The sequence below is a fragment of the Kitasatospora sp. NPDC058115 genome (assembly GCF_042884635.1).
GTDB lineage: Bacteria > Actinomycetota > Actinomycetes > Streptomycetales > Streptomycetaceae > Kitasatospora.
In genome coordinates, this window is sequence record NZ_JBHVTL010000017.1 from 115,344 (window position 1) to 203,400 (window position 88,057).

The 88,057-nt window shown below is 74.3% G+C and carries 74 protein-coding genes, 1 tRNA gene and 1 riboswitch (1 of these 76 running past the window's edge); of the genes, 45 read left to right on the forward strand and 30 right to left on the reverse strand.

The genetic code is table 11. From position 1 onward, the window contains the following. Both ACFVVL_RS19625 and ACFVVL_RS19630 read right to left on the reverse strand, forming a co-directional pair. Positions 1-348, reverse strand: the 5' portion of a protein-coding gene (locus ACFVVL_RS19625; RefSeq protein WP_387676803.1) for an FHA domain-containing protein. 183 nt of this gene lie to the left of the window's left edge; the window shows 348 of its 531 coding nt (coding positions 1-348); its start codon is at positions 346-348; its stop codon lies off the left edge, out of view. Positions 349-361: 13 nt separating this feature from the next. Continuing rightward, positions 362-1,228 carry an FhaA domain-containing protein gene (locus tag ACFVVL_RS19630; protein ID WP_380288078.1) on the reverse strand — a complete coding sequence of 289 codons (867 nt, stop codon included), beginning with the start codon at positions 1,226-1,228 and terminating at the stop codon, positions 362-364. Between the two features lie 416 nt (positions 1,229-1,644). On the opposite strand from ACFVVL_RS19630, the gene ACFVVL_RS19635 reads away from it, so the two are divergent. Further along, positions 1,645-1,728, forward strand: a tRNA-Leu gene (locus tag ACFVVL_RS19635). A 148-nt stretch (positions 1,729-1,876) separates the two neighbouring features. On the opposite strand, the gene ACFVVL_RS19640 is transcribed toward ACFVVL_RS19635, so the two are convergent. After that, positions 1,877-3,019, reverse strand: a complete 1,143-nt coding sequence (locus ACFVVL_RS19640; protein WP_387676806.1) for a sensor histidine kinase — start codon at positions 3,017-3,019, stop codon at positions 1,877-1,879. Then, complete coding sequence (locus ACFVVL_RS19645) at positions 3,016-3,729, reverse strand: response regulator (RefSeq protein ID WP_380288082.1); 714 nt, start codon at positions 3,727-3,729, stop codon at positions 3,016-3,018. The genes ACFVVL_RS19640 and ACFVVL_RS19645 overlap by 4 nt, the downstream gene beginning before the upstream one ends. 241 nt (positions 3,730-3,970) lie before the next feature. On the opposite strand from ACFVVL_RS19645, the gene ACFVVL_RS19650 reads away from it, so the two are divergent. Beyond that, positions 3,971-5,809: a phosphatidylglycerol lysyltransferase domain-containing protein gene (locus tag ACFVVL_RS19650; protein WP_387676809.1), complete on the forward strand. Its 1,839-nt coding sequence runs from the start codon at positions 3,971-3,973 to the stop codon at positions 5,807-5,809. Between the two features lie 261 nt (positions 5,810-6,070). Continuing rightward, the gene (locus ACFVVL_RS19655) at positions 6,071-6,793 is read left to right on the forward strand and encodes a hypothetical protein (RefSeq protein WP_387676812.1); all 723 of its coding nucleotides are present in this window, start codon (positions 6,071-6,073) and stop codon (positions 6,791-6,793) included. Between the two features lie 63 nt (positions 6,794-6,856). Here ACFVVL_RS19655 and ACFVVL_RS19660 read toward each other — a convergent pair whose 3' ends face one another. Next, positions 6,857-9,610, reverse strand: coding sequence for a SpoIIE family protein phosphatase (locus ACFVVL_RS19660; protein ID WP_387676815.1), 2,754 nt, complete (start codon positions 9,608-9,610; stop codon positions 6,857-6,859). Between the two features lie 243 nt (positions 9,611-9,853). On the opposite strand from ACFVVL_RS19660, the gene ACFVVL_RS19665 reads away from it, so the two are divergent. The 5 genes from ACFVVL_RS19665 to ACFVVL_RS19685 all read left to right on the forward strand — a co-directional run bounded on the left by ACFVVL_RS19665 (position 9,854) and on the right by ACFVVL_RS19685 (position 16,040). Further along, entirely contained in the window at positions 9,854-11,023 is a 1,170-nt protein-coding gene (locus tag ACFVVL_RS19665) for a rhodanese-like domain-containing protein (RefSeq protein WP_387676818.1), read from the forward strand. Between the two features lie 129 nt (positions 11,024-11,152). Then, positions 11,153-11,836: a DUF5819 family protein gene (locus ACFVVL_RS19670; protein WP_387676821.1), complete on the forward strand. Its 684-nt coding sequence runs from the start codon at positions 11,153-11,155 to the stop codon at positions 11,834-11,836. After that, a complete protein-coding gene (locus tag ACFVVL_RS19675) occupies positions 11,833-13,083 on the forward strand; it encodes an HTTM domain-containing protein (protein WP_387676824.1) in 1,251 nt (416 codons plus the stop codon). The genes ACFVVL_RS19670 and ACFVVL_RS19675 overlap by 4 nt, the downstream gene beginning before the upstream one ends. Before the next feature lie 10 nt (positions 13,084-13,093). Further along, positions 13,094-15,241 (forward strand): FUSC family protein, encoded by a 2,148-nt coding sequence (locus tag ACFVVL_RS19680; protein WP_380294538.1) that lies wholly within the window; start codon positions 13,094-13,096, stop codon positions 15,239-15,241. Between the two features lie 34 nt (positions 15,242-15,275). After that, the gene (locus ACFVVL_RS19685; protein WP_387676952.1) at positions 15,276-16,040 is read left to right on the forward strand and encodes a TrmH family RNA methyltransferase; all 765 of its coding nucleotides are present in this window, start codon (positions 15,276-15,278) and stop codon (positions 16,038-16,040) included. Positions 16,041-16,149: 109 nt separating this feature from the next. Here ACFVVL_RS19685 and ACFVVL_RS19690 read toward each other — a convergent pair whose 3' ends face one another. Both ACFVVL_RS19690 and ACFVVL_RS19695 read right to left on the reverse strand, forming a co-directional pair. Then, entirely contained in the window at positions 16,150-17,505 is a 1,356-nt protein-coding gene (locus ACFVVL_RS19690; RefSeq protein ID WP_387676827.1) for a peptidoglycan-binding protein, read from the reverse strand. Between the two features lie 370 nt (positions 17,506-17,875). Continuing rightward, complete coding sequence (locus ACFVVL_RS19695; protein ID WP_380294536.1) at positions 17,876-18,898, reverse strand: hypothetical protein; 1,023 nt, start codon at positions 18,896-18,898, stop codon at positions 17,876-17,878. A 306-nt stretch (positions 18,899-19,204) separates the two neighbouring features. Between ACFVVL_RS19695 and ACFVVL_RS19700 the strand changes: the two genes are divergently transcribed. Next, entirely contained in the window at positions 19,205-19,771 is a 567-nt protein-coding gene (locus ACFVVL_RS19700) for a CGNR zinc finger domain-containing protein (RefSeq protein WP_387676830.1), read from the forward strand. A 45-nt stretch (positions 19,772-19,816) separates the two neighbouring features. Here ACFVVL_RS19700 and ACFVVL_RS19705 read toward each other — a convergent pair whose 3' ends face one another. The 3 genes from ACFVVL_RS19705 to ACFVVL_RS19715 form a co-directional block, all read right to left on the reverse strand. Beyond that, entirely contained in the window at positions 19,817-21,310 is a 1,494-nt protein-coding gene (locus tag ACFVVL_RS19705) for an FAD-dependent monooxygenase (RefSeq protein WP_387676833.1), read from the reverse strand. Positions 21,311-21,445: 135 nt separating this feature from the next. Then, complete coding sequence (gene paaN / locus ACFVVL_RS19710) at positions 21,446-23,146, reverse strand: phenylacetic acid degradation protein PaaN (RefSeq protein WP_380294533.1); 1,701 nt, start codon at positions 23,144-23,146, stop codon at positions 21,446-21,448. Positions 23,147-23,277: 131 nt separating this feature from the next. After that, a complete protein-coding gene (locus ACFVVL_RS19715; protein ID WP_387676836.1) occupies positions 23,278-24,546 on the reverse strand; it encodes a hypothetical protein in 1,269 nt (422 codons plus the stop codon). A 124-nt stretch (positions 24,547-24,670) separates the two neighbouring features. Between ACFVVL_RS19715 and ACFVVL_RS19720 the strand changes: the two genes are divergently transcribed. After that, the gene (locus ACFVVL_RS19720) at positions 24,671-25,255 is read left to right on the forward strand and encodes a TetR/AcrR family transcriptional regulator (protein ID WP_380294531.1); all 585 of its coding nucleotides are present in this window, start codon (positions 24,671-24,673) and stop codon (positions 25,253-25,255) included. Positions 25,256-25,309: 54 nt separating this feature from the next. On the opposite strand, the gene ACFVVL_RS19725 is transcribed toward ACFVVL_RS19720, so the two are convergent. Continuing rightward, positions 25,310-25,762 (reverse strand): Lrp/AsnC family transcriptional regulator, encoded by a 453-nt coding sequence (locus ACFVVL_RS19725; protein ID WP_380294530.1) that lies wholly within the window; start codon positions 25,760-25,762, stop codon positions 25,310-25,312. Positions 25,763-25,926: 164 nt separating this feature from the next. Between ACFVVL_RS19725 and ACFVVL_RS19730 the strand changes: the two genes are divergently transcribed. From ACFVVL_RS19730 to ACFVVL_RS19745, 4 genes are all read left to right on the forward strand, one after another. Further along, positions 25,927-27,066 carry a thiamine pyrophosphate-dependent dehydrogenase E1 component subunit alpha gene (locus ACFVVL_RS19730; RefSeq protein ID WP_380294529.1) on the forward strand — a complete coding sequence of 380 codons (1,140 nt, stop codon included), beginning with the start codon at positions 25,927-25,929 and terminating at the stop codon, positions 27,064-27,066. Continuing rightward, on the forward strand, positions 27,066-28,088 hold the full coding sequence (locus ACFVVL_RS19735; protein ID WP_387676841.1) for an alpha-ketoacid dehydrogenase subunit beta: 1,023 nt from the start codon (positions 27,066-27,068) through the stop codon (positions 28,086-28,088). The genes ACFVVL_RS19730 and ACFVVL_RS19735 overlap by 1 nt, the downstream gene beginning before the upstream one ends. A gap of 5 nt (positions 28,089-28,093) precedes the next feature. Then, positions 28,094-29,449: a dihydrolipoamide acetyltransferase family protein gene (locus ACFVVL_RS19740; protein WP_387676955.1), complete on the forward strand. Its 1,356-nt coding sequence runs from the start codon at positions 28,094-28,096 to the stop codon at positions 29,447-29,449. 298 nt (positions 29,450-29,747) lie between these two features. After that, entirely contained in the window at positions 29,748-31,127 is a 1,380-nt protein-coding gene (locus ACFVVL_RS19745) for a globin domain-containing protein (RefSeq protein WP_387676844.1), read from the forward strand. A gap of 66 nt (positions 31,128-31,193) precedes the next feature. Here ACFVVL_RS19745 and ACFVVL_RS19750 read toward each other — a convergent pair whose 3' ends face one another. Further along, positions 31,194-31,721, reverse strand: coding sequence for an NUDIX domain-containing protein (locus tag ACFVVL_RS19750; RefSeq protein WP_380294526.1), 528 nt, complete (start codon positions 31,719-31,721; stop codon positions 31,194-31,196). A 328-nt stretch (positions 31,722-32,049) separates the two neighbouring features. Here ACFVVL_RS19750 and ACFVVL_RS19755 point away from each other — a divergent pair, with 328 nt between their 5' ends. Continuing rightward, positions 32,050-32,841, forward strand: coding sequence for an IclR family transcriptional regulator (locus ACFVVL_RS19755; RefSeq protein WP_387676848.1), 792 nt, complete (start codon positions 32,050-32,052; stop codon positions 32,839-32,841). A 216-nt stretch (positions 32,842-33,057) separates the two neighbouring features. Next, a complete protein-coding gene (locus ACFVVL_RS19760; protein WP_380294524.1) occupies positions 33,058-33,483 on the forward strand; it encodes an SsgA family sporulation/cell division regulator in 426 nt (141 codons plus the stop codon). 96 nt (positions 33,484-33,579) lie between these two features. On the opposite strand, the gene ACFVVL_RS19765 is transcribed toward ACFVVL_RS19760, so the two are convergent. Then, positions 33,580-33,954, reverse strand: coding sequence for a phage holin family protein (locus ACFVVL_RS19765; protein WP_387676851.1), 375 nt, complete (start codon positions 33,952-33,954; stop codon positions 33,580-33,582). Between the two features lie 100 nt (positions 33,955-34,054). Here ACFVVL_RS19765 and ACFVVL_RS19770 point away from each other — a divergent pair, with 100 nt between their 5' ends. From ACFVVL_RS19770 to ACFVVL_RS19780, 3 genes are all read left to right on the forward strand, one after another. Beyond that, entirely contained in the window at positions 34,055-34,372 is a 318-nt protein-coding gene (locus tag ACFVVL_RS19770; protein ID WP_380294522.1) for a cupin domain-containing protein, read from the forward strand. Between the two features lie 36 nt (positions 34,373-34,408). Next, entirely contained in the window at positions 34,409-35,080 is a 672-nt protein-coding gene (tenA, locus tag ACFVVL_RS19775; protein WP_380294521.1) for a thiaminase II, read from the forward strand. Between the two features lie 238 nt (positions 35,081-35,318). After that, positions 35,319-35,519, forward strand: coding sequence for a DUF5326 family protein (locus tag ACFVVL_RS19780; RefSeq protein ID WP_380294520.1), 201 nt, complete (start codon positions 35,319-35,321; stop codon positions 35,517-35,519). A 32-nt stretch (positions 35,520-35,551) separates the two neighbouring features. Here ACFVVL_RS19780 and ACFVVL_RS19785 read toward each other — a convergent pair whose 3' ends face one another. From ACFVVL_RS19785 to ACFVVL_RS19815, 7 genes are all read right to left on the reverse strand, one after another. Next, on the reverse strand, positions 35,552-36,490 hold the full coding sequence (locus tag ACFVVL_RS19785; RefSeq protein WP_387676856.1) for an NAD-dependent epimerase/dehydratase family protein: 939 nt from the start codon (positions 36,488-36,490) through the stop codon (positions 35,552-35,554). 14 nt (positions 36,491-36,504) lie between these two features. Then, positions 36,505-37,605 carry a cytochrome P450 gene (locus tag ACFVVL_RS19790; RefSeq protein ID WP_387676858.1) on the reverse strand — a complete coding sequence of 367 codons (1,101 nt, stop codon included), beginning with the start codon at positions 37,603-37,605 and terminating at the stop codon, positions 36,505-36,507. Further along, positions 37,602-39,089, reverse strand: a complete 1,488-nt coding sequence (locus tag ACFVVL_RS19795) for a class I adenylate-forming enzyme family protein (RefSeq protein WP_387676860.1) — start codon at positions 39,087-39,089, stop codon at positions 37,602-37,604. The genes ACFVVL_RS19790 and ACFVVL_RS19795 overlap by 4 nt, the downstream gene beginning before the upstream one ends. Positions 39,090-39,162: 73 nt before the next feature. Then, a complete protein-coding gene (locus tag ACFVVL_RS19800) occupies positions 39,163-39,903 on the reverse strand; it encodes a glycosyltransferase (protein ID WP_380289757.1) in 741 nt (246 codons plus the stop codon). Next, positions 39,900-40,913, reverse strand: a complete 1,014-nt coding sequence (locus ACFVVL_RS19805) for a 3-oxoacyl-ACP synthase III family protein (protein WP_387676863.1) — start codon at positions 40,911-40,913, stop codon at positions 39,900-39,902. The genes ACFVVL_RS19800 and ACFVVL_RS19805 overlap by 4 nt, the downstream gene beginning before the upstream one ends. A gap of 80 nt (positions 40,914-40,993) precedes the next feature. Beyond that, a complete protein-coding gene (locus ACFVVL_RS19810; RefSeq protein ID WP_387676866.1) occupies positions 40,994-42,493 on the reverse strand; it encodes an SPFH domain-containing protein in 1,500 nt (499 codons plus the stop codon). A 126-nt stretch (positions 42,494-42,619) separates the two neighbouring features. Further along, the gene (locus tag ACFVVL_RS19815; RefSeq protein WP_350560485.1) at positions 42,620-42,826 is read right to left on the reverse strand and encodes a hypothetical protein; all 207 of its coding nucleotides are present in this window, start codon (positions 42,824-42,826) and stop codon (positions 42,620-42,622) included. Between the two features lie 162 nt (positions 42,827-42,988). After that, positions 42,989-43,123, forward strand: a riboswitch (TPP riboswitch). On the opposite strand from ACFVVL_RS19815, the gene thiC reads away from it, so the two are divergent. Continuing rightward, the gene (gene thiC / locus ACFVVL_RS19820) at positions 43,119-44,951 is read left to right on the forward strand and encodes a phosphomethylpyrimidine synthase ThiC (RefSeq protein WP_387676869.1); all 1,833 of its coding nucleotides are present in this window, start codon (positions 43,119-43,121) and stop codon (positions 44,949-44,951) included. It overlaps the preceding riboswitch by 5 nt. Positions 44,952-45,020: 69 nt before the next feature. Here thiC and ACFVVL_RS19825 read toward each other — a convergent pair whose 3' ends face one another. After that, positions 45,021-46,313 carry an MFS transporter gene (locus ACFVVL_RS19825; RefSeq protein ID WP_387676872.1) on the reverse strand — a complete coding sequence of 431 codons (1,293 nt, stop codon included), beginning with the start codon at positions 46,311-46,313 and terminating at the stop codon, positions 45,021-45,023. Between the two features lie 102 nt (positions 46,314-46,415). Between ACFVVL_RS19825 and ACFVVL_RS19830 the strand changes: the two genes are divergently transcribed. Beyond that, positions 46,416-47,426 (forward strand): DUF5937 family protein, encoded by a 1,011-nt coding sequence (locus ACFVVL_RS19830; RefSeq protein ID WP_387676875.1) that lies wholly within the window; start codon positions 46,416-46,418, stop codon positions 47,424-47,426. A gap of 185 nt (positions 47,427-47,611) precedes the next feature. Here ACFVVL_RS19830 and ACFVVL_RS19835 read toward each other — a convergent pair whose 3' ends face one another. Together ACFVVL_RS19835 and ACFVVL_RS19840 are read right to left on the reverse strand one after the other, a co-directional pair. Beyond that, a complete protein-coding gene (locus ACFVVL_RS19835) occupies positions 47,612-48,031 on the reverse strand; it encodes a nuclear transport factor 2 family protein (RefSeq protein ID WP_387676878.1) in 420 nt (139 codons plus the stop codon). Further along, positions 48,028-48,474, reverse strand: a complete 447-nt coding sequence (locus ACFVVL_RS19840) for an SRPBCC family protein (protein ID WP_387676881.1) — start codon at positions 48,472-48,474, stop codon at positions 48,028-48,030. Before ACFVVL_RS19840 ends, ACFVVL_RS19835 begins: the two co-directional genes overlap by 4 nt. 111 nt (positions 48,475-48,585) lie before the next feature. Here ACFVVL_RS19840 and ACFVVL_RS19845 point away from each other — a divergent pair, with 111 nt between their 5' ends. Continuing rightward, positions 48,586-49,401 carry a helix-turn-helix transcriptional regulator gene (locus tag ACFVVL_RS19845; protein ID WP_387676883.1) on the forward strand — a complete coding sequence of 272 codons (816 nt, stop codon included), beginning with the start codon at positions 48,586-48,588 and terminating at the stop codon, positions 49,399-49,401. 83 nt (positions 49,402-49,484) lie between these two features. Here the strand turns inward: ACFVVL_RS19845 and ACFVVL_RS19850 are convergent, their stop codons facing one another. The 3 genes from ACFVVL_RS19850 to ACFVVL_RS19860 all read right to left on the reverse strand — a co-directional run bounded on the left by ACFVVL_RS19850 (position 49,485) and on the right by ACFVVL_RS19860 (position 51,982). Then, entirely contained in the window at positions 49,485-50,315 is an 831-nt protein-coding gene (locus ACFVVL_RS19850; protein ID WP_387676886.1) for an alpha/beta fold hydrolase, read from the reverse strand. Positions 50,316-50,378: 63 nt separating this feature from the next. Further along, positions 50,379-51,368 carry a hypothetical protein gene (locus tag ACFVVL_RS19855; protein ID WP_387676889.1) on the reverse strand — a complete coding sequence of 330 codons (990 nt, stop codon included), beginning with the start codon at positions 51,366-51,368 and terminating at the stop codon, positions 50,379-50,381. A 221-nt stretch (positions 51,369-51,589) separates the two neighbouring features. Beyond that, positions 51,590-51,982, reverse strand: a complete 393-nt coding sequence (locus ACFVVL_RS19860) for a VOC family protein (protein ID WP_380289722.1) — start codon at positions 51,980-51,982, stop codon at positions 51,590-51,592. A 222-nt stretch (positions 51,983-52,204) separates the two neighbouring features. Here ACFVVL_RS19860 and ACFVVL_RS19865 point away from each other — a divergent pair, with 222 nt between their 5' ends. Then, positions 52,205-53,530, forward strand: coding sequence for a hypothetical protein (locus ACFVVL_RS19865; protein WP_387676892.1), 1,326 nt, complete (start codon positions 52,205-52,207; stop codon positions 53,528-53,530). A gap of 97 nt (positions 53,531-53,627) precedes the next feature. On the opposite strand, the gene ACFVVL_RS19870 is transcribed toward ACFVVL_RS19865, so the two are convergent. Together ACFVVL_RS19870 and ACFVVL_RS19875 are read right to left on the reverse strand one after the other, a co-directional pair. Then, positions 53,628-54,860, reverse strand: coding sequence for a metallophosphoesterase (locus ACFVVL_RS19870; RefSeq protein WP_387676895.1), 1,233 nt, complete (start codon positions 54,858-54,860; stop codon positions 53,628-53,630). 147 nt (positions 54,861-55,007) lie between these two features. Beyond that, on the reverse strand, positions 55,008-56,165 hold the full coding sequence (locus tag ACFVVL_RS19875) for a LacI family DNA-binding transcriptional regulator (protein WP_078879728.1): 1,158 nt from the start codon (positions 56,163-56,165) through the stop codon (positions 55,008-55,010). Positions 56,166-56,495: 330 nt separating this feature from the next. Here ACFVVL_RS19875 and hisC point away from each other — a divergent pair, with 330 nt between their 5' ends. The 7 genes from hisC (at position 56,496) to ACFVVL_RS19910 (ending at position 64,577) form a co-directional block, all read left to right on the forward strand. Continuing rightward, complete coding sequence (gene hisC / locus ACFVVL_RS19880; protein ID WP_387676899.1) at positions 56,496-57,566, forward strand: histidinol-phosphate transaminase; 1,071 nt, start codon at positions 56,496-56,498, stop codon at positions 57,564-57,566. Between the two features lie 291 nt (positions 57,567-57,857). Continuing rightward, entirely contained in the window at positions 57,858-59,375 is a 1,518-nt protein-coding gene (locus ACFVVL_RS19885) for an efflux RND transporter periplasmic adaptor subunit (RefSeq protein WP_387676902.1), read from the forward strand. Continuing rightward, positions 59,375-60,166, forward strand: coding sequence for an ABC transporter ATP-binding protein (locus ACFVVL_RS19890; RefSeq protein ID WP_387676905.1), 792 nt, complete (start codon positions 59,375-59,377; stop codon positions 60,164-60,166). The genes ACFVVL_RS19885 and ACFVVL_RS19890 overlap by 1 nt, the downstream gene beginning before the upstream one ends. Further along, the gene (locus ACFVVL_RS19895; protein WP_387676908.1) at positions 60,163-61,374 is read left to right on the forward strand and encodes an ABC transporter permease; all 1,212 of its coding nucleotides are present in this window, start codon (positions 60,163-60,165) and stop codon (positions 61,372-61,374) included. Before ACFVVL_RS19890 ends, ACFVVL_RS19895 begins: the two co-directional genes overlap by 4 nt. 16 nt (positions 61,375-61,390) lie before the next feature. Then, positions 61,391-61,999 carry a hypothetical protein gene (locus tag ACFVVL_RS19900; protein ID WP_387676911.1) on the forward strand — a complete coding sequence of 203 codons (609 nt, stop codon included), beginning with the start codon at positions 61,391-61,393 and terminating at the stop codon, positions 61,997-61,999. A gap of 282 nt (positions 62,000-62,281) precedes the next feature. Then, positions 62,282-63,037: a response regulator transcription factor gene (locus ACFVVL_RS19905; protein ID WP_380289706.1), complete on the forward strand. Its 756-nt coding sequence runs from the start codon at positions 62,282-62,284 to the stop codon at positions 63,035-63,037. 10 nt (positions 63,038-63,047) lie between these two features. Next, positions 63,048-64,577, forward strand: coding sequence for a sensor histidine kinase (locus ACFVVL_RS19910; RefSeq protein WP_387676914.1), 1,530 nt, complete (start codon positions 63,048-63,050; stop codon positions 64,575-64,577). A gap of 11 nt (positions 64,578-64,588) precedes the next feature. On the opposite strand, the gene ACFVVL_RS19915 is transcribed toward ACFVVL_RS19910, so the two are convergent. Beyond that, positions 64,589-65,269, reverse strand: a complete 681-nt coding sequence (locus ACFVVL_RS19915; RefSeq protein ID WP_380289702.1) for a DNA-binding response regulator — start codon at positions 65,267-65,269, stop codon at positions 64,589-64,591. Between the two features lie 57 nt (positions 65,270-65,326). Here ACFVVL_RS19915 and ACFVVL_RS19920 point away from each other — a divergent pair, with 57 nt between their 5' ends. Both ACFVVL_RS19920 and ACFVVL_RS19925 read left to right on the forward strand, forming a co-directional pair. Continuing rightward, positions 65,327-66,208, forward strand: coding sequence for an oxidoreductase (locus ACFVVL_RS19920; RefSeq protein ID WP_387676917.1), 882 nt, complete (start codon positions 65,327-65,329; stop codon positions 66,206-66,208). A 97-nt stretch (positions 66,209-66,305) separates the two neighbouring features. Beyond that, positions 66,306-67,691, forward strand: coding sequence for an oxygenase MpaB family protein (locus tag ACFVVL_RS19925; protein WP_387676920.1), 1,386 nt, complete (start codon positions 66,306-66,308; stop codon positions 67,689-67,691). Positions 67,692-67,698: 7 nt separating this feature from the next. Here the strand turns inward: ACFVVL_RS19925 and ACFVVL_RS19930 are convergent, their stop codons facing one another. Further along, the gene (locus ACFVVL_RS19930) at positions 67,699-68,508 is read right to left on the reverse strand and encodes a nucleotidyltransferase domain-containing protein (protein ID WP_387676923.1); all 810 of its coding nucleotides are present in this window, start codon (positions 68,506-68,508) and stop codon (positions 67,699-67,701) included. A 149-nt stretch (positions 68,509-68,657) separates the two neighbouring features. Between ACFVVL_RS19930 and ACFVVL_RS19935 the strand changes: the two genes are divergently transcribed. The 13 genes from ACFVVL_RS19935 to ACFVVL_RS19995 all read left to right on the forward strand — a co-directional run. Further along, complete coding sequence (locus ACFVVL_RS19935; RefSeq protein WP_387676926.1) at positions 68,658-69,056, forward strand: VOC family protein; 399 nt, start codon at positions 68,658-68,660, stop codon at positions 69,054-69,056. Between the two features lie 339 nt (positions 69,057-69,395). After that, positions 69,396-70,940, forward strand: a complete 1,545-nt coding sequence (locus ACFVVL_RS19940; RefSeq protein WP_380289692.1) for a cytochrome ubiquinol oxidase subunit I — start codon at positions 69,396-69,398, stop codon at positions 70,938-70,940. A gap of 31 nt (positions 70,941-70,971) precedes the next feature. Beyond that, positions 70,972-71,997, forward strand: a complete 1,026-nt coding sequence (cydB, locus tag ACFVVL_RS19945; protein WP_380289690.1) for a cytochrome d ubiquinol oxidase subunit II — start codon at positions 70,972-70,974, stop codon at positions 71,995-71,997. 4 nt (positions 71,998-72,001) lie between these two features. Continuing rightward, a complete protein-coding gene (cydD, locus tag ACFVVL_RS19950; RefSeq protein WP_387676930.1) occupies positions 72,002-75,490 on the forward strand; it encodes a thiol reductant ABC exporter subunit CydD in 3,489 nt (1,162 codons plus the stop codon). Positions 75,491-75,558: 68 nt separating this feature from the next. Then, on the forward strand, positions 75,559-77,367 hold the full coding sequence (locus ACFVVL_RS19955; RefSeq protein ID WP_380289686.1) for a GAF domain-containing protein: 1,809 nt from the start codon (positions 75,559-75,561) through the stop codon (positions 77,365-77,367). A 325-nt stretch (positions 77,368-77,692) separates the two neighbouring features. Next, entirely contained in the window at positions 77,693-78,022 is a 330-nt protein-coding gene (locus ACFVVL_RS19960; RefSeq protein WP_380289684.1) for a hypothetical protein, read from the forward strand. Then, positions 78,012-78,416 carry a hypothetical protein gene (locus ACFVVL_RS19965; protein ID WP_380289682.1) on the forward strand — a complete coding sequence of 135 codons (405 nt, stop codon included), beginning with the start codon at positions 78,012-78,014 and terminating at the stop codon, positions 78,414-78,416. The genes ACFVVL_RS19960 and ACFVVL_RS19965 overlap by 11 nt, the downstream gene beginning before the upstream one ends. Positions 78,417-78,793: 377 nt before the next feature. Further along, positions 78,794-79,876: a substrate-binding domain-containing protein gene (locus ACFVVL_RS19970; protein WP_380289680.1), complete on the forward strand. Its 1,083-nt coding sequence runs from the start codon at positions 78,794-78,796 to the stop codon at positions 79,874-79,876. Positions 79,877-80,226: 350 nt separating this feature from the next. Beyond that, entirely contained in the window at positions 80,227-80,817 is a 591-nt protein-coding gene (locus ACFVVL_RS19975) for a hypothetical protein (RefSeq protein ID WP_380289678.1), read from the forward strand. Between the two features lie 357 nt (positions 80,818-81,174). Next, positions 81,175-83,898 carry a hypothetical protein gene (locus tag ACFVVL_RS19980; protein ID WP_387676935.1) on the forward strand — a complete coding sequence of 908 codons (2,724 nt, stop codon included), beginning with the start codon at positions 81,175-81,177 and terminating at the stop codon, positions 83,896-83,898. Between the two features lie 112 nt (positions 83,899-84,010). Beyond that, positions 84,011-85,030: a phosphate ABC transporter permease subunit PstC gene (gene pstC / locus ACFVVL_RS19985; RefSeq protein ID WP_380289674.1), complete on the forward strand. Its 1,020-nt coding sequence runs from the start codon at positions 84,011-84,013 to the stop codon at positions 85,028-85,030. Positions 85,031-85,088: 58 nt separating this feature from the next. Continuing rightward, positions 85,089-86,345 (forward strand): phosphate ABC transporter permease PstA, encoded by a 1,257-nt coding sequence (pstA, locus tag ACFVVL_RS19990; protein WP_380289672.1) that lies wholly within the window; start codon positions 85,089-85,091, stop codon positions 86,343-86,345. A 65-nt stretch (positions 86,346-86,410) separates the two neighbouring features. Further along, positions 86,411-88,057, forward strand: a 1,647-nt coding sequence (locus ACFVVL_RS19995) for a substrate-binding domain-containing protein (RefSeq protein WP_387676939.1), incomplete at its 3' end; no start/stop codon positions are given.

Below are 88,057 nucleotides of genomic sequence, written 5' to 3' on the forward strand. Positions count from 1 at the left end.
GTCCAGCACGATGGTGGAGTCGTGGGCCCGGCCGAGCGTGATGGTCTGGCCCTGCAGCGCGACGGTGGTGCCGGCCAGCGAGCCCTGCACCACGACGAGCTGGGTCGGGGCGCCCCGGCGGCGCCCGCCGCCCTGGGTCGGCGGCCCGCCGGCGGCGGGCTGGCCCTGCGGGGCGCGCCCGGCCGCCGCGGGGGCGGTCGCGGTGGCGGCGCCGCCGCGACGGGAGGCCCGCGGGTTCACCCGCGTGCCGAAGAGGTCGCTGCGGATCACCTGGACCGCGACGATCACGAACAGCCACAGCACGGCCAGGAAACCCAGCCGCATGACCGTGAGGGTCAGTTCTGACATAACCGCGCCCGCTCTACCCTTCGACCTGTCGGTAGACGATGGTGGTGGATCCCACGACGATTCGGGAGCCGTCGCGGAGCGTAGCGCGCTGGGTGTGCTGCCCGTCCACCACGATGCCGTTGGTGGACCCGAGGTCCAGCACCATCGCGGGGGTGCCGGGACGAATCTCGGCGTGCTTGCGGGAGACCCCGGGGTCGTCGATGCGGACGTCCGCCTCGGTGGAGCGGCCCAGCACGCAGGCGTTGCCGGTGATCTGGTGGCGGGCGCCGTTGACCTCGATCCAGCGGCGCACCGAGGTGCCGTGGCCGGCGCCCGGGAACGGGCGCACGTTGCCACCGGCCGGGGCCGGCGGGCCGGGGGGCACGGCCGGCGGCGTGGCGGGCGGCGGGGGCGCGCCGTACGGGGCGGCGCCGGGCTGCTGCCAGGGCGCGCCGGGGGCCTGGGCGGCCGGCGGGCGGCCGTAGCCGGGCTGCGTCGGGTGCGCCGGGGCCTGCTGCTGCGGCTCCTCCGCAGCCAGGGTGCGGCTGCGCACCCGGTACAGGCCGGTGTCGAGGTCCTCGGCCTTCTCCAGGTTCACCTGGAGCGGCCCCATGAAGCTGTAGCGCTGGGCCTCCGCGTACTCGCGGACCATGCCGGCGAGTTCGTTGCCCAGTTGTCCGGAGTAGGGGCTCAGCCGCTCGTAGTCGTGCGGGCTGAGTTCGACGATGAAGTCGTTGGGCACGACGGTGCGGTCGCGGTTCCAGATGCTCGCGTTGTTGTCGCACTCGCGCTGCAGCGCTCCGGCGATCTCCACGGGCTGGACCTCGGACTTGAACACCTTGGCGAAGGTGCCGTTGACGAGACCCTCGAGTCGCTGCTCGAACTTCTTCAGCACTCCCATGGGGCACCCCCTTCCAGGGTTCGTTCGCCTGCCTGCCGACCGGTTTCCGGGGAGCCGGTCGTGCCTACTTGCGGTACTTCCGTACTGATCGTATCCACGCCGGGGCCATCCGTACGGTTCCCGGACCACGTGGTGCCCGGGGGTGGGCTCGGACACACAGGGTGACGCATGCGGGCGGCAACATGCCAGGGCCACCCGCCGGGCGGGGCCGCCGTCCTTCGCCCACCTGTTCTCCGGGCATCCGTTCGGATGCGCTCGGGTGCCCCGGGGAACGGATTCGGAGGTGACCCGCAGGTCGTGCTACTGTTTTCCATGTCGGAAGGGGCGCCCACCGGGTGGCCCGATCGAAGAACCGCGAAGGCCACATGGTACCGAGCGGATCGGCTGATCGACCGGCAAGCGGTGAAAACACCCATGCGCGGGTGGCGGAATAGGCAGACGCGCTGGATTCAGGTTCCAGTGCCCGAAAGGGCGTGGGGGTTCAACTCCCCCCTCGCGCACAGCGAAGCCCCGCAGATCTTCGGATCTGCGGGGCTTTTTTGTCGTTCCCGGACGTTCCCCGTTCCCCGTTCTCCGTTCCCCGGACGTTCTCCGGACGTCCCGCGGTGTTCCCGCGGTGTTCCCGCCGGGCTGCCGGGGCGGGGCGGTTCAGGAGGACGGCGCCGGCAGGTCGGCGCGGACCTCGAAGCCGCCGTCCGCGGTGGGCCCGGCGGTGAGCGAACCGCCGAGCACCTGGGCGCGTTCGCGCAGGCCGACCAGGCCGTGGCCGCCGCCCGGCAGGATCTGCGAGGGGCGGACCGGCGGCGCGTCGTTGCGCACCTCGACCCGCAGCCGCCGCCCGCGGGCCCGGATCCGGACATGCACCGCGGCCTGCGGCGCGTACTTGGTGATGTTGGTGAGCGCCTCCTGCACGGTGCGGTAGGCGGCCCGTTCGACCGCCTCCGGCCAGGGGCGGTCGCCCGGGACGAGCTCGGTGTCGGCGGCCAGCCCGCTCTCCGCGATCAGCCGGGGCAGATCGGCCAGCCTGGGCTGCGGGGCCAGCGGGGTGTCCATCCGCGGACCGCCGGCCCGCAGCACCCCGACCATCTGGCGCAGCTCCTCCAGGGTGCGCACGGACAGTTCGCGGATCGTCCGGGCGACGCCCGCGGCCGCCGGGTCGGGGGTGGAGACCTGGAGCGCGCCGGCCTGGATGCTGATCAGGCTCACCTGGTGCGAGACCACGTCGTGCATCTCCCGGGCGAGCCGGCCGCGCTCCTCGCTGAGCACCCGCTCGGCGAGCAGCCGGCTCTCCCGCTCCTGGCCGCGGGTCAGCTCGTCCAGCCGGGTCGCCAGCTCGTGCCGGGTCCGGGCGAGCAGTCCGGTGGCCGCCGGGCCGGCCGCGAGCATCACGGACTGGATGGCGTAGAGGGCGGTGTCCCGGCTGAGCTCGAAGCTCTGCTCGGAGACCGGCCAGTGGAAGAACTCGACCAGCGCGAACAGGGTGGCGCAGGGCACCACCACCCGGCGCTGCGGGCGTTCGGCGGCCACCGTGTAGACGGCGGTGATCGGGGCGAGCCAGATGTCGTCGACGTAGCTGCCGGGCATGGTCAGCAGCAGCACGGTGACCGGGAAGCGCCGGCGCCACGGCAGCGCGACGGCGGCCAGCACCGACAGCAGGCTCTGCCAGGGCGGGGCGCCGCGGGCCACCAGGGCGGCGTCCACCAGGGAGTAGAGGGCGGGCAGCAGGAGCATCAGCCAGGGCGCGGTGAACCCGGACGGGAGGCGTCGTGCGGCGGCGGTGCCGCCGCTCATGCCCCGTTGCTCGGCTTCGGGCGGACCAGCCCGGCCCGGTGCGCGATCACGGCCGCCTGGACCCGGTTGGCGGCGCCGAGCTTGCCGAGGATCGCGCTGATGTGGTCCTTCACGGTGCCGGTGCCGAGGAACAGCCGGTCGGCGATCTCGGCGTTGGACAGGCCCTCGCCCAGCAGCGCCAGCACGTCCAGCTCCCGGCCGGTCAGCGTGCGGGCCAGGGTGGCGGCCTCGGCGTCCGGACCGCCGCCGTCCACGTAGCCGCCGATCACGGTGCGGGTCACCGTGGGGGAGAGGATGTTGCCGCCGGCCGCGAGCACCCGGACGGCGTGCACCAGCTGCTCCGGGGCGGTGTCCTTGAGCAGGAAGCCGGAGGCGCCGGCCCGCAGCGCGGTGCCGATGTACTCCTCGGTGTCGAAGGTGGTGAGCATCGCCACGGCCGGCGGGTCGGGCAGCGCCCGGAGCCGGCGGAGCACCGAGATGCCGTCCAGGTCGGGCATCCGGATGTCCAGCAGCACCACGTGCGGGCGCAGCCGCCGGACGCACTCCTCCGTCTGCGCGCCGGAGCAGTCGCCGACCACCTCCAGGTCGGGGGCGGAACCGACGATGAGGCCGAGCCCGGACCGGACCAGGATCTCGTCGTCCACGATCAGCACGCGGGTGGTGGTGATGGTCCCTCCTCGGTTCGGCGGCCGGGCCGGGCCGGTCCGCATGACTGGAATCGAGGGTAGGGCCTGACCGGCGGCTTTGCCGGGCTCCGGGGGCCGTCCCCGCCGGCCGGGTGACCCCCGCCGAACGGCGGGGGTGTGAATCCGCTACCTGGTTCACGCAATTCTCACCGTCCGTGGGGAACCATGGAATCGGCTGCCGCTCAGTCGGCCTGCCGGCCGAGGTGGGCGTCCAGCCGGGCCGCGTGCGGATGCGGCCCACCACCTGATCGTTTGGAATTGAGCTGTGTCGTCCACTGTGAAGCCGGAGCCGTCCACCTCCCCCACCGGGTCCCGGTCCGAGCCCGGCGCCCTCGTGGCGCGCTGGCGCCCGCGGGCCGCCGCGGCGACGGTCTGGTACCTGCGGCTGATCGCGCTGCTGAACCTCGTCACCGTGGTCCTGGCACAGTTCCGGGACCAGGTCGAGACGCACAACGAGGGCGAGTACTTCACCCCCTACCTGATGACCGCGGGCCTGAGCAGCGCGGTGCTGTCGGTCTTCCTGGCGATCGCCATGCGGCGCCGCAAGCGGGCCGCCTGGATCTTCAACGTCGCCCTGGCGGGCCTGTTCGCGCTGCTCTACCTGATCGCCATGTCGCTGCCCGACGAGGGCTTCGACCGGCACCCGCTGAACTATGTCTCCACCGTGCTGACCTGCGGCTTCGTGCTGGCGCTGCTGGTCGGCCGGAAGGAGTTCACCTCCAAGGGCGACCGCTCCAACCCGAAGACCGCCGCCGCCACCTTCGTGGCCGGCCTGGGCTTCGGCGGTGTGGTCGGCGCCGGTCTGGTCGCGCTGACCAACGCCCTGCCGGACGCCGACTTCTGGGACATGTTCCGCTACTCGGTCGGCCGGATGATCACCATCACCCCCTCCGAGCACCTGCGCTCCGTGATCGACGCGCCGACCTGGGTGAACGCGGTGATCAACGCGATGGGCGCGGTGCTCTTCCTGCTCGTCCTCTACGTGGCCTTCCGCAGCCCGCGCGGCAGCGAGCTGCTCACCGCCGAGGACGAGCAGCGGCTGCGGGTGCTGCTGGACAAGCAGGGCGAGCGGGACTCGCTCGGCTACTTCGCGCTGCGCCGGGACAAGGCGGTGATCTTCTCGCCGAGCGGGAAGGCCGCGGTGACCTACCGGGTGGTCGGCGGCGTCTCGCTGGCCTCCGGCGACCCGATCGGCGACCCGGAGGCCTGGCCGGGCGCGATCGACGCCTGGCTGGCCGAGGCCCGCGAGCACGCCTGGGCGCCGGCCGTGATGGGCGCCTCCGAGGAGGCCGGTGTGATCTACGCCCGGCACGGCCTGGACGCGCTGGAGCTGGGCGACGAGGCGATCGTCGAACTGGACGAGTTCTCGCTGGACGGCCGGGCGATGCGGGTGGTGCGCCAGGCCTACAACCGGGTCAAGCGGGCCGGCTACACGGTGCGGATCCGCCGCCACGAGGAGATCCCGGAGAGCGAGATGGCGGCCCTGGTCGCCAAGGCCGACCAGTGGCGCGACGGCGCGACCGAGCGCGGCTTCTCGATGGCGCTGGGCCGGCTCGGCGACCCGGGCGACGGGCGCTGCGTGATGCTGGAGTGTCACGACGCCGACGGCGAGCTGAAGGCCCTGCTCAGCTTCGTGCCGTGGGGCGCCGACGGGCTCTCGCTGGACCTCATGCGCCGGGCCCGGGACACCGAGAACGGCCTGATGGAGTTCATGGTGATCGAACTCCTGCAGCGGGCCGGCGAGGTGAATCTGGCCAGGGTCTCGTTGAACTTCGCGATGTTCCGTTCCGTTTTCGAACGCGGCTCGAAGCTCGGCGCCGGTCCGGTCCTGCGGCTGTGGCGTTCCGTTCTGGGCTTCTTCTCGCGCTGGTGGCAGATCGAATCGCTCTACCGGGCCAACGCCAAGTACCGGCCGATCTGGGAGCCGCGTTATCTGCTCTTCGAGAAGAGCAGCGAGATTCCGCGGATCGGCATCGCCAGTGCCCGGGCCGAGGGCTTCATCACCGCACCGAGCCTGCCCGCGCTGTTCCGTCGCCGGCACCAGGGGCCGCCCGCCGTCGGGGCGCCCCGCGTGCCGGTGGCGGCACGGGACGGGAAGGGGTAGTCCCTCCGCCGGGGGGCGGAGGGGTCCGGTCGCCCGGATGGGGGGATTTCGGGGTGGCTCCTCCCCCCTGAGGATGACGGGGATCGGCACAAATGCCGATGTGCATTCGTAAAGCGGCTTCTAATGTGGAGGTAGTCGGGAAGGCGCTTGCGCCGACGGGGATTTGGAGAACCGGTTGTGATGCGGAGGACCCACGCGGGGGGCGTGCGAAAGGGGCCGTTGGCAATTGCCGGAGAGGCCGCTGTCGGCGAGTGGGGAACGTTGTTCGGTACGGTCCGGGAGCAGGTGGTCCGCAAGAAGTTCGCGGCCGTCCCGCTGGCCACCGCGGCGACCTGTCTGATCCTGCTGTTCAGCATCGTCCAGCACCTGCCGGGCGGGGAGCGCTTCGTCACCCAGATCGGGGTGGTGAAGGCGGCCCTCCCGCTGGAGGTCTCGCTGCTGCGGACGCCGCTGTCGTTGTACGTGCCGGCCCTGGACCTGCCGGTGTGGGGCGCGCTGGCCCAGGTCTTCGTGGTCTTCGGGATCGCCGAGATCGTGCTCGGCCGGCGGCTGACCCTGGTGGTGGCCTACACCTGCACGATGGCCGGGACGCTGTTCGCCCGGGTCGGCGTGGCGATCGGGCCGGACCACGTCTTCGGGTTCCCGAAGTGGGTCGCGCACGTGCGGGACACCGGGCCGTCGGCGGCGGTGGTGGCGCTGGCGATCTGCATCGCGTTCCGCTGCCGGGCCTGGTTCACCGCCGGACTGGTGGTGGCGCTGATGGTCGGCGAGGCGGTCGTGCTGCCGAACCTGGCGGGCATGGAGCACGTGGTCGCGGTGATCGCGGCGCTGCTGATCGCGGTCTCGGTGGAGGTGTTCGGGGACTTCTGGCCGCGGGTGCTGGCGGGTGTCGGGGCGGCGGCCGTGGTGTCGGCGGCCACCGCCTCGCTGGAGGCGGCCGCCGACGCCCGCCGCCGCACCCCGGCCGGCGCGGCGGTGCCGTAGCCCGGGGCGGGGTTCCCCGGCCCGGGCGGGTCTGCCCGCCCGGGCGTGCGGCCCGGGCCGGGATCAGAGCGGCAGTTCGAACCAGACGACCTTGCCGACGGCCTTGCGGGCGGTGCCCCAGCGCTCGGCGAGCTTGGTGACCAGGGTGAGGCCGCGGCCGGTCTCGCCGAGTTGTTCGGCGGGCTCCAGCGACGGCAGGTTGTGGTTGTCGTCGCTCACCTCCACCAGCAGCTTGTCGACCCGGATCAGCTGGAGCTGGACCCGGTCGCGGGCGACCCGGACGGCGTTCGTGACCAGCTCGCTGACCAGCAGCACGACGGTGTCGCTGAGCGACTCCAGGTGCCAGGCGGCGAGCTGCTCGCGGACCAGGGCGCGGGCCCGGCCGACCTCGCGCTGGTCGACCGTGAGGTCCCAGGTGGCGACCTCGCTCGGCGGGACCCCGTCGAAGCGGGCCACCAGCAGCGCGACGTCGTCCTTTCGGTCGTCCGAGTGCAACCGGTCCAGGACCACGTCGCAGGCCTGTTCGGGGCTCTGGGTGGGGTCGATCAGGTTGCCGCAGAGCGCGGCCAGCCCGGCTCCTATGTCGCCGCCCCGCACCTCGACCAGGCCGTCGGTGCACAGCACCAGCATCGAGCCGTCCGAGACGTCGATGGTCTTGGCGACGAACGGGACCCCGCCCACGCCGATCGGGGCGCCGGCCGGGATCTCCAGCAGCTCGCCGGTGCCGTCCGGGTGGACCAGGACCGGCGGGACGTGGCCGGCGCTGGCCAGCTCGCAGGTCCGGCTGATCGGGTCGTAGACCGCGTAGAGGCAGGTGGCGAGGTGGTCGTCGCCGAGCTTGTGGGCCAGGTTGTCCAGGTGGCGCAGCAGCTGGCCGGGCGGCAGGTCGAGGGCGGCGAGGGTCTGCATCGCGGTGCGGAAGCGGCCCATCGCGGCGGCCGAGTGCAGGCCGTGGCCCATGACGTCGCCGACCACCAGGGCGACCCGGCTGCCGGGCAGCTGGATCGCGTCGAACCAGTCGCCGCCGACCTCGGCCCGGGAGTCGCCGGGCAGGTAGCGGTGGGCGATCTGGACGCCGGGGATCTGCGGCGGGCGGGTCGGGATCATCGACCGCTGGAGGGTGGTGGCGACCCGGGACTCGGCCCGGTGCAGCCGGGCGTTGTCGAGCGACAGCGCGGCCCGGGCGGCCAGCTCCTTGAGGGTGGCGGCGTCGCCCTCGTCGAAGGGGCCGCGGTCGGGGAGCCGGAGCAGCTTGAGGATGCCGAGCACGGTGCCGCGGGCGGAGAGCGGCACCACCAGCATCGAGCGGCCGGAGACCACCGGGACGAGCTCCGGGCCGCCGAGCGCGGCGGCGTAGTCGACGGCGACGTCCCGGGCGATCACCGGGACCAGCACCGGCTGGTTGAGCTGGAGGGCCATGCCGGGCGGGGTGCGGCGGGGCATGGCGACCAGGGAGCCCTCGGCGAGCACGTGGTCCCACTGGCCGTCGGCCTCGTTGCGGACGAGCGCGACCCGGCGGAGCATCGTGTCGTCGTCCGGGCGGGCCTCGGGCAGCTCGGAGTCGGAGATCAGGCCGTCGACGAGGTCGACGCAGGCGAAGTCGGCGACCCGGGGCACGAGCACCCGGCACAGCTCGTGGGCGGTGAAGCCGAGGTCGAGGGTGGTGCCGACCTTGCCGCCGACCTCGCCCAGCAGGGCCAGCTGCTCGCCGGCGTGGCCGTTGGTGAGGAACGGGCCGAACCGGCCGGCCGACGGCGCGGGGACGGCGGGCGGCGCGGGCGGCCCCTGCGGGTGCGGCCGGTTCCCGTGGGCGGGCGCGTCGGCGGGCGGCACGGCGGTGCTCTGCTCGATGGTGGTGCCTCCTCGCGGCGGGGCCGGGACGGCCGGGCCGGTGACGGGCGCGCCGAGGCCGGCGGCGGGAGCGGCCGCGGCCGGGGCGGCGGCCTGGGCGGACGCGGCGGCGGTCTCGCGCTGGGCGGGCAGCGGCCCGGCCGGGCGGCGGCCCGGCGCGGACTGCTCGGGCTGCGGCGGCGGGCCGAGCCGGGCGGTGCGCTGCTGCGCGGTCGGGTAGCGGCGGCCGATCCCGGCCGCGGCGTGCGCGGTGCCGGCCGCCGGGTCGGCCGGGCGCAGCGGCAGCACGGTGGCCGGGTCCAGCCGCAGGGCGGGCAGCCCGGCCCGGGTCAGGGCGGCGAGCAGCGGCCCTCGGCGTTCGGCGGAGCCGGGCAGCAGGGCGGCGAGCGCTCCGGGCACCGGCCGCCCGGCCGTGGTCAGCGCGGCGGAGAGCCGGTGGAAGCCGCCGAGGGCGCCGGGGGCGGCGGCGAACGGCAGCTGCCGCTCGCCGACGGCCAGCCGGGGGCCGGAGGAGCGCAGCGGGCGGGCGTCGGCGGCCAGCGCCAGCAGTCCGCCGGCCGGGCCGTCCACCGGGTAGGCCCACCAGAGGACGTCGCGCAGGTGCTCCTCGCGGTCGACCACGGGCAGCTGTCCCGCCCAGGCGGCGCCGGTGGAGGTCAGCTCGGCGAGCGTGGTGAAGGTGTCCCGGCGGCGGCCGGAGGCCGGGGGCGCGGCCTGGCCGGGCACGCTGCGCGGTTCGGCGGAGGGCAGCAGCCCGGCGGCCGGCCGGTCGTGGACGGCCTCGGCGCGGTGGCCGAACAGTTCCTCGGCGGCCCGGCTCCACTGGGTGATCCGGCCGCCGCGGTCGACCAGGACGAGGGCGAGCCGGACCAGGGCGACCACCCCCGACGGCTGGTCACCCGGTGCGGTGCCGGGCCCCGGGTCGGTGCCCGCCCGACGCGGTGTGGAGTTGGGATCGTCCACCATGGATTCGGTCTGCTCCCGCCTGGCCGCCATGTCTGGAGACGGCCGTTTCTCCGGAGGAAGGCATGCTGTGCGGATACCAGCGAAGCACGGACGGGCCGGGAGTCGATAGCGAAACGGGGAGATTCCTCGGTATCAGTTGCGTGTCACGTGCCGTGCGCCGGTCCGCACTCCCCGTCCACCGGGCGACGGCACCGCGCGGGCGGGCGGTAGGGTCGCAGGACCGCATGCAGGAGGAGGCGAGAGGTGACCGCGCAGATCCCGGTCCGCTGGACCGATCCGGAGCAGCAGGAGCTGGAGGAGCGGGTCGAGGCCGCCGAACTCGCCTGGCTCACCATGGACGTCGACGTGCGGACGCTGCGGGTCGAGATCGACAACTTCGCGCTGATCCACCATCAGCTGCTCGGTCCGCTGTACGCCCGGCTGGACGAGCTGGACGCGCTGCTCGCCGAGGCCGTGGCCGCCCGCACCGGGGACCCGGAGGACCTCCGGCGGGCCCACGAGGCGCGCCGGCGGGTCGAGGAGCTGCCGGACCTGGACGCGCTGTTCGACAGCGTCCGGGAGCGCGGCGAGCAGGAGGACGCCCCGCCGCCGCCGGCCGCGCCCGCCCGGGTGCGGCCCGGCCGGGACGCCCAGCGGATCTACCGGGAGCTGGTCCGCCGCGCCCATCCGGACCTCTCCACCGACCCGGAGGAGCAGCGGCGCCGGGCGGCGTTCCTGGCCCGGGTGAACGAGGCCTACGCGTACGGCGACACCGCCGCGCTGGAGGCGCTGGCGGCCGAGTGGTCCACCGCGCCCGAGGCGGCGCCCGCCGTGGACTCCCCCGACCGGCTGGGCTGGCTGCGCCGCCGGCTGGAGTGGCTGACCGGCCGGATCGGCGAACTCGCCACCGAGCAGGTCCGCCTGGAGCGCAGCGCGATGGGCGGGCTGCTGGCACTGGCCCCGCAGGACCCGGACGGGCTGCTGACCGAGCTGGCCGAGCAGCTGCTGGCCAAGGCCGCCGCGCAGCAGGCCGAGCTGGCGAAGCTGCTCGGCGGGCCGGTGGGGGACAATGGCGGGGCCGATCCCGACGCCCAGGAGAACCAGACGATGTTCGCGCAGATCCCCACCATCGACGCCGCCGCCGTGCCCGCCGACGCCGCCCTGCTGGACGTCCGGGAGCAGGACGAGTGGGACGCCGGGCACGTGGACGGCGCGCTGCATATCCCCATCGGCGAGGTGGTCGCGCGGATCGGCGAGCTGCCGGACGCGACGCTGTACGTGCTCTGCCGGGTCGGCGGGCGTTCCGCGCAGGTCGTCCAGTACCTGGTGCAGAACGGCCGGGACGCGGTCAACGTGGACGGCGGGATGTACGCCTGGGACGGCGCGGGCCGTCCGATGGTGAGCAGCGACGGGCAGGACGCCTTCGTCCTGTAGCGGGGCCGCGGGGGCCGCGTCGTCCGGAACCGCGTGCCCGGGGGGCTCCGCAGAGCACCGGGATTAGGGCAGGATGGGCGCGCGACCGGGCCGGCGCGGTGCCGGCCCCACCCGTCCCCGGGGGAGTTCATGGCCGAGAGTGCCGAGGCCGCCGAGAACGCCGAGAGCCCGCCGCCGCCCGCCGGTCCGGTCCGGTCGGCGCCCGCCCGGGTCGTCCTGGGCACGGCCGCCGTCCTGCTGGTGACGGCCACCGGGCTGTTCCTCGGCGCGGTCTTCCTGCACGTGGCGCCCGCCAATTCGCTCTCCCGGGAGTACCGGGAGCAGCTGGACGGCCTGGTCTATCCCGAGTTCGAGCAGAACTGGAAGCTGTTCGCGCCCAATCCGCTGCAGCAGAACGTCGCGGTGGACGCCCGGGTGCGCACGGTGTCGGCGGACGGGGACGCCGTGGTCCACGGGTGGGTGGGGCTGACGGCGCAGGACATCGCGGCGATCCGGGGCAATCCGGCGCCCGGCCACGCCGACCAGAACCTGCTGCGCCGGGCCTGGGACTTCTACGACGGATCGCACAGCGCCCAGGACGAGTCGGCGACCACGGCGCGCGGCCGGCTCGCCGAGGACTACCTGAAGCGGATCGCGGTGCAGCGGATCGGCCGCAGCGTCGAGGGCCGGCCGGTGGTGGCGGTCGAGCTGCGGGTGACCACGACGACCGTCGCGCCGCCGGACTGGAGCGGGGAGGCGGCGCCGCCCGCGCCGAAGGTGCGCGAGCTGCCCTGGTGGCCGGTGCGGGACGAGGACCTGCGGGAGCTGTGGTGAGCGGCCCGGTCCCGGCCGGGGTGCCGGAACTGCTGCCGGACGCGGTTCCCCGCCAGTCCGGGCCGCCGGCCGGCGAGGGGGCGCCGCCCGGCGAGGGGGCGTCGCCCGCCGTGCGCCGGACGGGACCGGCCGCCCGGGCGTTCGGGGTGTTCGCCGGCCGGGTGCTGGGGCGGTACCAGGCGGCGACGGTGCGGATCGGCTTCGGGCTGGTCTGGCTGGCGTACCTGCTGCGCGAGTGGCCGGACCGGCGGCTGCTGTACGGCGACACCTCGCCCTGGTCGATGGAGCTGGCGGAACGGCTGCTGGCCGACAACGGGGCGCTGACGGTGCTTCCCTGGTTCGGCGGGCGGCTCTGGTTCGAGCTGGTCTACCACCTGGCGGTGCTGGCCGCGCTGGCGGTGCTGCTCGGCTGGCGGACCAGGGCGGCCACGGTGCTGTTCCTGGTGACCGTGCTGTCGCTGCAGAACCGCAACGTCTTCCTCGGCGACGGCGGCGACAACATCGTCCACCTGATGGCGGTGTACCTGGTCTTCACCCGGTGCGCCGAGGTGTGGTCGCTGGACGCCCGGCGGGTGCGGTCCGGGCGGGACGGCGCGGCCGGGGTGCTGGTGTGGGCGGTGCTCGGCGCGGTGCTGCTGGTCTGTCAGCTGGGGGGCTTCTCGGGGAGCAGCCTGGACTGGACGGTCCCGGCGTTCCCGTACGTCGGCTGGGGTCCGCTGTTCTGGGTGCTCTGGGCGGTGGCCGGGCTGTGGTGGCTGGTGGACCGGGCGGCCCCGCGGGGCGAGACCCGGGCGGTGCTCGACGCGCTGGCGACCATGGTGCACAACTGCGCGATGCTGGTGATCGCCGTCGAGGTGGTGCTGATCTACGCCACGGCCGGCTGGTACAAGGTGCAGGGCTCGCGCTGGCAGGACGGCACCGCGCTGTACTACCCGCTGCACCTGGACTACTTCACGCCCTGGCCGGGGCTGTCCGGGCTGGTCGGCGGGGCGATGCTGCCGGTGTTCCTGATCACCTACGGGACGGTGCTGCTCCAGGTGGCCTTCCCGTTCACGCTGGTGAACCGGCGGATCAAGAACGCGCTGCTGGTGGTGATGATGGCCGAACACGCGGGGATCGCGGTGCTGTTGGGGCTGCCGGTGTTCTCGCTGGCGATGATCGCGGCGGACGCGGTGTTCCTGCCGACGGCGGCGCTGCTGTGGGCCGGGGAGCGGGTCGCGCGGATCCGTCCCGGGGGCCGCCACTAAGCTGACCGGTATGTCCTGGTTCGCCGCGCTTCGAGACACCGCGCGGACCGGACTGACCATCGACCGGGCGCTCACCGACCCCAAGCGGGCGGCGCGCGGCGCGCTCGCCGTCGCCCTGGTGCTCTTCCCGACCCTCGCGCTCGGCGACGCCCGGCTCGCCACCTCGGCCGCGATGGGCGCGTTCATCGCCGGGACGGCGACCTTCCAGCGCAGCTTCCGGCCCCGGGCCACGCTGGCCGTCGCCGCCGGGATCGGACTCGGGGTCAGCACCTTCCTCGGCTACCTGGCGGCCGGGGTGACCGGGCTCTTCCCGGTGCTGCTGGCGGTCTGGGCGTTCGGCGCCGGGCTCGCCTGGGCGATCGGGCCGACCGCGGGCGTGGTCGCCGCCAACACCCTCTCGGTGATGCTGATCGTCGTCCAACTGCCGGTCAGCCCGCTCACCGCGCTCGGCCACGGGCTGGTCTGCGCGCTCGGCGGCGGCGTCCAGGCCCTGGTCATCACCCTCTGGCCGATCGGCAGCTGGACCGCCCAGCGGGAGGCGCTCGCCGACACCTACGCCGAACTGGCCGACTACGCGCGCCGGCTGCGCCAGGACCCGACCGCGCACGTCGACCCGGAACCGTTCATGGAGGCCCGGCACGCCGCCGCGCTGACGCCCTGGCAGGACCGGCGCAGGCCGCCCGAACTGCGCGGCCTGCGCGGGATCGCCGAACGGATCCGGCCCACCCTGGCGGCGATCGCCGACCCCAAGGTGGGCGCCCCCGAGGAGGGGCCGGAGCGCGACCGGGCCCGGGAGGTGCTGGCCGCCTCCGCCGAGGCGATGGACGCGCTGGCCCGGGCGGTCCGCACCGGCGACCCGCTCCAGCTGCCCCGCTCGGCGCCGTCCCTCACCCTGGTCGCCCGGACCGAGGGGCCGGAGCTGCGCGGCGCCGCCCGCCGGGCCGCGCGCCGACTGGCCGGGCTGCTCCGCAAGGCCGCCGACGCGCTCGACCGGAGCTCCGAGGACACCATCGACACCCCCGTCCTCCAGCCCGGCGGGGCGCTGCGCAAACCGCCGCTGGTCCGGATGCTGCCGACGGCGCTGCGCGCGGTGCGGCGGCAGTTCCACCCGCACTCGGCGGTGTTCCAGCACGCGGTGCGGCTGTCCGGGGTGGTCACCGTTGCCTATCTGCTGGCCCGGCTGGCCGGTTTCCACCACGGCTACTGGGCGCCGATGACCGCCGCGATGGTGATGCGGCCGGACTTCGCGCAGACCTACAGCCGGGGGGTGGCCCGGCTGGCCGGCACGGTCGTCGGGGTGGCCGCCTCCACCCTGGTGGTGCAGCTGGCCAGGCCCGGCGAGTGGGTGCTGGCCGCACTCGCGGTGGTCTCGATCGCCGGGGCCTACCTGACCTTCCGCACCGGCTACGCGGTGATCACCACCTGCATCTCCTCCTACGTCGTCTTCCTGCTCGGGCTCCAGGAGGGGAACCCGCTGGCCACGGCGGTGGAGCGGGTCGGGCTCACCCTGCTCGGCGGCTCGGTCGCGCTGCTGGTCTACGCGCTCTTCCCGACCTGGCAGACCGCCCGGCTCGGCGAACGGCTGGCCGAGTGGCTGGCCGCCGCCGGGCGGTACGCGGCCGAGGTGATCGCCGTCTACGGGCGGCCGGCCGCGCCGCGCGGACGGGAGGTCCGCTCGGCGCTGCTGGACTCCCGGGAGGCGCGCTCGGAGCTGCTCCAGGCGATGCAGCGGGCCGACGCCGAGCCCGGCCGGCACGCCTCCGGACTGCCCGGGGTGAGCCGGCGCCAGCTGGACCGGGCCCGCGCGGCGGTCGGCCACCTCGGACGGGTCGCGGTGCTGCTGGAGGCCCACCTGCCCGCCGAGGACGCCGATCCGGTGCCCGGGGCGGCCGAGTTCGCCGAGGAGCTGCGGCTGGCGACGGCGCTGGCGGCGGGCGCCCTGCTGACCGGGCAGCCGGTGGAGTTCGGCGCCGTGCGGGAGGCCCAGGAACAGCTGGAGCGGCGGCTCGCCGAGGAGCCGGCCGGGGTGCAGGGGGACGTCGTGCGCTCCGGCACCCGGCTGCTGCTCCAGGCACTGAAGGACCTCGAACGGGCGCTGCGCGGCGGTGGCACGGCGGCCACCGCCGAGCGGCGCGAGCCGGAGCCCACGGGGCGTTGAGGCGGCCCCCGCCGGGGATGGCAGAGTGAGCGGGGTGAACGAGGAACTGCTGCGGGACTGGCGGGCCGGGGCCGAGGAGCCGGGGACGGTGCTGCTGGACGGGTTCCACCCGCTGAAGCACGCGCTGCGGTTCGGCGGCACCGTCCGGCAGGTGCTGACCACCGACCGCGCCGCGCTGCTGGCGCTCGCCGCCGAACTGGCCCCGGACGTCGCGCCCGCGCTGGACGCGCTGGCCGCCGAGCTGCCCGGGGCCGCGCTGCGCACGCTCGCGCCCCGGCTGCACCCGACCGGGGTGATCGCGCTGGCGGTGCGGCCCACCGCGGAGGCCAATCGCGCCGCGCTGGGCCTGCGGCCCCGGCCGGCCCCCGTCGTGCTGCTGGAGAACCCTCGCAACCTGGGCAACGTCGGCGCGGTGATCCGGCTCGCGGCCGGCTTCGGCGCGGCGGGCGTGGTCACCACCGGCGAGCTGGACCCCTGGCACCCGGCGGTGCTGCGCGGCAGCGCGGGCCTGCACTTCGCCACCGCCGTCGAGCGGCTGACCCTGTCCGAGCTGCCGGCCGGACCGCTCCACGTGCTGGACCCGGAGGGCGCGGACATCCGGGAGACGGCCTTCCCGGACGACGCGGTGCTCGCCTTCGGCACCGAGCGGCACGGGGTGACGGCGGAGCTGAAGGCACGGGCCGACGCCCTGGTCGCGGTGCCGATGCGGCCCGGGGTCTCCAGCTTCAACCTGGCGACCAGCGTGGCGATGGGGCTGTTCCACTGGATGTCCGGGCGCCCGCCCGGCGCGCCGGTGTGAACCGGCGGCCGGGACGGGTCCGGGCGGCGGGCCGTCGGGGGAACGGCCGGCCGGGGACGGTCCGTCGGGGGACGGTCCGTCAGGGGATCGGCCGTCAGGGGACCTGCCGTCAGGAGAACAGCCGCTTCCAGGTGTCCGGGCCGGGGTAGCCGTCCGCCTCGGCGCCGCGCCAGCCCTGGGCCTCCTGGAAGGCCTGCACGTTGCGCCGGTCGGCGTCCGTCCAGCGCGGGCCCGGGCCCTCGGTGTAGGAGCGGCCGTAGCCCTTGCGGACCAGCTGCTCGCCGAGCAGGCGCACCCAGTCGTTGTTGGCGCCCGGGCCGAACTTGTCGGTGCCCGGGAAGGCCGGCACGCCGGTGCCGGGAGTGACCGGCGGGGGCGGCAGCGGGGTGCCGCCCCCGATGTCGCGGCCCTTGCCGTTGACCAGGTAGTCCCAGGTGGCCTTGCCCGGGATGCCGTCCGCCTCGCTGCCGCGCCAGCCCTGGGCGAGCTGGAAGGCCTCGGTGGCCCGCCGGTCGGCCTCGCCCCAGCGCGGGCCCGGCCCCTCGCTGTAGAAGCGGCCGCCGCCGCGCTGCACCAGCAGCCGGCCGAGCTCGGTGACGTAGGCATTGTTGGCGCCCGGGCCGAACGAGCCGGCCCCCGGGAAGGCCGTCGACGAGGAGTTCCCGCCGCTGCTGCTGCCGCCGCTGCCGCCGGCGGCGAGGCCCTTGTAGCGGTACGGGACGTAGGAGGCCGAGTTGTTCCAGTACGCGTACGGGGTGGAGCGCTTGAGGGTGGTCGGGGAGGTCTGCTCGTATGCGAGGTAGCGGGTGCGGGTGGAGTCCGTCCAGCCGCCGAAGATCGTCACGTGGGAGCCGGACTGCGGGCTGGCCGGGTTGTTGTAGACCAGGATGTCGCCGGGCTGGAGGTCGGCCTTGGTGATCCGGTCGGCGAAGTTCGGCAGGGTCCAGGTGGTCTGGCTGGTGCCCAGCCCCCAGGCCATCGAGACGAAGCCGGAGCAGTCCTGGCGGTAGCCGTCCGACCAGTACCGGCTCATGCTGTACGGGACCTTCTGGTCGACCCAGCGCTGGGCCCGTTCGATGATCTGGGCCCGGGTGACCGGGGCCGCGGCGGCGCGCGGTGCGGCGAACGAGCGGGCGGAGGGGGACTCGCCGTAGAGGCCGCTGACCTCGCCCTGCGGGGTCTCGGTGCGGGGGCTGGCGGAGCCGCCGGGGGTCGGGGTCGGGGCGGGAGCCGCGACGGCGGTGGCCGCGCCGGCCGCGCCGCCGCCGAGCGCGGTCCCGACGGCGGCCATCAGCACGGCGGCCCGGCGCCGGACGCTGCGGGCTGCCGCGTGTCCGCCCTCGTGCACCGGCGCGGCGTGCAGCCGGGCCCGGCGGCGGGCGCAGCAGCCCCCGCATATGCAGTCCTCGTCCGGCTCCACCTCGTCGAATTCCACCAAGGGGGTCAGCTGCTCGGTTCGGGTCATTCTCCGCCTCTTGTCTCTCCTGCTGGGGGACGCTGCTGTCAGGCCGCTGACGACGTGACAGCACGGTCCTTCCCAGGGGCACACCGCGTGTTATCGGGACCAAAGTCCCAAAGCGGACGCATGATCGGCACGGCGGATTGCTCCGAACGGGTGACGGCCGTTCAGCGTGCCCGGTGTGGCGGGGAGTGACGGGAGGTGCTGGGAGGGGTGGCGCCGACGGGTCGGCTCGGCGGCAGGGGCCGGGTCGAGAGCGAGTCAACCGGTACTGTGGGTTTCAACGGTTAGGTATTCCGGGAATGGCTGTGCCATGACAAGCATGCGGAGGGGCGGTGCGACGGAGCGGGCGCGCGGGCGCCGGGCCGCGGAGCGGCTACTCCCACTCCCAGCGGACGCCGATGTGGCCCGGCTGCTGGTCGGGGGCGAGGACGTGGGCACTGGCGGAGGCGCCGATCCAGAGCTGCTCGCGGCGCCGGTCGACGTCCGCCCCCGGGTCGCGGTCGTAGCGCTCGCAGTGCACCGGCACCGTCGCCGGGTCGAAGTGGACCTGGAGCACGTACTCGCGCACCGGCGTGGCGAAGCGGCGGCTGTACTCGGTCGTCCGGGCGCCGCCGGAGGGGATCTCCACCTCGTACTCGAAGACGGTGCTGTCACCGAGGCCCAGCGGACGGTCCAGCATCACCTCGCCGACGATCAGCCCGGCCTCGGTGCGGCGGCGCACCCGGCCGAGCCGGCCGTGCCGCACACCGGTGATCTCCGGGCAGCCGGTCCCCTCCTCGTCGGCCTTGTGCACCACCAGGCAGCGGGTCACCCCGGCCACCGTGGCGCGGACCACCTGGCGCAGCCGCAGCAGGTTGCCGCGCCGGTCGGCGTCCACGTAGTACGAGTCGTGGACCGAGAGCCGCTCCAGCTCGCCGGCCGGCGGCGCGTCGAGTTCGGTGAACACGTCGGAGATGTCCTGCTCGCCCGGCCAGACGTCCTCCAGCCGCAGGTGGCTGGTGGTGGCGTTGGCCGCCCAGCGGCCGCGCGGACGGGGCGGGCCGAGCAGCGCGGACAGCGTGGAGTGCGGCAGGCCGAGCAGCTCCTCCAGCAGGTGCACGGCGCGCAGCGAACTGGCCCGCTCCGGCTGGCTGCGCCCGCGCCGCCAGTAACTCAGCGTGGTGACACTGACTCTGACGCCCCGTTGGGCGAGCGCGGCGCGGATCCGGTCCAGGCTGAGGCCGCTGGCCTCGATCGCCACATGCAGGGTGTCGGCGAAGCCGCCGGTGGGGCTGGGGCGTCCGGGCGTCGGCGCGGGCGACAGCGGCGGAGCGGGTGGCCGGGGAGCGGGCGCGGGTGCGTCCTGGCGCGGCCCGACCAGTCTGAGTCGTGCGTCCTGGGGGTGCTGTGAGGCCATGTGGTTACCTTCCCCACCGAGCGGGTTCGGCAGACCCGGTGCGGCGCCGGAACGCGCCGTCAATGGCCTCGCCGAGCTGTGGGGAACCCTATGCACGGTCGAGAGGCTACGTCATCAGTCGTGCGTATGACAGTGGTCACGGGGGGTGGACCGCCCGGTGAGCGATCTTGAAACAGTACGGAAACACACCGACCGCTCCCCGGGCGGGCGGCGGGATCCGGCCGGGCGCTGTCCTGTTCCGGCCAGGAACCGCCCGGACGGGGCCGGCCGTAGACTCGGGGACCGTTCGAGAGCTTGGGAGTGCCGATGACGGAGCGGACAGCAGACCCGCGGGACCCGCGCCCGCTGCTCGGTGAGCCGCTCGCGCTCGACCTGCTGAACACGCGGTGGGCCGGGGTGCCGGTCAACGACCTGCTCGACGCGCCGGACGGCCACGCGATCTGGCTCTCCTCGGCCGGGCTGGCCCCGCGGTGCGCGGCGGACGAGGCCGGGCTGGCCGCCCTCCGGCAGGCGCGGGAGGCGCTGGCGGCGGCGGTGCGCGAGCTGGACGCGGGCCGGCTGCCCGGGGCCGGCGAGCTGGCCGGGCTGGACGCGGTGCTGCGGCACGGGCGGGTGCGGCGGGAGGCCTCGGCGGCCGGGCCGGTGGACCGGGTCGAGGTGGACGGGCCGCAGCGGCTGGCCGCCTGGCTGGTGGTGGACGACTTCCTGGGGCTGCTGGCCCAGGGGCCGCAGCGGATCAAGAAGTGTGCGCACGAGGCGTGCATCCTGCACTTCTTCGACACCTCGCAGAACGGCCGCCGCCGCTGGTGCCGGATGGCGGTGTGTGGCAACCGGGCGAAGGCGGCCCGGCACTACGAGAAGGCCAAGGGCTGACCCCGGGACGGCCGTGCGCCCCGGGGCCGCGCCCGGCGGGCCGGGTCAGGCCTCGCCGAGCCACTCGGTGAGCGCGGCGCGCAGCTCGCCGGCGCCCGGGTCGACGGCGGCCCAGGCGGCGTAGCCGTCCGGGCGGATCAGCAGCACGGTGTCGCGCAGCTTGCCGTGCGGGTCGGCCGGGGCGGCGGTGACCAGACGGTCCGCCCACGGGTCGGCGGCCGCCACCTCGTCATTGCTGACCAGGACGAACCTCCCGGCCCGCAGGGCCTCGTAGAGCCGCTCGGGAGCGGCCGGGGCGCCCTCGCGGGGCTGTTCCAGGGCGGTCAGCCGAAGGTCCGGGACGCGCTTGCCGACCAGCGGGTGGGCGTCCTTGGGCGCCGGGTAGGCGATGCCGATGCCGGAGACGGTGCGGGCGCCGCGCTCGACGAGCGTGTCCAGGTGCCCGGCGACCGAGACCAGCGCGCCGCGCAGCGCCCGGGTGGCGGCGGACTGGGCGACGGCGACCCGGATCATCGCGCCGGAGACGCGCAGGGCCGCCCGGCCGACCGGGTGCCGCTCGGCCTGGTAGCTGTCGAGCAGCGCGTCGGTGGCCCGCCCGCGCAGGACGGCGGCGAGCTTCCAGGAGAGGTTGGCGGCGTCCTGGAGGCCGGTGTTCATGCCGAGGCCGCCCGCCGGGGAGTGGCAGTGGGCCGCGTCACCGGCCAGGAAGACCCGCCCGGAGCGGTAGTCGGGGACCTGCCGCTCGTCGCTGTGGAAGGTGGAGCTCCAGCGGACGTCGTGCAGCCCGTAGTCCTCGCCGAGGGCGCGGCGGGCGATGGCGGCGATCAGGTCGAGCTCCGGCACGGCGCCGTCCGGGAGCTGCTCGTTGCGGTCCCAGGCGAGGACCCGGTACCAGCCGTCGCCGAACGGCACCAGGAGGGCGAGGCCGTCCTCGTCGGCGCCGGCGGCGAGCCCGTCGTCGGGGTCGCGTTCGAGCCGGACGTCGGCCAGCAGCATCGAGTCGACCACCGACTCGCCGGGGAAGGGCAGGCCGAGCAGGTCACGGACGGTGGAGTGGACGCCGTCGGCGCCCACCGCGTAGCGGGCCCGGTGGGTGGCGGCGGCGCCGTCCTCGACGGTCTCGACCGTGACGCCCTCGGCGTCCTGGTGCAGGCCGGTCACCTCGGCGCCGCGCAGGATCCGCGCGCCCGCCTTCACCGCCCGGTCCAGCAGCAGCTGTTCGGTCCGGTACTGCGGCGTCATCAGGACGAACGGGAAGCGGGTGGGCAGGCTGCCGAGGTCGATCCTGGCCCGGTTGAAGGCGTTCAGCGAGGTGACGGGGCGGCCGTCGGTGATGAGCTCGTCGGCGAGGCCGCGGGCGTCCAGCAGTTCCAGGCTGCGGGCGTGGACGGCGAAGGCCCGGGTGAGGTTGGACTCGGCGGCGCGCTTCTCCAGCACGGTGACGTCCAGCCCGGCGGCGGCGAGATCGCCGGCCAGCAGCAGTCCGGTCGGTCCGGCGCCGACCACGATGACGTCGGTGACGGTCTGCTTCTCGCTCATGTGTCAGCTCCCGGTGCTCGAACAGCGGCTGGACGCCGGGTGTGGCGTTTCCCCGCCTCCATCATCGCTGCCCGGGAGTGAGGTTGTGAATCTCCGGCCCCCGGCGAGTGGCCGGGGACCGGAGGCGAGCGGCACTCAGCTGTGCCGGCGGATCTCCACGGTGCGGAACCGGTTGGCGACGAACGCGCCGTCGCAGTAGGCGGAGTTGGCGGCCGGGTTGGCGCCGGTGCCGTGCAGGTCGGAGAAGGCGGCGGTCTGGTTGGCGTACACCCCGCCGGTGAGGTTGAGCGAGAGCGAGACGCCGGCGTCGAGCGCGGCCTCGACCAGGGCGGCCTCGACCTCGGGCGAGGTGGTGTAGCCGGAGGCGGTCATCGCGCCCCGGGTGCGCACGGTCTCGCGCAGCAGCGCGACCGCGGCGGCGGTGTCCTCGACCGCGACGGCGAAGGAGACCGGGCCGAAGCACTCGCTGCGGTAGATCGCGCGGTCGTCCGGCTTGTCGGCGTCCAGCTTGACCAGCGCGGGGGTGCGGACGGTCGCGCCGGGGAACTCCGGGTGCTGCACCGCCCGCGGCGCGAGGGCGAGTTCGCCGTACTCGCCGCCGGCCGCGGCGGCCGAGCGCCGGAGCACGCCGGGGTTGACCACGGCGCCGAGGACGGCGGTGGCGCGGGCGTCGTCGGAGAGCAGGCCCTCGACGGCGGCGGCGAGGTCGCGGACCACCTCGTCGTAGGACTTGGCGCCCTGGTCGGTGCCGATGCCGCCGCGCGGGATCAGCAGGTTCTGCGGGGTGGTGCACATCTGGCCGCTGTACAGCGAGAGCGAGAAGGCCAGGTTGTTCAGCATGCCCCGGTAGTCGTCGGTGGAGTCGACGACCACGGTGTTGACGCCGGCCTTCTCGGTGTAGACCTCGGCCTGCCGGGCGTGCTCCTCCAGCCAGTCGCCGAAGGCGGTGGAGCCGGTGTAGTCGATCAGCTTGATCTCCGGGCGCACGGCCAGGGTGGCGGCCACGGTGCCGCCCTCGTGCTCGGCGGCCAGGCAGACCAGGTCGGGGTCGAAACCGGCCTCGGCGAGCACCTCGCGGGCGGTGCGGACGGTGAGCGCCAGCGGGAGGACGGCGCGCGGGTGCGGCTTGACCAGCACCGGGTTGCCGGTGGCCAGCGAGGCGAACAGGCCGGGGAAGCCGTTCCAGGTGGGGAAGGTGTTGCAGCCGATCAGCAGCGCCAGGCCGCGCGGGACGACGGTGAACTCCTTGGTCATCACGAGCGGGTCGCGCTTGCCCTGCGGCTTGGTCCAGCCGGCGCTCTCCGGCAGCCGGGTCTGCTCGGTGTACGCGTAGGCGACGGCCTCCAGGCCGCGGTCCTGGGCGTGCGGGCCGCCGGCCTGGAAGGCCATCGGGTAGGCCTGGCCGGTGGTGTGCATGACGGCGTTGGCGAACTCGTGCGAGCGGGCGTTGATCCGGGCCAGGATCTCCAGGCAGACGGCGGCGCGGGCGAGCGGCCCGGCGGCGGCCCAGGCCGGGCGGGCGGCGGTCAGCGCGGCGATCAGGGCGTCCGGTCCGGCGTGCGGGTAGCCGATGCCCAGCTCCAGGCCGTACGGGGAGGCCTCGCCGCCGACCAGGTCGCCGTCGGCGGGGTGGCCGGGCAGCTCGAACGGCCGGTTCAGCAGCGCCTCGAAGGCGGCCCTGCCGTCCGCGGCGCCGCTCTCGCCGTAGGCCTTCGGGAACTCGGGGTAGGGCGACCAGTAGTCGCGCTTGGCGGCGGCGTCGACGGCGGCCTCCAGGGTGGCCCGGTGGCGTTCGACGAGCTCGGCGACGTGGGGGTGGGTGACCGCTGCGGACATGGTGTGCGCTCCTCAGAGGGGAGGACGGGACACGTCACAGAGTAACCGAACGATCGGTCGGCTCAAGAGGCAAATGAGAAGCGCGTCCGGCGGGTTCCGGACGCGCTCCCGTCGGGCGGTGACGGCGGGGCCTACGGGATGCCCAGCTCGAAGATGACGTAACCGGCGTACCAGCCGGAGGCGAGCGCCCCGGTGCCGAGCGCGGTGGCCAGCACCGGCCAGCTCAGCTTCCGCATCGCCACCGCGAGCGCGATCAGCAGCGGGAACGCCGGCAGCAGGTAGCGCGAGGTGTTGCCGAAGATGCCCAGGCTGCCGAGCACCGAGACGATGGTCGCCAGCGTGTAGGCGGTCAGCACCAGCGGCGGGCGCAGCCGGACCAGCAGCACGATCAGCACCGGCAGGCTCAGCACCAGCAGCGTCGCCAGCATGTCCGAGGTGTGGTAGGCGAACGGGTAGTCGTTGCGGCCCAGCAGGATGCCGCGCACCGCCCGCCAGGTGCCCTGGCCCCAGTCGAAGTAGTGCAGCCAGGCGTCCCGCTGGAGCGTGAAGTAGCCGCCCCAGTCGCCCATCCGCCAGCCCACCCAGCCGACGTAGCCGAGCAGCCCGAGCGGGGCCAGCAGCATCGCGGTCAGCGGGCGCAGCACCCCGCTCTCCCGCCGGTACAGCTCCACCAGCGCGGCCAGGCCGACCGCGCCGATCAGCGCCGCCGAGGTGGGGCGGTTGAGGCCGGCGACCAGGGTGATCGCCCCGGCCGTCACCCACTGCTTGGTCATCACGAAGTAGCAGGCCCAGGCGGCCAGCGCGATGAACAGCGAGTCGGAGTACAGCGCCCACTCGGCGCCCGAGCCCGGGGCGATCGCCCACAGCCCGGCCGCGATCACGCCCGCGCGCGGACCGGCCATCCGGTCCACCACCGCGTAGATGCCGGCCGCGGCGAACAGCGAGGCGACCACCGAGACCAGCATCCCGGCGCCGTACAGGCCGAACGGGCTGATCTCCGAGACCAGCCGCATCAGGCCGGGGTAGAGCGGGAAGAAGGCGGCCGAGTTCTGCTCGATGGTGAAGCCGGGAGTGCCCCCGGGGACCGGCACCAGCGCCGGGTGGTAGCCGAACTGGGCGACCTGCTGGTACCACCAGCCGTCCCAGCTGGCCAGCACGTCCCAGGGGTTGGCGCCGCCGCCGAACCGGGGGTGCTTCTCCAGGTAGTCCCCGGAGAAGGAGAGCAGCTTCATGAAGACGGTGAAGCCGAGCAGCTTCAGCACGGCGTAGCACCAGACCGCCGGGCCGAAACGCAGGACCAGGTCGCGGGCGCGCTCGCGCCAGTCGGCCGCGGGCCGGTCCGTGGAGCCGTCGCTGCGCTGCTCGGGCAGATCGGACTCGACTGCCGGTATTGCGCTCATCGACTACCCCACCTGCTCGGCCACGGACGGATCGTCCGCCGAGTCTAGGGCGTGGGCCCGGGATTTGGTGTGGACCAGGGCACCCGGGCACCGCGGCACCGGGGCGGGCGGCCATACTCGGAGGATGGCCGATCACACCACGCGTACCGCCTACACCGTGGAGTCCCTGCTCGCGGTGACCGTCGACGTCTTCAACGAGCGCGGCTACGACGGCACCTCGATGGAGGACCTGTCGCGCGCGGCCGGGATCTCCAAGTCGTCGATCTACCACCACGTGCGCGGCAAGGAGGAGCTGCTCCGGCTCGCCGTCGGGCGGGCGCTGGACGGGCTGTTCGGGATCCTCTCCGAGCCGGGCGCGGTCGACGGGACGGCGGTGGAGCGGCTGGAGCACGTCGTGCGGCGGACCGCCGAGGTGCTGCTGGCGGAGCTGCCCTACGTCACCCTGCTGCTGCGGGTGCGCGGCAACACGGCCACCGAGCAGTGGGCGCTGGAGCGCCGCCGGGAGTTCGACCACCAGGTGGCCGAGCTGCTGCGGGCCGCGGTGGCGGACGGCGCGCTGCGGGCGGACGTCGAACCCCGGCTGGCCACCCGGCTGCTCTTCGGCATGATCAACTCCATCGTGGAGTGGTACCGGCCGGGCCACAGGAGCGCCGACGGGGTCGCGGACGCGGTGGTCCACCTGGCCTTCGACGGTCTGCGGGCCCGCTGACCGGACGGGTCCGCGGGGCAGCCGACGGTCCGGGGCTCAGGGCTGGTCCGGGGCTCAGGGCTGGTCCGGGGGGACCTGGTCGGTCTCCTCGAAGACCAGCATGGTGCGGGTGCCGAGCACCTGGGGGATCGACTGGATGCTGCCCAGCACCAGCTCCCGCAGGGCCCGGTTGTCGGCGGTGTGCACCAGCAGCAGGACGTCGAAGTCGCCGCCGACCAGCGCGATGTGCGCGACCCCGGGCAGGGCCAGCAGCTGCTCGCGCACGGTGCGCCAGGAGTTCTGCACGATCTTCAGGGTGATGTAGGCGGATGCGCCCTGACCTGCGCGTTCGTGGTCCACCCTGGCGGTGAAGCCGCGAATGACCCCGTCCTCGACCATCCTGGATATCCGGGCGTACGCGTTCGCCCGCGACACGTGCACCCGCTCGGCCACCGAGCGGATCGAGGCCCGGCCGTCCTGCTGCAGCAGCCGCAGGATCGCCCGGTCGACCCGGTCGAGTCTGGACATCTGTTCAGCCGACATGACCCCCCACCCCCACCGATTGGACCAACTGCCACCAGTCGACCGCCCCCCGGGCCGATTGTCCACCACCTTCGCACGCTTCTGGTCAAGATGAACAGACGACCGAACAATCGGTAGGGAGCCCCCGCCACCCCTGGAGGTGCCCCGAGATGACCGTTCTCGACCACAGACACCGCACGTCGGTGCCCGGCTGGCTGCCCGGGGCCACCGCCCCCCGCACCGACCCGGCCCCGCTGCTCCCGGACACCGCTCCCGTCCGGGTCCTCGGTACCCCCGCACTGGAGAAGTACGACCCCGCCCTGCTCCGCGAGCTGTACCGCCGCCTGGTCGTCGGCCGCCGGTACAACCAGCAGGCCACCACGCTCACCAAGCAGGGCCGGCTCGCCGTCTACCCGGCCTCGACCGGGCAGGAGGCCTGCCAGGTCGCCGCCGCGCTGGTGCTCGGCGAGCGCGACTGGCTGTTCCCCAGCTACCGCGACACCCTGGCCGTGGTCTCCCGCGGCGTGGACCCGCTGGAGGCGCTCACCCTGCTGCGCGGCAACGCCCACACCGGCTACGACCCGCGCGCCAGCCGCACCGCCCCGCTCTGCACCCCGCTGGCCACCCAGGGCCCGCACGCCGTCGGACTGGCCCACGCCGCCCGGCTGAGCGGCGACCCGGTGGTCGCGCTGGCCCTGCTCGGCGACGGCGGCACCAGCGAGGGCGACTTCCACGAGGCGCTGAACTTCGCCGCCGTGCTCCGGGCCCCGGTGGTCTTCCTGGTCCAGAACAACGGCTACGCGATCTCCGTCCCGCTCGGCGCGCAGTCCGCCGCCCCGACCCTGGCGCACAAGGCCGTCGGCTACGGGATGCCCGGCCGGCTGGTGGACGGCAACGACGCGCCCGCCGTGCACACCGTCCTGGCCGAGGCCGTCGAGCGGGCCCGGACCGGCGGCGGCCCGACCCTGGTCGAGGCGCTGACCTACCGGGCCGAGGCGCACACCAACGCCGACGACGCCACCCGCTACCGGACCGAGGCCGAGGTGGCGGCCTGGCGCGAGCACGACCCGATTCTGCTGATGGAGCGCGCACTGCGCGGACTCGGGGTGCTGGACGACGCCCTGGTGCAGGAGGCGGCCGACGAGGGCGAGGCGCTCGCGGCCCGGATGCGGGCCGAGTTCCACGCCGACCCGGAGCTCGACCCGATGTCCCTGTTCGCCCACGTGTACGCCGAGCCCACCCCGCAACTGCGCGAGCAGGCCGCGCGGTTGGCCGAGGAGCTGGCCGCCGAGGCCGAGGTGCAGCACTGATGACGACGGCCGCTTCCCCCACCGCCGCCTCCCCCGCCGCCGGCGCCCGCACCGCGAGCATGGCGCAGGCGCTCAACGCGGCGCTGCGCGACGCCATGCGCGAGGACCCCGCGGTGCACGTGCTCGGCGAGGACGTCGGCGCGCTCGGCGGCGTCTTCCGGATCACCGACGGGCTGACCGCCGAGTTCGGCCCGGACCGCTGCCTGGACACCCCGCTGGCCGAGGCGGGCATCCTCGGCACCGCCGTCGGCATGGCCATGTACGGGCTGCGGCCGGTGGTGGAGATGCAGTTCGACGCCTTCGCCTACCCGGCGCTGGAGCAGCTGTTCTCGCACGTCGCCAAGATGCGCAACCGCACGGCCGGCCGGCTGCCGCTGCCAATCACCGTCCGGATCCCCTACGGCGGCGGCATCGGCGGCGTCGAGCACCACAGCGACGCCTCCGAGGCGTACTACGCCTCGACCCCGGGACTGCACGTGGTCACCCCCGCGACGGTGGCCGACGCCTACGGGCTGCTGCGGGCCTCGATCGCCTCGGACGACCCGGTGGTCTTCCTGGAGCCCAAGCGGCTGTACTGGGGCAAGGCGGAGTTCGACCCGGCCGTGCCGGTCGAGCCGGTCGGGCGGGCCGTGCTGCGCCGCACCGGCAGCTCGGCGGTGCTGATCACCTACGGCCCCTCGCTGCCGGTCTGCCTGGAGGCGGCCGAGGTGGCGAAGGCCGAGGGCTGGGACCTCGCGGTGCTGGACCTGCGCACCCTGGTGCCGTTCGACGACGAGACGGTCTGCCGGGTGGTGCGCTCGCTCGGCCGGGCCGTGGTGGTGCACGAGGCCGGCGGCTTCGGCGGCACCGGCGCGGAGATCGCCGCCCGGGTCACCGAGCGCTGCTTCCACCACCTGGCCGCGCCCGTGCTGCGGGTCACCGGCTTCGACATCCCGTACCCGCCGCCGATGCTGGAGCACCACCACCTGCCCGGGGTGGACCGGATCCTGGACGCGGTCGCCCGGCTCCAGTGGGAGGACTGAGGATGATGCCCGTCGTGCGCGAGTTCACCCTGCCCGACCTCGGTGAGGGACTCACCGGGGCGGAGGTGGTGCGCTGGCTGGTGGAGGTCGGCGAGGTGATCGCGGTCGACCAGCCGGTGGTGGAGGTGGAGACCGCCAAGGCCGTGGTGGAGGTGCCCTGTCCGTACGGCGGGGTGGTGACCGCGCTGTTCGGCGAGGTGGGCCAGGAGATCGCGGTCGGCGCGCCGCTGGTGACGGTCGCGGTGGCGCCGGGCGAGGGCGAGCAGCCGCTCGCGGTGGCGGTCGAGGTGGTGGCCGGACCGGCGGCGGAGGTGGAGCGGCCGCTGGTCGGGTACGGGGTCGCCGAACCGGGGCGCAGCGGACGGCGGCGCCGGGTCGGTGCGGGGGTGGCCGCTCCGGCCGCGCCGGTGACCGCGCCCGCGCCGGTGACCGCGCCCGCCCCGGTGGCCGTACCGGTTCCGGCGGTGGTGCGGGCGCCGGCCGTGCTGCCGGTGATCTCGCCGCTGGTGCGGCGGCTGGCCCGGGAGCAGGGCGTCGACCTGGCGACGGTCCCCGGCAGCGGGCCGGACGGGCTGATCATGCGGGCGGACGTCGAACGGGCGGTCGCGGCGCGGGTCGCCGCCCCGGCCGCGCCGGCCACCCCGGCCGTCCCGGCCCCGGCCACGGCCGCCGCCGGGGAGGTCGTCCCGCTGCGCGGGCTGCGCAAGGCGGTGGCCGAGAAGCTCGGCCGCAGCCACCGGGAGATCCCCGCCGCCACCTGCTGGGTGGACGCCGACGCCACCGAACTGATGGCGCTCCGGCGGCAGTTGAACGCCGCTCCGGGTCCGAAGGTGAGCGTGCTGGCCCTGCTCGCCCGGATCTGCACCGTCGCGCTGGAGCGGTTCCCCGAGCTCAACTCCAGTGTGACGGAGGACGGTTCGGGCATCCGACGGCACCCGGCGGTGCACCTGGGCTTCGCGGCCCAGGGCGAGCGCGGTCTGGTCGTCCCGGTGGTGCGGGACGCGCAGCGCCTCACCACCGAGCAACTCGGCGTCGAGCTGGGCCGGTTGACCGAGGCGGCGCGGACCGGGTCGATCGCGCCGGCCGAGCTGACCGGCGGTACGTTCACCCTGAACAACTACGGGGTGTTCGGCGTGGACGGCTCGACCCCGATCCTCAACCACCCGGAGGCGGCGATGCTCGGGGTCGGCCGGATCGTCGCCAAACCCTGGGTCCACCAGGGGGAGCTGGCGGTGCGCGAGGTCACCCAGCTGTCGTTCACCTTCGACCACCGGGTCTGCGACGGCGGCACCGCGGGCGGGTTCCTGCGGTTCGTGGCGGACTGCGTCGAGCGGCCGGGCCTGCTGCTGCGGCAGCTCTGAGGGTCCCGGCCGGCGGCGACGGTCGCCCTGGGTGGTGGAGCCGCCACCCAGGGCGACACGGATCGAGCGAGAGTAGCGCGTCCCGGGGGCGGGTGTCAGGGCTTCGCGCTATTCGTCGGATGAGCACTCCGGGCATGTCACGCTTCCTGGGCGTCAACCGAGACAAGCCAGGTGGTGGCGAAGGCCGGCCGGAGGCGAAACGATTTTCTTGGGTACTCGAAACGTTGCGGTGAAGTCCCGCAGAACACTCCTGGTCAGGACCGGGCCCGGCTCGGTGGCGGCCTCCGCCGTTCCGCCGATGCCCTCGGATCCCCCGGACCTGCCGCCGGTCACCCCGTCGGTGGTGCCGGCCGCCGTTCCGCCGCCGCCGGCCGGGCCGCCCGCGGTCCCCGCGCCGAGCCGGCCGGACGCCGCCGGACCGGCGCCGGCCCGGGCGATCGAGCCGCTGTTCACCAGCGCCCCCGGCCTCAACTGGGCCGTTCCGCCGCTCGCCCCGGTGCCGCCCGCCCCGGACCCCGGCGGACCCGCCGAGCAGCCGCCGACCGCCCGGGACCTCGAACTGGTCCGGTCCTGCCTGGCCGTGGTCGAGCCGGTCGCCGACCGGGCCACCGCGCAGTTCTACGCGCTCCTCTTCCTCGGCCACCCCGAGATCAGGGCGCTCTTCCCGGCCGCCATGGACGTCCAGCGCGACCGCCTCTTCCGCGCCCTGCTGATGGCCGCCCGCGGCGCCGGGGAGCCGCAGGACCTGCGCGCGTACCTGGGCGCACTGGGCTGCGCGCACCGCCGGTTCGGCACGCTGACCGGCCACTACGGCCCGGTCGGCGAGTGCCTGCTGGCGGCGCTCGCCAGGTACACCGGCAGCCGGTGGACCGCGGAGACCGAGCTGGCCTGGCGCCGGGTCTACCGGCTGGTCTCCTCGATCATGATCGAGGCCGCCGAGCGGGACGCCCGCACCTCGCCGCCCTGGTGGCAGGGCGAGGTGGTCGCGCACGAGCGCCGCACCCCGGACGTCGCGGTGCTCACCGTCCGCCCCGACCAGGCCTACCCGTACCGGGCCGGGCAGTACACCGTTCTGGAGACGCCCTGGTGGCCGCGGGTCCGGCGGCACTTCTCGTTCGCCTCGGCGCCCCGGCCGGACGGTCTGCTGACCTTCCACGTCAAGGCGGTGCAGGCGGGCTGGGTGAGCAACGCGCTGGTGCGCCGGGCCGCGCCCGGGGACGTGCTGCGGCTCGGCCCGGCGGCCGGCGGGATGACCCTGGACCACGCCGACGGCGCGGACCTGCTGCTGGTGGGCGGCGGCACCGGGATCGCGCCGCTGCTGGCCCTGGTCGAGGAACTGGCCGCGTACGGCGCGGCGGGCCGCTCGGTCGAGGTGGTCTACGGCGCCCGGCGCGCCGAGGAGCTCCACGGGCTGGCCGGGCTGCGGGAGCTGTCCGCCCGGCACGACTGGCTGACGGTGCGTCCGGTGCTGTCCGGCCCCGGTGCGGGGACGGCGGAGGCGGTCGCGGCCGGCCTGTCGGCGGGCCGGCTCCCGGAGGCGGTGGCCCGGTTCGGCCCGTGGACCGGACGGACGGCCTACCTCGCCGGGCCGCCCGCGATGGTCCGGCGGACGAGCGGGGTGCTGCTGCGGGCCGGGTTGCCGGCGGAACGGATCCGGCACGACCTGGCCGCCCGGTGAGGCCGTGCCCGGGTGCGGGACGCGGTCGGACGTCGGCCCGGGCCGACGTCGGGCGGGTCCGGACCGTCAGCCCAGGTCGGGCGCGAGCAGCGCGCGGACGCCCTCGATGTTGGCGGCCAGGTAGGCCCGCAGGCTCGGCGGCACCACGTTGACCGAGGTGACGCCCTCACGGGTGAACGGCACCCGGACCACCTCGTACGCGCCGTTGGGCTCGTCGACCTCGGGGCCGTGCCGGCGGTCGAGGTCCATCGAGGCGAGCCGGCAGACGAAGAAGTGCTGCACCTTCACCCCGTGCGGGTGGAGCGGGGTGCCGTCGTCGTGGTGCGTGTGGCTGATGGTGTCCACGAAGGCGGGGACCACGTCCACCACCTTGCCGCCGAGTTCCTCGTCCACCTCGCGGTGCAGCGCGTCCACCACGGTGCGGTCGTCGCGCTCGACGCCGCCGCCGGGGGTGAGCCAGTACGGGTGCGGGGAGCCGGGGCGGGTGCGCTTGATCAGCACGAGCGAGGCCGGGCCGTACGGGTCGTTCGGGTCGACCTCCAGCAGGATCGCCCGGGCGGTGCGCTTGACGACGGGGCGGGGCGGGGTGCGCATGGCGACCTCCGGGGCTGGAGCGTTGTGCGGGATTCTCCCGCCGCCCGGCGCGCCTGAAACGCGGCCCGCCGACGGGTGCGTCCGTCCGTGGAGGATTCCTAGCAGCGATAGATCTTTGATCGCGAAGATGAACGTTGAACAGCTCTTTGAAAGTTAGGTTTTACCATCTGATGACCTTTGATTCAAAGGATTTTACCGAGCGAACCGTGTGAGAGTCATTGCAGGGACGGCGCGCCTGTGCTGCAATGGGCGACTATCGGGCAAATCGGAGTGATCTACTCCGCATGCTCTTCTCTGCAATGACTCGGGCTGGGGGCTGGCTGTGGCCATGGATCGGATCGCAGAGCGCACCGCGCCGCCGACGCGGACCTCGCGCAAGGACCGGCAGCCCACCCTGATCTCCTCCGTCCAGCGGGCGCTGCGCCTGCTGGAGGCCGTCGGCGGGTTCCGCCACGGGGCCACCGCCAAGCAGTTGGCCCGGGTGGCCGGACTCCCGCTCGGCACCGCGTACCACCTGCTGCGGACCCTGACCCACGAGGGATACCTGCGGCGGACCGACGGACACTTCTTCTACGGGGAGTCGGTCGACGGCATCGTCCGGGCCGACGACCGGCAGGCCGAACGGCACGGGCTGCGGGTGCGGATGGAGCAGTTAAGCGACGAGCTCGACGCCGCCGTCTACTTCGCCCTCTACGAGGACGGCGAGGTGACCGTGGTGGACACCGTCGACGGCGCCCACCAGCCCGCCGTCGAACCGTGGGCCGACTTCCGGGCCACCGCCCACGCCCACGCCATCGGCCAGTGCCTGCTGAGCCAGCTTCCCGAGGAGGCCAGGCGCGACCACCTCGCGCGCCACCCTCCGGTGGGCCTCACCCCGTCCACCCTGGTCGGCGAGTCGGCGGTCCTGCGCCGCATCGCCGGGATGCGGCACACCATGCCGGTGGTCGAGCGCCAGGAGTACGCCCTCGGCACCGTCTGCGCGGCCGTTCCGATCACCGTCGGCTCGGTGGTCGCCACCATGGCCCTCTCGCTGCCGGTCGAGCAGGCCGACCGGCTCACCGCGGTCGCCGGCCAACTGCGGCGCAGCGTCGGCGCGATGACGCCGTCGTTCGTGCTCTGACGGTGCCGCCGCACCCGGCCGCCCCGTCCCCGCCCGGCCGGTTCCGCTCGTTCACCATTTGAAAAAGCACATCTTGTCCACTACGTCCCCGAACGGGACGATGAGGATGGACGTACCGCACGCAATCCCTCCCCCTGTCAGCCAACAGCCTTGTCCGGGCCACCCGCGAAACCCTCACCCCGTGCGCGGCCGGGCAGAACGAGAGGTGTCGGTGCCATGCAGCACAGCACAGTCCAGGGCCACCTGACCATGAACCTCGTGGTCTCGACCGAGCTCACCTTCCGCATCGTGGTCGACCTCGACTACGACCCCGCCGACCCGTACGCGGTCCGCTTCACCTTCCACCTGCCCGGCGACGAGCCGGTCACCTGGGTCTTCGCCCGCGAGCTGCTGCTCGACGGGCTGGCCCGCCCGGCCGGTGAGGGCGACGTGCACATCCACCCGGTCGGCGGGGAGCTCGGCGAGGTCTGCCTGGTGCTGCGCGCGCCCGAGGGCGACGCCGTGCTGCGCGGCTCCGCGCCGCCGCTGATCGCCTTCCTGGCCCGTACCGACCGCCTGGTGCCGATCGGCGAGGAGGCCGCCGCCGGTGACCTCGACGCCCAGCTCGACCTCATCCTGCGCGGCCACGAGAACGCCGGGTGAGCCGCCGGCGGGCGCAGGACGCGGACCGAAAGGGGCCCGTACCCGGGTGTTCCACCGGGTACGGGCCCCTTCCGCACGGGCTGCCGCGGGCCCGGCTCAGTCCTCGTCGAGGGCGAGGCTGAGGCCCCAGGAGACCAGGCTGACGATCAGCGCGCCGAACAGCGCCGACCAGAAGCCGTCGACCGAGAAGTCCAGGCTGAGCCGGTCCGACGCCCAGGAGGTCAGCCAGAGCATCAGCGCGTTCACGACGAAGGTGAACAGGCCCAGGGTGAGGATGAACAGGGGGAGCGAGAACAGCTGGACCACCGGCTTGATGACCCAGTTGACCACGCCGAAGACCAGCGCCACGGCGAGCACCGTGAGCGTCTTGTGCTGCCAGTCGTCACCGGTGAGCGTGATCCCGGGGACGATCCAGGCGGCGACCCAGATGGCCGCCGCGTTGATCAGTGTCTTGAGGACGAAACCTTTCATGAGGTCAGCGTCCCAGGTCGGTCAAGGGGAGGCGACGTCCCGCCCGGCGCGGTGGTGTTGAATGCCGGTGGGCCGAGGCCGCACGAGGAGGGGTGCCCCGATGAAGATGTTCCGGCTGGACCGGCTGGACGCCGAGCGCGCCGCCAACGACGGCGCGTACCTGCGCTTCCTGCGCGAGCCGCGGATGTCCGCGGGGCTGTACGCGCTCTCCCCCGGTGACACCGACACCCAGACCGCGCACGACCAGGACGAGATCTACCAGGTGATCAGCGGCCGGGCCGAACTGACCGTCGGGGACGAGACCGCCACGGTGGGCCGGGGCACCGTGGTCTACGTCCCGGCCGGGACGCCGCACCGCTTCCACCACATCACCGAGGAACTGCGGGTGCTGGTGGTGTTCTCGCCGCCGGAGGACTGACCCCCGCCCCCGCGGACGGCCGGTTAGGGTCGGGGCATGAGCAGCCTGAGCCTGACCGAAGAACTCTGGGCGGCGATCGAGCCGGTCTACGCCGAGATCCTCGACCACCCCTTCATCGCCGGACTGACCGACGGCACCCTGCCGCGCGAGGCGTTCCGCCACTTCGTCGTCCAGGACTCGCACTACCTGCGCGACTACGCCCGCGCGCTGGCCGTCTGCGCGGCCAGGGCGCCCGGCGAGGAGGAGGTGCGGGCCTTCGCCGACGACGCGATCGGCGCGCTGGCCGCCGAGCAGGGGATGCACGCCGAGTTCCTGGACGCCTTCGGCGACACCGCCGAGGCCGCCGCCGCCGAGCCGGTGCTGCCCACCACCCGCGCGTACACCAGCTACCTGCTCGCCACCGTCTACGGCGGCTCCTTCGCGGAGGCGGTCGGCGCGGTGCTGCCCTGCTACTGGATCTACGCCCGGGTCGGCGAGCGGCTGCTCGCCGAGGGCTCCCCCGACCCGCTGTACGCGAAGTGGATCTCCACCTACGGCGACGAGGCGTTCCAGTCGGTGGTGCGCCGGGTGCTGGCGCTGACCGACCGGCTCGGGGAGGAGATCTCCCCCGCCGAACGGCGCCGGGTGACCGAGCACTTCGTCACCACCTCGCGCTACGAGTGGATGTTCTGGGACGCCGCCTGGCGCGGGGAGACCTGGCCGGTCTGAGCGCGCCGCGGGGGCCGTGACGGGGCCGCGCGGGGGCCGTGCCGGGGGCCGGGTCCGGGGTGTTCCCCGAGGTCGGGGCGGGGGTTCCCCCGGGGCCGGGGTCGGGGGGATCTCCGGGTTCTCTCGGGGCCGTTGGGCCTCGTTCCGTCCCTTGCGTCACCGTACGATCGAAGTACCGAAAAGCGAACGGGATGCGGCACCGGACGGCAGCCGACCCCCTGGGGAAGAAGGAACGGACATGGCTGAGCTCTGGAAGTCGCTGCCCTCGTGGGTGCGGAACATCGTCGTGCCGGTGCTGGTGCTGATACTCGCCTGGAACCTGCTGGTGTTCGTCTTCGGCGTGGTCGGCGCGCTGCTGGCCTTCGCCCTGAAGGCGCTGGTGGTGGTCGGCATCGCGGCCGCCGTGGTGGTCCTGGTGAAGAAGGCCGCCAGGAACTAGGACCTCGGGACCGACCCGGTGCCCGCGCTCCCTCAGGGGGTGCGGGCACCGGGCGTTTCCGGGGGCGTCCGGGCGGTGCCGCGCAGGAAGTCGTCGAGGTCCCGGTGCGGGCGCCAGCCCTGGGAACGGGCGCGGGAGAGGTCCAGCACCACGCTGCGGGAGAGCTGGTCCACCGCGTACGGGGTCAGGCCGGGGAGCCGTCCGGTGCGGGCGGCCAGCCGGGCCAGCGGCGCCGGGACGTGGTGGATCCGGGCGCTCACCCCGTGCGCGGCCAGCACCGCGCGGATGGCCTCGTCGCGCCGGTAGGGGCGGGCGTCGGCGATGTTGTAGGCGACCGGCGTCCACGGGCGGTCGCCGGTGCGGCCCGCGCCGACCGCGGACAGGCAGGCGTCGGCGAGGTTCTGCACGGCGGTGAGGCTCAGCCGGACGTCGCCGCCGGGCAGCAGCAGCCGCCCGTGCCGCACCCGCTCCAGCAGCCGCGGCACCAGGTGCGGATCGCCCGGACCGTAGACGGCGCGCGGGCGCAGCACCACGGCGCCCGCCGCCAGCGCGAGCCGTTCGCCGGCGGCCTTGGTGCGGCCGTACGCGTTGAGGTGGCCGGCCTCGGTGGGGTGGTGCTCCTGCACGGAGCCGCGGCCGAGCCGGGGGTCGTAGACGCTGGCGCTGGAGACCCAGGCGAGCGGCCGGTCCCCGGCGGCGCGCAGCAGCCGCTCGGTGCCGGTGACGTTGACGGCGTGCTGGCGGGCCTCGGCCGCGGTCCCCGGGGGCAGGTCGGCGACGGCGGCGGCGCAGTGCACCACCGCGTCGGCTCCGGTGAAGTCGGGCTCGCCGGTGGTGGCGTCCCAGGGGACGTGCCGGCCGGCCGGCCCGGGGCGGCGGCCGTAGCAGAGCACGTGGTGGCCGGCGGCGACGGCGGCCCGCACGACGTGCGAGCCGCAGAATCCGCCGGCGCCGGTGACGGCGATCCGCATCGGGGTCTCCTCGGTCAGGGCGCGGACCCGGCGGGGGTCCGGGTGGCGCGCAGGGTGAGTTCGGCCCAGCCGGGCAGGGCGGACCGGCGGTCGGCGCGGGCGCCGGTGACCACCGGGGCGTACGGCGCGAGCGCCAGCAGCAGGTCGGTGAGCAGGGCCCGGGCGAGCCCGGCGCCGGGGCAGGCGTGCGGGCCGGCGCCGAACACCGCCTGGGCGGCGGCGGGCCCGGGGGACGCTCCGGGGCGGTGCGCCCCGGCGGCGTGCCGGGCGACCAGGATCAGCCGGTCGCCCCTGCGGACGGGGCGCCCGGCCAGGTCGGCGTCGGCGGCGGCCACCCGGGGGAGCAGCGGGGAGGGGGCGGTGAGCCGGAGCAGTTCGGCGGCCAGTGCGGGCGCGCCGGCCGGGTCCACGGAGGGCCAGAGCCCGGCGTCCGCGCACCAGGCAGCAGCCCGGGGGAGGGCGGCGACGGTGGTGTTGACGGCGGCCACCGCGAGCACGGCGTCCCGGGGGCGGGGCAGCAGCGCGGCCAGGTCGGCGGCCCGCGCGGCGGCCGTGCGGGCGGCGTCGCGCGGGCGCGGGCCGGGCAGGTGGTCGCGGGCGGCGGCCGCGGCGGCCTCGGCGGCGGCGCCGGCCAGCGCGTGCGGACAGCCGGCCGACCCGGTCAGCGCGGCGGCCGTCACCCCGGCCAGTTCGCGGGCCAGGGCGACGAGTTCGAGGTCGCCGGTGGCGAGCTCCGGGGTCCGGGCGGCGAGCACCGCCTGCCAGCGGGGGCGGAGCCGGTCCACCGCCGCCGCGTCCAGCCCGGCCGCCACCTCCCGCCGGGCGGTGCGGTGACCGGTGCCCTCCTGGTCGAACAGCGCGCCGCCCTCGGTGAGTTCGGCGGCCGCGCCGCCGGTGGTGCCCGGTGCGGTGCGGTCCAGCGGGATCCGGGTGAGCGCCTCGCGGTAGGCCTCCGCGCCGTGCACCAGCACGGTGTGGCCGAGCCGGGCCACCGGGCGGCGGCGGGTGGCGGCGAGCAGCGCGAACAGCAGGGGGTGGCTGCGCAGGTAGACCCGGCGGTCCCGGCGGCGGGCGCCCCGGTGCCGGGCCGGCTCCCGGCCGGTGCCGCCGGTCATGTCGCCAGCTCCCGTGCGCAGTGGGCGGACGCCGCCGCCCGGTCGGGCTTGCGGGAGCGGCCGGCCAGCGGCACCCGGCCGAACAGCAGGGCGTCCGGGCGGGCCGAGCCCATCCGCTCCAGCGGGCCGGCCAGCGCCCCGCGCAGCCGCCGGGGGTCGGTGCCGGGCGCGGGCTGGACGAGGGCGACCAGCCGCTCGTCGCCGTTCCCGTCGGGGACGCCGACCAGGACCGCGAGTTCGACGCCCGGCAGGTGCAGGGCCGGTTCGTAGAGGCCCGGGTAGATGTTCTCGGCGCGGCGCAGCACCATGTCCTTGAGCCGGCCGGCGAGCACGATCCGGCCGTCCGGGTCGAGCGCGGCGCGGTCGCCGGTGCGCACCCAGGGCTCGGGCTCCTCGCCGAGGTAGCGGTGCCGGACGCCGGGGCCGGTGAGCAGCAGTTCGCCGTCGTCGCCGAGGCCGGTGCGCACGCCCGGCAGCGGGGCGCCGGCCAGGTCGCCGGTCCCGGTGAAGGCGCTCTTCTCGGCCTCCTCGACCGCCGCGGCCGGGAACAGCTCGGTGAGCGCGTAGACGCCCCAGGCCTGGTCGGCGCCGGCCTGCTTGACCCGGCGCAGCAGGGTCGCGTCGGCGGGCGCCGAGCCGGTCCAGACCCGGCCGGTGAAGCGGGCCCCGGCGCCGAGCGCGGCGCGCAGCTGCGGCGGGGTGAGGTAGGTGTGGGCCGGGGCGAGCCGTGCGAGCTGGCGGGCCAGCGCGGCGGGGTCGCGGGCGGGCAGGGCGACGGCGGCTCCGGCGGTGAGCGCGGGGACCAGCACGAAGAAGGTGCCGCCCAGCACCACCGTGCCCGGCCGCGGGCCGACCAGTTCGGTGACGGTGCGCAGCCCGGCGGCCAGGCCGCTGCGGGAGTGCACGACGGCGCGCGGGCGGGCGGTGGTGCCGGAGGTGAAGATGATGACGGCGTCGCCGTCCCGCCCGGGTGCGTCCCGTCCGGGGATGCTCGGCACCGAGGCGCCGAAGGGGTTGGTGCGCAGCCGGGGCGCGCAGCCGGGCAGCCGGTGCCCGAGCGTGGCGACCGGGCCGAGCGCGGCGAGCGGGGGCAGCGCGAGGTCGGCGCGGCGGGCGAGCGGGCGGGCCCAGCCTGCCACCGCCTGGGCGGCGGCGTCGGCGAGCACCAGGTCGGGCCGGGCCAGCGCGAGCCGGGCGGCGAGCACGTCGGGGCCGGCGGTCGGGTCGAGGACGGCGGTGCGCAGGCCGAGCCGGTGGGCGGCGATCAGGACGGCGAGGGCGCGCGGCCCGGGGCGGAGGGCGACGCCGAGGGTGGCGCCGTCGTGCAGGCCGCGGGCGCGCAGGGCGACGGCGTAGGTGTCGGCGAGGGCGGCGAGTTCGCCGCGGCGGATGCGGACCCGGGTGGTGCCGGCCCGGGTGCGGTGCAGCACGGCGGGGCGGTCGGGGTGGACGGTGCGCAGGGCGTGGGCGAGCCGGTCGAGCACGGGGGTGTCCTCGGGTTGCGGCGGATCGGGGCGGCGGGTGCGGCGGGTGCGGCGGGGTGGCGGCGCGGCGCGGTCAGCGGACGTCGACGGCTCGGGCGCCGGCGCCGCGCTCCAGGTACCAGCGGGCGGTGCCGACCACTCCGTACGCCCGGATCCGCCGGGTGGAGTTCTGCACCACCATGTCGCGGCGGTGCACGATCGCGGTGGTGTGCCGGCGGATCCGGTTGATGAACGTCCGGTCGGTCGGCGAGGGGCGGCGCGGCATGCCGCCGACCGCCCGGTACAGCTCGGCGGTGATCGCCATGTTGTTGCCCGCGTGCATCCGGTACGGGGTGAGGTAGCCGTGCCGGCGCCGGTGCGCGGGCCGGATCCGGCCGAAGAACGCGCCGAGTGCGACCAGCACCAGGAAGACGGCGCGCCCGGCGGGCCCGTGCTCGTCCCGGCGGGCGGTGACCCGGCCGCAGACCAGTCCGCCGCAGTCGAGCAGCGCCGCCCTCGCGGCGGCGGTCCAGCCGGGTTCGGGCAGGCAGTCGGCGTCGGTGCGGGCGAGCAGGGTGGCGCCGTGCGCGATGGCGTGCCGGAACGCGGTGTCGACGGCGGAGCCGACGCCCTTCTCCGGCTCGACCAGCACCTCGACCGGGAACGGTGCCCGGGCGGCGAAGGCGCGGACGGCCGCCACGGTGCCGTCGGTGGAGCCGTTGTCGGCGACCAGCAGGGTGAAGTCCCGGTCCCGCTGGGCGGCGAGGGCGTCCAGGGCGCCGACGATCCGGGCCTCCTCCTGGTAGGCGGGCACGATCACCCACAGCTCGGTCACGACGCCTCCCAGACCATCGTCATCAGGCTGACGCCGCCGCCGAGGCCGACCATCAGTACCTTGTCGCCCGGGGTCAACGAGCCCTGTATCCGTTCGAGTTGGACACCTATCGTGGCACTGGCGACATTGCCCAGCTCGGGCACGGTGACCACCAGCTTCTCCTCCGGGACCCCGGTGGCCTCGACGAACCGCTCCAGGTAGGGCACGGTCACCTGGTGCACCAGCACCTTGGCGTAGTCGTCCCAGCCGAAGCCGGTGCGGGCCGCCACCCGGGCCAGGATGTCCGGGCCGATCTTCTCGAAGACGCCGCGCAACTCCGTTCCTCCGCCCCGGAAGTAGCTGTACTCGTCACCGCGCGGATGGCGTGAGCCGCCGCCCGGGATGCCGCCGGTCGCCCAGTGCTCGGAGGCGGTCTCGGTCTCCACGTCCAGGATGCCGCCGCGCTCCACGGCCTCCACGACCACCGCCGCGCCCGCGTCGCCGAAGGTGTAGCCGGCGAAGCCCTCGCGGAACTGCCCGGCGCCGGCCGGGTCGCGGCGCATCGCCCGGCTGGGCGTCTCCCCGGTGACCACCAGGGCCCGCCGGGCCCGGCCGGCCAGGATCATCGCGCGGGCCAGGTCGATCCCGTTGAGGAAGCTGTTGCAGGCGTTGCTGACGTCGAACGCGTGGGCGCGGGAGCCGAGTTCGGCCTGCACGAGATGGGCGGTCGCGGGCTCGGCGACGTCCCGGGTGGCGGAGGCGAAGAGCAGCAGGTCGAGGTCGAGCGGGTGCAGCCCGCGGGCGTCCAGGGCGCGCCGGGCGGCGCCGACGGCGAGCGTGGAGGCGTACTCGCCCTCGGCGGCGAAGTGCCGGGTGACGATGCCGGTGGCCTTCTCGAAGGTCCGCTCCGGCAGGCGCAGCCGGCCGCCGGCGGTGATCTCGTCCTGGAGCTGCTGGGAGGTCAGACGGCGGGCGGGCAGGCGGGCTCCGACGGCGGTGATGCCGATCCGCGCGGTGGCTGCTGGATGCATGTCCCCATGGTCCGGTGCGCCCGGCCGGGCCCGCCTGAGTACGGGTACTCAGGCGGGCCCGGCCGGTCTACCCAGACGGATCAGCGCTGCTCGCGCGCCGGGGTCACCGGTACGGCGTCCACGGGCACGGCGTCCACCGGGACCGTCTCCACGGGTACCGGGGCGGCCGTGGCCGGGGCGGCGGCGCCGTCCGGGCCGACGGTGGACAGCAGCTGGCGCGCCAGCCCGAGCCCGGTGCCGCCCATCGCGAGCGCCTTGGCGAACAACTCGCCCATCCCGTCGGCCCCGTTGAGCAGCACCATGTGCTCGACGTTGCCGAAGGACTCCGCCGCGGCCCGCACGATCTGCGGCCACTGCTCGGCCAACTCCTGGGCCACCACCGCGTCCTGGTTCTCGGCCAGGGCGTCGGCGCGGGCCTTGATGCCCTCGGCCCGGGCCAGCCCGATCGCCCGCGCCGCCGCGGCGTCGGCCAGACCGCGCGCCTCGGCCGCGGACGCCTCCGCCTGCCCGGTCGCCGTGGTGGCCTCGGCCTGCGCCAGACCGCGCACCCGGGTGGCCTCGGCGTCCGCCTCGGCCGCGACCCGCACCCGGCTGGCCTCGGCGGCCGCCTCCAGCTCGGTCTCCCGCGCCTGTGCCTGCGCGGCCGAGATCCGGGCGTCACGGGCCGCCTCGGCGGTGGTGCGGGTGTCGTACGCCCGGGCGTCGGCGGGCTTGCGCACGTCGATCTGGAGCTGCTGCTCCTTGCGCCGTGCCTCCAGCTCGGCGACCCGGGTCTCCTGGACCACCACCTCCTGCCGGGCGGCGGCGTCGGCGAGCGGACCGGCCTGCCGGGCGCGGGCGTTGGCGGTGTCCTTCTCGGCCTGGTACGAGGACTGCTGGATCTCGCTGTTGCGGGTCGCCTCGGCCTTGCGGGCGGCGGCCTCCTGTTCGGCCTCGGTGGCCAGCCGGTCCGCCTCGGCCTGGGCGATCCGGGCGTCGCGCTGGACGGCGGCGGCGTGCGGGATGGCGAGGTTCTTGATGTAGCCGGTCGGGTCGATGATCTCCTGGATCTGCAGGGTGTCGATGATCAGCCCGAGCTTCTCCATCTCCAGCCCCGAGGCGGCCCGGGTCTCACCGGTGAGCCGCTCGCGGTCGCGGATCATGTCCTCGACGGTGAGCCCGCCGACGATCGAGCGCAGGTGGCCGGCGAAGACGTTGTGGACGCGCTGGCTGATCAGCTTCTGCTGGTCCAGGAAGCGGCGGGCGGCGTTGGCGATCGACACGTCGTCGTCGCCGACCTTGAAGATCACCACGCCCTTCACCCGCACCGGGATGCCCTGCGTGGTGACGCACTCGACGTTCAGCTCGGCCTCGTTGAGGTCCAGCGAGAGCCGCCGGACCCCCTGCAGGCCCGGGGTGACGAGGGTGCCGCGCCCGGTGACGATCCGGAAACCCAGGCCGTCGCCGACCCCCTCGGTGCGGTGCCGGGAGCCGGAGATGATCAGTGCCTCGTTCGGCTCGGCCACCCGCCACATGAGTTTGAAGAGCGTGACCCCGATGATCAGTGCCGCGGCGGCTGCCCCGGCGATGACGTATCCCATGGTTCAACTCCCCCTTCGGGCGCAGGAGATGCGCCGATTCGGATTGTCCGCCCGGGCCGGGGCCCGGGGAAAGGGAAGTGACATGACGCACCGTCACAAGCTCGTCACCAGAGGGTCATCGGAGCGTCACGGCCCGATCGGCGCGACATAGACCGTCCTCGGCGGCTGGTACTCGATCACCACCACCGGCGTCCCGACCGTCAGCCGCTCGCCCGGCACGGCCAGGTAGGCGAGGAACGCCTCGGTGCCCTGACGCTCCGGCACGTGCACCATCACCTCGCCGACCAGCCCCGCGCCAACCGCCCCGGTGACCCGCCCCGTGCTCCCGACCACGCCGGCCTCCTCGCCTCGTCAGCTACGGGGCCAGTCTGCCCGCCGCGGCGCCTTCGCGCCCCCCGTTCACCGTCCGGACCTCGCGGTTCCTCCTCCCGGACCCGCTCTGGACCTCCGGCGATCGGCTCGCTACGGTGTTGGACGTCATGCGCGGGCAACACCGCCTGCGGACGCGGGAGCTCGGAGCACCGGGCTGAGAGGGCGCTGAACGGGACGTCGAGGGACGGACCGGCGGCTGCGTCGACCGCAGGAACCTGACCGGGTAATGCCGGCGTAGGGAGTTTGAGGTCCGATGACCACCTTCGATGCACAGCCGCAGTCTGCCCGGACCCCGTCCGGCTCCGGGGCCGCCGTCACCAGCGCGGGCACCGGCTACCCCACCCCGGCCTGGCGCAAGGCCCACCGCGAGGGGTCCCGCCCCGATCTGCGCGTCCCGTACCGCGAGGTCGTGCTCACCAACGGCAGGACCGTCCCGCTGTACGACACCTCCGGGCCGTACACCGACCCGGAGTACCGCGCCGACGTGCGGCGCGGCCTGCCGGCCCTGCGCGACGCCTGGATCCGCCAGCGCGGCGACGTCGAGGAGTACGACGGCCGCGAGTCCCGCCCCGAGGACGACGGCATCCGGCACACCGCGCCGCGCGGCGGCGACCTGCGCAACCTCGACGCCGTCTTCCCCGGCCGCCCGCGCCGCCCGCTGCGCGGCCGCGACGGCGCCGCGGTCACCCAGCTCGGGTACGCCAAGCGCGGCATCGTCACCCCCGAGATGGAGTTCGTGGCCCTGCGCGAGGGCCTGGAGCCGGAGTTCGTCCGCGCCGAGGTCGCCCGCGGCCGCGCCGTCATCCCGGTCAACGTGAACCACCCCGAGGTCGAGCCGGCGATCATCGGCACCAACTTCCTGGTGAAGATCAACGCCAACATCGGCAACTCCGCCGTGACCTCCTCGATCGAGGAGGAGGTGGAGAAGATGACCTGGGCCACCCGCTGGGGCGCCGACACCGTCATGGACCTCTCCACCGGCCGCAACATCCACACCACCCGCGAGTGGATCCTGCGCAACTCCCCCGTGCCGATCGGCACCGTGCCGCTCTACCAGGCGCTGGAGAAGGTCGACGGCAGGGCCGAGGAGCTGAGCTGGGACGTCTACCGCGACACCGTCATCGAGCAGTGCGAGCAGGGCGTCGACTACATGACCGTGCACGCCGGCGTGCTGCTGCGCTACGTGCCGCTGACCGCCCGCCGCAAGACCGGCATCGTCTCGCGCGGCGGCTCGATCATGGCCGCCTGGTGCCTGGCGCACCACCGGGAGAACTTCCTCTACACCAACTTCGAGGAGCTCTGCGACATCCTCGCGCGCTACGACGTCACCTTCTCCCTCGGTGACGGCCTGCGCCCCGGCTCGATCGCCGACGCCAACGACGAGGCGCAGTTCGCCGAGCTGCAGACCCTGGGCGAGCTGGGCCGGATCGCCCGCGCCAAGGACGTCCAGGTGATGATCGAGGGCCCGGGCCACGTCCCGATGCACAAGATCAAGGAGAACATGGATCTCCAGAAGGAGATCTGCGACGAGGCCCCCTTCTACACCCTGGGCCCGCTCACCACCGACGTCGCGCCCGGCTACGACCACATCACCTCGGGCATCGGCGCCGCGATGATCGCCTGGTGGGGCACCGCGATGCTCTGCTACGTCACCCCGAAGGAGCACCTGGGCCTGCCCAACCGGGACGACGTGAAGACCGGCGTCATCACCTACAAGATCGCCGCCCACGCCGCCGACCTCGCCAAGGGCCACCCCGGCGCCCAGGCCTGGGACGACGCCCTCTCCGACGCCCGCTTCGAGTTCCGCTGGGAGGACCAGTTCAACCTGGCCCTCGACCCGGAGACGGCCCGCGCCTTCCACGACGAGACCCTCCCCGCCGAGCCCGCCAAGACCGCCCACTTCTGTTCGATGTGCGGCCCGAAGTTCTGCTCGATGAAGATCTCCCAGAAGATCCGCGACGAGCACGGCGACGGTGCCACCGCCGTCGAGTCCGGCTACGACGCCGAGGCCCTCGCGGGCATGGCCGAGAAGTCCGCCGAGTTCGCCGCCCAGGGCAACAAGGTCTACCTCCCCCTGGCCGACTGACACACCGCGCCCGGGCGCCGCCCCGAGAGCTGTCGCTTCTCGGGGCGGCGCTTCGCCGTGGTCACCCCTTCACCGCAGGGCGCCGGGACCGGACAGTTCGCGCCGGGTGCGCAGCGGTGAGAAGAAGACCGGTACCCAGACCGTGGCCAGCCCGGCCGCGCCGACCCACAGGGCGGTTCGCACCGAGGCGAGTTCGCCCAGCAGGCCGGCCAGGGCGGCGCCGACGGCGAGCGAGCCGGTCAGGACGACCCGCATGGTGGCGTTCATCCGGCCGAGCAGGTGGTCCGGTGTCACGCTCTGGCGGAAGCTGACCGTGATCACGTTGTCGATGCCGACCTTGCAGGTGGTGATCAGCCAGGCCGCCGCGGCGAGCCAGAGGGCCGGGCCGCGATCGGCCAGCGCCAGCAGGCCGCCGAGCGGCGCGACGGCCAGGCCCATCAGCCACAGCACCCGACCCGCGCCGAGCCGGTGAGCCAGCCGGCGGGCCGACTGCGAACCGATGAACACCCCGACGCCACCGGCCGCGAAGAACAGGCCGATGATGCCGTCGGAGAGGCCGAGTTCACGGGCGAACAGCACCGGCAGCATGGTCTGGCAGAGCTGGATGGACAGGTTGGTGCAGGCTCCGGCGAGCGCGACGGCCCGGAGGGTCGGGTGGCCGAACACGAAGCGCAGGCCCTCCCGGATCTCGCCGCCGAGGCGGGTGTCGCGCCGGTGCCGCAGCTGCGGCTCCGGCCGGCGGATGCGCAGCAGGAGGATCGCCGATCCCAGGTAGCCGGCCGCGTCGACCACGATCGCGGTCGGGGCGGACAACAGCGCCACCAGGAAGCCGCCCGCGCTGCGCCCGCCGATCAGGGTGAGGGCGTCCACTGTCACCAGGTGGGCGTTGGCCCGGGTGAGCTGGTCCCGCCCGACCAGGTCGGGCAGTCGGCTCAGCGTGGCCACGTCGAAGAAGACAGTGGCCGCGCCCGCCAGCAGGACCACCACGTAGAGCTGCTGGATCGTCAGGCAGCCGAGCAGCCAGGCGGCCGGCACCGACCCGAGGAGGGCGGCCCTGGCCAGGTCTGCGGCGATCATCACGGGTCGCTTGCGGATCCGGTCCACCCAGGCTCCGGCCGGCAGACCGATCAACAGGAAGGCGACGGTGCTCAGCATCGCCAGGAGGCCGACCTGTCCGGCCGAGCTGTGCAGGGCCAGGACGGCGGTCAGCGGGATCGCCAAGGAGCTCACCGCGGTGCCGAGTCTGCTCACTGCGGCGGCACCGATGAGCAGGCGGAAGTCCGGGTTTCGGAGGACCGAAGGATGCGAATCGGGCGTGGGAGCGGCCGTGTCCGGCCCGTGGGCGAGATCAGTGCTGGTCATGGAGTGAGGTTCCTGCCGCGCCGCCCGGCGGGCGAGGAATTTAGGCTGGGCTGAATCCTGACCCGTCGGCCGCCGGGTCCTCCGCCGCAGAGGGGCTGCACCGTGCTGGACCTGGCATTCTCCGTCCGTGACCTGGCCCGCACCCGGTTCGCTCTTTCGCCGCTGTGGGAGGTGGTGGCCAGTGTCAGGGTGCTGAAGCATCCGGCCGAGCACCCGCTGCACCGCCCGTGGATCGATCAGGTTCGTCGCCGGTTGGCAGCCTCGGGGCTGGACTGGCGCCTGCTCGCCGATCTGGTCCCGGACCCGCCCCGGTCGATCCCGGTCTTCATCGCACCACCACCGACAACCTTGGTCGCTGATTTGGGGCTTGAGCTCGCCGTGCTGCGCGCGACGCCACCCGAGCAGGTCCGGTCCGGCCTCAGCGGCCCACGTGCGCCGCGTTCCGAGCGGATCGACCGGCTGCGCGGCGATCCGCGCCGCGGTCTCGCCCAACTCGCCGAACAGGTGGAGAGTTACTGGGAGATCGCACTCGCGCCGCACTGGCCCCGGCTGCGCTCCCTCCTGGAGGGGGACGTGCTGCACCGGGCCCGGCTGTTCGCCGAGCACGGAGCGGACCAGCTGCTGGGCGACCTGGCGTCCGGCGTGGCCTGGGACGAGGACACCCTGTACGTCGGGCACCGCTATGTCCGCGGCAGCCGGCAACTCGGCGGGCGCGGGCTTCTCCTCGTTCCGTCGGTGTTCGTCTGGCCCCGGGTCTTCTCCGTGATCAGCCCGAACTGGCAGCCCACCCTGCGCTATCCGCCGCGCGGCGTGGCCGCGCTCTGGGAACGGCGATCCGCCGTCCCGCAGGCACTGGCGGCGGTCATCGGCCGGTCCAGGGCCCGCCTGCTGGCGGAACTCGACACCCCCGCCTCGACGACCGACCTGGCCCGCCGCACCGGGATCACCCCCGGCGGAGTCTCCCAGCACCTGACCGCTCTCCGCTCCGCCGGCCTGGTCGACGCACACCGCAGCGGCCGGTACGTGCTCTACGTCCGCACCGAGGCGGCGGAAGTCCTGCTGGCTGCTGCGGATCCCCAGGGTGTCGAGGCGGATGTGGTGGTCCCGGGCTGAAGTCCTGCTCTGCTCGATGAAGATCTCCCGGCGGATCCGCGACGAGCACGGGGACGGGGCCACCGCCGTCGAGTCCGGCTACGGCGCCGAGGGCAACAAGGTCTGCCTCCCCCTGGCCGACCGACCCCGGGAGACCGAGGCGCCGCCCCGGGGTCACCCCCGGGGCGGCGCCTCGTCGTCCTCGGCTACCGCGCGGTGTCGCCGAAGACCATGCGGTGTCCGCGCGCGGTGTCCAGGTACTCGCGGACGCGGTGGACCAGACCGTCGCGTAGTTCGAAGACCAGGCAGTAGTCATTGGCGTAGGGGCGGCCGTCGGCGAGGGTCGCGGTCATGGTCTCCTCCACGATCACGTGCTCGCCGGCGACGTGGAAGGCGCGGAAGGTGACGTCGACGTCGGCGGCGAACAGGCGGGAGAAGTCCTCGGCGAGGAAGCGCGTGATGGCCTCCCTGCCGATCATGTGGCTCGGGCGGTCCAGCGCGGTGGCCGTGGCGTTCCCCGGAGGTGCCAGCCACTCGGCGTCCTCGGTGAGGACCGCGGAGATCCGGTCGGCGTCGTGGGTGGCGAACGCCCTCCAGGCGGCCCGGACGACGTCGAGGCCGTTCATCGGAGCGCGTCCGGGGCGGGCGCCGCTCCGGACGGGGCCGGTGGAGCGGCCTCCAGCGTGCGGCGGATCACCGCCGAACCGTGCTCGACGGACTCGGCGATCGGTGCGGCCAGGGCGTCGGGCAGGACGTCGGTGTGCCACACGAACCGCGTCCGGCCGCCGGGCTCCGGAAGGGCCTGCATGGACGCGTGGTGGTGGGACGGGTGGAGGCTGCCGCCGATGACCGTGTAGGCGACCCGCATCGCCGCGTGGTCGAGGTCGACGAGCCGTTCGAGCACGATCGTGCCGTCGGCGAAGGTGACGGTGCGGGTGTCCGCGCTCAGCCGGGTGCCGGTGACGAACCCGGGCGCCAGCCGCGTGTGCACCGCGCCGTAGTCGCTGAGCACCGACCACACCGCCTCGGGACGGGCGTCGATGACGAGTTCCTTGTGGATCGAGGCCATGGGTGGCTCCTTCGTGTCCTCGGGTGGCCCCAGCATCCGGGGCGGGGACACCGGCGGTCTTGAAGATCCTTGCGGGCCGTTCCGTCGTACCCGGCGGGTACCGTTCGCGGCATGCTGTCCGCCTCGACCCTCGCGGCGCGCCCGGAGTTCACCGTCGCCGTGGTGGGGTGCCGCTCCGACCACGTCCGGTGGTCGCGGCCGGAGATCCGCGACGGCCACCGCCTGGTGCTGGTGCGTCGCGGCAGGTTCCGGCGGTCGGCCGACGGGGTCGACACCGATCTGGACCGGACCATGGCCTACCTGGGCGCGCCCGGCGAGCAGGAACGCTTCGCCCACCCGGCCGGCGGCGACGTCTGCACGTCGGTCGACTTCGAGCCCTCCCTCCTCGGGCGCCCGCCCGCCGCGGCGACGGTGCACGTCGACGCGCGCGTCGATCTCGCCCACCGCCGGCTGGTCGCCGCCGCGGGCGCCGGTGACGTCGACTACGCGCTGACGGAGGAACTGCTCCGGCTCGTCGCGGCCGCGGCCGGTGAACCGGCCGTCCGCTCCCGGCCCGCCGACCGGGCGCTGGCCGCGGCGGCGCGCGAGGCGATCGTCGAAGAGGCCCCGGAGGCCGGGGGGCTCTGCGCACTGGCCGCGCTGCTGGAGGTGTCGCCCTACCGGCTGAGCCGGGTGTTCTCCAGGGAGACGGGCGTCTCGCTGACCCGCTACCGCAACCGGGTGCGGGTCGCCCGGGCCATGGACCGGCTCGCCGCCGGCGAGCCCGGCCTCGCCGACCTCGCGGCCCGGCTCGGCTTCGCCGACCAGGCGCACCTGACCCGCGTCGTCCGCGAGCACGTCGGCCACACTCCCGCGGCGCTGCGTCGCCTGCTCGCCCCGGCCCGCGCCGGTCACCGCCGCGGGACCGACGGATCCCCGCGTCCGTGACGTCCGGCGCAGGGGTCCCCCGGGACGTTCCCCCCGGACGTTCCCCCCGGGACGTTCCGCGCGGACGTTCCGCGCGGCGACGCTCAGGGGGCCGGGCGGGTGGCGAGGAAGCCGAGCAGCAGACGGGCCAGTTCCCCGGGCTGTTCCAGGTGGACGTCGTGGCCGACGTCGCGGATGCTGACGGCGATCGTGTCCGGGCGGAGGCGGAGCATTTCGGCGAGTTCGGCGGGCGCGACGATGCCGCGCCGGGCGAGGACGACGAGGGTGGGGCAGGAGACCTTGGCCCACTCCGGCCAGAAGTCGCGCCGGGCGTTCTCGGCCAGCGAGCCGATCATGACGTCCCGGTCGAACCGCGGCCACCAGCCGTCGGCGCGCCGTTCCAGTCCGGCCGCCCAGCCGGCTCCGGCCGCACCGCCGCCGAAGAACTCGGCGGCGGCCTCCGGGGAGGGGAACGGGCAGGGCCAGGAGTCGAGCCAGCCGCCCACCTCGGCCTGGAGGCCGGGATCCGCCGCGCCGGCGCCGGCCTCGACCAGGACGAGCGCGTCCACCAGGCCCGGGTGGGCGGCAGCGGTGAGCATGGCGGTGTGGCCGCCGAGCGACTGGCCGGCCAGCACGGCCCCGCGCAGTCCGAGGGTGGTCAGGACGGCCGCCGCGTCGGCGACGTAGGCGGCGCGCGAGACGTCGCCGGGCCGGCGTTCGGAGGCGCCGTGGCCGCGCTGGTCGACCGTGACGACGCGGTGTCCGGGGCCCAGCCGTGCGACGAGCGTGTCCCACTCGCCGCCGTGGCCGGCCAGGCCGTGCAGCAGGACGACGGGCCGGCCCGGGCCGCCGGTGTCGCGGCAGAGGAGCCGGACGCCGTCACGGACCACGGTGTGCTCGGACGGGTACTGGCCGCTCGATCGCTGCGTCGTCATGGAACGATCATGTGGTTGACGGCCCCCCGGACGTCAACCACACGATGCGCTCCCCGGACGGTCCTAGAGGACGGGGGAGCCGTCCACCGAGAGCGTCGCCTTCACGGTGGTGTCGACCGGGCCCTGGTCGGTGTCCGGGACGAGGCCGAGCGAGTCGGAGAAGTAGCTCCCCGGGCCGCTGAAGCCGGTGAGCGAGAGCCGCACGTTGTAGTGCTGGGTCGCGCCCTGGCCGAGGCCGCCGACGACCGGCGGCAGCTGCCAGACACTGCCCGAACCGGGGACCGTGACCCACTGGCCGCCCTGGAGCACGTCCAGCTTGAGGTCGGCCGGGACCGGGCGGGAACCGTCGCCGAAGCGCAGCGTCGGGTTGATCGTGGAGCCGATGGCCGCACCGTTGTTGGTCAGCCTGAGGTCGGTCTCGAACGGCTTGGTGAAGGAGACGCCGCCCGAGACGTTGCTGAAGCTCTGGACGAGGGCGCCGGTGGGGGAGGCGACCGGCAGCGTCACCGGGCCGCTGTTGGTGCTGTCGTTCTGGTCGTTCACCAGTCCGACCTCGACGGCGGTGTCGTCCGCCGGGAGGGCGGCCTTCAGCTTGAAGGAGACCGCCCAGCTGTAGGTCGTGTGGGCCGGCACCTTGAAGGGCACGAAGTACATGCTGTTCTCGGGCAGGACGTAGCCGGAGAAGCTGTTGCCGGCGCCCCAGGACCGCAGGCCGTAGGTGGCCGGCGCGGAGATCGCCTTGGCGCTGAAGTCGATCCAGGTCCACCCGGTCGGGGCGGAGCCCACCGGCTTGACGGTCACCGCCGGGTGGAACGGCTGCTCCTGGTCGGAGTTGTTGGTGACGGTCATCGTCAGCTCGGCGCCGTTGCCGCCGCGGGTCAGCGGGGCCTGCCCGGCGTTCGCCTCCAGGGTGGCGACCAGGGGCAGGGTGCCGGCCGGCGCCGGAGCGTCGGCGAAGGCGGCCGTCGGGACGAGGACGGCACCGGCGGTGACGGCCACCAGGGTGGCGGCGGCGAGCGTGCGGGAACGGCGGGCGGACGGGCGAGCGGACATGGCTATTTCCCCCCGGAAACAGAGTCGGATGCAGCCCTGGTGCCGGGGACGGCCCGCTTGCGGTGCGGGCCCGGCGGCTGCGATGGGAAGAGCTTCCCAGACGGATCGTTCGCGCACCTACACAGCGGTGTCACCACCGTGTAACGGTGCGTCGGGCGGCCGCCGGTGCCCCGCCCCGGCGGCCCCGTCGGCGGCGGGAGTGCCCGGGCCGAGGCGGTCGGTCAGGCGGCGTCCTCGGGGTACCAGCGGAGTTCGACGGTGTTGCCGTCCGGGTCCTGGACGTAGACGGAGGTGGCGTCGCCGCGGGCGCCGTAGCGGGTGACGGGGCCCTCCAGGACGGTGAAGGTGCCGGCGTCGATGACCTCCTGCCAGTCCAGCGGCTCGACGGTGAGGCAGAGGTGGTCGACGTTGGACCCGCCGCGCGGGCGGGCCGTCAGGTCGATGATCGTCTCGGGGGTGATCCGGATCGAGGGGAAGGGGGCCCGGCCGGCCCGCCACTCGTCGACGCGGACCGGCTCCAGCCCGAGCAGTCCGCTGTAGAACTCCAGCGAACGTTCGACGTCGCGGACGTTGAGCACGAGGTGGTCGAAGGCCTTCACGCGCACGGCGGTCATGGTCGCTCCAGTCGGGGTGGGCGCGGTCGATGGTGCCTTCCACGATCCGCCGGACGGGCTCCGTGATCAAGGCCCGCTTTGTCGACTTGTAGGGAATTGTCGTTCAAAAATAGTTGGTTGACATTCCAATATGAAGGTCGGATAGTCTGCCGCCCGCGCGACGGGGGGGAATCCCCGCGCAATCGCCGGGAATTGCGTTGATTTCGGACCATTGAGGTACATGTGAGAATTCGCCATGCGCTCATGGCGGCGGCGCTGGTCGCGTCGCCGATCGCGCTGACCGCCCCCGCCGCCCAGGCGGCCGGGAGCGATCCGGCCCGCAGCATCCGGATGGACGGGTTCGCCTCCGTCGAGCCCGGCGGCGGCTGGTCCGAGGGGTCGGTGACGGTCAGGAACGACACCGACCAGGTCTCCGCCGACCACGTGCTGGTCTACTTCGGCTCCGAGATGATCGGCGTGGACGAGATCGTCGCCGAGTACGCCGACGGGGCCTCCGGGGCGTGGCAGCCGTTGAAGCTGACGGCCCAGGACCTCGGCGGGAAGACCGGCGGGCACGAGGGCACCGCCGCGGACCTCACCGGGGCCGGGGTCGAGGTGCAGCCGCACGCCGAGCGGATCTTCAAGCTGCGGTTCAAGCTGGTGCAGACCGAGCGGCGGGGCCCGGCGACGGACTTCGGCGTGGAGGCCTTCATCGGCCCCCGGCTGGGGACGGGCGGCCAGGCCGAGGAGTGGGTGTCGCGGACCGGCCGGGTGGCCAAGGTGAACGGCCTCACCACGACCATCGAGGGGCTGCCGAAGTCGATTCCGGCGGACGGCAGGCCGCACCCGTTCAAGGTCTCGATCAAGACCGCCAACACGTTCGACTGGCACCTCACCACGGCCTCGTTCTTCCTGTGGGCGGGCCAGGGCGTCGGCTCGATGGAGGGCCCGCCGGCCTGCGACGCGCAGGTGGACGTCCAGGACCCGAAGGACGGCAGCTGGCACCGGGTGGGCCTGGGGGCGGTCGGCATGGTCGGCGGCACCGTCGACGTCGCGAAGTGGGCCGCGGGCCCGGTCGACCACAAGGTGCTCAACGCCCGGATCACCCTCGGCAGGAACTTCAAGCTCGGCTCCTCGGACCCGGAGCTCGGCTTCGGCTACTACCCGGGCGCCGGCCCGGTGACCTTCTGGACCACCCAGCCGGTCGCCACGACCCCGGTCGACGGCGCACCCGACTGCGTGAACCCGGACGCGCCGACGCCGAGCGTCCGGCCCACCACGACCACGACCACGACCGCCGCGCCGGCCCCGACGGCCACCGGCTCCGTGGCGCCGAGCGCCGCCCCGAGCGCGTCCACCGCGCCGAGCGCCACGCCGAGCGCCACCCCGTCGGTGGTCAAGGCCGCCGCCAAGCCCTCCCCGACCGCGACCGGCGGCCGGCAGTCCGAGCTGGCCGACACCGGCTCCTCCGGCTCCCTCGCCACGGCGGGCATCGCCGCCGCCCTGCTCGCCGTCGGCGCCGCCGCCGTCGCGCTGACCCGCCGCGCCCGGCGCGCCGGCCGCGGCTGATCCGCCGCGGCCCGGCCGCACGATCCGCACCGCCCCGCAGGGCCCCGCCCTGCGGGGCGGTGCGCGTCCCGGCCCCGGGCGGCGCGGGCCCGCGGGCTCAGATCGGCAGGCGGGAGACCAGCAGACGGCCCTCCATCGTCACGCCGCCGTCCATGGCCACGGCCAGGTCGTCCGCGTAGACGTACGGGCCCGGGACGTGCGGCGGCATGCCGTCGTCGGCGTGCACCGCGCCGGTGAGGTACGGGATCGGGCTGTGTCCGTGCACGACGCGCGCCCCGCCGTAGGTGTCCAGCAGTTCGCGCACGGCCATCGGGCCGGCGTCGCCGCGGAAGGCGAACCGCTTGGTGAACCGGCGGAAGCAGTCCCACCACTCGTCGACGCCCTCGTCCGCGAGCAGGTCGTGGACGGCGTCGTTGACCTCGGCGATGGACTCGCCGTACTCCAGGTACGCGGTGGTGTCGGAGTGCAGCAGCAGGTGGCCGTCCTCCAGGGCGATCGCCGGGAGCCGGGAGAGCCAGCTGATGTGGTGCCCCTCCAGCCGCTCCAGGTCGCTCTGCTGGCCGCCGTTGAGCCGCCAGGCGGCGAGGAAGGAGGCGGTGCCGGCGGTGGACTGGACCGGCTCGTCGCCGTACTTGGCGGCGCCCAGGAAGAGCAGCTCGTGATTGCCCATCAGGGCACGGCAGTAGCCGCCGGCCGCGGCCGCCTCGGCGGCGAGCTGCATGACCAGGTCGATCACGCCGATGCCGTCCGGGCCGCGGTCGGTGAAGTCGCCGAGGAACCAGATCCGGGCGCGGCCGGCCGACCAGTGGCCGTCGGCGTCGATGATGCCCTGGTGGCGCAGCTCGGCGCGGAGCTCGTCGAGGTAGCCGTGCACGTCGCCGACCACGTAGAGCGGGCCGGGCGGCTCGCCGGGGCCGGGGGCCGGGTACGGGTGGTAGGGCAGGCCGGGTTCGGCGAGCGGGGGGCCGAGCTCGATGGTCGGCGGGTCGTCGCTCTGCGCGCCGCTGCCGGGGCCCTGGTGGCCGCCGTGCGCGGGGGACGGGTGGTCGGTCAGGGTGGGCTCGTAACCGCCGTGGCCGTCGTGGCCGTCCTGGCCGGTGGGGGCGTGCACGGTGTGGCCGTGCTCGGGGCCGGCGGCCGGCCAGTGCTGTTCGAGGTAGCGGGCGCCGCCGTAGCCGCTGTAGGTCTCGGCCTCGTAGCCGCCCCCGGAGTAGCCGGCGGCGGGTTCCGGTTCGTAATAGGTGCCGTACGGCAGCACGTCGAGGTCCGGCTGGTGGCGGGGGCCTGAGTCCGGGTGTTCAGGCCCGGGGAAGCGGTCCTCGGGTGTCATTCGCCCATCATAGGAAGACCACTCTCCCGGCGTCGTCACCTGGTGGGTATCCAATCCTCCGGAGCGTCAGCCGGTCGGTCCGTCAGGTCCGTTTTGTCCCGACTCGGCAGGGGGTGGGCCGCGCACCCGGAGGGGTGCGGCCCGGGGTCACACCTCGCCCGGCGGGCGGGGCGGGCTGACCGTGGTGCGCGGGCTCCGCCGTTGGGAGGAGGCGCGGACGATGAGTTCGGTGGGCATCAGGGTGCCGGGCGGAGGGCCGGTGCCGGCGGTGCGGAAGCGTGGCGGGAAGAGCCGGGCGATGTCGACGCCGGTGCCGGAGTCCACCCCCTCGATGGCGTCGATCAGCAGGTTCACCACGGTGGTGCCGATCCGCCGCGGCTTGAGCGACAGGGTGGTGATGGGCGGCTCGGTGGTCGCGTAGACGTCGCTCTCGCTGCAGCAGACCAGCAGCAGGTCGTCGGGCACCCGCAGGCCGTAGCGGCGGGCCGCGGCGAGCAGGTCGGTGCCGTTGGGGTCGAAGAGGCCGTAGACGGCGTCCGGCCGGTCGGGGCGGGCGAGCAGCCGGTCGGCGGCGACGGCGCCGGCGGCCGGGTCGTGCGCGGGGTAGGTCTCGTAGACCGGCTCCTGGCCGACCTTGGCGCACCAGCCGAGGTAGGCCTCGGTGGAGAGCCGGGTGTAGGTGTCGGTGCTGGTGCCGGTGAGCAGGCCGATCCGGCGGGCACCGGCCTCGGAGAGGTGGTCGAGGATGCCGAGCACGGCGGCCTCGTGGTCGTTGTCGACCCAGGCGGTGACCGGGCAGTTGCCCGGCTTGCCGTCGCTGACCACCGGGACGCCGGACCGGTACAGCTCGCTCACCAGCGGGTCCTGGTCGGGCGGGTCGATCACCACGGTGCCGTCCAGGGCGATGTTGCCCCAGACGTCGTGCCGGGAGGAGGCGGGCAGCACCACCAGCGCGTAGCCGCGGCCCAGGGCGGCGCTGGTGGCGGCCCGGGCCATCTCGGCGAAGTAGGCGAACTCGGTGAAGGTGAACGGCTCTTCGCCGTAGGTGGTGACGGTCAGCCCGATCAGGCCGGACCGTCCGGTGCGCAGGGTCCGTGCGGCCGCCGAGGGGCGGTAACCGAGGCGCTCGGCGACTTCGCGCACCCGGCTTCTGGTCTCGTCGGGCAGGCGGCCCTTCCCGTTCAGCGCGTCGGAGACGGTGGTGATCGACACTCCGGCGGCTGCTGCCACATCCCGGATGCCGGCCCGCTCCAGACGCCGTGAGGTGGTGGGACGCCGACCGCTCTGGTTGGCTGCTGCTGTCATGGCGGACCGATCGTATGGCTCCTGACAAGGGTCTGTGACCGGCGCATTGGGAGCCTGTGGAGATACGTTTCTCCATGAGTGAGCCCGCGCGCGCCCCTTCGATCCCCGGACGAAACCTGCCGGTTCACCTCTGACATGTGCCAAAGGAACCCGGCAGAATGGCTGATCTGCACCTGTAGCCCGACCGGGCATCTCACTCCTACGGGTGAGTGCGATCGGTATCGTTCGGGGCACCCGACCGGGGTGGACCGGATGCGTTCCGATCCCGGGCACGGCGGCGATCCCGGCCGTGGCGGGCGAACGCAGCGGAAAGACAGAAGGAGACCGACCGTGACCGCAGCACAGGGCCCTCGCCTCAGGCCGACCCTGGACGGCATTCCCACCTACAAGCCGGGCAAGCCCGCCGGCGCCGACGCGTACAAGCTGTCGTCCAACGAGAACCCCTACGAGCCGCTCCCCGGCGTGCTGGAGGCGGCGGTGGCGGCGGCCGGCAAGCTCAACCGCTACCCGGACATGGCCGTCACCGAACTGACCGCCGTGCTCGCCGAGCACTTCGACGTGCCCGCCGAGCACATCGCCACCGGCACCGGCTCGGTCGGCGTCGCCCAGTCGCTGATCCTGGCCACCGCCGGCCCCGGCGACGAGGTGATGTTCGCCTGGCGCTCCTTCGAGGCCTACCCGATCATCACCCAGGTCGCCGGCGCCACCCCGGTCCCGGTCCCGCTCACCGCCGGCGGTGACCACGACCTGGAAGCGATGCTCGCCGCGGTCACCGAGCGGACCCGGCTGATCTTCGTCTGCAACCCCAACAACCCCACCGGCAACGTGATCCACCGCGCCGAGCTGGAGCGCTTCCTGGACGCCGTCCCGGCCGACGTGCTGATCGTCGTCGACGAGGCGTACATCGAGTTCATCCGCGACCCCGAGGTGCCCAACGGCATCGACCTCTACCGCGACCGCCCGAACGTCTGCGTGCTGCGCACCTTCTCCAAGGCCTACGGCCTGGCCGGGATGCGGGTCGGCTTCGCGATCGCGCACGAGCCGGTGGCGGCCGCCCTGCGCAAGACCGCGGTGCCGTTCGGCGTCACCCAGCTGGCCCAGGACGCCGCCGTCGCCTCGCTGCGCGCCGAGGACGCCCTGATGGTCCGGGTGGACGCGCTGGTCGAGGAGCGGAACCGGGTCGTCGCCGGGCTGCGCGCCCAGGGCTGGGAGATCCCGGACTCGCAGGCCAACTTCGTCTGGCTGGAACTCGGCGAGCGCTCGCAGGAGTTCGCGGCGGCGTGCGCCGAGGCCGGCGTGATCGTCCGGCCGTTCCCGGAGGGCGTGCGGATCTCGATCGGTGAGGTCGAGGGCAACTCGATCTTCCTCGCGGTGGCGGAGGCGTTCCGCAAGGAGCTGTGACCCCTTCCGCGGTGCGCGGCGGAGCGGGAGGCCCGGTGGGGCCGCCCGCTCCGCCGCGGCGTTCGCGGGGGCGTCCGGGCCCGGCGGGGCACGGGCCGGCCGTCCGGCGGCTCAGGAGCGGCTGGGGATCCCGTGGGAGGCGGCTGGGAGGTCGGTCAACACTTCGCCCACGGCCCGCCGGGCCGGTGCCCGGCGGCGCCCGGACCGCGGCCTATGACCCGGTTCGGGCGGTCAGCCACCTCCCAGACGGTGTCCAGGGCGGTGCAAGAGCGCCCCGGGATGCTGGGCGCCATGAAGGTGTTCCCGCGACGGCGAGGTGCCGTCCTCGTCAACTCCGCGCTCGGCGTGGCCCTGGTGGGTGCCGCCGCCCTGGCGTACACCGTGCTGGACGACGACCCCGGCACGGCGGCCGCCAAGGCCCCGGTCCGGACGGCGACCGTCACCAAGGGCACGGTCCTGGCCACGGTGTCCGGAACCGGCACCCTGGCCTCGCCCACCGACGCGGCCCAGGACTTCACCACCGGCGGGCGGCTCACGGCCGTCAACGTCGCCGTCGGGGACACGGTGGCCAAGGGGCAGGTGCTCGCCACCGTCGACACCACCGCGGCCCAGCAGCAGGTGGACGCCGCGCAGTCGGCGCTGAACACCGCCACGGCCAACCTGACCAAGGCCCGCGCCGGCGTCACCACGACGACCGTCCAGCAGCTGCCGGCCAGGTCCGGCGCCTCGTCCGGCTCGTCCGGCTCGTCCGGGGCGTCCGGGGCGAGCGGCCGCGGGGCGGGCGGGAGCAGCGCGCCCGCCCCGCAGGCCGATCCCTCCGCACAGGCCGACCCCGCCCCGCAGGACGACCCGTCCGGGCAGGCCGACCCCTCCGCGAAGGCCGACCCGTCCGCGCAGATCAGCCCGTCCGCGAAGGCCACCGTCCCGGCGGCGCAGACCACCGTGCCCGAGCCGCGGACCACCACGATCACCACCACCAAGGTCGATGACGCGGCGGTGGCCCAGGCCGAGCAGCAGCTCTCCACCGCGCAGACCAACCTCGCCAACGCCCAGGCGGCGCTGGCCGGGACGACGCTCACCGCCTCGGTGGACGGCACGGTCGCCTCGGTGGGCGGCAAGCCCGGCGACACGGTCGGCCCGACCGGCGGATCCGGGAGCTCCTCCGGCGGCTCCTCGTCCGGCTCCAAGGCGTCGGCCGGCTCCTCCACCGCCCCCAGCGGCTTCATCGTGCTGACCAACCCGACCGGGATGCAGGTCACCGCGAACTTCTCCGAGCTGGACTCGCTCAAGCTGAAGAAGGGCGAGGCCGCCACCGTCACGCTGAACGCGCAGTCCGACCGCAGGTTCAACGCCTCCGTGCTGTCGGTCAGCCCGCTGCCGGTGAGCGGCTCCGGCGGCGGGTCGGCCGCCGTCCAGTACACGGCGACGCTGCAGCTCTCCGGGGACGTCAGCGCGTTGCGCACCGGTCTGAGCGCGACCGTCTCGGTGGTCACCGGTGAGGCGGACAACGCCCTCTCGCTGCCCACCGCGGCCCTGTCCGGCACCGGCGCGAGCCGCACGGCCACCGTGGTGCGGCCGGACGGCGGCACCGAGCGGGTCGGCGTCGAGGTGGGCGTCGAGGGCGACACCACCGTGCAGGTGGTCTCCGGGCTGGCCGAGGGCGACCGGGTCGAACTGGTCTCCACCAGCGGCTCCAACGGCTTCCCCGGCGGCTCCTTCCCGGGCGTGAAGGGCGGCGTGCCGGTGATCGAGGTCCCCGGCGGCGGTGGCACGGGCGGCGCGGGCGCCGGCCGGGGCGGTGGCCGCTGATGTCCCACGACCACGCCGGGGCGCCGGCCCCGGTGATCCGGATCCGCCGCCTCACCAAGTCCTACGGCCGCGGCGACGCCACCGTGCACGCCCTGCGCGGCCCCGACGACCCGGCCACCGGCGCCCCGCTGGGCGTCGACCTGGACATCGCGCAGGGCGACTACGTCGCCGTGATGGGCAGCTCCGGCTCCGGCAAGTCCACCCTGATGAACGTCCTCGGCTGCCTCGACGTGCCGACCTCCGGGCGCTACCTGCTGGACGGCACCGACGTCGGCCACCTGGACGAACGGCAGCTGGCGCTGGTCCGCAACCGCAGGATCGGCTTCGTCTTCCAGTCCTTCAACCTCGTCCCCCGCACCACCGCGCTGGCCCAGGTCGAGCTGCCGCTCGCCTACGCGGGCGTGCGCTCCGCCGAGCGCCGCCGCCGGGCGCTCGCCGCGCTCTCCCTGGTCGGCCTGGCCGACCGCTCCGGGCACCGGCCCAACGAGCTCTCCGGCGGCCAGCAGCAGCGGGTCGCGGTGGCCCGGGCGCTGGTCACCGTGCCCGCGATGCTGCTCGCCGACGAGCCCACCGGCAACCTGGACAGCCGCTCCACCGAGGAGGTGCTGGCGCTCGTCGACGGCCTCAACGCCACCGGCCGCACGATCGTGCTGATCACCCACGAGGACGAGGTCGCCCGGCACGCCAAACGGGTGCTGCGGCTGGTCGACGGCGCGGTCGTCGCCGACGTCCGGCAGGCCCCGGTGGACGGTCCGCCGCCCGCGCTGCCCGGGGCGGGGGTGCCGGCGTGATCCTCTGGCAGACGCTCCGCTTCGCCGCCGGCGGCCTGGCCGCCAACAAGGTGCGCTCCGCGCTCACCATGCTGGGGGTGCTGATCGGGGTGGCCTCGGTGATCCTGCTGCTGGCCGTCGGCAACGGCTCCTCGGTCGCGGTCAAGGAGTCGATCACCTCGCTCGGCACCAACGCGCTGACCGTGACCTCCGGTTCGGCGACCGGTGGCGCGCGCTCGGCCGGCACCGCCAGGAAGCTCACCGTGGCCGACGCCCGGGCGCTCGCCACCGAGGCGGACGCGCACGCCGTCCGGTCGGTGGCGCCGGTGGTGACGACGAGCGGCACCGCGCTGTACGGGGACATCGCGTACAGCCCCGGCTCGATCGTCGGCACCTACCCGGCGTACTTCGAGACCGCCAACCAGAAGGTCGGGCACGGCGAGTACTTCACCGCGGACGACGTGCTGAACTCCCGCAAGGTGGCGGTGCTCGGGGCGACCACCGCCAAGCAGCTGTTCGCCACCGCCGACCCGGTCGGCAGGACGATCACCGTCGGCGGGACCCCGTTCACCGTGGTCGGCGTGCTGCGGGCCAAGGGCGGCACCGGCTTCACCGACCCCGACGACGTGCTGATCGCCCCGCTGCCGACGGTGCAGAACGCGTTCACCGGCTTCGGCCCGGTCAACCAGATCCTGGTCCAGGCGGGCTCGGCGGACCGCACGGCGCAGGCCCAGTCCGAGATCACCCGCGTCCTGCTCGGCACCCACGCGATCGCCGACCCGAGCAGGGCGGACTTCCGGATCAGCAGCCAGACCTCGCTGCTCGGCGCCCGCGAGTCGACCAGCAGGACCTTCACGGTGCTGCTCGGCGCGGTGGCCGCGATCTCGCTGCTGGTCGGCGGGATCGGCATCACCAACATCATGCTGGTCACCGTCACCGAGCGGACCAGGGAGATCGGCATCCGCAAGGCGCTGGGCGCCCCGCGCGGGGTGATCCTCGGGCAGTTCCTCGCCGAGGCCACCCTGCTGTCGGTGATCGGCGCCGGACTGGGCGTGCTGGCCGGGATCGCCGGCGCCCGCTTCACGATCGTCGGCATCGAGCCGGTGGTGATACCCGAGTCGGTGCTCGGGGCGTTCGGCATCGCCGTCGCCATCGGTCTGTTCTTCGGAAGCTATCCCGCCAACCGGGCCGCCGCGCTGCGCCCGATCGACGCCCTCCGCCACGAGTGACCAAGGAGCGCTGAACATGAGCGACGAGACCGAGCCGCACACCCCCGCCGAGCAGGTCGTCCTGCTCGCCCCCGCCCCGGAGGCCGGGGACGTCGGCGGAGAGCCGGCCGGGCCGCCGCGCCGGCGGCTGCCGTGGGTCCCGCTGGTGCTGTCCGGTGTGGTGATCGCCACGGCGGCCTTCGCCGGCGGCGTCTGGTACCAGAAGGACCAGGGCTCCGACCGCGCCGGCGGCCGGACGGGCGCCGCCGGGGCCCAGCAGCCGCGGGGCGGGGCGGGCGGCTACCCCGGCGGCGTCCCCGGCAAGGGCGGGCAGGGCGGGCAGGGCGGCGCGGGCGCCGGCAAGGAGGTGCAGGGCGGCCAGGGCGGCTTCACCCGGGGCACGGTCAAGGCCGTGGACGGCACCACCGTCTACCTCACCGACAGCAACGGCAACACCGTCAAGGTGACCACCGCCGACACCACGAAGGTGCAGCTCAACAAGGAGGGCACGGTCGGTGACCTGCAGCCCGGCCAGAGCGTCACGGTGGTGGGCACCCCGTCCGGCGACGGCGGCTACGCCGCGACCCAGCTGATCGGGGGCGCCGCCGGACCCGGCGGCGGTTCCCGGTCCGCGTCCGGCGGCTGACCCGGCCGCCCCGGACGCCCGCGCGGCCCGGCCCCGGTTCCTCCGGGGGGCCGGGCCGCGCACCCCCGTCGCGGCTCGCGCGGGACCGCCGCCCGAGCCGTGCGCACACCATCGAGGCCCGCCCTGCCGGTCCGTCCGTACAAATCCGCCCGATAAGGTGTTAATCCAACATTCATCGATGGCCCATAGCCTCCCCGGGCTAGCCTCAAGCTGAACGCCATCGTCCGACCGGGAGGCGGAACCCCCGTGCAAGGCACTGTGTCGACACCAGGAACTTCGGCGGTGAACAGCGGCGGCCCTGGGGAGGCCTACCTCCTCGTCGTCGACGACGAACCGAACATCCGCGAACTGCTGTCCGCCTCGCTCCGCTTCTCGGGCTTCCGGGTCGCCTCCGCCGGGACCGGCGCGGAGGCGCTGCGGCTGATCGCCGCCGACCGCCCCGACCTGGTCGTCCTCGACGTGATGCTGCCCGACCTGGACGGCTTCACCCTCGTCGAGCGGCTGCGCGAGCAGACCAGCCGCGGCCTGATCGCCGGCCCCGCCCACGGCCACCCCGGCGACCACCTGCCGGTGCTCTTCCTCACCGCGAAGGACGGCGTGGGCGACAAGGTCCAGGGCCTCGCCGCAGGCGCCGACGACTACGTGACCAAGCCGTTCAGCCTGGAGGAGCTGATCGCCCGGATCCGCGCCATCCTGCGCCGCTCCGGCGGACCGGCCGAGGACGGCCGGCTGATCGTCGCCGACCTGCTCCTCGACCCGACAGCCCACGAGGTCACCCGCGGCGGCAGCGTCGTCGCGCTCTCCCCGACCGAGTTCAAGCTGCTGCACTACCTGATGGCCAACGTCGGCCGGGTGGTCTCCAAGGCGCAGATCCTCGACCACGTCTGGGCCTACGACTTCGGCGGTGACCTCTCCATCGTCGAGTCCTACATCTCCTACCTGCGCCGCAAGCTCGACTCCGGACCGGCGCACGGGCCCAAACTCATCCACACCGTGCGCGGCATCGGCTACGCCCTGCGCCGCCCGCCGCAGGGCTGAGCACCACGCAGTGATCGTCGCCCCGCCCCGCCGGCTCGGCCGGCTGTCCCTGCGCGCCCGGCTGCTGGTGCTGGTGCTCGTGCTGGTCACCACCGGGCTGGTGGTCAGCGACACCGTCGTGCTCGGCAGCGTCCGCCACCAGCTGCTGCAGCGGCTCGACGAGCAGCTGGAACGCTACGCCGAGCCGCTCGCCCGCCGGGCGCCGTCCCGGCTCAGCTGGCCGGACGCCAAGCAGCAGCAGGTGCCGGTGGCCGGCGGCAAGCGCACCTCCACCCAGTACCTGGCCACCCTGCCCAGCCAGTACCTGGTGCAGTACCTGTCCGCCGACGGCAAGGTGCAGTTCGTGGTGCGCCAGCCGGTCTCCGAGAACGACCCGGCGCCGCAGCCGGCCGGCTTCGATCCCGCCAGGCTCGACCCCGACACCCCCTTCGACCTGCCCGACCAGCGCGGCGGCCGCAACCGCTGGCGGGCGCTGGTGCTGCCGGTCCAGCGGCAGAGCGCGCCGGTCAGCCCCTTCGCCGCACCCGCGCCGAACTCCGCGTACGTGATGGTCGCGGTCTCCCGGGAGGACATCGACGGCACCGTCGCCCGGCTGCGCACCGCCTTCCTCGGCATCGGCGGCGCCGTCCTGCTGCTGATCGCCGCGCTCGGCTTCTTCGCGGTGCGGACCGGGCTGCGGCCGCTGCGCCGGATCGAGGAGGGCGCCCAGCGGATCGCCGACGGCGACCTCTCCCACCGGATGCCCGTGCTCCCGGCGCACACCGAGGTCGGCCGGCTCTCCGTCGCGCTGAACGGCATGCTGGCGCAGATCGAGTCGGCGTTCGCCGCCCGCCAGGAATCCGAGGCCCGGATGCGGCGGTTCGTCGCGGACGCCTCGCACGAGCTGCGCACCCCGCTGGCCGGCATCCGCGGCTTCGCCGAGCTGTACCGGATGGGCGCCCTGCCGACCGAGGCCGACGTACGGCGCACCATGGGCCGGATCGAGAACGAGGCGGTGCGGATGGGCGCCCTGGTCGAGGACCTGCTGGTGCTCGCCCGGCTGGACGAGGAGCGCCCGCTCGACCTCGCCCCGATGGACCTGCGCACGCTCGCCGCCGACGCCCTGCACGACCTCACCGCGCTCGACCCGAGCCGCCCGGTCGCGCTCACCGGCCCGGCCGGCAGCGGCCCGCCCGGGCCCGCGCCGGTCCTCGGCGACGAGGCCCGGCTGCGCCAGGTGGTCACCAACCTGGTCGGCAACGCCGTCAAGCACACCCCGCCCGGCACCCCGGTGCGGATCGGCGTGGGCACCGACGACGGCCTCTGCCTCCTGGAGGTCGCGGACGCGGGCCCCGGCCTCACCGCCGACCAGGCCGCCCTGGTCTTCCACCGCTTCTACCGCGTGGACGGCTCCCGCAGCCGCAACGACCGGCGCGGCGGCGCGGGCCTCGGCCTCGCCATCGCCACCGCCCTCACCCACGCCCACGGCGGCGCCCTCACCCTGCACACCGCCCCCGGCAACGGCGCCACCTTCCGCCTGGAACTCCCGCACCAGCGCTGAGGCCCGGAGGATCACCGGGGGCCGTCCGGGCCGGCGTCCCCGTCCAGGAGGCCCCGGGCGAGCAGACCGGCCTGGAAGCGGGAGCCGGCGCCGAGGGCGTCCATGAGCTCGGCGACCCGGCGGCGGTAGGTGCGCAGGGAGACACCGAGCAGGCGGGCGCCGGTCTCGTCGGTGTGGCCGGCGGCCAGGGTGCGCAGGATGTCCCGGGCCCGGCCGGTCAGCGGGGGCGGCGGCGCGGCGCAGTCGGCGAGGACGGTGGCGCTCTCCCAGGTGGCCCGGAACAGCGAGCGCACGCCCTCGACGACCTCCGGGGTGTGCACCACCGTGTAGGCGCGGACGCCGCGCACCGGGGCTCCGGCCAGGATCGCGGTGCGGCGGTCGATGACGATGGCCTCCCGGGCGATCGGCCCGTCGGAGATCCGGACCTCGATGCCGCTCGCGGCGATCCGCCGCAGCCGCCGGAGCGACTCCGGGTCGGCCAGGGCGCGCCGGCTGTACAGCTTGCGCATGGTCAGGCCGGGGACGACGCGCGGCCGCTTCCCCTCGCGGAAGGCCGCGTTGACGCCCGCCGACCAGGTCACCAGGTCGGCGGCGGCGACCAGGAACTCCTCGCGCGAGGCCAGGAAGAGGTGGCCGGCCCGCTGGACGAGCTCGTCCTCGCCGTGCAGGGTGATGATCTGATCGGTGCTCATGGCAGCAAGCTGCCAGATCGGCCGGCGGTCCGGCGAGCCCGGGTGAGGGTGGAGGCCATGACGACTCCTCAGGCACCAGCGGCCGGCACCTTCCTCCTCGGCGGCGAACTGCCGGTCTCCCGGATGGGCTTCGGCGCGATGAAGCTGCCCTCCCACGACTGGGAGGGCCCCGCCTGCGACCCCGCGCAGAGCCTGCGGGTGCTGCGCCGGGCGGCGGAGCTGGGCATCGACCACATCGACACCGCCTGGTTCTACTTCTTCCGCGACGTCTCCGCCAACGACCTGATCCGGCAGGCGCTGCACCCCTACCGGGACGACCTGGTGATCGCCACCAAGGTCGGCCCCGGCCGCGACCCGGAGGGCCGCTGGCTGGACCCGGCCGACCGGGACGCGCTGCGCGCGGCGGTCCACCGCAATCTGCGCGAGCTCGGCGTGGACCGGCTCGACCTGGTCTACCTGCGCCGGCTGCCCAGCCAGTCCTCGATCGCCGAGCCCTTCGCCGCGCTGGCCGAGCTGCGCACGGAGGGGCTGATCCGGCAGCTGGGCGTCAGCAACGTGAACGCCGCCCAGCTGGCCGAGGCGGAGGCGATCGCACCGGTGGCCGCGGTGCAGAACCGGTTCAGCGTGCTGGAGCACGACGAGGCCGACGAGCGGCTGCTGGCCGACTGCACCGAACGGGGCATCGCCTTCGTGCCGTTCTACCCGCTGGGCGGCACCGGGGTCCCCGACCACCCGGCCCTGCGCCGGGTGGCCGAGCGGCACGACGCCACCCGGGCCCAGGTGATGGTGGCCTGGCTGCTGGCCCTCTCGCCGGCGATCCTCGCCATCCCGGGCACCTCCTCGCCGGCCCACCTGGAGGAGAACGTCGCGGCCGCCGCGCTGCGCCTGGACACGGCGGACCTCGCGGAGCTGGCGGAGCTGACAGCGCCTGCCACGTAGGACTGTCCGACCAATCCTGCGCCTGGTTTCCCCGCCGGACGGCCGGGAAGGGCCCCGCCCGTACGCGAAGGTCCCGCAACTCCCAGGAGATTCCCGGATGGCAGCGTCAGCAGCGTCAGCACCACGTCCCGAGGTGTCCTTCCGCCGGGATCTCTCGGAGTGGCGGATCGTCCTCGTCGCCTGGCGGCTGCTGGTGCTCCAGGCGTCCCATCCGGTGGTCGCGGCCGGGATGGACGCCCACTCCACCTACCGCGGGCACCCCTGGCGCCGGATCGAGCACACCCTCGGCAGCGGGCGGCGGCTCTTCCAGTCCGACCAGGAGCAGCTCTGGCGCGAGATCCAGCGGCTCGACCGGGCACACCGGCGGATCCGCGGCACCACCGGGGACGGCCGGTCGTACGACGCCCACGACCCGGCCACCCGGGCCTGGGTGCTGCTCACCCTCTTCGAAGCGGTCGCCGCCATGCGGGAGCTGAGCGGCGAGCCGTACACGCCGGACGAACTCGACGCGCTCTACCGGGAGTTCGCCGACATCGCGGCGGTGTTCGGGCTGCCCGCCGGGGAGTTGCCCGCGAGCGCCGCCGAACTGCCCGGCTACCTGCGGCGGACGACCGCCGAGCGGCTGGAGTTCACCGGGACGGCGCGGCACCTGCTGTACGACATGCTGCACGAGGCGCCCTGCCCGCGCCGGCTGCGCTTCCTCGGGCCGGCCGGCTGGCGGCTGCTGCGGTCGGTGGTGGCCCGGGTGGTCACCGAGCTGACCGTCGCCGACCTCCCGGCGCTCTACCGCGACCGGTTCGGCCTGGTCCCCACCCGGCGCGGGGCGCTGCTGTCCCGGCTGCTGCACCGCGGCGCCCGGGTGGTGCTGACCCGGCTGCCGGACCGTCTGCGCTACCGGGCCCCCGGTGTCCGCCCGCCCTCCCGGCCCCGGCGGATGCCGCGCCAGGACACCCGGCCGCCCCGGCTGGACCGGTTCTTCCGGGAGGTCCTCGACCAGACCGGGGACGGCTGGCTCACCGCCCGCGACCTGGAGGCGATGGCGCACAACGTCTGCTGGCAGCTGGAGCTGTCCGAGGACGGCGAGGCCCGGGTGCACGCCGCGTTCGAGGCGTGGTGGGAGCACCTGCGGGCGGGCATGGACGCCGACGGCGACGGCCGGATCAGCCGGGCCGAGTACGTCGCCGCCACCCTGGCCGGCTGCGACCGCGACCCGGCCTACCTGGAGGGCGGCCTGCTGCCCGCGCTGCGGGCGGTGTTCGCGGCGGCCGACACCGACGGCGACGGTCTGCTGGACTTCGCCGAGTACCGGGTGCTGTTCGGCGGCCGCCGCGTGCACCCGGCCGAACTCTCGCACGGGTTCCGGCAGTTGGACACGGACGGGGACGGCGTGATCACCGCGGCGGAGCTCCTGCGCGGTTTCGTCGACTACTTCACCGCCCGCGCGCCCTCGGCCTCCGGCACCCAGCTCCTCGGCCGCGCCTGACGGCCCGTCAACCGCTCCGCAGCGCTGCCACGGTGTCGTCGACCAGGGCCCGGGCGGCGTCCACGGTGGCGGTGAGCGCCGCCGGGCCGTCGCCGGGGGCGGCGAGCAGTGCGCGGGCGCGCGGACCGAAGCCGTCCGGGGCGCCGGGCAGTGCCTCGGCGACGGCGAGCGCGCCCTTCTCGTTGAGGCACCAGCGGCGGTCGGCCGCGTACAGCGCCTGCACCAGGACGCCGACGGCGCGCGAGAGGCAGAGCGCGACGTACAGGGTGTCGCCGCGGACCGCGCCCTTGGCGGCGCCGTCGAGCAGGAACCCGGCCTCCCAGGTGCCGCCGATCAGGGCGGCCCGCAGCGGCTCCGGGTACGCGCCGTAGGCGGCCCGGCGCTCCGTCAGCGCGCCGGACGGATCGGCGAGGACCTCGCCGAGCGCCAACTCCCCGACGTAGCAGGGCGACCAGAAGCCGAGCGGATGGCCCGCCTGGATGCCCACCTCGTAGCGGCCGGCCAGGCAGTCGGCCCGGACCCGGTCGACCCGGTCGAGGTCGCGCAGGATCCAGTCCACCCGGCCGGCGCCCTCGACGGTGAGCCAGGCGCCGCCGTCGACCCATGGCCCCCAGCCGCCCGGGCCGGTCACCTCCACGCCCGGTCCCGCCACCGCGCGCAGGGCGTCCTGGTCGAGTCCGGCGCGGTAGTAGACGCCGAGGTCCCAGTCGGAGTCCGGCCGGTGCTCACCCCGGGCCCGGCTGCCGCCCAGCATGACGCCGACCACACCCGGCACCGCGGCCAGTCGCCCGGCCATCGCTTCGACGATCGTCCGCATGGGGTGGAAGTCTGGCACGGGGGCGCGGAGAACGCCTGGTGCGATCCGGATCCGGCGGCCTAGGATCGTGGGCACGGCATCGCGTGTCGGTCACCGTCCGGGTGAGGCATGGAGGTAGCCCGTGAGTGCCTTACGGAGGCATTCCACACATGTCCGTGCAGTTCAACCACACCATCGTCCACGCCCGGGACAACCGGGAGTCCGCCGAGTTCCTGGCGAGGATCCTCGGCCTTGAGGTCGGAACGGCCTGGGGCCCGTTCGTCCCGGTGACCACCGACAACGGCGTCACCCTCGACTTCGCCTCGGTCCCGGGCGAGGCGATCGTCCTCCAGCACTACGCCTTCCTCGTCCCGGACGAGGTGTTCGACGCGGCCTTCGCCCGGCTCCTCGCGGAGGGCGTCGACCACTTCGCCGATCCCGGGATGCAGCGGCCCGGCGAGATCAACCACCACCACGGCGGCCGGGGGGTCTACTTCCTCGATCCGGCCGGCCACGGCATGGAGCTCATCACCCGCCCCTACGGCAGCCACCCGGTGCCGGGGGAGTAGCCGCCCCGGCGGACGCCCCGCGGTCCCGACCGGGCCGCCGTGGAGGATCCGGCGGCTGTCAATGCTACGGATCGTCCAGATCTCCCACCCCACCCGCCCGGCCGCTCGTTGTGGCCGGGCGGGTGCCCTTACAGACTGTGCGCACGGCATCGCCGCTGGTCAGTCGCCCGCCCGGGCCCACCCCGCCCGCACCTCCCGCGTAAGGGTGATGGATACTGTGCTTGTGAACGTGTTCACGTTCACAAGCGGGCAAGCTTGCGCGCTTGGACGACGGTCCCCGGCTATACATGAAGTTTGTCCGATATGTGACCTCAGAGGGTCGGTTGGAGAGAGGGCGACGTGGAACTGGCAATCGCTCACGAGACCATCGCGCGATGGCAATTCGGCATCACCACCGTCTACCACTTCCTCTTCGTCCCGCTCACCATCAGCCTCGCCGCGATCGTCGCCGGGCTGGAGACCGCGTGGGTGCGGACGAACAAGGAGAAGTACTTCCACGCCACCAAGTTCTGGGGGAAGCTCTTCCTGATCAACATCGCGATGGGCGTGGTCACCGGCATCGTCCAGGAGTTCCAGTTCGGCATGAACTGGTCCGACTACTCCCGCTTCGTCGGTGACGTCTTCGGCGCCCCGCTCGCGATGGAGGCGCTGATCGCCTTCTTCTTCGAGTCGACCTTCATCGGCCTGTGGATCTTCGGCTGGGACAAGCTGCCGCGCAAGCTGCACTGCGCCTGCATCTGGATGGTCGCGCTCGGCACCGTGCTCTCCGCCTACTTCATCCTCGCGGCCAACTCCTGGATGCAGCACCCGGTCGGCTACGCGATCGACCCGGCCACCGGGAAGGCCCAGCTCAACGACATCGCGCGGGTGCTGTTCCAGGACACCACCGTCACCGTCGTCCTGCACACCCTGACCGCGGCCTTCCTCACCGGCGCGGCCTTCGTGGTCGGCATCGCCTCCTTCCACCTCTGGAAGGCCAAGCGCAAGCCGGAGAGCGCCAACCCCAAGCGGGTCGCCGCGATGCGCACCTCGCTGCGCCTCGGCCTGGTGCTCGCCGTGATCGCCGGCCTCGGCACCGCGCTCAGCGGCGACCAGCTCGCCAAGGTCATGTTCCGCCAGCAGCCGATGAAGATGGCCGCCGCCGAGGCGCTCTGGGACACCAAGGCCCCCGCGCCGTTCTCGATCTTCGCGGTCGGCGACGTCAGCAAGGGCCACAACTCGGTCGAGCTGGAGATCCCCGCGGCGCTGTCCTTCCTCGCCAACAGCGACTTCAGCTCCGCCGTCCCCGGCATCAACGACACCGCCGCCGCCGAGGCCGCCAAGTACGGCGGCGACCCCAAGGACTACATCCCCAGCATCTTCGTCACCTACTGGGGCTTCCGCCTGATGATCGGCTTCGGGATGACCTCCTTCGTGGCCGGCCTGATCGGACTCTGGACCACCCGCAAGAAGCGCTTCCTGGCCCCGGAGTTCCGCACCGGCGACGACGAGGTGCCGAGGCTGATGATCACCCCGAAGCGGGAGCTCGGCCCCCTGCTCACCAAGTGGAGCTGGCGGATCGGCATCCTCACCATGGGCTTCCCGCTGATCGCCAACAGCTTCGGCTGGATCTTCACCGAGATGGGCCGCCAGCCCTGGGCCGTCTTCGGACTGATGACCACCGCCAGCGCCGTCTCGCCCAACGTGAGCGTCGGCACCCAGATCGGCGCGCTGTGCACCTTCACCGCGCTGTACGCGATCCTCGCCGTCATCGAGGTCAAGCTGCTGGTGAAGTACGCCAAGGCCGGTCCGGCCACCGACGAGCAGCCGCCCGCCAAGGACCCGTCCCTGCGCGGCCCGGCCTCCGACGACGACGCCGACAAGCCGCTCGCCTTCGCCTACTGAGGCCCCCGAGGATCGATAGGACCGACACACCATGGAACTTCACGACGTCTGGTTCGTCCTGATCGCCGTTCTCTGGATCGGCTACTTCTTCCTGGAGGGCTTCGACTTCGGGATCGGCATCCTGACCAGGACGCTGGCCCGGAACACCACCGAGCGGCGGGTGCTGATCAACACCATCGGCCCGGTCTGGGACGGCAACGAGGTCTGGCTGCTGACCGCGGGCGGCGCCACCTTCGCGGCCTTCCCGGACTGGTACGCCACCCTGTTCAGCGGCTTCTACATCCCGCTGCTGGTCATCCTGGTCTGCCTGATCGTGCGCGGCGTCGCCTTCGAGTACCGGGCCAAGCGGCCCGAACCGCGCTGGCAGCGCAACTGGGAGCAGGCGATCTTCTGGACCTCGCTGCTCCCGTCCTTCCTCTGGGGCGTCGCCTTCGCCAACATCGTGCGCGGCGTGGACATCGACGCCGAGAAGAACTACACCGGCAGCGTCTGGGACCTGCTCAACCCGTACGCGCTGCTCGGCGGCCTGGTGACGCTGTTCCTGTTCGTCTTCCACGGCTCGGTGTTCGCCGCGCTCAAGACGGTCGGCGACATCCGCGACCGGGCCCGGGCCAGTGCCCTGCGGACCGGACTGGCGACGGCGGCGCTCGCCGCGGTCTTCCTGATCTGGACCCAGGCCGACCACGGCAACGGCTGGAGCCTCGCCGCCCTGGTGATCGCCGTGCTGGCCCTGGTCGGCGCGCTCGCCGCCAACCAGGTGGCCCGCGAGGGCTGGGCGTTCGTCCTCTCGGGCGCGACCGTCGTGGCCGCCGTCGCGATGCTCTTCCTCTCGCTCTTCCCCGACGTCATGCCGTCCACGCTGAACCCGGACTGGAGCCTGACGGTGACCAACGCGGCCTCCTCGGCCTACACGCTCAAGCTGATGACCGTCGTGGCGGTGATCTTCACCCCGCTCGTGCTGCTCTACCAGGGCTGGACGTACTGGGTGTTCCGCAAGCGGATCGGTGTCCAGCACATCCCCGGGCACGACCCGGCCGCCGCCCTCGACAAGGCCTGACGCCGTGAAGCCGGTCGACCCCCGACTCCTCGGGTACGCCCGCACCACCCGGGTCTTCCTCGCCGGGACCGTCCTCCTGGGCACCGCCAACGCGGCCCTGGTGGTCGCCCAGGCGGGCCTGATCGCCGAGCTCGTGGTCCGCGGCTTCCAGCAGCGGACCGGGCTCGACGAGCTCACCGCGCCGCTGGCGCTGCTGGTGCTCACCGCGGTCGGACGCGGGCTGGTCGGCTGGCTCACCGAACTGACCGCGCACCGGTCCGTCGCCCGGGTGAAGTCCACCCTGCGGCGCCGGCTGCTCGACCACGCCACCGCGCTCGGCCCGGCCCACCTGGCGGGCCGGCGCACCGGCGAACTCACCGCCCTCGCCACCCGGGGCGTCGACGCGCTCGACGACTACTTCGCCCGCTACCTGCCGCAGCTGGCGCTCGCCGTGGTCGTCCCGGCCACCGTGCTGCTGCGGATCGTCGGCGCCGACGCCACCTCGGCCGCGATCATCGCCGGCACCCTGCCGCTGATCCCGCTGTTCATGGTGCTGATCGGGATGGCCACCCAGGCCCGGATGGACCGCCAGTGGAGCACCCTCTCCCGGCTCTCCCACCACTTCCTGGACGTGGTCGCCGGGCTGCCCACGCTCAAGGTCTTCAACCGGGCCCGCGCCCAGGCCGGGACCATCGCCCGGATCACCGCCGACTACCGCAGGGCCACCCTGCGCACCCTGCGGATCGCCTTCGTCTCCTCCTTCGCCCTGGAACTGCTCTCCACCCTCTCGGTCGCGCTGGTCGCCGTCTCGATCGGCTTCCGGCTGGTGAACGGCAGCCTCGACCTGGAGACCGGGCTGCTGGTCCTGATCCTCGCCCCCGAGGTCTACTTCCCGATCCGCCAGGTCGGCGCGCTCTACCACTCCAGCGTCGAGGGCCTGACCGCCGCCGACCGGATCTTCGAGGTGCTGGAGACCCCGCTGCCCGCCGCCGGCACGGTGCCCGCGCCCGCCCTCGCCGGGGCCCGCCTCACGGCCGACGGCCTCACCGTGCGCTTCCCCGGCCGCACCGTGCCCGCCCTCGACGACGCCGCACTGGTGCTGGGCCCGGGCGAGAGCGTCGCGCTCACCGGCCCGTCCGGCGCCGGGAAGTCCACCCTGCTCGGCGTCCTGCTCGGCCTCACCGTCCCGGACGCCGGCCGCGTCCGGATCACCGCCGCCGACGGGCGGACCTACGACCTGGCCGACCTGGAGCCGGAGAGCTGGCGGCGGCAGATCGCCTGGGTGCCCCAGCACCCGCACCTGTTCGCCGGCACCGTCGCCGACAACCTGCGGCTGCACCGGCCCGACGCCACCGACGACGAGCTGTGGACGGCCCTGCGCTCCGCCCACGCCCTGGACTTCGTCACCCGGCTGGACGCCCCCCTCGGCGAGGACGGCGCCGGGCTCTCGGCCGGCCAGCGCCAGCGGCTCGCGCTCGCCCGGGTGCTGCTCGCCGACGACCGCCCGCTCGTCCTGCTGGACGAGCCCACCGCCAACCTGGACGGCGCCTCCGAGGCGGCCGTGGTGGACACCGTCCGGGCGCTGGCCGCCGACCCGGCGCGCACCGTGCTGCTGGTCGCGCACCGGCCCGCGCTGCTGGCCGCCGCCGACCGGCGGGTCCGGCTGGCCGGTCCGGCCGCTCCCCCGGCCGCCCCGGCGGCCGTCCCCGTGCTCGCGCACCGCGGCCGGCCCACCCCGCCCCCGGCGCAGGAGGGGCCGGCACCCGCCCGGGACACGGCCGGGCCCCGCCTCGCCCTCTCCGTGCTCCTCGGCTCCCTCGCCCTCGGCTGCGCCGTCGCGCTGATGGCCACCTCCGGCTACCTCATCTCCCGCGCCTCCGAGATGCCGCCGGTCCTCCACCTGATGATGGCCGTCACCGCGGTGCGTGCCTTCGGCATCGGCCGCAGCGTCTTCCGCTACGCCGAGCGGCTGGTCTCGCACGACGCCGTGCTGCGCACCCTCGGCACCCTGCGCGCCGCCGTCTACCGCCGGCTCACCGCGCTCGCCCCGGCCGCGCTGCCCGCGTTCCGGCGCGGCGACCTGCTCTCCCGGCTGGTCGCCGACGTCGACGCCGTCCAGGACCACCACCTGCGCTGGCGGCTGCCGGCCGCCGTGGCCGCGGTGGTCTCGCTGGCCGCCGCCGTCGCGACGGGCGCCTTCCTGCCCGCCGCCGGGGTGGTGCTCGGACTCGGCCTGCTGCTGGCCGGCCTGGTGGTGCCCGCACTGACCGCCCGCTGGTCGGCCGCCGCCGAACGCCGCCAGGCCCCGGCGCGCGGCAGGCTCGCCACCACCGTGCTGGACGCCTTCAGCGGGACGGCCGAACTCACCGTGGCCGGCGCGCTGCCCGGCCGGCTCGCCGCCGTCCGCGCCGCCGACGACGCCCTCACCGGGCTGGCCGCCCGCTCGGCCACCACCGCCGCGCTCGGCACCGGGCTGATCACCCTGCTCACCGGCCTCACCGTGGCCGCCGCCGCGGCCGTCGGCCTGCGCGGGGTCGAGTCCGGGGCGCTCGCCCCGGTCTGCCTGGCCGTGGTCGTGCTCACCCCGCTGGCCGCCTTCGAGGCCGTCACCGGCATGCCGCTCGCCGTCCAGGCCCGCCGGCGCAGCCTGGCCGCCTCGGCCCGGCTCGACGAGGTGCTGGACGCGCCCGCCGCCGTCGCCGAACCCGCCGCGCCGAAGCCCCTGCCCGAGCGGCCGCTGCCGATCGCCGTCCGCGGGCTGACCGCCCGCCACCCCGGCCGGACGGGCGACGCGCTGTCCGGCGTCGACCTCGACCTCGCCGCCGGCCGGCGGATCGCCGTGGTCGGCCCCTCCGGCTCCGGCAAGACCACCCTCGCCCGGACGCTGCTGCGCTTCCTCGACCAGGACGCCGGGAGCGTGGTGTTCGCGGCCGGCCGCCCGCAGGCCTTGGACAGCCGGGAGCTCGCCGGGGAGGACGTCCGCCGGGTGATCGGGCTCTGCGCCCAGGACGCCCACGTCTTCGACAGCTCGCTGCGCGAGAACCTCCGCCTCGCCCGCCCGGACGCGGAGGAGGACGAGCTGCGCGCCGCCCTCGCCGCCGCCCGGCTGCTGGACTTCACCGAGACCCTGCCGGACGGCCTGGACACCATGGTCGGCGAGCACGGCGCCCGCCTCTCCGGCGGCCAGCGCCAGCGGCTGGCGCTGGCCCGGGCGCTGCTCGCCGACTTCCCGGTGCTCGTCCTGGACGAGCCCGCCGAACACCTCGACCTGCTCACCGCCGACGCCCTCACCGCCGACCTGCTCACCGCCACCGCCGGCCGCACCACCGTCCTGATCACCCACCGGCTGGCCGGTCTCGACGACACCACGGTCGACGAGGTGCTCGTCCTGGACGCCGGCCGGGTCGTCGAGCGCGGCCGCTGGTCCGAGCTCCTCGCCCTCCCGGGCGGGCGCCTGCGGGGGATGCGGGAGCGCGAGCGGGAGACCGACGGGCTGCCGCTCGCGGTCGGCTGACCGGGCGGAGCGGCCGCGCCGTCGCGTCGCTACTTCCACTGAAAAGCGTACAAACTACGCTCGTCCTCATGGACCCCACGCCAGACCTGCCCGACTTCACCCCGCCGGAGCCGGAGCCCGACCAGGCGCCGCACCGCGTGCCCGAGATCTCCTCGCTCGGGCTGGACACGCTGGTCACCGAGGTGTCGGAGCGGCTGCAGTCGGCCGCCGCCGTCACCGACCGGATGCAGCGGCTGCTGGAGGCCGTGGTGTCGGTCGGCGCCGGGCTCGACCTGCACGCCACCCTGCACCGGATCGCGGCCGGCGCCGCCGAACTGGTGGACGCCCGGTACGCCGCGCTCGGGGTGGTCGCCCCCGGGGGCCACGGGCTGCAGGACTTCATCCACGTCGGGGTCGACGAGGAGACCGTCCGGGAGATCGGCGAGCTGCCGGTCGGCCGGGGCATCCTCGGCGCGCTGATCGACCGGCCCGAGCCGCTGCGGCTCACCGACCTCACCGCCGACCCGCGCTCGTACGGCTTCCCGCCGCACCACCCCGGGATGCGGACCTTCCTCGGCGAGCCGATCCGGATCCGCGACGAAGTGTTCGGCAACCTCTACCTCACCGAGAAGCGCGGGGGCGGCGCCTTCACCCCCGAGGACGAGCAGGTGGTGCACGCGCTGGCCGCCGCGGCCGGGGTCGCGATCGAGAACTCGCGCCTCTACGAGGAGGGCCGGCGCCGGGAGCGGTGGATCGCCGGCGCGGCCGCGGTGACCACCGCGCTGCTCTCCACCGACGAGGCCGAGGTCGCCCTCACCGTCGCGGCCGAGCAGGTCCGGGAGCTGGCGGACGCCGCGCTCGGGATGATCCTGCTGCCGACCGGGGACGGTCAGCTGCGGGTCGCCCACGCCTCCGGGGAGGCCGCCGAGTTCGTCCGCGGCGAGCTGCTGCCGCCGGACAGCTTCGCCTCCCGGCTGCTCAAGGGGGAGAGCGTCCACCTCGACGACATGTCCACCGACCCGACCGTGGTGATCCGGCTCGCTCGCAGCTTCGGGCCCTCGCTGGCCGTGCCGATGGTCGCCGCCGGGCGGGTGCTCGGCGGGCTCTGCGTCTGGCGCTCGCGCGGGGCCGTGCCGTTCTCCGAGGCCGAGAAGCAGCTCGCCGAGACCTTCGCCTCGCAGGCCGCGCTGGCGCTGCGGCTCGCCGAGGGCCAGCGCGACCAGCAGCGGCTCGCCGTCTTCCAGGACCGCGACCGGATCGCCCGGGACCTCCACGACCTGGTCATCCAGCGGCTGTTCGCCACCGGGATGATGCTGGAGGGCGCCGCCCGGCGGGCCATCGTCCCGGAGGTGAAGGTCCGCATCGGCGAGGCGGTGGACGAGCTGGACGCCACCATCCAGGAGGTCCGCACCACCATCTACGCGCTCCAGCACGACGACCACGGCGAGGAGCCGGACACCCTGCGGACCCGGGCGCTGCGCGAGTGCAGCCAGACCGCGGCGGCGCTCGGCTTCAAGCCCTCGGTCTCCTTCGTCGGCCCGGTGGAGAGCCTGGTCGGCGAGAAGACCGGCCGTCAACTGCTCGCCGCGCTGCGGGAGATGCTCTCCAACACGGCCCGGCACGCCCGGGCCTCCCGGGTCGGCGTCGAGGTCGACGCCACCGTGCACCTGGACGACGGCGGACGCCCGGTCGGCGGTGATCCGGAGTCGCTGGACCGCGGCGGGCGCCCCGGGGTCCTGCTGACCGTCACCGACGACGGCGTCGGCATCCCCGAGGGCGGGCGGCGCAGCGGCCTGCGGAACCTGGCGCGGCGGGCCGAGGCGCTCGGCGGCGACGCCTGGCACGAGCCCGGCCCGTACGGCCGGGGCACCCGGGTGCGGTGGACGGCCCGGCTCTGAACACCCGTGCGGCCGGTGGGTCCCCGTCGGGGTCCGTTCGAACAGTTTGTAAACGACGGGGATCCGTGCCGGGTTTGGTTGGCGCGCGGTTGGTGTGCACCCGGTGAAAGTTTAACGAGAGAGAACTTCCCGGCCAACGGAGCAAGTTGTGCTTTTCACGGCCTTCCGGCGCTCTCGTGTGCACACATAGCTTTACTCCCGTCTCGGAGAGAAACCGGACTGTGGGGGAGCAGTGGACGCGTCGAGCCGCGGTCACACCGCAGCAGGGGCAGGTCGAGGGGGGTTCCGGGCCGAACGGGCACCGGACGGGCGGTACCGATGGCAGTTGAAAGCACCGAACGGACGCGTCGTCGCGGTCACCCCGGCCGCGTACGAGACGGCCGGGGAGGCGGAGCGCGTCTTCGACGGCTTACGGGCCGGCGCGGACGGGCTCACCGCCCGGATCACGCACGTCCGGGACGGCATCGGCTGGATCTGGGTGATCCCCGGGTCGCGGACCCTGCCGGAGGTGCGGTCCAGCCGTGCCTACGAGCGGTACGCCACCTGTCAGAACGCCTTCCGGCGCTTCGTCGTGCTGCTGGCCAAGCAGCCGGCCCTGGAGCTTCCCGAACTCACGGAACGCGGGCCGTCGTTGAGAACGTCCGATGTCCGCTGACCGGCGCGGTCCGCGTCTGCTGACCGTCCCGGTGGGGGACCGCTCGCTCTCCTGGGCGCTGCGCGCGGCCAACGGGCGGCAGCTCGGCGTCGGCGTGCGGACCTACCGCGGTGAGGCTGAACTCGCCGATGCGGTCCGCGAGCTGATCATCGAGCGGACCGCGCTGCGATGTACCGTCGGCCAGTCCGAGGCGCGGTTGTGGGTGTGGACGGCGTACCTGCCGGTGCGCACCACCCGCCCGGGCGCCGAAGCCGCCGGACCGGTGGCCCGCAGCGCCCGCGGGTACCTGCGGCGCGACCAGTGCCAGGCCGGCGTGACCGGGTTCCTCGCCGGACTCCAGCGCCTGGGACAGGACCTGCGCCGCTCCGGACGGGACGACGCCTGGCCGTTCTGACGGGTCGTGAACCGCCGCCTCCAGCCGCCCTCGGGCGGCTTCTCGCGTTGGCCCCCGCCGCGCCCCCGTTTCCCCCTCTTCCGGTGAAGCACAGGTATCCGGCAACCCCCCGAGTCGCCACCTGGAGAAGAACGTCACCGGCCCCTGACCTGCGGCTTTCCCCCCCTTCACGGCCGCGCTGACCTGTTGCTAAACCTCTCCGAACCGAGAAATCGACAATTGCCCGCGGCGGTCGTCCGCCCTTCCGACGGAACCGCGCCGACCGACAGGATCGGCACTGCCGGAACGGGCCGCCGCGGACGCGGCTCACGGCCCCGGGACTGACGACCAGTACCCGGGCAAGCGATGTACGTCTCTCCCACCGGAGGAACAGGAACATGCGCAAGACCGCTGCCAAGCTGCTCGCCGCCGCCGCCATCGCCACCTCGGTCGCCACCGTCGCCAGCGGCACCGCCGTCGCCGACCCGTCGACCCTGCCCACCCTGCCGCTCGCGCAGGACATCGTGGGTGTCGGCTCGGACACCACCCAGGCCGTCCTGAACCAGTTCTCGACCGACTACAACGCGTTCCTGGGCGCCAGCAGCACCCTGCCGCGTCTGTACAGCTGGGACGCGACCGGCTCCTCGCCGATCACCACCAAGACCGGTGCCACCTCGCTGGCGCGCCCGAACGGCTCGTCCGCCGGCATCTCGGCGCTGGACGCCACCAACAAGGCCACGGTCGACTTCGCCCGCTCCTCGCGCGGCCCGAAGAACAGCGTCCCGGGCGGCGCCGCCGGCGACCCGCTGACCGACCTGTTCGTGGCCTTCGCCAAGGACGCCGTCAGCTACGCCACCACCACCACGGGCAGCCACGCCCCGGCGAACCTGAGCAAGGCCGACCTGGTCAACATCTACAACTGCACCTACACCAACTGGAACCAGATCCCGGGCTACACGGGCGTGGGCGGCACCATCAAGGCCTACCTCCCGCAGAACGGTTCCGGCACCCGCTCCTTCTTCCTCCAGGCGCTGGGCCTGTCCAACGGTGGCGCCTGCGTCACGGCCAACCCCACCGTCCAGGAGAACCAGGGCACCGACCCGATCCTGAACGACGCCGACGCGATCGTCCCCTACTCCGTCGCCCACTACATCGGCCAGGTCTACAACGGCCACGGTGCCGGTAGCGACCAGGCCGGGGCCCTGACCGTCCGCTCGATCGACAACGTCGTCCCGATCGACCCCACCACCCACGTCCTGACCCTGGCCTTCTCCAACACCTCCTTCGGCCGCGTGATCTACAACGTCGTCCGTGAGGCCAACTGGAACGCCACCGACACCCAGGGCACCGCGCTGCGCGCGATCTTCGGCACCAACGGCTGGATCTGCAAGAACTCCGTCGCCGCCGCGGACATCACCAGCTACGGCTTCCGCACCCTGCCGGTCGGCGCCTGTGGCAGCACCACCCACGCCACCAGCTGATCGCACCCCCGTACTCCCGGCGGCCAGGGGCGCCCCCCCCCCCCCCCCCCGCCCCCCCCGCCCCCCCCCCCCGGCCCCCCCCCCCCGGGCCCCCCCCCCCCCCCCCCGGATGGCCCCCCCCCCGGGGGGGCGGGGGCGTGGGCACCCCCCCCCCCCCCCACCTGGCGCCCCCCCCCCCGCCCCCCCGGGGGCCGGGGCCCCCCCCCCCGGCCCCCCGGCCACGCCGGGCCGCTCCCCAGGGCCCGCGGCCCGGCGGCACCACCGCACCACCGCGTGAAGGCACCACCGCACAGTACGAACTCACGGCCCGATGGCCGGATCGTTCCATCTTGCACACCTAGGAGAGCAGTATGTCCCGCACCAGCGCCCGTCTCGCCGCCGTTGCCACCGCTGTTGTGCTCGCCACCACCGGTGCGGCCGCCTCGGCCACCGCCGACGCCGCCACCCCGGCCACCGGCAGCGCCGTGGTGAACGAGAGCAACACCTTCCTCGTCAACTCCCTCTCGGCGGGCGTCATGGTCTTCGCCCTCCCGACGGCGACCGGCTCCTACGACAGCGCGACCGGCCTGTCCGCGTCGTTCCCGGTCACCGGCGGTTCCGCCAACCTCCCGGCGTACTACGGCGACGTCCAGCTGGGCGGCGGCCTGCTCTTCATCAACCTGCGCACCGGCAAGTCCGCCGTCTTCAAGGACCTCGCCTTCCGTGTCACCACCTGGCAGATCACCGGTGTCCCGCAGGGCGGCACCACCCCGGTCGCGCTGCTCGACCCGGCCGGTGACACCACGATCTCCGGCAACGCCGCCGCCTCCTCGCTGCAGGCCTCCGACCTCCAGGTGGACGAGGAGGGTGCGAAGTACCTCGACACCAAGCTGAACACCACCTTCTTCACCGCGGGCCAGTCGGTGGGCTCGCTCTCCTTCACCTTCAAAGCCGGCAGCTGACACGCACCAGATGACGGCGGCGGGGTCCGGGTGTCCGGGCCCCGCTGTTCCGCGCTCCGGGAAACAGCCGGTGACGTGCGATCAACAAGGCTGGTTCGCAGGCGTGTTGTGGCCTCGTACACCCTGGCGATCCACGGCGTCCATGTACGGCTGGCCGAATGGTGACGGACCATCGGCGGCATCTGGCCACTCGCGCCGGGGTCCGGCCGGTTCCCCGTCTACGCGCGCAGCGCGTCCCTGGAGGTGCACGTCATGAGAGTCCGTCCACCGGGTTCGAGAGCCCTGGGGAGGTGGAAAGAGGGACTGCTGGCGCTGGGGACGGCCTGGGTCGTCGTAGGGGTCTCGGCGATCCTCCCGATGGGGGCCGGAACGACCTCGCAGGCGGCGGCCGCCACGGCGACGACCGTCGAGGGACCGGCCGTCTGGGACCCGGCGTCCGGGACGTACGGCGCCAAGGGCAAGGTGACGGTCTCCTCGACCACCAACCTCACCAACGAGGTGGTCCACGTCTCCTGGGAGGGCTTCACCCCGACCGTCGACCCGTTCGGCAATCCGGTGAAGTTCGTCAAGCTGAACAGTTCCACCGGCCAGGAGCTCTATCCCGTCCGGATCTACCAGTGTCGCGGCAAGAACCCCACCGTGCAGGACTGTTACGGCAGCACCAAGTTCAACCAGGACCCGTCCAAGGGCTTCCTCCAGCCGGCGCCCCCGCCGGGCACCATCACACCGGAGTTCCCCTTCAACGGCGCGGTCCGGGTCACCGGCCCGGACGGCCGCGGCGAGGCGGACATCGAGGTCTGGACCTCGCAGGAGAGCCAGAGCCTCAACTGCGACGCCAACCACCCCTGTTCGCTGGTGGTGGAGGCCAACTACGGCGGTGACTCGCTCGGCTGGACCGACGAGAACCTCAAGATCAACTGCAAGGACCACTCGCTCGACAACCCGGCCATCAGCGGCTTCTTCGCGATGGCGTCGGAGTCGGTCTTCGCGATGAACGGCGCGGAGAACGACACCTGGAACCCGGGCGAGGCCTGCGCCTGGGAGAACCGGACCGTCATCCCGCTGGAGTTCGCCCCCACCGCGGGCGACTGCGAGGCCACCGCCATCGACCTGACGGTGGGCGGCCTGGCGATGGCCAACCGGGCGATGCAGCAGTGGCGTGCGGGCCTGTGCCAGGGATCCGCGCCGCTCGGCGTCGACTACGTCTCGAACACCGGTGAGCCGCAGGCCCGGGCCAACTTCCGGGACAAGAAGGGGCCGGACGTCGCGCTGACCGCGCTGCCGGAGAGCGAACCGGCCACCCGGCCGTACGTCTACGCCCCGCTGGCGACCTCGGCGATCTCGGTGGCCTTCCGGGTCGACGACGTCGTCAACTCCGGGCAGATCAAGAACCTGAACCTCACCCCGCGGCTCCTGGCGAAGATGCTGACCCAGTCCTACGCGATGGCCAAGGGCGTCACCATCGACTCCGTCGCCGGCAACCCGGTCTGCATCTTCGAGGACCCGGACTTCCTCGGCATCAACCAGCTCGACCCGGCGGGCGGCCAGCGCTTCCCCAAGTGCACCGACCAGTCCTGGCTGGCCGACTCGGCCCCGATCGTGCTCGGTGGCACCACCGACCTGATCTACCAGCTGACCTCCTGGATCGCCGCCGACCCGGAGGCCGCGGCCTTCCTGCGCGGCGAGCCGGACCAGTGGGGCATGCACCTCAACACCTTCTACCGGCCGCAGCCGACCTTCCCGGGCTACCCGGTGAACGCGATCCGGATCCAGGACTACTCCGGTCCCAACCAGTGGAAGTCCTACGAGATCAACCCGCTCAACAACGGGCTGGCCCAGGTGGCGCGCAACCTCCTGATGAACAAGCCCACCTGCCAGCTCCCGGACGCCGACGTCGACGGCAAGCACCCCAGCTGCCCGCCGGTCGACCCGGGCCGCCGCGGACTGTTCGCGATCATGGACAGCGGCCAGGCCAAGGCCTACGGCATGTCCGAGGCCGCGCTGCGCAACCCGGCCGGGCACTTCGTGACGCCGACCCTGGACACCCTCCGGACGGCCCTCGACACCATGCCGACCGAGGCCGCCTCCGGCACCCAGCGGCTGCCGTACGGCGTGGAGGGCACGGACTTCTCGAAGGCCGCCCAGGCGTACCCGCTGGCCGTCGTGCAGTACGCGATGATGCCGACCGGCGGTCTCTCCGCGCAGAAGGCGAAGGCGGCGTCGGACTTCCTGCGGCGGGTCACCGACCCCGCCGAGGGACAGCGCTACGGCAACGAGCCCGGGCACCTGACCGCCGGGTTCCTCGCACTGACGGACGCCCAGCGCACCCAGGCGCAGTCCGCCGTGACGCACGTCGCGGCGCAGGACGGCACCTACCCCGGCAACCAGACCGGGCCCGAGCAGCCGAAGCCCGAGGGCGGTAACGGCGGCACCGACGGCGGCACCACCGGCGGGACCGACGGCGGCACCACCGGCGGGACCGGTGGCAACGGCGGCGGGACCGGCGGCACCGGTGGCGACAGCGGTGGTGACAGCGGTGGCGGCACCACCGGCGGGTCGGGCGGGTCGTCCGGCGGCAGCGGGTCCACCGACACCGACGGCTCGGTGACCCCGGCCGACGACTCCGGCACCGGCTCCACCGGCACCACCGGCACCACCGGCAGCGGTTCCACCGGCACCAGCGGGTCGACCGGCGGCACGCGGTCCTCCGGTTCGGGCTCGTCCGGCTCGTCGGGATCCGGCTCCGCCGGCACCACCGGCACCGGTGCGGCCGCGGCCGGCGGTACCGCCGCGGCTCCCGCGGCCGGTACGACGGCGCCGCCCGCCGCCCCGGCCAAGGCGACCGCGACCCCGGCCGCCTCCTCCGGGCCGATCGCGGCCGCCCCGGTCGCCGCCGGGTCCCCGGCCGCCGACCGCTCCGGCGGTGCGCGGCTGCTCCTGCCGATCGCGCTGATCACCGGCGCGGTCCTCCTGGTGGGCGGCCCGCTGGCGCTCGTCCTGGCCGGTACGCCGGCCGGTGCGCGGATCGCCGCCGGGGCGTCCGGTCTCTGGGCGCGCCTGCGTCCGGGACCGCGCGCCTGACGGCGCGCGTCCCCACTCGGCGGGGCCGCCGTTCCGGCCCCGCCGAGTGCCTTCCGCTTCCCGCCAGTCCCCCCTGCACCTGTCCCGTACCGAGCGCGCCGGAGAGCAGACCATGACAGCCGCCGCCGAGCCCGCGACACCGTTCGCCGAGACTCCAGGCCAGCCGGACCCCGACGTACCCCGCACCATCACCGCCCCGTCCACGCCCGGCGACCGGGTGTTCCGCGGTCTCCTGCGCGCGGCCGGGCTCTCAGTCTTCGCGATCATGGGCCTGATCGCCTTCTTCCTCATCCTGCGCGGCGCCGACGCCCTGCGCGTGGTGGGCTTCTCCTTCTTCAGCGAGAAGAAGTGGCTCACCCAGGCGCACGACTTCGGCATCGCCTCGGTGCTGCCGAACGGCCTGCTGATTGCCGTGATCGCCCTGGTGATCGCCGTGCCGGTGGCGCTGACCACGGCCGTCTTCATCGCCGAGTACGCGCCGGTCCGGCTCCGGGCGACGCTGGTCTCGCTGATCGACCTGATGGCCGCGATCCCCAGCATCGTCTACGGGCTCTGGGGCCTGTTCTTCCTCCAGCCGCGGATCATCGGCTTCTCCCGGTGGATGTCCAACCACCTCGGTGACACGATCCCGTTCCTCAAGGTGCGCACCGGTGACATCGGCACCTCCTACACCTCGTCGACCTTCATCGCCGGCGTGGTCGTCTCGCTGATGATCATCCCGATCGTCACCTCGCTCAGCCGGGAGGTGTTCTCCCAGGCCCCGCAGGGCGAGCGGGAGGGCGCGTACGCGCTCGGCTCGACCCGCTGGGGGATGGTGCGCACGGTGGTGCTGCCCTTCGGCCGCGGCGGTGTGATCGGCTCCGTGATGCTCGGCTTCGGGCGCGCGATGGGCGAGACGATCGCCGTCGCGCTGATCATCTCGCCCAGCTTCGACCAGATCACCCACGTCCTGGAGAACGGGGCCAACTCGATCTCCGCACTGATCGCCCTGCGCTACGGCGAGTCGGACCCGCTCTCGCTCTCCGCGCTGATGGCGGCCGGCCTGGTGCTGTTCGGGCTCACCCTGCTGGTGAACGTGGCGGCCGGGTTCGTGATCAACCGGTCCCGTTCCGGCGCGGCGACGGCGGACTGACCGTGGACCTCTTCCCCCGCCCCCGCCCGCTGCCGCCCCGTCGTGAAGGGACGACCCGATGACCACCCTCGACCTGCCGGCCGAGACCGTGCCCGCACCGGCCCGGGAGAAGGCCGCACCACCGCCCGAGCGCAAGATCCGGATCGGCGGGGTAACCCGCGAGGACGTGCTGACCGTCCTCGGCGCGCTCACCGGCTCGCTGGCGCTGGACTGGATCCTCTACGAGCGGGTCATGCCGTTCAGCGGCGCCCTCGGCTTCCTGATCTGCTGGTACCTGCTCTTCCTCACCGGGTACACCCTGCTCGGAGGGCTCCAGTGGGGCGCGCTGCTGGTGCGCGAGCGACTGGTGTCGGTGGTCGCCTGGAGCGCCGGACTGCTGGTGCTGGCGCTGATCGCCGACCAGATCGGCTACATCGCGATGCGCGGCTACGAGGCGGCGCAGCACCTCAACTTCTTCACCGAGTCGATGGAGACCACCTCCGCGCTCTCCCCGATCACCTCGGGCGGCGCGCTCCACGCCGTCATCGGCTCGCTCGAACAGCTCGGCCTGGCCACGCTGTTCGCCGTTCCGCTGGGCATCGCCGCGGCGGTCTTCATGTCCGAGGTCGGCGGCCGGATGGCCCGCCCGGTGCGGACCCTGGTGGAGGCGATGACCGCGCTGCCGTCCATCGTGGCCGGCCTGTTCATCCTCGGCGTGGTGATCATCACCCTGGGCTTCGAGAAGAGCGGGTTCGCCGCCTCGCTGGCCCTGACCGTGATGATGATGCCGATCGTCACCCGCGCCGCCGAGGTGGTGATCCGGCTGGTGCCGGGCACCCTGCGGGAGGCGTCCTTCGCGCTCGGCGGCAGCCAGTGGCGCACGGTGTGGAACGTCGTGCTGCCGACCGCCCGGCCCGGCCTGGTGACCGCGGTGGTGCTCGGCATGGCGCGCGGCGTCGGCGAGACCTCGCCGGTGCTGCTCACCTCGGGCTTCACCACCCAGCTCAACGCCAACCCGTTCAGCGACCGCCAGGTGTCGCTGCCGCTCTTCATCTGGAACTACGTCAAGACGCCGTACCCCGACATGGTCGCGCGGGCCTTCGCGGCCGCGCTGACCCTGATGACCGTGGTGCTGATCCTCTTCGTCACCGCCCGGGTGATCGGCGGCCGCCGTCCCGGCCAGCTGACCCGCCGCCAGCGCCGGCGGATCGACCGTGCGGCCCGGGCCGCCGAGAGCGGCGCCCGGCACCGGACGGCCGCGGCCGGCGGGGTCTCGGTGGCGGGAGCGCACCGCACCGCCGGGACCGCCGGGACCGCCGTGGCGGGAGTGCGCTGATGTCCGTAACAACCACCCTCCGTACCAGAGGAGTCCCCATGTCGTGGGAGGCCGTCCGCCGACCCGTGGCACGTACCGCTGCCATGCTGCTCACCCTGTGCCTGACCGCGGGCGCGCTGTTGCTGGGGCAGAGCGTCCCGGCGTTCGCGGCCACCTCCTTGAACGCCGACGGGTCGAGCTGGGCCGGTCCGGCCATCGACCAGTGGCGCAACGACGTCAACCCGATGGGCATCAAGATCAACTTCAGTGCGACCGGCTCCGCGGCCGGCCGCGCCCAGTGGGCCATCGGGCAGAACGACTTCACCGCCTCCGACGTCCCCTTCCGCACCGAGGTCGACACCGGCCTCGGCGAGAACGGCCACACCGGCGGCGCGGGCAACATCGAGAACCCGGTCTACGGGTACTCCTACGTCCCGATCACCGCGGGCGGCACCGCGTTCATGTACAACCTGTCGGTCGGCGGCAAGCAGGTCCGCGACCTGCGCCTGTCGCCGAAGACCATCGTCGACATCTTCACCGGCAAGATCACCAACTGGAACGACCAGCGGATCACCAACGACTACGGCAAGGCGCTCCCGTCGACCGTGATCACCCCCGTCATCCGCTCGGACGGCTCGGGCGCCACCGCCCAGTTCACCCGCTGGATGCAGCACACCTACAAGTCCGACTGGGAGGCCTACTGCCGCAGCGTCAACAACGTGCCCTGCGGTGACTACACGGAGTTCTTCCCGAAGTCCGGCCGGATGACCGCGCTCAACGGCTCCGACGTCGTCGCGAACTACATCATGGGCTCCGCGGGCCTCGGCACCATCGGCTACGACGAGTACGCCTTCGCCAAGGCCAGCAGCTGGCCGGTCGTCAAGGTGCTGAACCCGGCCGGGTACTTCACGCTGCCCACCGCGTCCAACGTCGCCGTCGCCCTCACCGCCGCCAAGATCCGCGGCGTGGACGACAGCACCCCGCCGAGCGACCCGAACTTCCTCCAGCAGAACCTCAACGACGTCTACACCAACAGCGACCCGCGGTCCTACCCGGTCTCCAGCTACAGCTACCTGATCGTGCCGCGCAAGGGCGTCGCACTGCCCCCGCCGCCGCGCTTCAACGACGACAAGGGCAGCGCGCTCAGCCGCTTCATCTCCTACGTGCTCTGCGCCGGCCAGGGCAAGGCCGACGAGCTGGGCTACTCGCCGATCCCCCGCAACCTGGTGCGCGGCGGGATCCTGCAGTCCACCCACATCCCCGGCAACGCCAGCCCGGTCGACCCCAACTCGCTCGCCAACTGCCCCAACCCCACCTTCACCGGTGAGGAGCTGACCGTCCTCAAGAACGCCCCGCAGCCCAGCGAGTGCGACAAGAAGGGCGCCCCGCTGGACTGCAAGCCGGGTGGTTCCGGCGGTGCCTCGGGCGGGTCCGGCGGCGCGGCCTCCGGCGGCTCCGGTTCCGGTGGCGCGGCCTCCGGCGGCTCCGGCAACGGCTCCGGGTCCGGCGGCGCGGCCTCCGGCGGCTCCGGCAACGGCTCCGGGTCCGGCGGCGCGGCCTCCGGCGGCGCGGGCGCCAACGGCGGCACCGGTGCCACCAACGCCTCCAGCAGCACCGGGGGCACCGGTGCGGCGGGCGCCGGCAAGACCGGCACCCAGTCCCCCGGAGCCACCGGCACCGGCGCCGCGGGCGCTGGCCCGGGCACCGGCGGGGCCGGTGGCACGGGCGGCGCC

Coding starts and splice junctions, on each gene's coding strand:
- ACFVVL_RS19630 (WP_380288078.1), bottom strand. CDS start 1,228: ATGGGAGTGCTGAAGAAGTTCGAGCAGCGACTCGAGGGTCTCGTCAAC.
- ACFVVL_RS19640 (WP_387676806.1), bottom strand. CDS start 3,019: ATGAGCGGCGGCACCGCCGCCGCACGACGCCTCCCGTCCGGGTTCACC.
- ACFVVL_RS19645 (WP_380288082.1), bottom strand. CDS start 3,729: ATGCGGACCGGCCCGGCCCGGCCGCCGAACCGAGGAGGGACCATCACC.
- ACFVVL_RS19660 (WP_387676815.1), bottom strand. CDS start 9,610: ATGGTGGACGATCCCAACTCCACACCGCGTCGGGCGGGCACCGACCCG.
- ACFVVL_RS19670 (WP_387676821.1), top strand. CDS start 11,153: ATGGCCGAGAGTGCCGAGGCCGCCGAGAACGCCGAGAGCCCGCCGCCG.
- ACFVVL_RS19680 (WP_380294538.1), top strand. CDS start 13,094: ATGTCCTGGTTCGCCGCGCTTCGAGACACCGCGCGGACCGGACTGACC.
- ACFVVL_RS19690 (WP_387676827.1), bottom strand. CDS start 17,505: ATGACCCGAACCGAGCAGCTGACCCCCTTGGTGGAATTCGACGAGGTG.
- ACFVVL_RS19695 (WP_380294536.1), bottom strand. CDS start 18,898: ATGGCCTCACAGCACCCCCAGGACGCACGACTCAGACTGGTCGGGCCG.
- ACFVVL_RS19700 (WP_387676830.1), top strand. CDS start 19,205: ATGACGGAGCGGACAGCAGACCCGCGGGACCCGCGCCCGCTGCTCGGT.
- ACFVVL_RS19705 (WP_387676833.1), bottom strand. CDS start 21,310: ATGAGCGAGAAGCAGACCGTCACCGACGTCATCGTGGTCGGCGCCGGA.
- paaN (WP_380294533.1), bottom strand. CDS start 23,146: ATGTCCGCAGCGGTCACCCACCCCCACGTCGCCGAGCTCGTCGAACGC.
- ACFVVL_RS19715 (WP_387676836.1), bottom strand. CDS start 24,546: ATGAGCGCAATACCGGCAGTCGAGTCCGATCTGCCCGAGCAGCGCAGC.
- ACFVVL_RS19720 (WP_380294531.1), top strand. CDS start 24,671: ATGGCCGATCACACCACGCGTACCGCCTACACCGTGGAGTCCCTGCTC.
- ACFVVL_RS19725 (WP_380294530.1), bottom strand. CDS start 25,762: ATGTCCAGACTCGACCGGGTCGACCGGGCGATCCTGCGGCTGCTGCAG.
- ACFVVL_RS19730 (WP_380294529.1), top strand. CDS start 25,927: ATGACCGTTCTCGACCACAGACACCGCACGTCGGTGCCCGGCTGGCTG.
- ACFVVL_RS19735 (WP_387676841.1), top strand. CDS start 27,066: ATGACGACGGCCGCTTCCCCCACCGCCGCCTCCCCCGCCGCCGGCGCC.
- ACFVVL_RS19740 (WP_387676955.1), top strand. CDS start 28,094: ATGCCCGTCGTGCGCGAGTTCACCCTGCCCGACCTCGGTGAGGGACTC.
- ACFVVL_RS19745 (WP_387676844.1), top strand. CDS start 29,748: ATGCCCTCGGATCCCCCGGACCTGCCGCCGGTCACCCCGTCGGTGGTG.
- ACFVVL_RS19750 (WP_380294526.1), bottom strand. CDS start 31,721: ATGCGCACCCCGCCCCGCCCCGTCGTCAAGCGCACCGCCCGGGCGATC.
- ACFVVL_RS19755 (WP_387676848.1), top strand. CDS start 32,050: ATGGATCGGATCGCAGAGCGCACCGCGCCGCCGACGCGGACCTCGCGC.
- ACFVVL_RS19760 (WP_380294524.1), top strand. CDS start 33,058: ATGCAGCACAGCACAGTCCAGGGCCACCTGACCATGAACCTCGTGGTC.
- ACFVVL_RS19765 (WP_387676851.1), bottom strand. CDS start 33,954: ATGAAAGGTTTCGTCCTCAAGACACTGATCAACGCGGCGGCCATCTGG.
- ACFVVL_RS19770 (WP_380294522.1), top strand. CDS start 34,055: ATGAAGATGTTCCGGCTGGACCGGCTGGACGCCGAGCGCGCCGCCAAC.
- tenA (WP_380294521.1), top strand. CDS start 34,409: ATGAGCAGCCTGAGCCTGACCGAAGAACTCTGGGCGGCGATCGAGCCG.
- ACFVVL_RS19780 (WP_380294520.1), top strand. CDS start 35,319: ATGGCTGAGCTCTGGAAGTCGCTGCCCTCGTGGGTGCGGAACATCGTC.
- ACFVVL_RS19785 (WP_387676856.1), bottom strand. CDS start 36,490: ATGCGGATCGCCGTCACCGGCGCCGGCGGATTCTGCGGCTCGCACGTC.
- ACFVVL_RS19790 (WP_387676858.1), bottom strand. CDS start 37,605: ATGACCGGCGGCACCGGCCGGGAGCCGGCCCGGCACCGGGGCGCCCGC.
- ACFVVL_RS19805 (WP_387676863.1), bottom strand. CDS start 40,913: ATGCATCCAGCAGCCACCGCGCGGATCGGCATCACCGCCGTCGGAGCC.
- ACFVVL_RS19810 (WP_387676866.1), bottom strand. CDS start 42,493: ATGGGATACGTCATCGCCGGGGCAGCCGCCGCGGCACTGATCATCGGG.
- thiC (WP_387676869.1), top strand. CDS start 43,119: ATGACCACCTTCGATGCACAGCCGCAGTCTGCCCGGACCCCGTCCGGC.
- ACFVVL_RS19825 (WP_387676872.1), bottom strand. CDS start 46,313: ATGACCAGCACTGATCTCGCCCACGGGCCGGACACGGCCGCTCCCACG.
- ACFVVL_RS19835 (WP_387676878.1), bottom strand. CDS start 48,031: ATGAACGGCCTCGACGTCGTCCGGGCCGCCTGGAGGGCGTTCGCCACC.
- ACFVVL_RS19840 (WP_387676881.1), bottom strand. CDS start 48,474: ATGGCCTCGATCCACAAGGAACTCGTCATCGACGCCCGTCCCGAGGCG.
- ACFVVL_RS19845 (WP_387676883.1), top strand. CDS start 48,586: ATGCTGTCCGCCTCGACCCTCGCGGCGCGCCCGGAGTTCACCGTCGCC.
- ACFVVL_RS19850 (WP_387676886.1), bottom strand. CDS start 50,315: ATGACGACGCAGCGATCGAGCGGCCAGTACCCGTCCGAGCACACCGTG.
- ACFVVL_RS19855 (WP_387676889.1), bottom strand. CDS start 51,368: ATGTCCGCTCGCCCGTCCGCCCGCCGTTCCCGCACGCTCGCCGCCGCC.
- ACFVVL_RS19860 (WP_380289722.1), bottom strand. CDS start 51,982: ATGACCGCCGTGCGCGTGAAGGCCTTCGACCACCTCGTGCTCAACGTC.
- ACFVVL_RS19870 (WP_387676895.1), bottom strand. CDS start 54,860: ATGACACCCGAGGACCGCTTCCCCGGGCCTGAACACCCGGACTCAGGC.
- ACFVVL_RS19875 (WP_078879728.1), bottom strand. CDS start 56,165: ATGACAGCAGCAGCCAACCAGAGCGGTCGGCGTCCCACCACCTCACGG.
- ACFVVL_RS19885 (WP_387676902.1), top strand. CDS start 57,858: ATGAAGGTGTTCCCGCGACGGCGAGGTGCCGTCCTCGTCAACTCCGCG.
- ACFVVL_RS19890 (WP_387676905.1), top strand. CDS start 59,375: ATGTCCCACGACCACGCCGGGGCGCCGGCCCCGGTGATCCGGATCCGC.
- ACFVVL_RS19900 (WP_387676911.1), top strand. CDS start 61,391: ATGAGCGACGAGACCGAGCCGCACACCCCCGCCGAGCAGGTCGTCCTG.
- ACFVVL_RS19915 (WP_380289702.1), bottom strand. CDS start 65,269: ATGAGCACCGATCAGATCATCACCCTGCACGGCGAGGACGAGCTCGTC.
- ACFVVL_RS19920 (WP_387676917.1), top strand. CDS start 65,327: ATGACGACTCCTCAGGCACCAGCGGCCGGCACCTTCCTCCTCGGCGGC.
- ACFVVL_RS19925 (WP_387676920.1), top strand. CDS start 66,306: ATGGCAGCGTCAGCAGCGTCAGCACCACGTCCCGAGGTGTCCTTCCGC.
- ACFVVL_RS19930 (WP_387676923.1), bottom strand. CDS start 68,508: ATGCGGACGATCGTCGAAGCGATGGCCGGGCGACTGGCCGCGGTGCCG.
- ACFVVL_RS19935 (WP_387676926.1), top strand. CDS start 68,658: ATGTCCGTGCAGTTCAACCACACCATCGTCCACGCCCGGGACAACCGG.
- cydB (WP_380289690.1), top strand. CDS start 70,972: ATGGAACTTCACGACGTCTGGTTCGTCCTGATCGCCGTTCTCTGGATC.
- ACFVVL_RS19955 (WP_380289686.1), top strand. CDS start 75,559: ATGGACCCCACGCCAGACCTGCCCGACTTCACCCCGCCGGAGCCGGAG.
- ACFVVL_RS19965 (WP_380289682.1), top strand. CDS start 78,012: ATGTCCGCTGACCGGCGCGGTCCGCGTCTGCTGACCGTCCCGGTGGGG.
- ACFVVL_RS19970 (WP_380289680.1), top strand. CDS start 78,794: ATGCGCAAGACCGCTGCCAAGCTGCTCGCCGCCGCCGCCATCGCCACC.
- ACFVVL_RS19975 (WP_380289678.1), top strand. CDS start 80,227: ATGTCCCGCACCAGCGCCCGTCTCGCCGCCGTTGCCACCGCTGTTGTG.
- ACFVVL_RS19980 (WP_387676935.1), top strand. CDS start 81,175: ATGGGGGCCGGAACGACCTCGCAGGCGGCGGCCGCCACGGCGACGACC.
- pstC (WP_380289674.1), top strand. CDS start 84,011: ATGACAGCCGCCGCCGAGCCCGCGACACCGTTCGCCGAGACTCCAGGC.
- pstA (WP_380289672.1), top strand. CDS start 85,089: ATGACCACCCTCGACCTGCCGGCCGAGACCGTGCCCGCACCGGCCCGG.